This is a genomic window from Actinomadura napierensis, from assembly GCF_039529375.1.
Taxonomy (GTDB): domain Bacteria; phylum Actinomycetota; class Actinomycetes; order Streptosporangiales; family Streptosporangiaceae; genus Spirillospora; species Spirillospora napierensis.
In genome coordinates this window covers 1-83,034 of sequence record NZ_BAAAMR010000037.1, presented here as the reverse complement: position 1 = coordinate 83,034, position 83,034 = coordinate 1, and the positions used below count along the sequence as shown (strand labels likewise).

The following is an 83,034-nucleotide window of genomic DNA, read 5'->3' as shown; positions in this document are numbered from 1 at the left end:
GCGGCGATGTGGGCGTGGGGTCCGAGGTGGGGGGTGAGGTTGTGGGGGGTGGTGTTGATGGCGGCCATGGTGCCGGGGGGGAGGGTGTTCATGAGGTGGGCGCGGGTGGTGACCAGGTGTGCGGCGTCGTGGAGGGCGAGGATGCCGGCGGTGTGGGCGGCGCTGATTTCTCCGATGGAGTGGCCCAGCAGGTGGTGGGGTGTGATGCCGAAGGTGGTGAGAGTGTGGGTGAGCGCGGTGTGGAGAGCGAACAGTGCGGGTTGGGTGTAGAGGGTGTGGTCGAGCAGGTCGGGGTGCTGACCGAAGATGATGGGTTTGAGGGGCTGGTCCAGGTGGGGGTCCAGTGCGGCGCAGACCTGGTCGAGTGCTTCGGCGAATACCGGGAGGTGCTGGTAGAGCTGGGCGCCCATGCCGGGGCGTTGGGAGCCCTGACCGGAGTACATGAGGGCGAGTTTTCCGCCGCCTGGGGCGGCTCGGCCGGTGACCATGGCGGGGTGCGGCTCCCCGGCTGCCAGTGCTGCCAGGCCTTCGCGCAGCGTCTCCCGGTCGCCGACGATCACGGCGCGGTGCTCCAGCATCGAGCGGGTGGTGGCCAGCGCCCACGCCACCTGACCGGCGTCCAGGTCGGCGTGGGCGTCCAGGTGCCCGGTCAGGCGCCGCGCCTGCGCCGCCAACCCCGCTTCACTTTTCGCCGACAACAACCACGGCACCAACGTGCCCGTGGCCGGCTCCTCCGGATGCACCCCAGGGGCATCGGCGGTGGGTGCCCGTAGACGAACGGCTTCGTCGTCCTCGTCCGGAGCGGGCGCCTCCTCGATGATGACGTGCGCGTTCGTGCCGCTCATCCCGAAGGACGAAACCGCGGCACGGCGCGGTCGTTCGGCCTCGGGCCAGGGAATCGACTCGGTGAGCAGCTCGACGGCTCCGGCGGACCAGTCCACATGTGGGGTGGGCTCATCGACGTGCAGAGTCTGCGGCAGGACTCCATGTTCAAGGGCCCCCACCATTTTGATGATTCCGGCGACGCCGGCGGCGGCCTGGGTGTGACCGATGTTGGATTTGATGGAGCCCAGTCGGAGTGGACGGTCGCTGGGGCGTTGCCGGCCGTAGGTGGCGATGACCGCCTGTGCTTCGATCGGGTCGCCCAGTGTGGTGCCGGTCCCGTGGGCCTCAACGACGTCCACGTCGGCCGGGGTAAGGCGGGCGTCGGCCAAGGCGGCCTGGATGACCCGCTGCTGGGACGGGCCGTTGGGTGCCGTGAGGCCGTTGCTGGCACCGTCCTGGTTGACGGCCGAGCCCCGCACCACCGCCAGCACCGGGTGCCCGTTGCGGCGCGCGTCCGACAGCCGCTCGACCAGCAGGAGCCCGACGCCCTCGCCCCAGCCGGTACCGTCCGCCGCCGCCGCGAACGACTTGCAGCGGCCGTCCCGGGCCAGGCCCCGCTGCCGGGAGAACTCCACGAACAGGGCGGGAGTGCACATGATGGTCGCGCCGCCCGCCAGGGCGAGATCGCATTCCCCGAGCCGGAGCGATCTGCAGGCCCAGTGCAGCGCCACCAGCGCGGAGGAGCAGGCGGTGTCGACGGTGACGGCGGGCCCCTCCAGTCCAAGGCTGTAGGCCACCCGGCCCGAGGCGAAGCTGGCGGCGCCACCGATCCCGATCTGGCCGTCGAACTCCTCGGGCATCCGCTGGAAGCCCGTCCCGTAGTCGAGATAGATGATCCCGGCGAACACCCCGGTGCGGCTGCCCTGCAGGCCGGCGGGATCGATGCCGGCGCTCTCGACGGCCTCCCAGGCGGTCTCCAGCAGGAGGCGCTGCTGCGGATCGGTCGCCAGCGCGTCGCGCGGGCTGATTCCGAAGAACTCGGCGTCGAACCGGCCCGCGTCGTAGAGGAAGGCTCCCTCGTGGGCGTAGCTGGTGCCCCTGCGCTCCATGTCCGGGTGGCATAACGCGTCCAGGTCCCACCCTCTGTCGGAGGGGAAGGCGGACACCGCGTCGGTACCGTCGGCGACCAGCCGCCACAGGTCGTCGGGGGTCCGGACGGCGCCCGGGTAACGGCACCCCATCCCCACGATCGCGATCGGCTCGGAGCCGGCGGACTCCAGTTCCGACAGCCGCTCCCGCGTCCGGTGCAGTTCGGCCGTCGTCCACTTCAGGTAGTCGACGAGCTTCTGTTCATCCGCCATCCGGAACCACCCCTGGGCTCACCCGGTCCACCGCCAGCAGGTACATCTCGTGCAGGTTCGATGCCTGGAGAAGGTCGGGCAGGGCCACGCTCCGCCCGGTCTCCCGCTCGATCGTCGTGAGCAGCCAGAGCAGGTGCATCGAGTCCCATCCGGGGACCTGGTCCAGGGGGCGCTCGGCGTCCTCGGCGGTCACCGGCAAGCCGAGGTGGTCCCGGACGAGCGCGATGAAGTCGTCGATCGTGTTCACGGCACGTGCCCCCCAAAGTCGTCGATGAGGCGGACATGGTCGGGCGGCGTGAAGATCTCGGCGAGGTCGTGCCGGAACCACGTCATCTCGGCGGAGCCGTCCAGCCCGGAGGATCCGCCGCCGGGCGCCGCGTCCCGCACGAAGCCATGCCGGGAGTAGAGGTCCGCGACGCCGCCGTTCTTGGGCGTCGGGCGATAGGCGCCGTGGACGGTGCGCGCTGCCCCGGCGCGCGCGTGCCGCAGCACCGCCGCCAGGCACGCCTGCTCGATCCCGCGGCCGAACACGCGGCAGCTCAGCAGGAACCCGTCGATGCGGACGGTCTCGTCCGACCACCGGGTGAACAGCGCGCCCACCATGCCGTTGTCGCCGAACCGGTCACGGGATCGGATGGTCAGGATCCGCGTGCGGGAGTCCTTGAGCAACTCCCTGATCTCGGCGACGCCGAGCCGGCACGTGACCGTGTTGAACTGGTTGGTCCGCATGGTGAGCTGGGAGATCCGCGCCGCGTCCTCCCCGGCGGCGTCGGCCAGGACGACCCGGACGTCCAGCTCGCGCAGGTAGTCTTCGACCGAGTCGAAGGTATGCAGGAAGTCCTTGCGGGCCCACTCGTCCTGGTATCTGACCTTGCGGACGTGGTCCTCGGCCGTCGTCTGCCGCACGTCGAACCAGCCGTCGGCCAGCAGCCTCTCGCCGTGCAGCGCCGGGTCCGCGTCGAGGTCCACCACCGCCACGTCGGGGTGCTCGGACCGCACGAGCCAGCGCTCGAAGGCGCTGTCGTCGGCGAAGACGAGGCTGTGCTCCCCCAGGTTGAGCTCCCGGGCGAGCGCGGCGACGTTCTCGGGCTTGGGCCGCCAGTTGGCGATGACGTGGACGAAGTCGTCCTCGCGCAGGACCATGCCGGGATGCTCGCGCAGGACCCGGCGGACCGGCTCGACGTCGTTCTTGCTCACCACTGCGAGCAGCGGCCCCTGCGCGCCGATCTGCTTCACCACGCGCTGGAACTCCCGGAACGCCTCGCCGCGGTGCCCCTCCCCCACCTCGATGCCGTCCGCGCCGTCGTCACCGAGCACGCCGCCCCACAACGTGTTGTCCAAGTCGAGGACCAGGCACTTTTTGGTGCGGCCGGAGAGATGCCGGACCAGATGCCCCGCCTCACGGGCGTATGCGGCCAGCAAGTCCGGGGACAAGTGCGCCTTGGCGTAGACGCTCATGCGCGGGTCGCTGGCGGGCGACGCCTCGGCGGCGAGCGGGTCGAGGTCCAGCACCACGACCCGCTCGTGCTCCTCGCACAGGTGCAGCAACCGGGCGTTGAGATCGCGCCACAGTGCTCCCAGCCGGGCCCTCGACCGGTGGTCGACGAGCTGTGCGGCGTACCGCCGCAGCAGGGGCAGGGTGTTGAGCACCAGCGTGCCGCGGCAGCTGGCCTCGAACGTGGTGGCGAGCCCCTTCAGCAGGCCGGTCTTCTCCAGGCCGACGCGCTCCACGTCCGCGGGTCCCCAGGGGACGACGACCTCGTCGAACACGATCGCCGGGTCCAGCACGCACAGGACGACGTCGGGTTCGGCGGCGTACAGGTCGCTGCCCGGGTCACCGAGGTCGAGGACGTAGCCGTCGAACCGCCCCGTGAACGGGCGCAGGAGAAATCCGTGCCGGGCGACCTGCGCCGTCAGCGCGGGCAGCAGATCCGGCAGCGTGCCGTGCCCGGTGAGCGCGACCGTCACCGCGGGGATTCCCGGGTGCCGCTTGGCCGTCTCATCGGCGTCCAGGCGGGCGAGCAGGTTCCCCGCCCGCACAAGCTCGCGCCCGCTCAGCTCGGCCACCAGACGCTGGGCCTCGGGATACCGGGCAGCCAGGGCGCCCGAGCGGTGCATCTCCAGCAGCGCGTCGGCCGGCGCCGCACCGTCATGGGGGACCGATTCGCCCACGCCCCGTCTCCTTCCCCGCGGCCTCGCCGCGCTCCGTCCGGCTCGTCCTCTCACCGGGGCCGCGTCTCGCGGTGGCCCGCATTCACGATCTCCGGACCGGCTAAAGCTGCGCTAACACGGTCCTTGGGCGCCCGCGAAGATCACGCGATGGCGGCCCGGAAGGCGAGGATGTCCTCGGAGACCGCCTTGATGGTCTCCGCCGGGCGGTCCCCCAGATAGAAGTGGCCGCCCGCGAAGACGCGCAGGCCGAAGGAGGCCGACGTGTGGTCGCGCCACGCCGCGGCCTCCGACACGGCGACCTTCGGGTCGGAGTCGCCGATGTAGGCCGCGATCGGGCAGCGCAGCGGGGGGCCGGGCCGGTACCGATAGGTCTCGATCGCCTTGTAGTCGGTCCGGAGGGCCGGAAGGATCATCCGCAGGAGCTCCTCGTCTCCCAGCACGCCCGCGTCGGTGCCCTCCAGGGAGTGCACTTCGGCGATGAGCCCCTGGTCGTCCCGGGTGTGCACGGTTTCCGTCCGGTGCAGCGACGGCGCCCGGCGGCCTGAGACGATGATTCCCAGCGGGCTCACTGCCGTCTCACGCTCTATCGCGCGGGCCACCTCGTAGCAGGTGACGGCCCCCATGCTGTGCCCGAAGAACACCAGCGGGCGGTCCAGCACGCCGCGCAGCGCCGTGAAGACCGCGGCGGCCAGCTCGTCGATGGTGTCGACCGGCGGCTCCCTGCGCCGGTCCTGCCTACCCGGGTACTGCACGGCCAGCACGTTCGCCGAGCCGGACAGCGCCGCGGAGACCGGGAAGAAATAGGCCGCCGAGCCGCCCGCGTGCGGGAAGCAGACCAGCAGCGGATCGCCGTCCACGCCCTCGTGGAAGCGCCGCAACCAGAGATCGTCCTTCTGTCCGCCCTGGTCCACGTGAGTCCCGTCCCTTCGCTTCAGGTGGTATGGCCCGTCGGCCGCCGGCTCAGGAGATTCCGAGTTCTCTGTCGATGAAGTCGATGACCTCGTCCGAGGTCGCCGTTTCGAGGCGGTCGGTCGCGGGCGCTCCGGCGCCGGCGTGCCGGTCCCGCCAGCGCCCGAGCAGCGCCTCCAGGCGCGCGGTGACCTCCTGGTGGCCGCTCCAGCCGCCGGGGGCCGCGCCGAGCGCGGTCTCCAGCCGGTCCAGTTCGCTCAGCACCGCAGGGGCTCCCGGCCGCGGTTCCGCCGCCTCGCCGCCGGCCAGGACCGTGCCCAGGTACCGCGCGAGCGCGTCGAGCGTGGGGTGGTCGAAGACGAGCGTGGCCGGCAGGCGGGTGCCCGCGGCGGTACTGAGGCGGTTGCGGAACTCGACCGCGGTGAGCGAGTCGAACCCGAGCTCCTTGAACGTCGCGGTCGTGGTGACCGCGTCCGCCGACCGGTGCCCGAGCACCGTGGCGGCGTTGGCCCGGACGACGTCCAGCAGGATCCCGTGCCGGCCTCCCGCGGGCAGCCGCGCCAGCCGCTCGGCGAGCGAGGGCCCGGCCGCACGATCGCCGTGGCCCGCGGTGCGGCGTCCGGCGCCACCGACCAGGGCGCGCAGGACCGCCGGGGGCGCCCCGGATCCGGCCTGCGCCCGCAATGCGGGCACGTCCAGCCAGGCCGGCACCAGCAGCGCCCGCCCGTCGCCGCGCGCCGTGTCGAACAGCGCCAGCCCCTGCTCCAGGGGCAGCGGCACGACTCCGGACCGGCCGAGCCGGGCCAGGTCGGCGCCGTCCAGGTGCGCGGTCATCCGGCTGGTCTCCGCCCACAGCCCCCAGGCCAGCGACACGGCCGGGAGCCCCTGGGCCTTGCGCCGGGCCGCGAGAGCGTCCTCGAACGTGTTCGCCGCCGCGTAGTTGGCCTGCCCGGGTGTGCCGAGCACACCGGCGCTGGAGGAGAACAGCACGAACTCCGCGAGGTCCGGCCCGCGGGTCAGCTCGTCCAGGTTCATCGCGGCGGCGACCTTGGGCCGCATCACCCGTGCCACCTGCTCCGGGGTCATCGAGCCCAGCACCGCGTCGTCCACCACGCCCGCCGCGTGCACCACCGCGGTCAACGGGTGCTCGGCCGGGACGCCGGCCAGCAGCCTTGCGAGGTCCGCGCGGTCGGCGGCGTCGCAGGCCGCCACCGTCACCTGCGCGCCGAGCCCGGTCAGCTCGGCCACCAGTTCCGCGGCGCCGGGCGCCCGCGAGCCCTGCCGGCCGGTCAGCAGCAGGTGCCGCATCCCGTGCCGTTCCACCAAGTGGCGCGCCACCTGCCGGCCCAGCGTTCCGGTACCGCCGGTGATCAGGACGGTGCCCGACGGGTCGGACGCCGACGGCACGGTGAAGACGATCTTGCCGATGTGCCGGGCCTGGCTCATGAACCGGAACGCCTGCCGCGCCTGCCGCAGGTCCCAGGCGCGCAGCGGCGGAGGCTGCAGCACCTCCCGCTCGAACAGCCCGAGGATCTCCGCCAGCATCCGGCCGATCCGCTCCGGGCCCGCTTCCAGCACGTCGTAGGCCCGGTAGGCCACGCCGGGGTAGGAGCCGGCGACCTCATCGGCGTCGCGGATGTCGGTCTTGCCCATCTCCACGAACCGGCCGCCCCGGGGCAGCAGCCGCAGCGACGCATCGACGAACTCGCCGTTCAGCGCGTCCAGGACGACGTCCATGCCGCGGCCGCCGGTCGCGTCCAGGAACCGGTGCTCGAACCCCAGGTCGCGGGACGACGCGATGTGCGCGTCGTCCAGCCCCAGCGAGCGCAGGGCCGGCCACTTGCCCTCGCTGGCCGTGGCGAACACCTCTGCGCCGAGGTGGCGGGCCAACTGCACCGCGGCCATGCCCACGCCGCCTGTCGCGGCGTGCACCAGCACCGACTCGCCCGGCTGCAGGCCGGCCAGGTCGACCAACCCGTAGTAGGCCGTCAGGTAGGCCACCGGCACGGCCGCCGCCCGTGCGTACGGCCAGCCCGCCGGGATGCGCGCGAGCATCCGCCGGTCCACCGTCGCCACCGGTCCGAAGGCGCTGGGGATCAGGCCCACCACCCTGTCGCCCACGGCCAGATCGGCGACCCCGGCGCCGACCTCGGTGACCACGCCGGCCCCCTCGCTGCCAAGCGGGGCGCCCGCGTCGGGGTACATGCCCAGGGCGATCAGCACGTCCCGGAAGTTCAGGCCCGCGGCGCGCACCGCCACGCGGACCTCCCCCGGCCCCAGCCGGGCCTCGGCCTCCGGGTGCGGGACGAACTCCAGATCCTCCAGCGTCGCGCTGCCCGGCGCCGCCATCCGCCATGCCCGGACTCCGCCGGGAGGCGTGAGCGCGGGGTCGGTCCCGGTGCCGGTCAGCCGGGGCACCAGAACCTCACCGCGCCGGATCGCAAGCTGCGGTTCGTCCGCGTCCGCCGCCGTCGGCAGGCAGCCGGCGACGGCGCGCGACGAGGCGGGATCGCCGTCGAGGTCGACGATCAGGAAGCGGCCCGGGTGCTCCGCCTGCGCCGAACGCATCAGGCCCCAGAGCGGGGCGCAGGCCAGATCCGCCACCTCGCCTCCGTCGCCCGCCTGCACGGCTCCGCGGGTGAACACGGCCAGCCGGGAGGACTCGAACCGAGGGTCGGCGAGCCATCGTTGCACTGTGCCGAGCACCGCCACCGTCATCTGCTCTGCGGCCTCTCCGTCGCCGGCTCCCTCCGGATCCCCGCATGGCAGCGCCACGACGTCGGGGACGGGGTCGCCCGCCTCGATCGATGCGGCCAACCTGGCGAGATCCGGGTGGTGGTGCATTCGCGCACCGGAGGATTCCAGCGCCCGGCCCAGCCCGAGGCCGTCGGCACCCAGCACGGCCCAGCAGCCCGGGTCCGGAGCGCCGCGCACATTGCCAGGCAGCTGCGTCCAGTCGACATGGAACAGCCATTCGCCGCCGTCGCGCGGCCGCAGGGCCGGCACAGGGCGCAGCGCCACCGAGTCGAACGAGGCGACAGGCCTCCCTTCCGGGTCCCATGCCGTCACCGCGATCCCGTCGCCGCCCTCCGGGACGACTCTGACGCGCAGGGCCGATGCGCCCGAGGCGAAGACGTCGACCCCTGTGCAGACGAACGGCATCCGCCCCGGGCCGTCCTCTCCCTCGGCGATCAGCGGAAGCCCGGCCTGGAGCGCCGCGTCCAGCAGTGCCGGATGCGCGACGAATCCTTCCGGTGCGCCGCCGGCGTCGGAATCGAGACCCACCTCCGCGAACACCTCCCCGCCGCGCCGCCAGACCGCGCGCAGCCGCCGGAAGCCGGGACCGTAGTCGAGGCCGCCGGCGGCGGCTCGCTCGTAGAGATCGGCCACGTCGATCGGCTCCGCGCCCTCTGGAGGCCACACCGCCTCGACGGATGTAGGAGGCGCGCTCGCGGCCGAGCCGAGGGCCCCGGTGGCGTGCCGCGTCCACGACGTTCCCGCCGGCGCCTTCTCCGGGCGCGAATGAACGCTCAGCGTCCACCGTCCGGGCACGCTGTCCGCCATGACCCTGACCTGCAACGCCACCGCGTCCTGGGCAGGGACGCCGAGGGGTGCCTCCAGGGTGAGCTCCTCCACCCGGCCGCCGCCCAGCTCGTCCCCGGCGCGAACGGCCATCTCCAGGAACGCGGTGGCCGGCACGACGGCCGTGCCCAGCACCCGGTGGTCGCCGAGCCACGGATGGGTGCGCAGCGACAGCCTGCCGGTGAAGAGCGTCCCGTCACCGTCGGCCAGCCCGACCGAGGCTCCCAGCAAGGGATGCTCGGCGGCGGCCAGGCCGAGCCCCGCCGCATCCCCCCGCCCGGTGTCCGCGGTGAGCCAGAAGGGCCGCCGCTGGAACGCGTAGGTCGGCAGGTCGATCCGGTGGGGCGACGCCGGCGCGAACAGGGCCGCCCAGTCCAGGGGCACGCCGGCGGTGTGAGCCCGCGCGACCGCGCCCAGTACCGCCTCGGGCTCGGGCCGGTTCTCGCGCAGCGCGGGAGCCATTGCGGGCGCCACGTCCAAGCACTCCTGAGCCATCGCGGTCAGCACCCCGGGACCCAGCTCGACGCAGGCGGTGACGTCCTGGGTTCCGAGCCACCGCACGCCGTCGGCGAAGCGCACGGCGCCGCAGATGTGCTCGACCCAGTAGTCGGCGGAACAGATCCGCTCTGCGGGGACGGGCTCGCCGGTGAGGTTGGAGACGATGGGGATCTCGGGAGGGTGGAAGCGCAGCCCCGCTGCCACGGCGCGGAAGTCGGCCAGCATCGGCTCCATCCGCGGCGAGTGGAAGGCGTGGCTGACCCGCAGCCGCCTGGTCTTGCGGCCGCGCTCCCGCCAGTGGGCGGCCACCGCCTCGACATCCTCCGCGTGCCCGGAGAGAACAGTGGCGGAAGGCCCGTTCAGGGCCGCGATCGCCACCCGTTGCTGCCGGCCGGCCAGAAGCGGCAGCACCTCGTCCTCCGACGCCTCCACCGCGACCATCGCGCCGCCGCCCGGTAGCCGCTGCATCAGCCCTCCTCGCGCCGCTACCAAGGAGCACGCGTCGTCCAGGGACAGCACACCGGCCACATGAGCCGCGGCCAGTTCCCCGATCGAGTGCCCCAGCAGGAAGTCCGGCCGTATTCCCCACGCCGCCAGCAGGCGGAACAGGGACGTCTCGACGGCGAACAGTCCCGCCTGGGCGTAGACCGTGTCATCGAGCGACAACCCGCCGGGGGCCTCACCGCCGAACACCACCTCGCGCAGCGAGCATCCCAGCTTCGGGTCGAGGCGCTCGCAGATCTGGTCGAACGCTTCGGCGAACACGGGATACGCCTCGTAGAGGCCGCGGCCCATGCCGGCCCGCTGGGCGCCTTGGCCGGGGAACAGGAACGCGACTCTTCCGTCGGCGTGCACTTCGCCCTGGACCACGTCCGGCGTGTGCCGCCCCTGCGACAGCTCGGCAAGGTCCCGCAACGCCTCTTCGCGGTCGCGCACCAGGATCACCGCGCGGTGCTCCAAGGCCGTCCGCGTGGTGGCCAGCGAGAATCCCACGTCCGCCGACCCGAGGTCGGGGCGGGTCGCGAGAAACTCCCGCAGCCTGGCCGCCTGGGCCCGCAGCGCGTCCTCGGTCCGGCCCGACAAGGCCCAGGGGATCACCGTCGCGCCATCATCGGAAGGCCGGGCGGGCGTGCCGGCGGCCTCACCGGCGTCTTCGAGGATCACATGGGCGTTGGTCCCGCTGATGCCGAAGGACGAGACGCCCGCCCTTCGCGGGCGGTCGCCGCGAGGCCACGGAACCGGCTCGACCAGCAGCGACACCGCCCCGGCGGACCAGTCCACGTGCGGAGTCGGCTCGGCGCCGTGCAGCGACGGCGGCAGCTCGCCGTGGCGCATCGCCATCACCATCTTGATCACGCCCGCGACACCGGCGGCCGCCTGCGCGTGCCCGATGTTGGACTTGACCGAGCCCAGCCGCAGCGGCCGGTCCGGCGACCGGTCCCGGCCGTAGGCGGCCAGCAGCGCCTGGGCCTCGATCGGATCTCCCAGTGTGGTCCCCGTCCCGTGCCCGTCCACCGCGTCCACCTGGTCCGGCCGGAGGCGCGCGGCGGCCAGCGCGGCGCGGATCACACGCTGCTGGGAGGGGCCGTTCGGCGCCGTCAGCCCGTTCGACGCCCCGTCCTGGTTGGTGGCGGTGCCGCGCACCACCGCCAGCACCGGGTGCCCGTTGCGCCTGGCCTGCGACAGCCGCTCCAGGACGAGCACCCCCGCGCCCTCCGACCAGGCCACCCCGTCGGCCGACGCGCCGAACGACTTGCACCGGCCGTCCGGCGCGAGCCCGCGCTGCCTGCTGAACTCCACGAAGGTGTCCGGGGCGGCCATTACCGTCACGCCGCCTACCAGGGCCAGCGAGCACTCACCACGGCGCAGCGCCTGCGCCGCCAGGTGCAGCGCGACCAGGGACGAGGAGCATGCTGTGTCCACGGTGACCGCGGGTCCCTCCAGCCCGAACGAATACGCCACCCGGCCGGACACCACGCTGCCGGACGTGCCCGTCACCGCGTAGCCTTCCGCGGCCTGCGGCAGCCTGCCTCCGCGCGCGTAGTCGTAGTACATGACCCCGGCGAACACTCCGGCCGGGCTGCCCTTCAGCGATGCCGGATCGATGCCGGCCCGCTCCAGTGCCTCCCAGGAGGTCTCCAGCAGCAGCCGCTGCTGCGGATCCATCGCCAGCGCCTCGCGCGGGGAGATGCCGAAGAACTCGGCGTCGAACTGCGCCGCGTCGTGGAGGAACCCGCCCTCGCGGGTGTACGAGGTGCCGGGATGGTCGGGGTCGGGGTGATACAGCCCGTCCAGATCCCAGCCACGGTCGTCGGGGAAACCCGAGATCGCGTCGCGGCCTGCGGCCACGAGGTCCCACAGGTCCTCCGGGGAGGCCACGCCGCCCGGGTAGCGGCAGCCCATTCCCACGATCGCGATCGGCTCGTCCGGTGCTCCTTCGGCGGGCCCCGGTGCGACATCCGCCCGCGAGGCGGCCGTGTCCAGCAGTTCCTCCTGTAGACGTACGGCCAGCCGGTGGACGGTGGGATGGTCGAACAGGAGGGTAGGCGGGAGCCGAAGCCCGGTCGCCGTGTTGAGCCGGTTGCGGAGTTCCACCGCAGTCAGCGAGTCGAATCCGATGTCCTCGAACGCCCGGTCGTCCCCGACCGCGCCCGACGACGCATGCCCCAGCACATCGGCGACCTGCGCCCGCACCAACCCGAGGAGTTCCCGGTGCTGTTCGGCCTCCGTGAGCGCGCCGAGCCGACCGGCCAGGCCGGTGGTGGGCTTGCCGTTCGCCGCCCGGCGGCTCCGGCCGCGGACCAGCCCCCGCAGCATCGGCGGCAGCGGGCCGCCGTCGGTGCGCGTCCGCAAGGCCGCCAGATCCAGGCAGGCCGCCATCACCTCCACCCGGCTGGATGCGACCGACGCGTCGAACAGCGCCAGACCGTCCTCGGAGGAGAGCGGGGCGATGCCGGCGCGGCGCAGGCGCGCCATGCCGCCGTCGGTCAGGGTCCCGCTGATCGCGCTCTCCGGCGCCCACAGCCCCCAGGCGATCGACACGCCCGGCAGCCCGTGCGCTCGGCGATGCCTCGCGAGCGCGTCCAGAGCCGCGTTGGCCGCCGCGTAGTTGCCCTGGCCGGGAGTCCCGAACGTGCCCGCGATCGAGGAGTAGAGGACGAACATCGACAGGTCGAGGCCACGGGTCAGCTCGTGCAGGTTCAGCGCGGCGTCCACTTTGGGGCGCAGTGTCCGGTCCAGCCGTTCGGCGGTGAGCGCGGGAATGATCCCGTCGTCCACCGCTCCGGCCGCGTGGACCACCCCCGTCAGGGGATGCTCGTCGGGAATCCGCTCCAGCGTCGCGGCGAGGTCGGCCCGGTCGGCCGCGTCGCAGGCGGCGAAGGTCACGCGGGCTCCGGCGGCGGCGAGTTCGGCCCGCAGTTCGGCGGCGCCGGGCGCGGCGGGGCCGCGGCGCCCGGCCAGGACCAGATGCCGCACGCCGTGCTCGGCAACCAGATGGCGGGCGAGCAGGCCGCCCAGCGTGCCGGTGCCTCCGGTGATCAGTACCGTGCCGGAGGGATCGGGCTCCGGCGCCTCCGGTGCCGGAGCCGGCATCCGTGCCAGCCTCGGCACCAAGAGCTGTTCCGCGCGCAGCGCGAGCTGCGGTTCGTCGGCGGCCACCGCGACCCGGCAGGCGTCCAGGACGGCGGCGTCTCCTTCGTCGTCGGTGTCGGCCAGGAGCAGGCGCCCGGGGTTCTCCGCCTGTGCCGAGCGGACGAGCCCCCAGACCGCCGCCTGCGCCGGGTCGGCGTCCTCGCCGTCGTGGACGGCGACCGCCGCACGGGTCAGCACGGCCAGCCGCGCACTCTCGGGGTGCTCGGCGGCAAGCCAGTCGGCGACGACGCGCAAGGCTCGTTCGGTGGTCTCATGGACGACCGCGGCCTCGACGCGGAGAGCGTCCGGCCGGAGGTCGGCGACGGTCAGCGTCAGGCCGGGCACGTCCGACGCTTCTGGCATCGGCTGCCATTCCAGGTGGAACAGCGAATCGCGGACAGCCTGCGCAGTGGGCCGCATGGGACGGGCCGGTGCGCGCAGGGCCAGCGCGTCCACCGTCGCCACGGGCGAGCCCGCCCCGTCGATGATCGTCATCGTGCCGCCCGCCGACATCCGCGCCCGCAGCACGGTGGCGCCGGCGGCGTGCAGGGTCACGCCGTTCCAGGCGAAGGGCAGCCGCGGGGACATGCCATCCGGATCTCCCTGGCCGTCCAGCCCGACCCGCGCGTGCAGGAGCGCGTCCAGCAGAACCGGATGGATTCCGAAGCGCGCGGCGTCGTCGCGCAGGTCGCCGGGCAGGGCGGCCTCGGCGAAGATCTCATCACCTGATCGCCAGGCTGCCGTCAGCGCCTGGAAGGCCGGGCCGTACTCGTAGCCGGCCCGTGCGAGGTCGCCGTAGAAGCCGTCCAGCGGCACGGGCACCGCGCCCGCCGGGGGCCAGGCGGCCGGTTCGCACTCCGGCGGCGGCGCGGATCCAGTGCGCACCGCGCCGTCGGCGTTGCGGGTCCAGGGCCGGTCGGAGCCGGCCCGCACGTCGGCCGTCCGCGAGTCCACCGTCAGAGGCCGGCGGCCTGAAGCATCGGCGCCGCCCACCGTGACCTGGACCTGCATCCCCCCGTCCGGCGGCAGTACCAGCGGAGCCCGCAGGACGAGCTCCTCCACCTGGTCGCAGCCGGTCTCCTCGGCGGCGCGCAGCGCCAGTTCCATCAGGGCGGTCGCGGGCACCATCGGTACGCCCGCGACGACGTGGTCGGCCAGCCAGGGATGGGTGCGCAGCGAGAGGTGGCCGTGCAACGTCACGGCGTCGCCGTCGGATCCTCGGACCGCGGCGCCGAGCAGCGGGTGGTCGGCCGCGTCCAGTCCCAGGTCGGCCGCGGATCCGGCGGCGCGCGGCACCGGCGTCCAGTACCGGCGGTGCTGGAAGGAGTAGGTGGGCAGCTCGACTCGGCGTGCTCCGGAGCCGGCGAAGACGCCCTCCCAGTCGAGCGCCACGCCGTGCGCGTGCAGCCGGGCGAGGGCCGCCGTGAAGGCCTCCGCTTCGGGCCGGTCGCGGTGGAGCACCGGGACGGCCAGAGCGGCTGCGCCGCCCTCCCCGTCGGCGAGGATCTCTTCGGCCAGGGCGGCCAGGGTGCCGTCGGGGCCCAGTTCCACCAGCCGCGTCACGCCTTCAGCCGCCAGCCTGCCGACGCAGGCGGCGAACAGCACCGGGCGCCGCACGTGGTCGACCCAGTACTGCGGCGAGCACAGCTCCTCGGCCGTTCCCGGCGCGCCGGTCAGGTTGGACACGACGGGGATTCGCGGAGCCCGGTACGACAGCCGCTCGGCGATCTCGCCGAACTCGGCCAGCATCGGCTCCATGCGCGGGGAATGGAAGGCATGCGACACCGTGAGCCGCCTGGTCCTGCGGCCCTGGGCTCGGAATGCATCGGTGATCTCGGTGACGACGGGCTCATCGCCGGAGACCACGAGCGACGCCGGGCCGTTGACCGCCGCGATCGACACGCGGCCGACGCGTCCTTCCAGGAGGCGCCCCACCTCCTCCGCCGTGGCCTGGACCGCCGCCATGGCGCCCCCGGCGGGCAGCCGCCCCATCAGCGCACCGCGCGCCGCCACCAGCGCGCATGCGTCCTCCAGCGAGAAGATCCCTGCCACGTAGGCGGCGGTCAGTTCGCCGATCGAATGACCGGCCACGAAATCGGGGAGCAGGCCCCATGCCTCGGCGGTCCTGAACAGGGCCGCCTCCAGCGCGAACAGTGCCGGCTGGGCGTATTCGGTCTGGTCGAGCAGCACGGCGTCGGGCTGTCCCGGAGCGGTGAACATGACCTCGCGCAGCGGGCGCTCCAGGATGGGGTCGAGATGCGCGCAGATCTCGTCGAAGGCCTCCGCGAAGACGGGGAACGACTCGTAGAGCTCGCGGCCCATGCCGGGCCGTTGTGACCCCTGGCCGGAGAACAGCACGGCGACGCGGCCGTGGCGGGCCGACGCCCGGATGACGCCGGAGCGGGTGTCGCCCTCGGCCAGAGCTTCCAGCCCGGCCGTCATCGCCGCACGGTCGCCGGCCAGGACGACCCCGCGCCGCTCCAGACCCGCCCGGGTGGTGGCCAGCGAATACGCGACGTCCAAAGGTCTCATGTTCGGGAGGGCGGCCACGTGCTCGCGCAACCTGCGGGCCTGTGCCCGCAACGCCGGTTCGCTCTTCGCCGACAGCGCCAGGGGCATCACGCGGCCCGGCTGCGCCGAGGCGGGCCCGGGCCGCTCGTCCGGCGCCTCGGCCGGGGGCTCTTGCAGGATCACGTGCGCGTTGGTGCCGCTGATGCCGAAGGAGGACACCGCTGCGCGGCGCGGGCGGTCGGAGTCGGACCAGTCGACAGGCTCGGTCAGCAGCGCGACCTTGCCCGCCGACCAGTCGACGTGGGGCGTGGGCGCGTCGATGTGCAGCGTGCGCGGCAGCGTCCTGTGACGCATCGCCTGCACCATCTTGATCACGCCCGCCAGCCCGGCCGCGGCCTGGGTGTGGCCGATGTTGGATTTGATCGATCCCAGCCAGAGCGGCCTGTCGCGGTCCCGCCCGTAGGCCGCCAGCAGGGCCCGGGCCTCGATCGGATCGCCCAGGGCGGTGCCCGTCCCGTGCGCCTCCACCGCGTCCACCTGGTCCGGTGACAGCGCGGCCGCGGCGAGCGCATGGGCGATCACCCTGCGCTGGGACGGGCCGCTCGGCGCGGTCAGCCCGTTGCTGGCCCCGTCCTGGTTGGTCGCCGACCCGGCCACCGTCGCCAGCACGCGATGGCCGTTGCGCCGCGCGGCCGACAGCGGCTCGACGAGGACCACGGCGGCGCCCTCCGCCCAGCTCGTCCCGTCGGCCGAGGCGGCGAACGGCTTGCACCGCCCGTCGGGCGCCAGCCCACGCTGCCTGCTGAACTCGGTGAACATCCCCGGGGTGGACATCACCGTGACGCCCGCGGCCAGCGCGAGTTCACACTCCCCCCGCAGCACGGCCTGGCACGCCTGATGCAGGGCGACCAGCGACGACGAACACGCCGTGTCCACGGTGACCGCGGGCCCCTCCAAGCCGAACACGTAGGCGATGCGGCCGGACATGACGCTGCTCGTGGTCCCGGTGAGAAGGTAGCCCTCGGCGTCCTTTCCGGCCTCATGCAGCCGCGGGCCGTATTCCTGGTGGGTGCCGCCGACGAACACGCCGGTACGGCTGCCTTTGAGGGACGTGGGGTCGATGCCCGCTCGTTCGAGGACCTCCCATGAGGTCTCCAGCAGGAGCCGCTGCTGGGGGTCCATCGCCGCTGCCTCACGAGGCGAGATGCCGAACAGGTCGGGGTCGAAGTGGCCCGCGCCCTGGACGAAACCGCCGGCGGTGGCGTAGGTGGTGCCGGTGCGGCCCGGGTCCGGGTCGTGCAAGGCCGCGAGATCCCAACCGCGGTCGTCCGGGAAGCCGGAGATCGCGTCGCGGCCCGCCGCGACGAGCTCCCACAGGTCCTCGGGGGATTGCACGCCTCCGGGGTACCGGCAGGCCATGGCGACGATGGCGACGGGCTCGTTCGCCGTGGCCGCGGGGCCCGGGACCACGCGCGGATCCGGGTCGGACGATCCCGCGGCCCGTTCGGCCAGGTGCCGCGCGAGCCCCTCGGGTGAGGGATGGTCGAACAGCACCGTCGAAGGCAGGGGCAGCCCTGTCGCCTGCACCAGCCGGGTGCGCAACTCGACCGCGGTCAGCGAATCGAAGCCGAGGTCGCGGAACGTCCATTGCGGCTCCACCGCTTCCGGCCGGTCGTACCCCAGCACGGTGGCCGCTTCGGCACGGACCACCTCGAGCATCGCGAGCCCGCTGACCGGCCGGTCGCCGTCGTGGTCCGGCCGCGCATCGGCGTCTTCCTGCACCGGTTCCTCGACCATGAGGGGCTCGTCCGGCTTCCCCATGGCGGGCGGCCGCAGCCAGTGCCGTTCGCGCTGGAACGGGTACGTGGGCAGCGGGATGCGCCTCCCGCCCGTCCCGGTGAGCACGGCCTCCCAGTCCACGTCCGCGCCCCGAACCGACAGCTCGGCCACCGCGCCGAGGAGCGTGCGCGGCTCGGCGCGATCGTCGCGCAGAGTGGGCACGAACCCGGCCGTGGCCGGGTCGACGCAATCGCGGCCGATCGCCGACAGCTCGCCTCCCGGACCGAGTTCCACGTAAGTGGAGACACCCAGCGCTTCCAGCCCGCGCATCCCGTCCATGAAGCGCACGGTGTTGCGCACCTGCCGTGCCCAGTGCCTCGGCGCGCAGATGTCCTCGTCCGGGGCGACCTGGCCGGTCACGTTCGACACGACCGGGATCCGCGGCGGCCGGAACGCCAGCCGCCGCGCGATGCCCTCGAACTCCTCCAGCATCCCCTCGGTGTGCGGCGAGTGCGACGCGTGGCTGATCCGGAGTCGCTTGGTCTTGCGTCCCTGGTCCTTCCAGTACCCCGCGATGTCCAGCACGGCCTCCTCGTCCCCGGAGAGGACCGTCGCCATCGGTGCGTTGATGACCGCGATCGACGCCTGGGCCCCGCGCTCGGAGACCAGGGGGCGCAGCTCGTCCTCGGATGCCTGGACCGACACCATCGCGCCGCCCGCGGGAAGCGCCTGCATCAGGCGGCCCCGCGCGGCCGCCAGTGTGCAGGCGTCCTCCAGCGAGAGGACGCCTGCGCAATGGGCGGCGACCACCTCTCCGCTGGAGTGGCCCATGAGGTAGTCCGGCCGGACTCCCCACGACTCCAGGAGCCGGAACAGCGCCACCTCCAGCGCGAACAGCCCCACCTGCGTGTACAGCGTCTGGTCGAGCAGCGCCGCCTCGGCCGTTCCGCAGGCGGCGAACACCACGTCCGGCACTCGGTGGTCCAGGTGCCGGTCCAGATGCGCGCACGCTTCGTCGAACGACCGGGCGAATTCCTCGTGGGCGTCGTAGAGGTCCCGGCCCATGCCGAGGCGCTGAGTCCCGCCGCCGGCGAACAGGAAGGCGATCTGGCCGCCGGTGGCCCGGCCCCGGATGAGGCGCGGTGAGGAGCCGCCGCGCGCGAGGGCATCGAGCCCTCTGGCGAGGCCCGTGGCGTCGTCGGCGAGGACCGCGGCACGGTACTCGAACGCCGAGCGGGTCGTGGCGAGCGAGCAGGCGAGGTCGGCCGGCCGGGGATCGGCGGTGTCCAGATGCTCCCGCAGCAGCCCGGCCTGCGCGCGCAGCGCCCGCTCGCTCCGCGCCGACACCAGGAAGGGGCGGACCCCGGCGGGGGCGTTCACCTCTCCTGCGGATTCGTCGATGTCCGGTTCGGACAGCACCACATGGCAGTTGGTGCCGCCCATCCCGAACGAACTCACGCCCGCCACGAGCGGCCGGGAGGGCTGAGGCCAGGGGCTCACCGCGTCCTGCACGCGGAGGTTGAGCCGGTCCAGGGGGATGCGTGGATGGGGGCGTTCGAAGTTGAGGCTGGGAACGAGCTCGCGGTGCCGGATGCACAGGACGGTCTTGACGAGCCCCGCGATCCCGGCCGCGCCTTCCAGGTGCCCGATGTTGGTCTTGACCGAGCCGACCACCAGCGGGCGGCTCATCTCCTCGGAACCGGCCGGGGCGCCGAGTACCGCGCCGAGGGCCGCCGCCTCGACGGGATCCCCCGCTCTGGTTCCGGTGCCGTGCAGCTCCACGTACTGGACGTCCGCCGGGCCGGCGGCGGCGCGGCGGCAGGCGATCCGGATGGCCTCCTCCTGCCCGGCCTGGGCCGGGACCGTCAGCCCCTCACCCGCGCCATCGTTGTTGACCGCGCTGCCGCGGATGACGCAGTAGACCCGGTCGCCGTCGGCCAGCGCACGGGCCAGCGGCTTGAGGACGACCACGGCGCCGCCTTCGCCGCGCACATACCCGTTCGCCCGAGCGTCGAAGGTGTGGCAGCGGCCGTCCGGAGACAGGCCGCCGAACCGGTCGGCCGCGATGAACCCGTCCGGGGTGATGGCGATGTTGACCCCGCCGGCCAGTGCCAGGTCCGACTCGCCCCTGCGTACGCTCGCGCCGGCCATGTGCACCGCCACCAGGGACGACGACTGCCCGGTGTCGACCGTCACGCTCGGGCCGCCGAGCCCGAGCGTGTAGGAGACGCGGTTGGCGATGATGCCGCGGTTCAGCCCGGTCGCGGTGTGCTGCGTGATCGTGCCGGTCCCGTAGCGCGTTCCCAGGCTCGCGTAATCGTCCCCGATGGCGCCGACGAAGACGCCCGCCCTGCCGCCGCGCAGGCGCCGCGGAACGATTCCCGCGTCCTCCAGCGCTTCCCAGGCCAGCTCCAGCATCAGGCGCTGCCGGGGGTCGATGACCGCCGCCTCGCGCGGGGAGATGCCGAAGAACGCGGCATCGAACCCGTCGACCTGGTCGAGGAACCCGCCGCGCCGCGCTCCCGGCGCGACGTCAAGTCGGCTCAGGTCGCATATCGTGCCGGCGTCCCGGCGCTGTTCGGGCGCCTCGCCGACCGCGTCGGTCCCGCTCCGCAGCAGCCGCCAGAATTCTTCGGGGCCCGCGGCGCCCGGCATGCGGCACGACAATCCCACGATGGCGACCGGGCCGTCATGTTCCGCCCGCATCCTGGATTCGACTGATTCTCCGGTTACGGTCACGACACTCCAATTCGACCGCCGCGCGCACGGCTCACATTCGCAGTGATCGCGGCCGGACAATGACCGGACAGCAGGGCCTGCGGGAAATGTATCCCGCGTTGCACACCGCCCCGCAATGCGTGGGCACCCCAGAAATCGATCACATCGCCGACCCGCCGTCACACCCCTGCGGAGGGAGCCCTCCCCCTACGAGAACGCATCGCCCCCTAAAAGGGAGTCATTATGGCCCCAGAATCCCACGCGACCGGAACAAGGGTTTCCGTGGAGGCCGATCACCGGATACCGTCGCCAAATGCCCGGATCTCTGACTCCGCCCCCGAAACTCTTGGCCATCAGCGATCTGCACGTCCTGTTCCCGGAGAATCGGGCGCTGGTCGATGCACTGCGCCCTGGGAACGAGGACGACTGGTTACTGGTGGCCGGTGACGTCGGGGAGATGATGGGCGACATCGAGTGGGCGTTGCGCACGCTGAGCCGGCGCTTCGCGAAGGTCGTGTGGGTGCCCGGCAACCACGAACTGTGGACGCCGCGAGAGGACCCGGTGGCGCTGCGCGGAGAAGCGCGCTACGCCCATCTGGTGAACCTGTGCCGCAGCCTCGGTGTGGTCACCCCGGAGGACCCCTATCCGGTCTGGCAGGGCGCGGGAGGTCCGGTCACGGTCGTACCGCTCCTCGTCCTGTACGACTACTCCTTCCGGCCTCCCGGCACGTCCAAGGAGACGGCGCTGGCCCGGGCCCGCGAGGCGGGGGTGGTGTGCACGGACGAGATCCTGCTGCACCCCGACCCGCACCCCGGCCTGGACGCCTGGTGCCGCGCCAGGCTGGAGTCGACCGAGCGCCGTCTGGCTGATCTGGACCCGGCCCTGCCGACCGTGCTGGTTAACCACTATCCGCTGGTGCGCACTCCCACCGACGTGCTGTGGTATCCGGAGTTCGCGCTGTGGTGCGGCACCGAGCGCACCGCCGACTGGCACCGGCGGTTCAACGCCGCCGCCGTCGTCTACGGGCACCTGCACATTCCCCGCACGATCTGGTGCGACGGGGTGCCCTTCCAAGAAGTCTCCGTGGGCTATCCGCGCGAATGGCGGCGCCGTCCTCCGCCCGCGCCCGGTCCGAGCGAAGTGCGGATCGCCCTGCGGAGCAGGGTGTGATCGAGAGCCTGCTGCCCGCGTCCGTGCGTTCCGCGGAGTCCTTCGGCGACGGCCGCCCGGCCCACGTGTTCCCCGAGGAAGAGGCGCTGGTGGCCAAGGCCGTGCCCAATCGACGGCGGGAGTTCGCGACCGTGCGCGCCTGCGCCCGCGAGGCGCTGGGTCGGCTGGGGGTTCCGGCCGCCCCCATCCTGCCTGGGACCCGCGGTGCGCCGGGCTGGCCGGCCGGGATCGTGGGCAGCATGACCCACTGTGACGGCTACCGGGCCGCGGCCGTCGCCCGCGACCGCGACTGCGTGGCGATCGGCGTGGACGCCGAGCCGCACGGCCCGCTGCCCGACGGGGTGCTGGAGGCGGTGGCGATCCCGCGGGAGCGGTCCCGGATCGTCCGGCTCGCTTCCGAGCACCCGGCCATGCACTGGGACCGTCTGCTGTTCAGCGCAAAGGAGTCGGTCTACAAGGCGTGGTTCCCGCTGACGGGCCGCCCGCTCGGTTTCGAGGACGCCGACATCGACTTCGACCCGCGGGCCCGCAGTTTCACCGCGCGGCTGCTCGTCCCCGGGCACGCCCTGGGCGACGGCCGCCGGGTCGAGGGTTTCCAGGGGCGCTGGCTCGCCGGCGCCGAGCTTGTGATCACCACGATCGCGCTCAGCGTGCCCGGTGCCGCCTAGGGGCCCGCAAGGGGACGACCACCCCGAACGCCCCGGTGACCCGCAGACCTGCGAATAGGGGCGGTCACGGGGTATCGCCGCCGCGCTGTGACGCAAATCATCGAATGAACGACACGCGAGGAGGGTGACCCGATGAAAGGCATCAATGAGGACGCCGCTCGAAGCAATCCCATCGACGTCGTGCTCGTCGGCGGGCCCGACGATCTCCCGGAGACGGCCAGGCGTTTGCGCGCCCCGACCGCCGGAGGAACCATCAAGATCCCGCACCGGGGCGGATACGAGCATTTCGAACACGACCGCCGCACCAGTCGGCCGGAAGACCAGGAACCTGCGGTCTTCCGCTGGACGATGCGCACGCGAATCGCCGAATAGGCAGGGGCGCGGCCGGACGAATAGGGGCTGACACGCAGATCATCCGTCGCCTACGTTGAGAAGGCGCTCACCCGCGATCGTGAGCGCTCCACGCCCCGGTAGCCCAAAGGTAGTCAGGCAGCGGACTTAAAATCCGTACAGTGTGGGTTCGACTCCCACCCGGGGTACTCGAAGACCGATCGGCTAGCTGCACTTCTCGAGGATCCTCAACCACTCCGGATCCATCACCTCGGCGCCGTTGTCCTGAAGCGCGTCCTGCAGCTCGAAGCGCGTCACGTTGAGCTTCCGGTAGATCCTCGTCAGATGCTGCTCCACCGTGCTGATGGTGATGAACAACTTCTCGGAGATCTCCCTGTTCGTGTACCCGGCGGCGGCGAGGGCGGCCACCCGGCGTTCGGCGTCGCTCAGCCCCGGGTTGGTGTCGGCCTGGGCTGCGGCGCCCTCCGGTCCCCCCAAGCCGGCATCGAATCCGCTGCTCTGATCCGGCGCCTTGGCGCCGCACTGGCGAGCCAGCGCCAAGGCCTTGCGCGCGTGCTTGCGCGCACGCTTGGGTTCGCCCAGCAGCAGGCAGGCACGGCCCAGGTCGGCCAATGAGTAGGCCAGTTCGAGCTTGCCCCCGCAGCCCTGAAGCAGCCCCACCGCCTCCTCCAGCACCGCGATGCGCGCGGCCACGTCGAGGGTGGCAGCCTGGGCACGCAACGCCATTCCCCGCGTCCGCAGGTGCTCGGACTCGGTCAGGCGGAGCTGCTCGTCGCCGAGCAGCCTGGCCTCCGGAAGGTCTCCCAGCTGCAGATAGGCCTCGACCGCCCCGCCGCGCCACGTTTCCACGACCGGCAGGTCGATGCCCCAGTCGCTCATCAGCCGGCCGCAGGCCAGAAAGTCGCTCAGCGCGGCATGGGGGTGATTCGTGGCCAGATGATAGCGGCCACGCGCACAGAGGTAGTGCAGCCCCATCCGGGTCTGGAACATCGCCTCGGGCACCGGGACGTCGAGATAGGTCAACGCCCCCTCGAGATCACCCTTGCCGGTCAGTGCGAGAACCACCGACGCCAGCGGCAGCCCCACCATGACGCCCCAGCTTCGCGGGGAGATCAGGCTGAGCGCGGCTTTCGCCTCCTCCTCCGCCGCCTGCAGCTCGCCCTGCCGGACATGGATCATCGCCCGTTCGGCCGCGAACAGGGCATGCCAGGTCGGGCTTCGCCGCACGGCCGCCTCGGCGAGCAGCGCGTCGCACCAGCCTGCGGCCTCACGGAGCCGGTCGTTGTAGGTGAAGGCGGCGAGCGCGGCGGTCAGGGGGGCGAGCATGCGCTCGCTGAGCCGGGACCGCTGCAGCATTCCCTCGGCCGCCGCCAGCACTCCGGGCCGTTTTCCGTGCACCAGCTCGGCCGCGATCACATCGGCCCCCTGCAGTTCGGGATTCATCAGGACCGGAATGGGATCGTGCCGCGGCGGGCTCACCGGCCGGCGGTGCTTGAAAAGGGCCGGATACAGATAGGCGCCCCAGAGTCCGGGCCCGTCGAGATCCACGGTGCTCGCCTTCTCGCACTCCGCCGCCGCCCCATGGTCCGAAGCCAGCAGGTCCAGGATCGCCAGGGCCTCGCGCACACGCCCATGCCACAGCAGGTAGCTGGCGGGTATGAAGTTGTCGGAGCCCTCGGTGGGCTCGGCGTCGCCGGCGGTGCAGAACTCGTGCAGCCGCCGCAGGACGGCGGCGGGATCGAGCCGCCACTCGGCGTCGACGAGCATGGACACCACCGCCGCGCGCTGCCGTTCGTCGCACACCTGGCAGGCCGCCCGCAGGTAGCGGATGCAGGTGGTCACATCGTCGTCGGCGAGGGCGTGTTCCGCGGCCTCTTGGAGGATCGGCACGACCCACGGTGCTCCGAGCCGGCCCGCCGCGACGATGTGCGCCGCCACCTCCACCGCCGGGAAGCCCTCGTTGTGCAGCAGGTCGGCGATCCTCGCGTGGGTGGCCTGGCGCGTGTTGGAGGGCGTGCCCTCCAACACGGCGGCCTGGAACGCTTCGTGCCGGAACCGCCCGTTCACCAGCACCCTCGCCGTGGTCAGCATATGGACGACCTGGCTGCAGGCATCGACGTCTATGTCAAGGACGCCGGCGAGCAGCAGAGGCGACACCGGCTTGTTCAGTACCGCAATGGCACGTGCCACTTCGACGACCGGGCTGTCGTGCCGGTAGAGGAAAGCGAGCACGGAACGGCTGAACGCCTCGCCCGCCATCCCGCCGGACCACCGGAACGAGCCGTCGCGGCAGTCGTCCAGGAAGGCCTGCGCCAACATCGGGTAGCCCGCGCTCGCCTCGTACAGTTCGGTGACCAGGTCGTGCGGCGGGCGGTCGTCCAGATGTGCGGCCGCCATCTCGGCGACGCCCGCCCGGGACAGCGGCTCCAGCCGTATCCGCCGAAAGAGCGGCTCCCGGAGGAACTCGCTGCGCATCAGAGCGCTCGCCCCCTTCGAATGGGAGCACTCGCCGAAGATGACGTGCAGGCACGCGCCCCGCAGCCGGCGCACCAGGTACAGCAGGCACTGCAGGGACGACACATCGGCGTGGTGCGCGTCATCGACGCTGAGCACGACGGGCCGCTCCTCCAGCAGGTCACGCAGGATGTCCAGCATCCCGCGCAGGACGTGGGTGGGGACCTGGACGGCGTCCTCGCCGGGCACCGGTTCCCGCGCCCACGTGTTCAGGCCGCCGGCGTCCAGCCATTGCATCGCCCGCTCCGCGCTCTCACGCGGAAGCCCGGGACTTCGGAAGAGTTGTTCCAGCACCCCCAGCGGCAGGTCGCGTTCGCTCCGGGAGGCGACCGCGCTCAGCGTCAGGCCCCCGGACTCGGCCGCCCACTCGCCGACGGTGCGCAGGAGAGCCGTCTTACCGGTGGCTATTCCCCCGCTAATCACCACTACCGAGCCCCCTGAGAAGCTCGTGAACAGGCCTTTCAGGGTGGCTAGTTCATCCTCCCTGCCGACCCACATCATGAGCAACTCCTAAGCAGAACGCTCCATTTCTACGACCTACCGGAACCCTGACGCGTCAGCACCATTGATTCGGAGCACCCCCGACCTGTTCGCTTCACAAATGCCACCATCCTTACATCCGCCCCATTGTTTGACAACACCGACCAAACGTCACGACTGGTGACCGTCCGTGATATCAACGCTCACGCTGCGCCGGATTTACAAAAATCACACACCTGGACATTACTTGAAATGCGCCTCTTTGACGCACGCAGCACACTCCGTGCACGCCGAACGAATCGAGCGAGTTCACCGCAACCCGGCAAGGCGATGGCCGATCGGCGGCAGCGCACGATTACCCTTAAACCACAGGGCCACGATAACCCAGACCCAAGGCAAGGCAATCATAACCCTGCAGTTATTGACACGTTGATAACCTTCCAACTCCATCAGAGCAGGGAAGATATCGGTTTTATTTTACCTAGAATTGACCCCTTTGCATTGACTGCGGTGACGCCTTCGGTGTTCGTCGTGCCCGGTGGTTCTAGGAGGCGATGCGCAGGTCGAGCCGTTCGTCGGCGGAAAGGATGGCCCGTTGCATATCCCGCAGCGCCTGGCACGGTTCCAGGCCGAGCTCCTCCCTGAGCGTCCTGCGCGCCGACTGGTAGACCCGCAGCGCGTCGGCCTTCCGGTCGGAGCGGTACAGCGCCAGCATGAGCTGGCGGTAATAGGCCTCCCGCAGCGGATTCTCGGCGATGAGCGAGTACAGCCAGCCGATGAGCTCCCGGTGCCGGCCCAACCTGAGGTAGGCGTCGCCCAGCATCTCCAGGCACTCCAGGCGCAGCTCGGTCATCCATCGGACGAAGCCCCCGACGATGGGGCCTGTGCGCACTTCGCCGAGCGCCTGGCCGCGCCACAGGCCGAGCGCTCGCTCCAGGCAGTCCGCGGCCTCCTCATGCCGGCGTTCCCTGATGCAGGCCCGCCCTCGGTCGGCCAGCCGCTGGAAGATGTGAAAGTCGATATCGTCGGTGCCCTTCCGGAGCAGATAGCCGGGCGGCTTGGTCAGCACCGGACTCTCCTCACGGTCGGGTCGGGTGAGGAACTTCCGAACCTGGGATATGTAGACGTGAAGTCCGGCCATGGCACGGCGCGGGGGCGCATCGTCCCAAACCTCGATGATCAGTTGGTCGAGCGTCACCACCTGGTCCGACCTGATCACCATGGCGGTCAGTACGGTCTCGACCTTCCGTGCGCTGATGGAACTGGAACCGCCCTCGTCGATCACGCGGAGCGGCCCCAAGACTTCGTACCTCAAGATCCCTCCCCTCACCCGGATTACGCCGGCCCGGCGACGCCGATGCCGTCGCGGGCGATCCACCAAACCGCCCGCGGGGCCATCAAAGCCACCCGTCGATGATGAGGTGATCCGTCCTCGCGCGGGTACCCGTACCGCGCCCCTACCGGGTGACCGCGCGAAGGTCGCGCCTCAACTCCCCAATATCGACAAAGACCCCTATTGGGACATTTGGGGCATAATGCGGGTTCATCGCGGACGGCGGATCCACTAAGATGAGGCGCCCGCACTCCTCTTCACGCGGTGATCACCCGTCACTTCCACTTCTCACCAAGAGTTGATCTTGACGGGCGGGGCCGTCCGCCCAAGACCCTTCATGCATTCGACCAGCGGAGATGTCGAGCGGATCCAGGCGCCACAGCACCGTCCTGATCACCGTCGGGCCTTTCCTGACGGTCAGGCCGTCCTTGCCGCCCAGCGTTTCGCCGCCAGGGCCACCCCGTGGCGGCCCGACGAGCCCCATGGTCTCCTTGCACGCCATGCGACAAGGCGTCGACCAACCACTCCGCGGCACGAAGCTGGCCCGTATCGGCGCGCGCGCCGAGCGCCTCGGCCACTCGCGCGGCACTCGTCGGGCCGTCGGCTCCACCAACCACGCGCCGCCGGAAACCGGCGGGCCGGTTCCGTCGCAACGGTCGTCGCCGGCTGCGTCTTGTCCGCCCCCGGCCCGGACCGACCAGGGCGACCATCCGCCCATCCCAGAGAGCCGGCGTCCGATCTAGGCGCGCCCGGCCTCCCACCCGACGCAGCCGATAGGCGGGGCGCGCAGGTTCCCGAGCGGCCGCTCCGGCCGAACCGATACCAGCACGGCGAGGTGGGCTTCCACGTCCCGAAACCACTCCTACGCCGCCGGTTTCTCGGCGGGCGTCCGGCACGGTGCAGGGCCCGGACGAGCACCAGCGTCCCCCTCCACAGCTCCAGCGCCTCGAAGGAATGCGGACGCTTGTACGGCGTCGCCTCCCCGCAATGCCGGGCGCCCTCGCGCGCCCCTCTCTTTGTGCGGGATGTCGCCGTGTCGCATGGTGCGGTCGCCTCAACCGGACGGGCGGCCCCCCGGCTGCGGGGCTTCGGCTTGCGCGGCAGCGTTGCGGATACCACGGGGGCGTCCGGACCGGACCCATTGCCAATACAGAACCGCGGCGATGACCAGTGACGCGCCGATGGAGACGATCGGGTCACCACGGGTCAGGTTGACCAGAAGGGTGAAGGCGACGGCCAGCGCACCGACTACGTTGACGACCAGGAGCGCCCACCGCCGGTCGCGGAGCGAGAAGCGCGTCATGGCGGTCAGGCCCGCGATGAAGCTGACGAACACCGACGCGGCATAGAAGAGGACGAGTCTTTGGTCGCGGCCGCCTGCGGCGACGGTCGCCGCGGCGGAGATCAGCAGGAACACCACGACACCCCAGTACGGTGTGTGGTGGATGTTGGTGCGTCCTACCCAAGCCGGCAGGATCCCGCTGCCGGTGCCGTCTTCCCGGCCGGGGGTGCGGGCCAGCGCCTTGAGCAGTCCGGGTCCGGCCTGGAACGACGAACTGGCGGCTGACAGCAGCAACAGGGCTGTAAGCGCCTGGAACGCCGCGAAGATCGGGCCGGGGGCGGCAACGCGGGCGAGCTCGGCGATCTGCGTCGTGTCCGAATGGGGAATGCCGACTCTCAGCCGTACTGCTTGTGCCGTCAGTCCCAGCGTCAGGGTTCCGACGATGGCCAGGGTGAGCCACAGCGTGGTGCGGCCGAAGCGGCGGCGGCCTCGGTCGTCCAGTTGGCCCAGTTGCGCGATCGCCGAGGAGGGCGCCTCGATTCCGGTGGCCAGCGCCATCGCGACGGGGAAGGCCAAGGCGACCGCGAGCACCGGCGGGTGCGCGGCATGGGTGGTGATGGTCCCCGTCGGGTGAGGAGTGGCGGACATCCCCCTCACCAGAACCGCGGCCGCCACGACGATGAACACCAGCGTCATCACCGCGAAGACGGTCCGGCCCAGATGCCCGAACCAGGTGCCGCCCGCCACCACGACGACCAGCAGCACCGCGATCAGGATCCTCCACGGCGCCAGCGCGGGAGCAACGGCGATCACGGCGGAGGCGCCGGCGGCGGAGCTGATGGCGATGGTCAGGACGAAGTCGACGATCAACGCGCCGATCGGGACGAACGCGGCTCCCTCTCCGAAGGCCTCCCCGGTCGCGGCGGCCGCGCCACCGCCTTGGGGGTATCGCGCCACCAGCTGGTGGTAGTTGATGATGACCAGTACCACGATCGCCACTACCAGGCTCATCGTGGCGAGCAGCAGACCGAGATCACCATGCAGAGCCCGCAGTGCGGCCTCGATCGCATAGGCCACCGACGACACCGGATCGGCCATCACCGCGAACGCGAACGCGAACAACAGCACGGGCCGCGCATGCATCACCCTGGCGGCGGCCGGCGGTCGTACCGGCTTCCCGCAGCGTCGGCTCTGCTCCGCTCTCATGGTGTGCGCCTTCCGCTGGACGGACCGGTCCTGACCGCCGACCAGACTTCCCGGCACACCAACGTGAACGGTACCCGCCTGGCCCGGCTCAATCCGGCCGTGGCCCGCCGTGCCTCCAGGACGGTCATGGTCTGCAAGAGCCGCCCGCCATGGTGGCGCGCCGGCCTGAATAGGCTGGTCTCCCGGACTACGTTCCGTTGCTCCTGCAGGCAGCGGAACGGCTCGGGTCCCTGCCGGACACCATGCACCAATTGGACCTAAGCGTCATGCACTTTCGGGGAGTGCTCGACGAGGCCCGGTCACTTGGCTCGGTAGTGGACCGCCTGAGCGAACAGACCACCGCGTTTACTGGCGTCACGGAGCCGGTGACAGAGGTGGTGCGCGAAGCGAAAAGCGTGGGGGTTCCGAACGTTACTGTCCGCGTCTCGGACTGGTACTGGAAAGCGTTGCTCATCGCCTGCTCGGGGTGGGTCGTAGCGATCTTGCTCGTCGTCTACCTCGCTCACCATAAGGCGTGACCGCGTTCGGCCGAGCAGCCGGCGGCGTCCTTGGCTACCTGCTCGGTCTGGGGGTACACCCGGGAGACCGGCGTAAGCATCTCCGCGGCGACGTGGGCGATCGGACGATCCTGACAGCGCTGGACGAGCCTGCGACGGCCCGCCACAGACAGCGGCGCGTTGCGGTGGGCCACAGACGGGCCTTTCTTGCCGGCGGACGAGGTACTTGGTCGTTTCTCATCCTGCCGCCGAGGAAGGCCCGTTCCTCATTCCGCCACGCTCACCCCGGCGTCACCAACCTCACGGCCCGCAACAACTAGTCAAGTACTGATGCCCCAGATGGAGCGGCACGCGCGCGCCTCGGCGCAGTGCGCTTGCGGAGCGCTGGACGTAGCGGGTGAGCAGAAGGTTGTCAGCAGGTCCGAGCCTGCTTGCAGTTCCCGCCGCGCGATACCGTTGACCAGCACATCTTCAGCACGGGCGTGTGCTGCCCTTAGGTTGCCTCTGCTTCGGCCTTCCCGGTGAGCAGTTCGCGGAGGACGTAGGGGGTGATGCCGCCGTTTCGGTAGTAGTCGACTTCCCGTGGGGTGTCCAAGCGGATCCTGGCCTGGAACACCGTGCCGTTGGCAGTGACCGTGGCGGTCAGTGGGACGACGTCGTTGTCGAGTGCGGTCAGGCCCGTGATGGTGTAGGTCTCGTGGCCGGTGAGGCCGAGGGTGTCGGCGTCTTGGCCGTCGAGGAACTGCAGCGGCAGGATGCCCATGCCGACGAGGTTGGAGCGGTGGATGCGCTCGAAGTCGCAGGCGAGGACGGCGCGGACGCCCAGGAGGGTGGGTCCCTTGGCGGCCCAGTCGCGGGAGGATCCGGCGCCGTAGTTGCGGCCCGCGATGACGATGACCGGTGTGCTGACCCGCCGGTAGGTCTCGGCTGCTTCGTAGATGGTGGTCGTGGTGCCGTCGCAGTTCGTGTAGCCGCCTTCGACGTCGGGGGTGAGGTGGTTGCGCAGGCGGACGTTGGCGAAGGCGCCGCGCATCATCACCTCGTGGTTGCCGCGCCGGGAGGCGTAGGTGTTGAGCTGGTCGGCGGGGACTCCGAGGCGGGTGAGGTGCTCGCCGGCCGGAGTGCGGGCGGGTATGGCTCCTGCGGGCGAGATGTGGTCGGTGGTGACGGAGTCGCCGAGTTTCACCAGGACGCGGGCGCCTTCGATGTCCTGGACGGGGCGCGGCCGGCGGGTGAAGTCGTCGAGGTGGGTGGGCTTTCTCAGGTAGGTCGAGGCCGGGTTCCAGGGGAAGAGCCGCGATTGCGGGGCGGACAGGTCGCGCCATCGGGCGTCCCCGTCGAACACGGATTCGTAGGCGGTGGTGAACATTTCGGGTCGCAGTGAGGTGGCGACGATGTCGGCGACCTCGTGTTCGTCGGGCCAGATGTCGGCCAGGAGGACCGGGCGGCCGTCCTGGTCGTGCCCGAGGGGTTCGCGGGTCAGGTCGATGTCCATCGTGCCGGCGATGGCGTAGGCGACGACGAGTGGCGGGGAGGCGAGGTAGTTCATCCGGACTTCTGGCTGGATGCGGCCTTCGAAGTTGCGGTTGCCCGACAGGACCGCCGCGACGCTGAGGCCGTGGTCGCGGACGGCCTCCGAGACTTCGGGGATCAGTGGTCCGGACGCGCCGATGCACGTCATGCAGCCGAACCCGGCGAGGTGGAAGCCGAGCGCCTCCAGGTGCGGGGTGAGGCCCGCGTCGGCGTAGTAGTCCATCACGACACGGGAGCCGGGCGACAGGGTGGTCTTGACCCAGGGGGCACGCGTCAATCCCCGCTCGGCGGCGTTGCGCGCCAGGAGGCCGGCGGCGACCATCACGGCGGGGTTGGACGTGTTGGTGCACGAGGTGATCGCGGCGATGGCCACCGCGCCGTGCCCGATCCGGTGCTCGGTGCCGTCGAGGTGCACGCTTGCCTGCGCGGACGGGTCGGTGCCCGCTGCGAGGGTCTGCGGGAGGGTCTGCTGGAACGTGCTGCGCGCCCTGGTCAGTGGCGTGCGGTCCTGGGGGCGGCGGGGTCCGGCGAGGGAGGGGACGACCGTGGTCAGGTCGAGGCGGAGGTCGCTGGAGAACCACAGCCCGCGGTCTCGCCGCCAGAGTCCCTGCATCTTGGCGTAAGCCTCGACGAGCGCGACGTGGTCGTCGGGCCGTCCGGTGAAGCGCAGGTACCGCAGCGTTTCGTCGTCGATGGGGAAGAAGCCCGCGGTGGAGCCGAACTCGGGGCTCATGTTGGCGATGGTGGCGCGGTCCTCGACGGTGAGGGCGTCGAGGCCGGGGCCGTGGAACTCGACGATCTTCCCGACGACTCCGTGGGCTCTGAGGAGTTCGGTGAGCGTGAGCACGAGGTCGGTGGTGGTGACCGCGGCGGGCAGGACTCCGTCCAGGCGGACGCCGACGACTTCGGGGAGCGGGAAAGAGAGGGACTGGCCGAGCATCGCGGCCTCGGCTTCGATGCCGCCGATGCCCCAGCCTAGAACGCCGAGGCCGTTGACCATCGTCGTGTGGGAGTCGGTGCCCAGGCACACGTCGGGGAAGACCCATCCGTCGCGGACGGTGACGACCTGCGCGAGGCGCTCCAAATTGATCTGGTGCATGATGCCGGTACCGGGCGGCACCACGGTGAAGTGCCTGAACGCCTTCTGTCCCCATCGCAGGAATTCGTACCGTTCGCTGTTGCGGAGGTATTCGAGCTCGACGTTGTGAAGGCGGGCTTTCGTGTGACCGAATTCGTCGGCGATGACGGAGTGGTCGATGACGAGTTCGGCGGGGACCAGCGGATTGACGAGGCCGGGGTCGCCGCCGAGGGCGGCGACGGCGTCGCGCATGGCGGCGAGGTCCGCCACGGCGGGAACTCCGTTGGTGTCGTGCAGGAACACCCTGGACGGCCGCAGCTCCACCACCGTGCCGGAGTCCCGTTCGCCGTCCCAGGTGCGGAGTGCCTCGATCTGCGCGGCGGAATGTCCACTGCCGTCCTGGTGGCGCAGCAGGTTCTCCAGGACGACGCGCAGGCTGAGGGGAAGGTGGGCGGGCGCGATCGTGTCGAGCCGGTGGACGTTCCACCTCTTCCCGCCGACGTCCAGCCGGTCGCGGGTGCCGAAGTCGTCGTGTTCGGAGGCGACCGTGCCGGTCAGCGTTCCGCTCATCGCGCTGGTTCCTCCTTCGGGCCGGGGAGCAGGGCTTCTTCGGGCATGTCGGCGGGGAAGACCGGGACGCCGTGGAAATTGGTGTGTTCTCCTGGCACGACGAATTCCGCCGCCCCTCGCCGCCATGGTTCGTAGTGCGGCGCCGAGCGGTGCTCGGTGTGGAACGCCTCGGCGTCCCGGTAGATCTCGTACAGCCAGAAGGTGTCCGGGTCTTCGGTGTCGCGGAGCACATCGAAACGGAGGCATCCCGGTTCGGCCCGGGTCTCCGCGGCGTTGACCTGGATCGCCTGCAGGAATCGGTCGGTCTTCTCGGGCCGGATCCGGAGGCGGACGATCACGACGTACACGGCTGCTCCGGTCCGGGAAGGAGGAATTCCGCGTCCGCGCCGAGGCCGCATTCGTCGGCGATCCGGTGCAGGTCGGCGCGCGTTCGGCGGGGCAGCGGTATGCCCTCGTGGCTGCGGACGGCGGCGGCGCGGTCCTCGATCTCGCCGGGATAGAAGATCTCCTCGGCGCCCTCGGCGAGCGGGACGCGCTTGGTCCGGTCGATGAGGTCGGTGATGCGTGCGTCGTATTCGCCGCGTTCCAGCAGCGCGTCGATGCGCACCGCGATGACGAGGTGGCCGCAGCCGCTGCGCCGGTCGGGGACGTAGGGGCCGGCGACGTCGGTTCCGTAGGAGCTGCCGGTGAGGACGCCGGACAGGACGTCCATCATGAAGGAGATGCCGTAGCCCTTGTGCCCGGACATGGGCAGGACGATCCCGTCGATGGCGGTCTCGGGGTCGGTGGTGGGGGCGCCGTCGGCGCTGATGGCCCACCCCTCGGGGATGGGTTCGCCGCGTTCGAGGGCGGCGTAGATCTTGCCGCGGGCGACGGTGGTGTTGGCGATGTCCAGAACGACCGGGCCGCGCCCGGCGCCAGGGACGGCGATGGACCAGGGGTTGGCGCCGACGGTCTTCTCGCGTCCGCCCCAGGGGGCCATGGCGGGGCTGCCGTTGGTGGTGAGGATGCCCAGGCAGCCCTGTTCGGCCATCCGGCGGGTGAAGTAGGCGGCGGTCCCGAAGTGGTTGCTGTTGCGGACCGCCACGACACCGGTTCCGTGTTCGGCGGCGCGGCGGACGGCGTGGTCGCAGGCGCGGGCGGTGACGATCTGGCCGACGCCGTCCCGGCCGTCCAGCACGGTGACCGCGCCGCCGTCCAGCACGGTGGCGATGTCGGTGACGGGCCGCATGACGCCGGATCGGATCCGGTCGACGTACCAGCCCAGCCTGAGTAGCCCGTGGGACGGGTGTCCCCACAGGTCGGCGGTGACGAGGCTGGCGGCGACCAGGCGGGCGTCGTCTTCGGGCACGTCCAGGCTGGTAAGGATGCGGGTGGCCAGCTCGGTGAGCGGGCCAGGCGGCAGCGGGCTCATCGGCCGCCGCCCGGCTGCAGGGCCGCCGCCTGGATCGGGGTTAGCGGCCGGGTGGGTTGGGAGTGGAGCAGGAGCCATAGCCTGGCGGTCTCCTCGATCTCTTCGGCGATGTCCGCGGCGGTCGCCAGGTCGGGGGCGGCGGCGATGGAGCCGTGGTTGGCTAGCAGGAAGGCGTGGTCGCACGCGGCGGCGGCCTCGGCGACGGGTTCGAGGGCCGTGTCGCCCGGGGCGTGGTAGGGCAGGACGGGCAGGCGGCCGACCCGCATCGCGTAGTAGGCGGTCAGGAGCGGCAGGGCGTCGGCCGGATCGATGTCCGCGTGGCACGACACCGCGACCGCGTGGGTGCTGTGGAGGTGCACGACGGCGCGGGCGCCCGGACGCGCCCGGTAGACGGCGGCGTGCAGGAACGCCTCCTTGGAGGGGCGGGGGCCGTCCAGGTGGCGGCCGTCGAGGGCGACGAGGGACAGTTCGTCGGAATCCAAATCGCCCAGCGACTTGCCGGTCGGGGTGACCAGGAAGCCGTCGTCGAGGCGGGCGCTGATGTTGCCGGTCCTGCCGTGGGTGAGGCGCCGTGCGTGGAACGAGGCGCCCAGCGCGGCGATCTGCCGGCGGATGTCACCGCTCACGGCGCGGCCTTGATCGCTCGGACGAGGAGGTCGTCGGCGCCGAAGTTCCCGGACTTCAGCAGGAGCGCCATCGCCGGTTCGGTCGTCGTCAGGCACCAGGGGACGCCCCGGTCCACCTCGGCCGCGACCACGACGGAGCGGACGCCGAGGACGTTGAGCACGGCGCCCGACGTCTCGCCGCCGGCCACCACGATGCGGCGAAAACCGAGGGCGGCGGCGTGCCGGGCGACATCCGCGAGAATCCGTTCCAGGGCCTCGCCGGTGCCGTCTCCCAGCGCGCGCCCGTCCCGTTCACCCGGAGGGGCCGAGGAGTACACCAGAGCGGATCCCTTTCCTGCCCTGACGTGCGCGTCGAGCCATTCCAGCGCGTTCTTGCGCAGCATGTGGGGGTCGGGTGTGGTCACCGGGTCGATCCGGTGGGACGGCAATGCGGCGGCGGCTCGGGCGACCTGCCGCAGCGTGGCGGCCGAGCAGCTTCCGCTGAGGACGAGCCCCGGCCCTTCGGGGAAGGGCGGCGTCTCCCCGGTACGGCCCACTCCCCCGTCGGCGGAGATCAGGTCGCCGATCGCGCGCGCCAGCCCGGCCGCGCCGGTGAGGACGGGCAGATCGTCGGCCGCCAGCGCGATCATGTCGAGGTCGTCGTCGTCCAGGGCGTCGACCACGACGTGCCGGATTCCCTGCCGGCGCAGGGCGCCCAACTCGCCTCGCACCGCGGCCGGCCCCTGCCGGATCACGGCGTGCGGCACCAGGCCGACCGGATGAGGAGTCTGCGGTGCCAGCAGCCGCGCCACATCGGATTCGGTCATCGGGGTGAGCGGGTGATGCCGCATCGGTGAATCCGACAGAAGCCGCGTGCCGACGAACAGATGCCCCTGGTAGACGGTGCGTCCGTGTTCGGGTGCGGCTGGGCAGATGACGGTGATGGCCGCGTCGGCTGCTTCCATGACGGCGTCCACGGTCGGGCCGATGTTGCCGCGGGCGGTGGAGTCGAAGGTCGAGCAGTACTTGATGTAGAAACGCGTGACGCCCTGGCCTGCGAGCCAGCGATGGACGGCGAGGTGCTGGGAGATCGCCTGCGCGCGCGGTGCGGTCCTGGTCTTGAGCGCGACGACGACGGCGTCGCAGTCGGGCAGGACGCTCTCGTCGTCGGGCGGGCCGAACAGCAGGGCCGTGGACAGCCCCGATCGCCGCAGCGCAGCGGCGACGTCGGTGCCACCGGTGTAGTCGTCGGCGATGCAGCCGAGGGCCGGTGCGGTCATGGACGTTCCCCGAGAAGGCGGGCCCGCAGGGCGCGTGCCGCGGCTTGCGGTGGGCTGAGCACCGCGGCGCCGAGCGCGTCCTGCAGGCCGGTGTCGGCGGTGGTGAGCGAGTACTGGGCGAGCAGGACGAGCGGGTCGTCCGCCATGTGCGGTTTCACCGCGGAGACCAGCGACACGAGCAGCGCGTCGTGGTCTCCGGCCGCTGCGGCGGCGGCCGCTCCCTGCGCGGTGACCCCCTCCAGGTCGACGTCGATCCCGCCCAGCGCGGCGGTGAGGCGGTGCATCGAGTCGGCGACCGCCGAGTCCAGCGACCCGACGACCAGCGCCCGTCGCGGCCCTTCCTCCACGACCCGCGTGAACATGGCCTCGTCCGAGCCGAGCACCGGGACCTCGTATATCTGGCGGGCGAGCGCGGCGACCGGTCCGTACATCGAGCACGACAGCAGGACCGCGTCGGCTCCCTCCTGGACGGCGTGGTCGATCAGGCGCAGCATCCTGAGGCGCAGCGGGCCGGTCATGCCGCCGGCCGCGTCGGCCTCGCCGACCAGGCGGTCGTCCAGCAGGTGCCATGCGGCCGCCTCCGGGAACTCGCGGGCGAGGCCGCGGGCCGCGGGGGCCATCGAGGCGGGGGTGGCGTTGATGATGGCGACGGTGGGGTTCACCGCGCGTCCTTTCTCTCGGCCGGTCACAGCCGCTTGATCGTGGCGGCGACGGCTTCGGCGAACTCGCCGGTGCCCGCCGTCCCGCCCATGTCGCGGGTCTTGGTCCCCGCCCGCACGGTGTCGGTGACGGCCTGGTCGATGAGCGCGGCGGCCTGGCACAGCGCGGGGTCGCCGTAGCGTCCGCCCAGCCAGTCCAGGAGCATCGCGTTGGACAGGATCATCGCGGTGGGGTTGGCGATGTCCCGGCCGGCGATGTCGGGGGCCGATCCGTGCGCGGCCTGGGACATGGCCCGGTCGTCGGAGGCGTTGATGGACGGGGCGATGCCGAGGGACCCGGCGATCTCCCCGGCCAGGTCGGACAGGATGTCGCCGAACATGTTCTCGGTCACGACGACGTCGAAGGCGTCGGCGCGGCGGACGAGGTGGACGGTCATCGCGTCGATGTGGAAGTCGTCGACCTCCACATCGGGGTAGTCCGCTGCGACCTCGCGGCACACGTCCCGAAACAGGCCGGTGGTCAGCTTCAGCACGTTCGCCTTGTGCACGATCGTGACCCGGCGGTTCCGGCGGCGGGCCAGCTCGAACGCCGACCGGGCGATGCGCTGCACGGCGTCGCGGGTGATGATCCCGAGGGCGATGGCCACGTCGGGCGTGGGCATGAACTCGCCACTGCCCTTGTAGGTGCTGCGGTCGGCGTAGAAGCCCTGCGTGTTCTCCCGCACGATCACCAGGTCGGTTCCCGGTACGACCGCGTCCTCGTCGTTGATGGCCTTGGCGGGACGGATGTTGGCGTACAGGCCGAAGTGCTTGCGGATGGTCCCGGACGGGTTGAGCTGGGAGCGGTGCGGTTCGGGGTAGGAGACGCTGTCGTGCGGGCCCAGCAGCCAGCCGTCCAACTCCGCCAGGGCCCGGAGCGTGGCGGCGGGGACGGCGGCGCCGTGCTCGTCGATCGCGGCGCGGCCGAGCGGCAGGTCGTGCCATTCGATGGCGGGGGCGCCGACGGCCGCGACGGCGGCATCGACGACGAGGACGGAAGCCGGGACGATCTCCGGCCCGATGCCGTCGCCCTCCAGGACGCCCAGGCGGTACTGCCGGGCGGCGGTGTTCTCGGTCATCAGGGTTCCTTGGCTGTTCAGGAGGCGAGAGTGGTGAGGTCCGCGACGTCGCCGGAGACCGGCTCGGTGGTCGGATAGGGCAGGCAGGCTTCGGGTTCGACGCTGAGGGCGACCTCGCCGCCGAGGCCGGGGCGGCCGGTCAGGACCTGGACGAGCTGGTTGCCGATCTGCAGTTCGTACTCGTGGCGGGAGCCGATGTAGGAGCTGTTCAGCACCCGGGCCTTCAGGACGTTCGCGCCGTCGGAGGGCGTGCGGGCTGAGGTGAGGAGCTTGAGCCGTTCGGGCCGGATCGCCACGCTCACCGCCTGGCCGGCTTCGACCTCCCCGGTACGGGTCCGGATGGTCTGGCCGTTGCAGTCCAGGACGATCTCGGCGCCGGCGCCGGAGGTCTTCTCGACCCGTCCCAGCAGGAAGTTGCAGCGGCCGACGAACGCGGCCACCCCGGCGGTGGCGGGCTCCTGGTAGATCTCGGTGGGCGTGCCGACCTGCACCATCTCGCCCTCCTGCATCACCGCGATCCGGTCGCTGAGCGCCAGCGCCTCCTCCTGGTCGTGGGTGACGTAGACGGTGGTGATGCCGAGCTCGGACTGCAGCCGCTTGAGCCACGTGCGGGCCTGCTCGCGCAGCTGGGCGTCCAGGTTCGACAGCGGCTCGTCCAGCAGCAGCACCGTGGGCGAGTACACGAGCGCGCGGGCCAGTGCGACGCGCTGTTGCTGTCCACCGGACATCTGGTGCGGGTAGCGGTCCTTGAGGTGCAGCAGACCGACCTTGTCCAGCGCATCGTCGATGAGCGACTGCTTCTGCTGCTTGTCGACCTTGCGGATCTTCAATGGCAGGGCCAGGTTCTGCGCGACCGTCATGTGCGGCCACAGCGCGTACGACTGGAAGACCATGCCGAGGTTGCGGCCCTCGGGGGGTACGAAGGTGTTCGCGGCGATGTCGACGAAGGTGCGGTCGCCGACGGCGATGCTGCCGGTGGTCGGCTTCTCCAGGCCCGCGATGCACGACAGGGTGGTCGACTTGCCGCACCCGCTCGGGCCGAGGAGGGTGAAGAACTCGCCGTCCTCGATCGTCAGGTCGATGCCGTGCAGGACGGTGGTGGCGGCGAACTTCTTGGACAGGTTCGCGATGGTGACCTCAGGCATCCTTGTGCCCTCTCGTGAGCAGCCCCGCGGCCCCGACGACGACCGCGGTGATGATGATTTGCAGGGTGGCCAGCGCCGCGACCGAGCCGGTGTTCCCCTGGACCCACAGCTCGAGCATCGTGGTGCCGATGACGTTGGTGTCGGCGGAGCCGAGGAACACCGCGGGGGTGTACTCCTTGAGCATCGTCACGAAGGTGAGGATCAGCGCGCCGGCGAAGGCGGGGCGCAGCAGCCGGGCGAGGACATGGGCGAAGGTGCGCAGCCAGTCGGCGCCCGAGACGCGTCCGGCGTTGTCGAGCTCCCGGCCGATCTGCATCAGCGAGGGCGACAGCGACCCGAACGCGCCGGGCATGGCCCGCAGGCCGAAGCCGATGATGATGGCCCACAGGGTGTTCTGGACCAGCCCGCCGATCCCGAACGGCGCGAAGGCCATCGCCCAGAACAGCCCGATGCCGACGATGATGCCGGGCATCGCCTGCGGCGCGAGCGCCAGGTACTCCACCGCGCGGGCGAACCGGAACGACGAGCGCCGCGCCACCATCACCGCCAGCACCGACAGCACGCTCACCAGCACCGCGCCGACGGCGGCGACGATCAGGCTGTTGCGGATGGACTGGACGTACACCGGGTAGCTGAAGATCCGGTCGTAGTTGTCGGCGGTGAGGGTCTTGAACGGCGACTGCAGCGGCGTGAAGACCTGCGTGAACGACCGGAACACCAGCCCGCCGATCGGGACGAGCGCGCCCAGCACCACGTACAGGGTGATCAGGGCGACGCTCACCCACTTCAGCCGGCCGAGGTCCAGCGGCCGCACCCGCGTCGCCTTGCCCCGCACCGACACGAACCGCTGCACGTTCCGCAGCATCTTGGCCTGCATCGCGACCAGACCGATCGTGACCAGCAGGATGAGCGTCGACGCGGCGCCGAGCACGCCGTAGTCCGGATGGATCGACTTCAGACCGTTGGTGTACAGGAAGGTGGAGAACACCTCGATGTGCACGGGCTCCCCGTACAGCAGCGGGACGCTGAGCGTCTCGATCGAGATGCTGACGACCAGGATCGTGCTGTAGACGATCGGGGGCCGCAGCATCGGCACGATCACCGACCGCAGGATCCGCAGCGGGCCCGCGCCGCAGACCTGGGCGGCCGCCTCCAGCGACGCGTCGCTCTGCCGCAGGGCGTTGGCGCAGAACGTGTAGGCGATCGGCGCCAGCCCCACCGCCTCCGTCAACGCCATGCCGGGGATGGAGTACAGGTTCCACGGGACGGTTCCGAGCATCTGCCGGACCTGCACGCTGACGAACCCGGCGGGCCCGTACATGATGATCCAGCCGAAGCCCAGGATCAGCGAGGAGATGAAGAACGGCCACTGCATCACCGCGGCGAACAAGCGGCCGCCCGGCAGCCGCGTGCGGACGACCACGACCGCCATCGGCACCGCGATCAGCAGCGACAGCATGCTGGTGAGGCCGGCGAACAGCACCGTGTTCAGCACCACGCGCCCGAAGCCGGCGTCGGTGAACAGCCGCCCGTAGTTGTCCAGGCTCAGCGTCCCGCCCGCCTCGTACAGCGGCCGGTCGAGCAGCGACTGGTAGAGCGTCGGCACGATCGGCGCCAGCACGAGCACGGCCAGCACCAGCAGGACGGCGTACTGCAGCCACAGTTCACGGGACAGGCCGAGCAGCCCGCGGTATCTCGGCGGGTCCGGGATCCTCCGCGGCGGAGGCGGATCCGCCGCCCGCGACGGTGTGGTCAGGGTGGTCATCGAGGTGTCCCTTCGTGGGGCGGGTCAGTGCCCGAGCAGGCCGTTCCACCGGGAGACGAAGGCGTTGACCTCCGCGCCCGGGACCTCGGCGTACCTGGCGAAGATCACGTTGCTCTCACCGACCTTGGACACCAGTTCCTGGTAGGTGTGCCGGTCCTTGCGCGTCTCCACGTCGCCGCGGTACGACGTCAGGCCGCCCTCGGCCACCGCGCGCTGGCCCTCCTGCGACATCAGGAAGTCGGCGAACAGCTTGGACGTCGCCGGATGCGGGGCCTTGGCCGCGATGCCGACGCCGCGCGGCAGCACCACGGTGCCGTCCTTGAGGAAGGTGATCTTGAGCAGGCCGCCGCTCTTGGCGGCCACCGGGTAGGCGGGGGCGGCGCTGATGAAGAAGCCGGCCACGTACTCGCCCGAGGTGATCTTCTCCAGCTGGGTGCCCGAGGAGGTCTCCGGCCGCGCCAGCGGCAGGATCTTCTGCAGCGCCGCCCAGGAGCCCGGCCGCGCACTCGTGAAGGCGTGCGAGACGGTGAAGCCGAACGAGCCCTTCACGTCGCGCGTGGTGATCTTGTCGCGGTACTTGCCCTGGTCCTTGGCCACCAGATCGGCGAGACCCTGCAGGGTGTCGGGCTGCTGGTCGATCAGCGTCTTGTTGTAGACGGCCGACAGCGGATCGACCGACATCGCGTACACATTCGGCAGCAGCTGCGCGAACTTCGGCAGCTTCGCCAGTTCAGGTGACTTGTAAGCCATCAGGGCGTTCGGCTTGGCCGCGAACTCGGCCCAGGCCTGCGCGGCGTTGGACACCAGCAGGTCCGCCGGCGAGCCGCTGGTCGCCTGCTCGCTGAGCACCCGCTGGAACACCTCGTCGCTGTCGAGGTTGTTCGCCGAGATCTTCTTCACCCACGGGTACTTCTTCTGGAAGTCGTGGAAGATCGGCGCCCAGTTCTCCTGGTCGGTGTTGGAGTAGATCGTCAGCGTCCCGCCCTCGCCCTTGGACGCGTTGATGACCTGGGCGTAGTCGGCCGGGTAGTACGAGGGGGCCGAGCCGGTCGCCACCACGTTGGCAGGAGGGGCGTCCCCGCCACCGCACGCCGACAGGGACAGGGCGGCCAGCCCCAGGCCGGCGGCCAGGGCGGCGAACGGTGGGCGTCCGCGACCTCGCAACCGGCCGATCAGACCAGACATGAGCTCCTCCTCGGTCCGTGGTGGCGCTCACTTTGGTTCGTTATAACCTATGACGTCAAGGGTCGGGCGGAGATTTTTCGCCTCCGCGGCAGGTTCTAGCAGGTCAGAATGACGCCTCGAGGCCGCCACCCACGGTGGCTTGGCACAGCGCCCACAAGTTCGGTGTAGGTTATAACGGTCATCGACGGATGGGGTGGGCATGGGCGAGCCGGCGGAACTGTTCGAGACGAAGGCCGAGTACGCGTACCGGAGGGTCCGCGAGTTGATCCTCGGCGGACGGCTGGAGCCGGGCGCCGCGATCGCCCAGGCGAGGCTCGCCAAGGAGATCGGCATCAGCACCACGCCGTTGCGCGAGGCGCTGCGCCGGCTCAAGAGCGACGGGCTGGTCGAACTCGACGCGCACCGCGACGCCCGCGTGACGCCGTTGACCGCCGAGGAGGCGCGGGACCTGCTGGAGATCCGCAGGTCACTGGATCCGCTTGCCGCGGCGCTGGCCGCCGAGCGGCGCACCAAGGACGACATCCGCGAGCTGCGCACCGCCATCGAGGGCCTGGAGCCGCTGCCCGGAAGCCCGTCGATCGACCAGCTGGTGGCCCACCGCCGCTTCCACCGCGCGATCTATCTGGCCTCCCACAACGACCTGCTCATCGAGACGCTCGACGGGCTCTGGGACAAGGCCGACCGGTACCGCATGCTGGCGCTGAAGGTCGACCGGGGGCAGGCGGCACGCGACGAGAAGGCGGCCGAGCACCAGCAGCTGCTCGACTGCCTCGTCGCCGGGGACGTCGAGGGCGCGGCCGCGGTGATGCGCGGCCACATCGACACCAGCCTCGGCGCGCAGGCCGCGTGGCGGCTGCGCAAGCCGTCCGACGAGACCCCCGGCGCCCCGGCCTGACGACCGGCCGATGGTCTCCCCGCCCACCCGCCTGACCTGGATCCTGCTCGCGCATTCGGTGGTCACCCAGCTGATCACCTTCGTGCTGCGGCCCACCATGTCCTACCGGGCGCTCGAACTCGGCGTGCCGTCGGCAGGCCTCGGCGCGCTGGCGGCCAGCTTCGCCTTCGCGCCGCTGCTTCTCGCGCTCCCCGCCGGAAACCTCGTCGACCGCGTCGGCGAGCGGCGGGTCATGGTGTTCGGGGCGCTGTGCATGACCGCCTCGAGCCTGGCGTTCGTAGCGCTGGGCGGGCACGTCGCCGGTCTGCTGTGCGGAAGCGTGCTGCTGGGCATCGGGCATCTCGGCTGCGTCGTCGGCCAGCAGGCCCTGGTCGCCAACGCCTCCAGCCGCGCCGCCTACGACACCGCCTTCGGCCGCTACACCTTCGCCGCCTCGCTCGGCCAGGCCGCCGGCCCCGCCCTGATCCTGCTGTTCGGCGGCGGCAGCAGGATCCCCCACACCGGATTGATCTTCGCGTCCTCCCTGGCGGGAGCGATCCTGCTGGTCGCCCTGTCCGCGGCGCTGCCCACCGTGACGCGGCCCAGCCACGCCCCCGCGGCCCGGCACGACGAAGGCGTCGCCGGCCTGCTGCGGCTGCCTGGGCTGCTGCGCGCCCTGACCACCAGCTGCATCGTCCTCTCCGCGGTCGACATCACCCTGGCCTACCTGCCGGCCCTGGGCACGGAACGCGACCTGACATCCGGAACGGTCGGGCTCCTGCTGACCGTCCGCGGCTCCGCGTCGATGATCTCCCGCTCCTTCCTCGGACGCCTCGCGGCCCGCACGGGACGACGGCGCCTCCTGGTCGGCAGCACTCTCGCCGCCGGAGCCGCCATCGCCCTGATGCCGGTCGACCTGCCGCTGTGGACGCTGATCGCGCTCCTGGTCCTCGCCGGGCTCGGGCTCGGCGTCGGTCAACCACTGACCATGTCCTGGCTCGCCGAGGCCGCGCCTCCCGGCCTGCGCGGCCGGGCCATGTCCCTCCGCCTGGCCGGCAACCGGACGGGACAGATCGTCCTGCCCAGCGCGGCGGGTCTCCTGGCAGCGGGCCTGGGCGCCGCCGGCGTGCTCTACGCCACCGGCCTCACGCTCGGCTGGGCCGCCTTCTCCGCCCGCAACCTTCCCATCGACTCCGCATCACCCTGACCCCACCGAGGAGCACCACAATGCACGCCCCCACCGCGGACCTCTATGACCAATACGGGGACGACCTGGCCTCTTGCACTCTCCAGTTCCGGCAATACGGCGCCCGAACCGCATTCCAAGGCGCCGTCACCACCGTCCGCTGCCACGAGGACAACGTCATTCTCAAAAGCGTGCTCGGCGAGCCCGGCACCGGACGCGTCCTGGTCGTCGACGGCGGCGGCTCCCTCGATGCCGCCCTGATGGGCGACATGATCGCCGCACTCGCCGCCGGAAACGGCTGGGCCGGCGTCATCATCAACGGCGCCGTACGTGACACCGCCGTCCTCGGCACGATCGACCTCGGCATCAAGGCGCTAGGAAGCAACCCCAGAAAGAGCACCAAGAACGGCGACGGTGAACGCGACGTTCCGGTCACCTTCGGCGGCGTCACCTTCCACCCCGGCGCCACGCTCTACAGCGACGACGACGGCACCCTGGTCACCCTGTCGTGACATCCGGAACTGGACGCGGTCCGGCTCACCAATGCCTTTGCGGGCGGCGATCACCAGTGAGCGTGGATCGCCAGAGGCGACGGGCCCGCGACGGCCTCCCAGGACACCGACGTGATCGCCGATCGCTGTCAGCGAGTGTGAATCATCACCGGCACTGGGCCGTACGGCGTCTAGGCCTCGGCGTCCTTCCCTGCGACAGATCGAAGCCCGCGGCACGGCCACGCCCTGCACGCCCCACCTGCACGGACGTAATTTTCGGCAGGCACAGGGCTGGGACGCAGCGGCGACTTACGGCTGGGTGCGCGAAGTTGTCTGTCACATCAGATGCCGTTCAATACGCAGTGCCGTGGGGTGCTCAGTTCTCTGCGTGAGAGGAGCCGGGTGACGCGGTGCCACACATTCCAAGCCTATTCGTAGCTCAACCCAATCCTTTGCGGCGAGAGCCGTCACCTGGCGGTGACAGGTAGGTGCGGGGCGTTTAGAGCGGTGGAGCCGGGCACCCCTTACGAGCAACAGGGGCCAGCGCGTCAGCGCGCGCCGAGCACTACCGAAATGGCTGAGAGGAAGGTGAACTGCGATGGATTCACCGCGATCACCAAGCACCCCTGGGGTGTCTGGTGCGTCCTCCGAAGCCGGCGGACCCGGTGCCCAGGAGGCCGGCGCGCAGAACATCGGTGAACTGGTCAGTCAGGCCACGCAGCAGATGTCCGAGCTGGTGCGGGGCGAGATGCGGTTGGCAGTGGCCGAAATGAAGGACAAGGGGCGCCACGCCGGCAAGGGGGCGGGCCTGTTCGGCGGAGCGGGCTTGGTGGCGCTGTACGGGGCAGGGGCCCTGGTCGCCGCGTGCATCGCCGGGCTGGCGGTGGTGATGCCGACCTGGGCCGCCGCGCTGATCGTCGCCGCGGTGCTGCTGGTAGCGGCGGGACTGTTGGCGATGCTCGGACGCAGGGAGACCGGCCAGGCCACGCCGATGGTGCCGGAGAAGGCCGCCGATGACATCAAGCAGGACCTTGCCACGATCAAGGAAAGGGCACATCGATGACCGACGACACCGCGTCGTCCGACACCCGCGGTAACGCCGCAGACGACCGCACCACCACCTCACGCGGTGGCGGTTCCGGCAAGGCGCGCAGTGGCCGCCAGGCGTCTGCCGCGACGGGGACCAAAGCTGCTGCCGCCGAGCCGAAGGACGGTCACGAAACCGGGCAGGACGAATCGCCGGAGGAACTGCAGGCCGGCGTCGAACGCACTCGGCAGGCCTTGGGCGACACCGTTGAGGCCTTGGCGGCCAAAGCCGACGTCCGGACCCGCGCCAAGCAGAAGGCCGAACAGGTCAAGCAGCGAGCTACCGAGACGGTGCAGCAGCGCTGGCACCAGGCGCGTGACGCCGCCGGCGATGTGAAGGTCGGCGCGGTGGCGCGGCAGGCGCAGGACCAAGCCAAGGACAAGACCGCTCGCGTCGCGACCAAGGCACGTGAGGCCTCCGCCTCACCGGACGCGCGCACGGCTGCGCGACGCGGCGCGATCGCGGGCGGAGCGCTGTTGGCCGTCGGGCTGGCGGTCGCTCTGGTCCGTCGCCGCCGCGCCAGGAACGTGCCTTCGCCCACCAAGTGGCAGCGGGTCGCACAGACCGCGCCGCAGATAGCGCAGCAGGCCACTACGCAAGTGCGAGACAAGGCCACCGAGCTGGGCACGGCGGCACAACGAAAGTTCCAGGACAGCGACCTTCCGGCACAGATCGCCGACCGCAGCCGCGAGACCGCGTCCCGGCTGGCCGAGCAGTCGCGCCGCGCCGCCGCCGCCCCGGAAACCCCGCCGCGCCTGCAGGGCGCCGCGGTCACGGCCGCAGTGCTGATGGCGGCCGGCTGGATCCGGCGGCGTCGCACCGCCCGCCAAAGCCGGTGAGCGATTCAGAAGGCGAGTGAGGAAGCCGTCGCGATGAAGCCGGAGTACAAGGCGTTGTCACTGCTGTTCAGCGTGCTCGGCGGGGCTGCTGGCCGGAGCGGTGTTCAAGCAGCTGCGGAAGCTGGCATCAGACCGGCCGGACGCCTCCGACGCCGACGATCCCGACCGCGGTTGGCGCGAAATCCTCATCCCCGCAGCGGTGCAAGGCGCCGTCTTCGCTGCGGTGAAGGCGGCCACCCAGAGGACCCGCGCGCAGGCGTTTCGCGAGGCAACCGGCCACTGGCCCGCCGGGCACTGACCCAGTCTCCGGTCCGGCCCCCGGCTCATCGCAGAGTCCGGGGCCGGACCGGGGCGTCAGTGTAATCGCGGTCGTGGTCGGTCCGGCCGTCCGAAAACCGACCAGAACAATCGAAGAAGGCGGACCGAGGCGCAGCATGACCCAGCACCGCCGCACGGGCGGCAAGCCGCACGACCCCCAGCACGACACCTCCGGCCGGGCGCGTGGAGACCGGCCCACATCGGACGCGTCGGCCAAGGCGCCGGACGCACCGAGCGATCTAGCACCGCGCTCGTGGTGGGGCGCGGTCAAGCGCACCGTCGGAGAGTTCGGCGACGACAACATCGGCGACTGGGCGGCCGCGCTCACCTACTACAGCGTCCTGTCGATCTTCCCTGCGATGCTGGTGATCGTGTCGCTGGTCGGGCTCGGCGGGAAATCGCTGACCCAGGACCTGATCACCAACCTCGGGGACATCGCCCCCGGCTCGGTCAAGCAGATCCTGGTGAACGCCCTGACCGAACTGCAGAAGGGACGCGGCGGCGCGAGCCTGGTCGCGGCGCTGAGCCTGGCGGCCGCCATCTGGTCGGCGTCCGGCTACGTCGGCGCGTTCATGCGCGCCTCCAACGCCGTCTACGACGTCCCCGAGGGCCGTCCGATCTGGAAGACACTGCCGCTGCGCATCTCGATCACGGTGGTGACGCTGGTGCTCTTGGCCGCCTCGGCGATCGCCGTCGTGGTCTCCGGTCCGCTGGCGCACCAGATCGGCGACATGATCGGCTTCGGTTCGGCCGCGGTGACCGCCTACAACATCGCCAAATGGCCGCTCATGCTGTTGGTCATCAACTTCCTGTTCGCGCTGCTGTACTGGGCGGCCCCCAACGCCAAGCAAGGCTTCCGGTGGGTGACCCCCGGCGGAATCCTCGCCCTGGTCCTCTGGATGGTCGCCTCCGCGGCCTTCGCGTTCTACGTGGCCAACTTCAGCTCCTACAACAAGACCTACGGCAGCCTCGCCGGTGTGATCATCTTCCTGGTCTGGGTTTGGATCACCAACATCGCGATCCTGCTCGGCGCGGAACTCAACGCCGAACTCGAACGCGGCCGCGCCATCGCCACCGGCGCGCCGGAGAACCAGGAGCCCTACGTCGAACCCCGCGACACCCGCAAATTCGACGAGGAAGATCTGCGCGCCAACGACCTCGACGACCATTAAGGCACGCCTTGCAGGAGCGGATCCCAAGGACGGCCGACTACCACGGCATGATGGCGCCACCAGCGTGACCTGCGGCCCCTCGGTCGGCCACGCCCGTGCCGTGGCCCACTCCGATGCCAGTGCCGGGAATGGCGCCGATGCGGGACGGGCAGTTCGACACCCGAGGGGCTTCATCGACAACAGGGGTCGCTCCAGCCATTGGATCGTCCGATGGGCTACTGGTGTCCCTGCCGCTTGGTGCCGGGGTATCGGTGCTGGGTCACCTCTGTGGGACAGGTGACACATGGCGGAAGGCTCGGATGCGTAGGAAGCGGTGCCGACGAGTGCCCTGTGCACGTTGAAGTGCACGGAGAACTTCATGGCCGCTGACCTGCAGTCTTGCGCATCCGACGAGTTTGTTGGCGAGACCGATGCGTAAGGGACGTTTTCTGGGGCAGCATCCGCCGCGATCATAGGCGTGCTCATGGGATGCGCGCGCTCGGCTTGGTGCGGAAAGGAGCGGTGATGGCCGGCAAGTTTCAGCTGAAGAAGGGCAGCACCGGTAAGTTCCATTTCAATCTGGTCGCCACCAACGGTCAGGTGATCGCCACCAGCGAGAGTTATGAGAGCAAGGCCTCGGCGTTGAAGGGCATCGAGTCGGTGCGCAAGAACGCTCCCGAGGCGGAACTGGACGACCAGACCGGTAGTTGATCCGCCGCATCCGACGCGAAACCCGGCATACCCCCAACCCACTGCGCGACGTCGTCCACAGCAGCGGCACGATGTGGCTCAGGTGGGAGCGCATGTCGATCACCCCCTGATGTGCTGGGTGACCGGTCACCCATCGGCGCGGCTGGATCAGTAGATGCCACGGCTGCCGCGTGCATCCAATCACCTGCACGTCGCCACCCGCCGGCTGCCCCGTGGTCACTCCAGGTCGAGGCCTTCGGACACGTCCGCCGTGCGCAGCCCCGCGTGGAGGCGTACGGCCCGGACGGCTCGGCGGAACCGGCCGCGTCCACGCCGCGGCCTTCACCGCCACCTCCGCCGGCAGGATCGGTGTGTGAGCAACGCGTGCTCGGCGTCGCTGTACGCGCTGGCTCTGGCCGACGACCTGCTCAGGTTGGGCCGCGCCGACACGGTCGTCGTCGCCGGCGTCGACACGATCACCGAGAGCATGTTCGCCTCGCTCGATACGGCGCAGCCGTCGATCGATGCGTTGAGGCCGTTCGATGCCCGCATAACTGCGTTCTCATGGGCGACGGGGTGGCGGCGGTCATCCTGCGGCGCGTCGACCGCGGTACCGTGGTCGTGACCGGCTCAGCATGGTCGCGCGGCGTCGGGATCAACTGCGACGCGCACCATGTGACCGCTCCGGATCCGAGCGGCGTCGCCGCGGCCATGCACGACGTGCACGAAAGAGCGGGGGTACCGCCCGAAGCGATCGATCTGGTGGTCGCGCCCGGGACGGGCGCCGCGCTCAACGACACCGCCGGGCCGACAGGTAATCGTGCGGCGGTCGATCGCCGCCTTTCAAAGGTTCTGACCTTTTCCAGTACGGGTCCGGGAATGGCGCTATTCCGTCCTTGCGGAGGATGGCTCGGGTCTCCCTGTGCCGAGCACGTTAATTCGTTGTTACATCCGCAATTCGCCTGGCGTCGTGTTCCCTTCCGGCCAGTAGGGTCCGGAGCGTGCTGATCAGCCCACATGAGCAGGAGCGCCTGCTGCTGCACGTCGCCGCGTCGGTCGCGCAGGGGCGCCGCGCTCGCGGCCTGCGGCTCAACCATCCGGAGGCGACCGCGGTCATCGCGGTCCACGTGCTGGAGGGCGCGAGGGACGGGCGGTCGGTCGCCGAGTTGATGGAGTCCGGCCGGACGGTGCTGACACGGGAGGACGTCATGGAAGGCATTCCCGAGATGCTCGATTCGGTGCAGGTCGAGGCGACGTTCCCCGACGGCACCAAGCTCGTCACCGTCCACCGGCCGATCCCGTGAGCGGGCGTCCCCTCGTTCCGGGCGAGGTCGTCCCGGGTGACGGGCCACCGGTCGCCCTCAATCCCGGCCGGCCGCGCACGGCCGTCACGGTCGTCAACACCGGCGACCGGCCCGTCCAGGTCGGGTCGCATTATCACTTCGCGGTGGCGAATCCGGCGCTGGAGTTCGATCGGTCCGCGGCATGGGGACGGCGGCTCGACGTCCCGGCGGGCACGTCGGTGCGGTTCGAGCCCGGTCTGACCCGGGAGGTCGCGCTGGTGCCGCTGGCCGGGAACCGGGTGGTGCCGGGTCTGCGGGCGGAGCAGGCCGGAGCGCTGGATGGCTGACCTGTCGCGGGCCCGGTACGCGCAACTGTACGGCCCCACGGCCGGAGACCGGATTCGGCTGGCCGACACCGACCTGTTCATCGAGGTGACCGAGGACCGGAGCCGCGGCGCCGGAGCCGGCGACGAGGTGGTCTTCGGGGGCGGCAAGGTGATCCGCGAGTCGATGGGGCAGGCGCGCACCACGCGCGCGGACGGCGCCCTCGACCTGGTCGTCACCGGGGCCGTGGTGCTCGACCACTGGGGCGTCGTCAAGGCCGACGTCGGGATCCGCGACGGCAGGATCGTCGCGCTCGGCAAGGCCGGCAACCCCGACACGATGGACGGCGTCCACCCGGGCCTGGTGATCGGGCCGTCCACCGAGGTGCTGGCGGGCAACGGCCGCATCCTGACCGCCGGGGCGGTCGACTCCCACGTCCACCTCATCTGCCCTCAGCTGCTGGAGGAGGCGCTCGGCGCCGGGGTCACGACCGTGATCGGCGGCGGGACCGGCCCGGCCGAGGGGACGAAGGCCACGACCGTGACCGGTGCCTGGTACCTGGCCCGGATGCTGGAGTCGCTCGACTCGTGGCCGGTGAACGTCGCGCTCCTCGGCAAGGGCAACACGGTCGGCGAGGAGGCGCTGTGGGAGCAGCTGCGCGCCGGAGCGTCCGGCTTCAAGCTGCATGAGGACTGGGGTTCGACCCCGGCGGCCATCGACGCCTGCCTGCGGGTCGCGGACGCGTCCGGGGTCCAGGTCGCTCTGCACTCCGACACCCTGAACGAGGCGGGGTACGTCGAGTCGACGCTCGGCGCCATCGCCGGCCGGTCGATCCACGCCTACCACACCGAGGGCGCGGGCGGCGGGCACGCGCCCGACATCATCACCATCGCCGCGCACCCCAACGTGCTGCCCTCCTCCACCAACCCGACCCGGCCGCACACCGTCAACACCCTCGACGAGCACCTCGACATGCTCATGGTGTGCCACCACCTCGACCCGTCGGTGCCCGAGGACCTGGCCTTCGCCGAGTCGCGCATCCGGCCGACCACCATGGCCGCCGAGGACGTCCTGCACGACCTCGGGGCGATCGCGATGATCGGGTCGGACTCGCAGGCCATGGGACGGATCGGCGAGACGGTGATCCGCACCTGGCAGACCGCGCATGTCATGAAGCTCCGCCGCGGCTCCCCGGGCGGGGGCGGAGGGGCGGAGCCGGCCGACAACCTGCGGGCCCGCCGCTACGTCGCCAAGTACACGATCAACCCGGCCATCGCGCACGGACTCGACGGCGAGGTCGGCTCGGTGGAGCCGGGCAAGCTCGCCGACCTGGTGCTGTGGCATCCCGCCTTCTTCGGCGTCCGCCCGCAGGCGGTCCTCAAGGGCGGGGTCATCGCCTGGGCGGCGATGGGCGACGCCAACGCGTCGATCCCCACGCCGCAGCCGGTGCTGCCCCGGCCGATGTTCGGTGCCGCGCCGCGCACCGCCGCCGCCACCTCGGTGCATTTCGTGGCCCCCGCCGCCATCGAAGCGGGCCTGGCCGGCCGGCTCGCGGTCGACCGCGCTCTGGTGCCGGTCAAGGACGTCCGGCTGGTGGGCAAGGCGGACATGGTGCTGAACGACGCGCTCCCCCGGATCGACGTCGACCCGGACACCTTCACGGTGTCGATCGACGGCGACGACGTCGAGCCCTCCCCCGCGACCGAGCTGCCGATGGCGCAGCGCTACTTCCTGTTCTGATGGCCCTGCCGGCATCGCTGCTGCTCCTCGCCGACTCGCGGCTCCCGGCGGGCGGCCACGCCCACTCCGGCGGGCTGGAACCGGCGGCGGAGGCCAGCGCGGTTACCGACCTCCCGACGCTCACGGCCTTCCTGCGCGGACGCCTCGCCACCACCGGGCTGGTCGCCGCCGCCCTTTCGGCCGCCGCCTGCGCCCACGCGGCCCGCGCCGTGGACGGAGCGGCGCGTGCGCGAGAAGAACCCGGTGGGGACGGCGGCCTCGGCGGGCACGAGGCATGGCCGGTGCTCGACGCCGAAGCCGACGCCAGGATGCCGTCGCCCGCCGGACGCCGGGCCTCCCGGGCCCAGGGCCGGTCGCTGCTGCGCGCCGTCCGCGGAATGTCGCCGCACCCGGTGCTGGACGTCCTCGCGGCCTTCTCCGCTCCGCACCACCCGCTCGTTCTCGGCGCCGCCGTCGCCGTCACCGGAGGCTCCCCCGCGGACGCCGCCTCGATCGGCGCGTACGGGGCGGTCACCGGTCCCGCGTCCGCGGCCGTGCGCCTGCTCGGACTCGACCCGCTGGCCGTGCACCGCGCGCTCGCGGACCTGGTTCCGCACGTGGACGCGGTCGCCGCCGAGGCCGCCGGACACGCGCGCGCTGATCCCCGGGAGCTTCCGGCCGCTTCGGCGCCCGCCCTCGACGTCTTCGCCGAACTGCACCTCCAGGCGAACCTGCGCCTGTTCGAATCCTGACCCCGCGGCACAGACGACCCCCCACGGCCACGACGAGCAGCACGGCGATCGTCCCGACCGGGACGCGCCGCCAGAGAGGACGCCACGATGGGCGCGAACCACGATCACGATCCCCACCCGGCGCCGCCGGCCCGCGGGCGGGCCCTGCGGCTGGGCGTCGGCGGTCCGGTCGGCAGCGGCAAGACCGCGCTGGTGGCGGCGCTGTGCCGGACGCTCCGCGACGACCTCCGCCTCGCCGTGGTGACCAACGACATCTACACGACCGAGGACGCCGACTTCCTGCGGCGCAACGCGGTGCTGTCGGACGACCGGATCGCCGCCGTCCGGACCGGATGCTGCCCGCACACGGCCATCCGCGACGACATCTCCGCCAACCTCGACGCCGTCGAGTCGCTGGAGCGGCGGCACGCGCCGCTCGACCTCGTCATCGTGGAGAGCGGCGGCGACAACCTCACCGCGACGTTCAGCCGGGGGCTCGTCGACCGGCAGATCTTCGTCCTCGACGTCTCCGGCGGCGACAAGGTCCCGCGCAAAGGGGGGCCCGGGGTGAGCGGCGCGGACCTGCTGGTCGTCAACAAGACCGACCTGGCCCCGCTCGTCGGCGCCGACCTGGGCGTGATGGACCGCGACGCGGCGCAGGTGCGCCGCGGAAAGCCGGTGATCTTCAGTTCGCTGCGCGAGCGGCCCGGTGCTCCGGAAGTGACCGGCTGGGTCCGGTCCGTGCTCGCCGAGACGCACGAGGCCCGGTCCGCGGCGGGCGCCGCGCGGCCGGCGGTCGCGCCCGGGGCTCCGTGACCCGGCACTACACGGCGCGCGCCGCCGTCCACGTCGGACTCGGCGCCGACGGCCGGACCCGGCTGGCGACGCTGCGCTCCGACGGCCCGTACGCGCCGCGCGCCGCCCCGGACGCCGTCTACCTGGTCGGGGCCGCCGCGGGACCCCTCGGAGGGGACGAACTGCACCTCGAGCTGGACGTCGCGGCGGGCGCCGCCCTGGCCGTCCGGTCCGTCGCGAGCGCGCTGCTGCTCCCCGGCGACGGCGAGTCCGGAGCGTACGTGCGGGCCGCGGTCGGACCGGGCGGGCACCTGGACCTCGCCTTCGAGCCGGCGGTCGCGACGGCGGGCTGCCACCACCGTTCGGTCACCGAGATCACGCTCGCGGACGGCGCCACCCTGCGGTGGCGCGAGGAGCTCGTCCTGGGCCGGCACGGCGAACACGCGGGCCGCTACACGGCCCGCGTCGACGTCACCCGCGGCGGCGACCCGGTCCTGCGGCATGAGCTGCGGCTGCCCGACCGCACGCTCCACACCAGCGGCGCGGTCCTGGGCGGCGCACGCTGCACCGGAAGCGTACTGCTCGTCGGTCCCGGACTGGCGAAGGAGCCCCATGCCGCCGAAGGCCTCGCGGTCATGCCGCTCGCGGGACCGGGGGTTCTGGTCACCGCGCTCGCGGCCGACTCCGCGGCGCTCCGCCGCCGGCTCGTCCACGGCGAGAGTCTCGCGAGCGGCTGAGAACACCGGGCCCCACCGGGCGGGCCCCGCCGGTGAGGTTCAGTTGACGCACCGGATACAGAGCAGAATTACCGAGGACACAGCTCGCGGCTTGCATTATCCCGAATCACACGGTGGGCGATCCGCCGACCGGTTTCGGGGCCTGTCCGCAAGGAGTGGTACGTGCTCAGGAAATCTCTGCCGGTATTGGCCTCCATGGCCGCCGCGACGCTGCTGTCCCTCGCCGCCTGCGGCGAGTCGGAATCCTCGGGCGGAACGGCGGCGGCGAGCGGGAACACCATCAAGGTCGGTGTCCTGCACTCGCTGAGCGGGACCATGGCCATCAGCGAGGTCACCGTCAAGAATTCCGAGCTGATGGCGATCGACGAGATCAACGCCGCCGGCGGAGTCCTCGGCAAGAGGCTCCAGCCGGTCGTCGAGGACGGCGCCTCCGACTGGCCCACCTTCGCCGAGAAGGCCCAGAAGCTCATCCGCAAGGACCGGGTCGCGACCGTCTTCGGCGGCTGGACGTCGGCCAGCCGCAAGGCGATGCTGCCCGTCTTCGAGCGCAACAAGGCACTGCTGTGGTATCCGGTGCAATACGAGGGCCTGGAAAGCTCGCCGTACATCTATTACACCGGCGCGACCACGAACCAGCAGATCGTCCCGGCCCTGGACTACCTGAAGGAGAAGGGCAAGAAGAAGATATTCCTCGTCGGCAGCGACTACGTCTTCCCGCGCACCGCGAACAAGGAGATCAAGGCCTACGCCAAGGCCAATGGCATGACCATTATCGGCGAAGAGTACACCCCGTTGGGGGCGACGGAGTACAGCACGCTCGTCAACAAGGTCATGCAGGCGAAGCCGGACGCGGTCTTCAATACCCTCAACGGCGACAGCAATGTCGCGTTCTTCAAACAGCTCAAGAGCGCCGGCGCGACGGCCTCCTCCCTTCCGGTGATGTCGGTGAGCATCGCCGAAGAGGAGGTCAAGGGCATCGGAGTGGACAACATCGCGGGCCAGCTCGTCGCCTGGAACTACTACATGACGACCCCGGGAAAGACCAACGAGGCGTTCGTGAAGGCCTTCAAGGCCAAGTACGGCGCGGACAAGGTGACCTCCGACCCGATGGAGGCGGGCTACAACGCCGTCAAGCTGTGGGCGGCGGCCGTCCAGAAGGCCGGGACGACCGAGGTCGAGGCGGTGAAGAAGGCCGCGGGCGGCATCTCCCTCGACCTGCCGGAAGGCAAGGTGACGATCGACGGCGCCAACCACCACATGTACAAGACCGCCCGCATCGGCGTGATCCAGCCCGACGGCACGATCAAGGAAGCGTGGGATTCGGGCAAGCCGATCGCACCGGACCCGTACCTCAAGAGCTACCCGTGGGCCGCAGGCCTGTCCTGACCCGTCCCGCCGCCGTCATCGGGCAGGCCCGGCCGGTCCGATGACGGCGCGGCCCCGACGAACCCGTCGACCAAGGGCACCGAGGAGTCGCATGGAAGCCCTGCTCAGCCAGTTGCCGATCGGCCTCAGCATCGCAGCCGTCCTGATGCTGGTGGCCCTCGGCCTGACCTTCACCTTCGGCCAGATGGGCGTGATCAACATGGCCCACGGCGAGTTCATGATGGCCGGCGCCTACACGGCGTACGTCCTTCAGGACTGGACCGGAAGGGAGGCGGTCCTTGCGGCGCTCCCTGTCGCCTTCGCCGTCGCCGGCGCGATGGGCCTGGTCCTGGAGCGGGCGGCCATCCGCCGCTTCTACGGCCGGCCGCTCGACACCCTGCTGCTCACCTGGGGGGTCAGCCTCGTCCTCCAGCAGATCGCGCGCGACATCTTCGGCGCGCCCAACGTCCAGGTGCGCGCCCCCGGCTGGCTGGACGGCGGCGTCCGGATGTTCGGGTCGCAGCTGCCCTACACGCGGCTGTTCATCATCGTCCTCGCCGCGGTCTCGGCGCTCGCGATCTGGGCGTACCAGAACGGGACGCGGCAGGGCCGGCGGATGCGGTCGGTGATGCAGAACCGCCGGCTCGCCGCGTGCAGCGGCATCGACACCGGACGGGTCGACCGGCTCACCTTCTTCATCGGGTCCGGCCTCGCCGGGATCGCGGGCGTCGCGCTGACGCTGATCGGCCCGATCGGCCCCAACCTCGGCACCTACTACATCGTCGACGCCTTCCTGGTCGTGGTCGCCGGCGGCCTCGGCCGGCTCCGCGGCGCGGTCATCGCCGCGCTGGCCCTCGGCCTGCTGGACTCCTACGCCGAGTTCTGGACCGACGCCAGCCTGGCCAAGGTGATCGGCTTCGCGGCGATCGTGGTGTTCCTGCAGGCACGCCCGCAGGGCCTGTTCGTCCTGCGCAGCCGGGCGCTGACATGACCGCCCGGATGCGCGGACCCGCGCTCTTCACGGCCGTCGCGCTGCTGGTCCTCGTGGTCGCGCCGGCCGTCCTGGACCCGTTCCGGCTGGGCCTGCTCGCCAAGTACCTGTGCTTCGCGATCGCCGCGCTCGGCATCGGGCTCGCCTGGGGCCAGGGCGGCATGCTCACCCTCGGACAGGGCGTGTTCTTCGGGCTCGGCGGCTACTCGATGGCGATGTACCTCAAGCTCCACGACGCCGGCCCGGGCAACCTCCCCGACTTCATGGTCTGGAGCGGCGTGGAGCGGTTGCCGCCGCTGTGGAAGCCCTTCTCCAGTCCCGTGTTCGCCATCGCCGCCGCGGTGATCGTGCCCGCCGCCGCGGCCGCGCTGCTGGGACTTCTGGTGTTCCGCCAGCGCGTGCGCGGCGCCTACTTCGCCATCCTCAGCCAGGCGTTGGCGGCCGCCTTCACGATCTGGCTCGTCGGACAACAGGGCCTCACCGGCGGCACCAACGGGCTCACCCACTTCTACGACGTCTTCGGCCGGGACCCGGAGACCGACGGCGCCAAACGCGTCTTCTACTTCGTGGTGGCCCTCATGCTGGGCGGCCTGTACCTCCTGGCCCACCAGCTGATGAAGAGCCGCTTCGGCCGGCTGCTGGTCGCGGTGCGCGACGGCGAGGACCGGGTCCGGTTCCTCGGCTACGACCCCGCCACCGTCAAGACCGTGGCCTTCGCCGTCTCCGCCGCCATGGCGGGCATCGCCGGCGCCCTGTACGTGCCGGTCGTCGGCATCATCTCGCCCTCGCTGCTCGGCGTCGTCCCGTCCATCGAACTCGTGGTCGCGGTCGCCATCGGCGGACGGTTCTCGCTGGCCGGGGCGGCCCTCGGCGGAGTCCTGCTGAACTGGGCGCACACCACCTTCAGCGAGCAGTACCCGAGCGGCTGGGTCTACCTGCAGGGCCTGATGTTCATCCTGGTGATCATGGCGGCACCCGGCGGCGTCGCCGGTGCCGCCCGCTGGGCCGGCGAGGCGATCGCACGGCGCCGGACGGGCCCCGGACCGTCCTCCGTCCCGGAACCGGCGGGGTCCACCGCGCACGGCCAGAAGGAGGTGGCCGCTCCATGACTCCTCCCTTCCCTCCCGCCGATGCCGCCGAAGCGCCCGCGTCGGGCGCCCCCGCCGAGGCGGCGGCCCCCGCCCTCCTGGAGATCCGCGGGCTGGAGGTCGTCTTCGGCGGGTTCCGCGCCCTCACCGGCGTCGATCTCACCGTGCGGCAGGGCGAGCTCCGCTTCCTGATCGGGCCCAACGGGGCCGGGAAGACCACGCTGATCGACGTCATCACCGGCCTGACCCGGCCGGCGAGCGGATCGGTGGGCTTCGCCGGCACCTCCCTGCTGGGACGGCGGGAGCATCGGATCGTGCGGCTCGGAATCGGCCGGACGTTCCAGACCTCCGTGGTCTTCGAGGAACTCACCGTCGCCGAGAACATCGATCTCGCCGCCTGCTTCCGCCGCCCGCTGGCGACCCTCCTCCGGCAGCGGCGCGGTACGTCCGAGGCCGTCGCGACCGCGCTGGAGCGGACCGGGCTGACCGACGTCGCGGAGCGGCCCGCCGGAGTGCTGTCGCACGGCCAGCGGCAGTGGCTGGAGATCGGCATGCTGATCGCGCAGCGGCCCCGGTTGCTGCTGCTCGACGAACCCGTGGCGGGCATGAGCCGCGGCGAACGCGAGCGGACGGGCGAGTTGCTCGTCGAGATCGCGAAGGACCACACGGTCGTCGTCGTCGAGCACGACATGGAGTTCCTCCGGCGGTACGCGTCCCAGGTGACCGTCCTGCACGAGGGAAGCGTGCTCATGGAAGGGGACGTCGCCGCGGTCCAGGCCGACCCCCGCGTCCAGGAGGTCTATCTCGGCCGCCCGAGAGACGGGAAGGCGCCATGAGCGGCGTAAGCGGCGTGAGCCGGAAGGAGCGGGCGCCGCTCCAGGCGGCGGGCGGCGGCCTCAGCACGAACGGGGAGACGGCATGGCCGAGATGATGCTCCAGGTCAGCGGACTGCAGGCCGCGTACGGGCGGTCGCACGTGCTGTTCGGGGTGGACCTGACGGTACGACCGGGCGAACTCGTCACCGTCATGGGCCGCAACGGAGTCGGGAAGACCACCCTGCTCAACTCGATCATGGGCCTCCTCCCCCCGGCGGCCGGCACGGTCACCTTCGACGGCACCGACGTGACACGGATGCGAACCTTCCGGCGAGTCCGCTCGGGCATGGGCTACGTGCCGCAAGGGCACGAGACGTTCCCGCAGCTCACCGTCTGGGAGAACCTCCAGGTGACCCTGGAGGCCACCGGGCGGGCCGACCGGACCGCCATCGACGACGCCCTGGAGGTCTTCCCACGGCTGACCGGGCTACTGAAACGCCGGGCCGGTTTCCTGTCGGGCGGGCAGCAGCAGCAACTCGCGATCGCCCGCGCCCTGGTGACCCGGCCACGCCTCCTCATCCTCGACGAGCCGACCGAGGGCGTCCAGCCGTCGATCATCCGCGAGATCGAGGAGGCCATCGACGGACTCCACAGGGACCGCGGCCTCGCGGTCCTGCTCGTCGAACAGTACTTCGACCTGGCCCTCCGCCTGGCCGACGCCTTCGTGATCCTCGACGGCGGCGCGGTCCGGCACTCCGGAACGGCCGCCGACCTGCACACCGACGAGGTCAAGGACCTTCTCGCCGTCTGAACGGGCACGGGACAACAACCAGGGCGTCAAGGAGGGGGCGGGCGATGGCGGCAGCGTACAAGATCGCCACATGGTCTCTGGAGCACCGTCTCGGCTGATCCGGTCAACGGCCTGCCTCCGGGTGAAATCCTGCCCACTCTGCGTTCGCCCCACGATCACGCCTCGGCCACCACCCTCGGCGCGTGGGGAGGCTCGGGCTCCGATCGCGGTGGCTTGCTTCGCTGCGCCGACGCTGCACTCCGGGCAAGGTGACGGGACCTTCATCACGTTCGCGCCGAACACCGACCTGCGGCGGCCGGACGTCAACCCATACGCTGCGATCGCCCGGAAGGCGCCGACAGCGAGGACCGGGTCGACAACAGACCCGCATATTAGAGGGCTGCCGACCGGCAAGGTCCCTTACGACAACCTCAAGGCCGCGGACGGTCGGGGAGTGTAGCGAAACAAGAGCATGCGCACCGATCCAGGATGCCCGCCTCTCCTCTCGCCCACCGAGACCAACGCCCTCGCTGAGCTGCGAATACGAGGATTTGTGCCCATCGTCAAGGCGGTGTCGCGCCCCCGTCGCGCCCCCGTCGCGCCCCCGGCGGCCATCCGCACCGGTCAAGCAGAGAGACGTCGGACCTTCGGCGTCCGCTCCGGGCTGCGTACCGTCACCATGGCGGGGGTCGGCGGCCGTGAGCGTGTGGTGGCCCGGGGATCTCGGTTTCCTGTCCTTCACAGCACTGGACGTGGGCAGGTGCGAGGGATAAAGGGCGTCGCCGCCGGCTCACTCAACGATCGCCGGGCTGCGGATCCTCCGGATCAGGGCAGCGGCACCGCCCGCCCCCGCACGTCCCGAGCGGTCCGAGGCACCCGGCACCGTACCGCCGGAACCGCGCGGTGACCTTGACGGCCCCTGAGATCGACCGCACTGTTCTCCCGGGGGATGGGATGGGCGAGGGGGCATTGTGGCCTGGCAGTTGGACATCCACACCATCGACGTGAACGCCGGCGAGAGCAGCTTGATCATCGCCGAGGATACGGCGGTCCCGGGCAGCCGCAGGTCGCTGTTGATCGACGGGGGGCTGGACCCCTACGCCGAGACCGTGCACGACAAGATCGTGACGGAGCTGCCGCTGGGCGGGCCGGACTACATCCTGGTCACCCACTACGACATCGACCACTCCGCCGGTATCACCAACCTGCTCTACGCCGACAACCTGTCGAATCTCGTCACGGCCGTCGCGCCGGTTCCGCAGGCCGTGGCGGCCGCACACGCGGGGCAGAGCCGGCCGGAGATCCTCGCCGCCGTGGCCGCGGCCACGGCGGGTGCGCTCTGGGGCTCCTGGGGCGCGACCGCCGCGGCGGTCAATCCCGTCGCGGTGAACGCGGCCAACGCGGCCCTGGCCGCCGGTGCCGGGGTCCTTGATCTGCAAGCGATCCGCTTCGGCGTCGTCGCCGTCAACGCGCACGGCGCGTTCCCGTCGCCGACCCTCATCGTGAACGGCGGCAAGCGCGCGAGCGCGGCCCGGGCGGTGGCCATCGCCGCCGCCAACAGCATCGCCAACAACGACCCGGCGCCCATGCGGAACCAGTTGATCGAGCACGCCTTCTTCGACGGGCTGGCATCGACGATTCCCCAGTACGCGCGGTTCCGTACCGGCGGCCGTTACGCCGGCACCGACATCATCGACATAGGGCTGGTGATCAAGCCGAAGGACACCTACCCGGTGGCGGTCGCGGGCCGGACGAACGACAGCCCGCTGACCGCGGCACCGGGCGTGAACCGGGCGCGGATCCTGGTACCGGGCTTGGGCAGTGAAGTGCTGTGGGGAGGGAACGCGCCGCCGGCAGGTGCTCCGGTGGCCATCGTGGTCTCAGGCCCCGACCCCACGACCATCGTGCCGTCCGGTAACGCCTGGCAGGGCGTGGGGCAACAGCCGGCCAACTTCGCGGGTGGCACGCAGGCGAACGGCGTCAGCATCGGCGTGGTGATCCGCTTCAACGACTTCCTCTTCTTCACCGCCGGCGATCTGCCCATCCAGGGCGAAGATCTCATCGAAGCCGCCCTGCGCCAATGGCCGTTGCCCAACGGCGCCAACGGCACTCTTCCGGCACCGCCGGTGCCCCCGCCGCTGGCCGCGTTCAAGTGCGGCCATCACGGGGCGACGAACTCCACCGGCGTCAATCTGCTGACGAATCTCGCACCGAGGGCGGCGTTCATCTCCTGCGGTGACAAGTACAACCACCCGGATCAGCCGCTTATCAACAGGCTGCAGGGTCAGGCCTCGATCGACAAGTTCTACCTGACGAACTGCCGGCCGGTAAATCGCGCCCACATTCCCGCCTCCAGCGGGAACGCTCAGCTCGGCGGCGGCAACAGGTCCCGCGTGGCCGGCGACAACGATCCGAACAATCTGGCCGCGATCAATCGCGGTGATCTCCATCTGCGTGTCCTCCAGCATCAGAGTATGGGCGCCGGCCGGCAGTTCACCGTTGATTACTGGTGCTGGGCGCCGCCGGCAGGTGGCGCGCCCGGCGGCATGGCACAAGTGGACACGATCGCGTGGTGACCGGCTCGTACGAACGGCACGGGGCAGGAGACGCGAAATGATCGATCTCGTCGCGCTGGGTGCCGCACTGACCGCGCAGGGGACCCGGCTCGTCATGGCGGCCACCGACCGTACGCTCCCGGCGGAGCTGCGCGCGTTCCTCGGCGGGGTTCCAGGCCAGAGCCTCACGCTGGCCAGGCAGGCGGAGCCACTCGCGCCGGCCGGCGACACGCTCACCATCACCGGCACCGCCGGTGCCGGTGATGGCGGGTCCGCAGGCCGTGCGACCTGGCCGGTACAGGGCTTCGTCGAGCTCGCCGTGACCGTGACGAGCGTGACGGTGACCATCACCAACGACCGGACGACGTCCACGTCCCGGGTGACCGGCACCGTGACCGGCACCCTTCCCGTAGGCGCGGCCACCGCCGCCGTCACCCTCACCTCGGTGGCCGAGCCCGCACAGACCGGCTCCGCGGCGAACGGAGCCGCGCAGGACGCGCAGGACACGATCGGCTGGACGATCACGCTCACCGGCTCGGTCGGCGAGGTGAGGGGCACCGACCTGATCGGCCTCGGCCAGGGCACCGTGGTCTCGCCGTTGCCGGTACCGCAGGGCTTGGACGCCCTGGACACCGTGACCACCGTCCAGCCGTCCGGATTCGCGCTCACCTTCTACCCGAACACCGGCTACCAGCCGGTACTCGCCGCGACGGTCAGCGTGGCGGGCGCGACCTGGGCCGCGCTGCCCACCGTGCTCGAACTGCACGGCGTCGACATCGCCGGAGTCTTCGGCCCGGGCTCGTACTCGGTGACGCTGGTCAGCCACCTCCAGATCGGCGGTACCGGCGTCGACCTCGGCGTGGGTATGCGGCCGGGCACGCACTGGACCGCCTTCCTCCGCCCGACCGGCGGTGGCGCGTTCCCGGGCATCGCGGCGCTGGCCCGGTGGATCGCCGGTACCGGCGGTGACGGCGAGGCGTCGGCGACCCGGCTGACCAGCGGCCTGCGGGCGCTGCGGCTGGACACCGGGGCCCTGGACGCGGCGATCACGTCGGTGACCGTCGGCTTCGACTGGAGCGCGCCGTCCCTGGACTTCGTGAGCGTCACCAGCCTGATCAGCCTGGGCGCGCTCCGGCTTGACGTGGCACTGCGGCTGCCGGACGGCGCCCTCAGCGGCACGCTGCACAACGGAGCACCGGTCGCCGTCGCGACGATCCTGTCCTCGCTCGGCCTGCCGGCCGACGGGGTGCCGGCCGGCCTCACCGTCGCCGACGCCACCTTCTCTGCGGCGCCGGGCATCGGCGTCTACTCGGTGTACCTGGTGATCGACAACGTGTGGGGTGCCGGTCCGCTGGCCATCGAGCAGGTCGGGGCCGCGCTGTCCTACGGCAGGGGCGTGGGCCTGACCGGCTCGGTGGAGGGCGTCCTGGCGCTGGGCGACTCGATCGAAGTGCAACTGGAGGCCGGGTACGAGGGCGCGACCACCGGCTGGGCGTTCGCGGGAGCGACCCGGCCCGGTTCGGTGATCGCCGTGGGTGACCTGCTCACCTCCCTGGCCACGTCGTTCGGTATCGGCACCGTGCCGGAGATCCTGCGCACCCTGACCCTCACCGACGTGAGCGTGTCGTACGAGACCGGCACGGGAAAGTTCGACTTCGGAGCGGAGGCCGACTTCACCGTCGCCGGGGCGGACGCCCGGCTGGTCGTGACGGTCGCCGTCACCCGGACCGCCGAGACGGCGGCGGGCCCGGCGACCACGGCCGGGACCGCGGGTTATTCGGCGACGTTCGGCGGCACCCTGACCGTCGGCGCGCTCATCTTCGACCTGACCTTCGACCTGGGCGCGCAGCCGGCGGATGTCGTGCTCGTCGCGACCTGGCGGGTGGCGCCGGAGCGTCAGTACGTCGGATTCGGCGATCTGGCCGGCGCGCTCGGACTGCCCGCGCCACAGGTGCCGGACGGGCTCGATCTGCGGCTCACCACAGCGACCCTCACCTACGACGTGGCGAAGTCGGAATTCGTCGTGGCGGCGCGGTCTCTGTCGTACGGGGCGGCGGTGTTCGTCGCGACCCCGGTGCCCGCGGACCGGGCGGCCGGCGGCAACACGGATGGCAGGACCGAGGCCAGGGCCACCGCCTACTTCGCGGCGCTGGCGGTCGGGCATCCGATCGACATCTCCGACATTCCGCTTCTCGGCCAGGTACTCGGTGCCGCCGACACCTGTGCGGTGGAGGACCTCCAGGTGGTGATGGCCTCCACCGCCATCAGCGGGCCGGTGGCGGCGGCCGTGAACAGGCTCATCCCGGCCGGGTATCCGCGGCTGCCGGCGCAGGGCACCGCCTCGGCGATCGCGTTGTCGGCCACGCTGCGCTTCGGGCCGCAGACCTACCCCATCAGCCTCGGCGCCGTGTCTCAGACGGCCGGTCCGCCCCCGGCGGCCGGCGGCACGGTCGTGGCCGCGCCCAAGGGCGGCGACGCGGTGCGCTCGACTCCGCCCGCCGAGTCGGACGGTACGGCGTGGTTCACCGTGCAGAAGGCGTTCGGGCCGATCACATTCGAGCGGGTCGGGGTCCGGTACGCCGATGGCACGCTGTGGTTCCTGCTGGACGCCTCGCTTGCCGTCGGCGGGTTGGCGCTGACGCTGCAAGGCGCGTCGATCGGTTCGCCGATCACCGGTTTCAGTCCGCGGTTCGATCTGCGTGGGCTCGGGGTCGCGTATGCCAACCCGCCGCTCACGATCGGGGGCGGGTTCGCGAAGGTGACGCCCACCGGCGGTGCGACGTTCCAGTACGACGGGGCGGTGGTGGTGACGCTGCCGCAGTGGGGGGTGACGGCGTACGGGTCGTACGCCGAGATCAACGGCGAGCCGTCCATGTTCGTCTTCCTTCAGGTGAGCGGCGCTTTCGGTGGACCGCCCGCGTTCTTCGTCACCGGCCTGGCGGGAGGTTTCGGCTACAACAGCTCGATCCGGATCCCGGGCCCGGACGAGGTGATCTCCTTCCCGCTGGTCGGTGGCCTGTCCGACCCGGCGGCGCTCGGCGGCGCAAAGGCCACGCCCATGCAGGCGCTGGCCTCCCTGACCGGCGGGGCGAAACCGTGGATCAGCCCCACGCTCGGGCAGAACTGGCTGGCGGTGGGCATCCGTTTCAGCACGTTCCAGCTGCTGGACTCCACCGCGCTGCTCGTCGTCGAGTTCGGCAACGAGCTGACGATCGCGCTGCTGGGCATCTCGACGGCCCGCTTCCCCAAGTCCACCGCGCAGCGGCCGTACGCGCAGATTCAGCTGCAGTTGCGGGCGCTGCTGCGGCCCGACGACGGGTTCTTCGCGCTCACCGCGGGCCTGACCCGCAACTCCTACCTGCTGGATCCGGCGTGCCTGCTGACCGGCGGCTTCGCCTTTTACGTGTGGTTCGGCCGGCACGCCCAGGCCGGGGACTTCGTCGTCGTGCTGGGCGGCTACCACCCCAACTTCGTCCCGCCGCCGCACTATCCGGTCGTGGCGCCGCTCGGTTTCTCCTGGTCGCTCGACAAGACGGTGAGCATCTCCGGCAGCGTCTACTTCGCCCTGACGCCGGCGGCGGTGATGGCCGGTGGAGCGCTCGCCGTCCGCTACAGCGACGGCAACCTCAGAGCGTGGTTCACCGCGCACGCCGACCTCATCATGCTGTGGAGCCCGTTCCACTTCAGCGTCCGGGTCGGCGTGAGCGTCGGCGTGGAGTACACCGTCAACCTGCTCTTCACGAGGAAGACGCTGCATCTGGAGGCAGGCGCCGACCTCCAGCTGGCGGGGCCGCCGACCGGGGGCACCGCGACGATACGACTGTGGGTGGTGTCGTTCACGGTGAGCTTCGGCGCGCGGCCCGCGTCCGACCCGCAGCCGCTGGACTGGACCGGCTTCCAGGCGCTGCTGCCGCCCGCCGCCGACGCGACGACCTTCACCGCGGCGGCCGGCCTGGCGGCACAGCAGACCGACAACGCCGCGCTCGCCGCCGCGACGCCCGTCACCACCGCGGGTGCGCCGGCCCCGGCGCCGTGGCAGGCGCGCCCGGACGGGTTCGCGTTCTCGATCCGGTCGGCGGTGCCGTCCACCAGGCTGTTCATCGGCCAGAGCACGCAGACCCCGGTCCAGTCGGGCGCCAAGGTCGACATCCGGCCGATGCGCAGGACCGGGCTCACCGTCGATCAGCGGATGTGGATCACGGTGGGCGGCGCCGAGATCGACCTGGCCGCGGCCGGCTGGCAGGTCACCGCCACGACCGCGAACCTGCCGAAGGCGCTGTGGGGCACCGGTGACGGCAAGGGCGTCCCGGCCGGCCGCGACCAGCTTGTCACCGGCCGGCTGACCGGCCTCAGCGTCCGGGCTCCGGCCCCGCAGCAGGGGTGGACGGCGGGCCCGATCGCGGTGGCGGCAGCGCTCGGCATCGACCCGGTGCTCCCGGCCGGCGTGCTGCCGGTGACCGGCCGGGCCGGAGCCACCGGTGACGTGCCCGTACTCGGCGACACGGTCGCGACCATCACCGACCAGATCGCCGCCGTGGGAGCCGCCCGGCGCGACGAGCTCTTCACGGCGTTGTCGCAGCTCGGCCTCGCCCCGGCCACCAACGGCCCGCTCACCCGTTTCGCCGCCCAGACCGAGGTGCTGTTCACCGACCAGCCGCTGCTCGTACCGGCGGGTTCCTGAAAGCGCGGAAGACAGGAGGGTGCCATGACGGACGGGACCGACGTTCACCTGCCGCCCGGCACGATCCAGCTCTACGATCACTTCCGCCCCGGCCTCGAGGCGGGCACCTACCAGATCTCGGTGCGGCAGACCGTCCAGGGCATGGACACCGGGACCTACTTCGTCCCGCACGTACAGTCCTTCACCGTCGCCGGACCGCGTTTCGCGCTCGCACCCGGAGACATCGGCGAGCAGTTCCCGCCGGCGGACAGCAACGGCGTCTACGGGAACGTGCTGCCCAGCATCGTGCTGAACCACCGCACCCTGCCGTGGGAGCGTGCGGTGTCCGGCGATCCCGCCGTTCCGTGGCTGGCGCTGCTGACGTTCCAGGCGGGCGAGGTGCTTCCCGATCCGGCGACGTCGCTGCCCCTGCGCGTCTCAACGGTCGCCGAGTTCCTCACCTCGCCGGACCCGGGCGTCCTGGTCCCCCGGATCCCGGCCGCCTCGATCCCCGCGGACGTGCTGGCCGGCACGATGACCAGTGTCGTCGTACCGCTCGCCGCGTTCACCGCGGTCGCGCCCTCTCTCCCGGAGGCGGCGCTGCTGGCGCACGTCCGGCAGATCGACACGGCGCATCAGGCGGAGTCCGCCGCCTCCTCGGACGGGTGGTACTCCGTCGTGGTCGGCAACCGTCTTCCCGGCTCCACGGTCGCCGCGGACGGTACGGGTACGCGCAGCCTCGCCTGCCTGGTCTCCATCGAGGGACTCACGGAGTATCTGCCGGGCGGGGCCGGCCGGTCGCAGGCGTCGAGCGTACGGCTCGCGGTCCTGGCGTCCTGGTCGTTCGTGTCGAATCCGGCGGCGACGGAGGATTTCGCGCAACTGATGGGCGGTCTCGTGGCACCGGGGGCGGCGCTGCTGCCCCGGGTCCCGGTCCCCGCCTCGGCGCCGCCCTCGCCCGCCACCAAGCGGCTGGCCGAGGGCTACGTCCCGCTGTCGTACCACACCGCGACCGGTGAGGACACGTTCGCTTGGTACCGGGGGCCGTTCTCGCCGGTGGTGCCGCCGCCGCTGCCGGTGCGCTCCCACCAGATCGGGCACTATGCCGCCGCGTCAGACGTCACCATCTACCTTGAGGACCAAGGCGTCTTCGACCTGTCCTACGCCGTCGCCTTCGAGGCGGGCCGCCTCGCGGCGCTCTCCGACCGGGCGTTCGCGGTCGCGCTGGTGAACGGCCGGCGGGCCGCCTATCGTGCCCTCGGCGACGTTGCCGGGCGGCTCACCTGGGGTCGGCTCGCGCGGGCGGAGGCGCGGCCGCCGCAACGACCCGTCGGCCCGCGGTGGGCATGGCGGCACTTCGGTGCGCTCCTGAAGGACGGCATGGGCGCCGAGTTGTCGGCGGCGCTGGGCCAGGCCGCCGAGACACCCGCCGCGCCGCCGGTGCATCCGGCGGCCGCGATGGCGCCGGTCGTACGGACGGCCGCGGACCCGGTGGCGGCGACCCGCGGGCTGCTGGCCCATGCCGAGGTGCAGGGCGTCCTCGCCGACCACGTGACCGATGCCATGGATCCGGTCACCGACTGGCTGGCCAGGCTGGCGCTGCTGCACCAGGTGCCGTTCCGGCACCTGGTACCGGACGAGCGGATGCTCCCGGTGGAGTCCATCCGTTTCTTCTACCTGGACGAGAACTGGATCGCCGCGCTGACCGACGGAGCGCTGAGCATCGGCGTCGAAGGCAGCCGGGACCTCGAACTGCACGCCGCCTGGGGCGCCTCGATAACGCGGACGGTCGCCGAGAAGGTCGGCCGGGTGCGGGCCGACCGCCGCGAGCGCCCGGACCTGGTCGTCCCGACAGGTCCCGCGGTCGGCCTGGCCGCGACGGCCGCGCCGCCGGCCCGGGCCGGTTTCCTGCTCCGCTCGGCGGCGGTCTCCGGATGGCCCGGCCTGGTGGTCCAGGCGGACGGCGGCGCCACGCCGCTGCTGCGCCTGGACCGGCTGTCCGACACCGTGCTGCTCGCGATCTTCGACGGCGTCCCCGGCTCGGTCACTTTCGGCGAGCCCTGGCACGGCCTGCGTTTCGGGCTGGCGGCCGGAAACCTCCTGCACCTGCGCGCCCCCGATGGCACCGCGCTGAACACCAGGTTCCCGGCAGCCGGCACCGGCGATGTGCTCAGCGGCTACACCCGGCCCGTGACGGGCGGCATCGGGCGGCGCGTCCTCACCGTGGCCGCCCTCGCGCACGCGTTGCGCGGCGTCCTCGGCGATGCCGCGCCGATGGGCTCCGCACTGCTCGCCACTCAGCTGTTCCTTACGCCGCAGCAGCTGACTTTCCAAGGGCCGACCGGCCGGCCGGGCACGCAGGAAGAGAGCCGATAACCATGGCCCCCATCTCGCCGTTGCTCGTGCCCGTCCAGGTGCAGGCGCTCGTGGTGAATCCTCGCGTGCGCGCCCAGGGCTTCCAGCGCTGGAGCATGGACTACACCAATCTGGCCGCGTACGTGTCGCCGGAGCCGCCTCCGTTCTCCGGCGGCGACCCCGACTGGGCCTCCGATCCGCTGGACGACGGAGTCCACCTGCACTGGACGCTCCCGGTCGGGCTGCGCCACGGTGTCCATCAGTCCGCCACCGGGACGACGACCTTCCACCTGGTGCCGAACCGCTGGCTGGTGGTCCGGATGGCGGGGCCGGTGGACACCCCGGACGCGCGTACCGCGACGTCCTGGGTCGTCGAGAGCGACCACCTCGGGCCCGACGGTACGGTTCCGTACCTCGACCCGGCGGCCACGACGCCGACCCCGACGCTGATCGGCCGCGCGCTGCCGCTGGAACGCTGGGCGGAGACCGGCACCCGGCCGGCGTTCCTGACCGCGGTCGCGCCGGGCGACGTCGCGTTCGCCGCCTACCAGCCGCATGTGATGAACGTGTTCTCCCTCCATGACCCGGTCACCGAGGTGCGGGAAGGCGAGGTGCTCAGCTACCTCGTCGCGGGGTGGTACTCCCAGCCGTCCGCGGACATCCTCGCCGGACCGGACGATTACGCGACCGTTCTGGCGGACCTCGGCTGGACCTCGGCGGGGCCGCAGAGCGCACGGACGTCGGTCTTTCACGGCATTGTGCGGGGCCTGGTCTGGTCGGGCACCGCCATCGGCCGGCGGCCTGCGGCGACCCGGCTGGCGGTCGGCAACACCTCGGTGGACGCGCTCACCGCCCTGATCCGGTGGCAGGCGGCCGAGCGGCAGCGGCAGGGCATCGACCCGGATCTGCTGGAGGCGTTCCAGTACGACCTGCTCCGGTCGCTGGACCAGCCGGACGGCCCGGCGCTGCTGGAGACCAGGATCCACGACGCCTGGTTCGGCTCGCGGTCCGGCGGTTCGACGTGGGAGGTGGTGGCGACCCCGCCGGACGGCGACACCCAGGCGGCGCTCCAGGAGAGCACCCCCGTCCCGCAGCCCGCCTGGCTGCCGGCCCTCAACCAGGCCCAGGCCCGGTACGACCAGGCGGTCCGCGAGCTGGAATCCCTGCGGGGCGAGCTGTACGAGACGTGGTGGAAGCGCGGCAACGCGGCCGCGCTGCCGGATCCTCCGGAAGGGCTCACGGACACGATGTTCGCCGCGGCCCTCGACCCGGCGCTGCAGGGCGGGATCGCCGGGCGGGTCGTCGCGCAGCTAGCCGTGGTGGCCTCCGCGCGGTCCGAGATCCCGTGGGGCGGCACCCAGGAGGAGCTCGCCCGGGCCGTCGCGAGCTACACGGTCGCGCATCCGCTGGCCGCGGGCACCGAGCTCAAGCGCGCCGAGCTCCCGCCGTTCCGGCTCGCGGCGGATCCGGTGGTGGTGATCGCGGGCGCGCACTCGGACGCGTTCGCGGACGATCTCGGTGCGGACCCGGCGACGGGCCTGCTGCCGTGCCGGTTCGCCGGCCAGGTCGTCACCGGGCTGACCATCGTCGGCGAGAAGAAGGTGAAGGTCACCTCCAAGGCCCTCGCCGGCCGGCTGCCCGCCGTCGACCACACCCGGCTGCCGGCGATCCCGGAGGAGCTGCTGGCGGAGTTCTTCCTGCTCGATCCGGCGAACGCCGCGACCGTCGCGTCCGTCGCGTTCGGGACCGCCGATCCGGAGAACCTGGCGGCGACCGCGGCGGCCATGACGGCGGCCACGTACCCCACCGGCACGCCGCCCGCGATCCTGCCGCCGCCGTGGACGCAGCCGTGGGCGCCGCTCTTCCTGGAATGGGAGCTGCTCTACTACCCGATCCCGTACCGGCAGGCAGGCGGCGGGGCGAGTCCGTGGAGCTTCGACGGCACGGGCTACACATGGTCGGGGCAGGGTGCCGGCACCGCCGATCCGATCGTGCTGACCGGGCGCAGCATCCTCACCCCGCAGCCCACGTTCACCTTCAAGGCCCGGCTGGACGCCTATCTCACCGACAATCCCGACGTCGCCCTGTCGGACCTGGAGTCGTTCGTCGAGAGCATCGACGGCTGGGATCTGCTCTCCCAGACCCTGAGCGGTTTCAACGCCCAGCTGGCGCTGCGCGACCCGGCGAGCACGGTGGCGCCGGACGCCTCGACCGCGGTGATCCCGCCGGCCACGACGATGGCCGCGCTCGTCGGGACCGGTGCGGTGGCCATGCCGGTGCCCGGGCCGGTCCGCACGGAGTACGGCGTATGGGCGCCGTCGGGATTCCAGCCGCTGCGCGCCGGGCAGTTCGTCTTCCGCCGGGCCGCGGTGGTGGACCGCTTCGGCCAGAGCGTGGACATCGTGTCACCCGAATCCGCCGCCGCATTCGTACCGATCCCGGCCGAAGGCCTGGCGCCACGGGGTGCGTACGCGCTGCCACTGCAAACCGCCCGCTTCGTACAGCTACCGCCCCGGCTGCTCCAGCCGGCCCGGCTGGCCGCCGGATTCGTGTCCGCCGTAGACGACACCGTTCCGCTGTCCATCGACGGCGACGCCAACCCGGTCTGCGCGTGGATCCTGCCGAACCACCTGGACCAGGCGCTCGAGTGCTACGCCCCGGACGGTGCCGCGCTGGGAGACCTGTCGCTGACGATCAGCCGGACCGGCCGGCCGCGGGTGTCGTGGCGGACCGACCCCGGCAGCCGATTCGAGGACACAGCGGCCCTGGCCCCGGTCTTCCCGCACCTCGCGGAATTCCTGAGCGGGCTCGTCGCGGCCGGCCCGGACGCCTTCGCCGACCTGCTGACCACCATCGACGCGACGTTGTGGAGCATCGACCCGCCCGGCACGGGCGACGAGACGTATCTGCCGATCCTGGTGGGCCGGCCGCTCGCGCTGATACGCGCCGCCCTGCGCTGCGAGTTCGCCGAGCCGGCACGTACCGATCCGAGCTGGCCGTACACGTTCGCGCCGCAACCGGCCGAGGTGCTCGCCTATTCGTTCCCGGTGCGCCTCGGAGACACGGCGCTGAAGGGAGACGGGCTCGTCGGCTACCTGGCCGGTGCCGACACCGCGCGTTTCCTGGCCGCCCACCGGCCGGCGGAGGTCACCTCCCCCTACATCACCGCGATCGGACCGGGGACGTTCCTGCCACTGAGCTTCGCGGACACCGCTCCGGCGTACGTGACGCTGCTGGTGGATCCGCAGGCTCCCGTACACGTGTTCAGCGACATCCTGCCGGTGACGACGCTCGCCGTCCCACAGCGCTTCGTCGCCTCGGCGCTCGGCGCCATGGCCGTGACGTTGCGGGCCGGTCCGGCGCTGACCGACCTGGTCGCCCGGGAAGGCGCGCCGGCGCCGGATGTCGTGCTGTCCCGGCCCGCCGAGCTGGCCGGCACGTGGTCGTGGGTCGAGCCGGCCGCCGCGACCGGCACCACGACGTACGGGATCACACCGGCCGACCAGGCGGCACGGTTCCCTTCGACGGCGGCCACGATCCGGACCGGCTGGCTCCAGCTCAGTGAGGCGCTGCGGCCAGGTCCCCGGCAGGCCCCGCCCGACTCCCCCACCGGCAGCGGACGATGACCAGACAATCCACCAGCGCCGGGCCCGACCGGGCCGGACGGGAACGGAGGACGGCCCCGTGAGCGACTCTTCTGCCGAGACCCTGCTCGACTACGCGGTCACCACCGGGCCGGAGCAGCTCCAAGTGAGCCCACCGGACGGCAATCCCTCGTACGGCACCGTCACGATCGTGGTGTCCAACCCGAGCACGACCACGCCCGTGCAGGTCCAGCAGATCCAGCTCAGTGCGCCCATCGGCCCGAACGCGACCGACCTGACCACCGCGCCGGCGGTGCGGGGCATCCTGGCCACCGCCTCACCACCGGCCGAGTGGCAGATCGCGCAGACCGCGGCCGGCGTGTTCACCGCGACGCCGGTGGCCGAGCACGGCACGATCACCGGCACCGGGCTGGCGTTCCGGCTGTCCAACATCGCCGTCAACCAGCAGGTGGGGACGGTGCCGCTCACGGTCCGGGAGACCGCCTCGGCCGAGGGCGGACCGGTGTCCTCGGCCATCACCCTGCGGCTGCCGAAATTCCCGTACGGGTTCTTCGTCTCGCACTTCACCGCCGACGCGCCCCGGGTGGCCAACGGCGGCACGGTGACGCTCAGCTGGGCCGGCTCGGACGGCGCCACCTACACGATCCTCTTCGACGGCCAGACCGACGACGTCAGCATGGTCCGCACCTGGACCTCGCCGCCGCTGGTCCGTGACACGACGTTCTTCCTGACGGTGACCGCGCAGTCCCAGGGCGAGACGGTGACCAAGCGCCTGTCCGTCACCGTCACCGTCGCCGAACCGAGCCTGGCCGCGCATGACCTGACGGTACGTACGGACGCGACCGTGACCGGCACGAGCACGCTGGGACCGGTCGCGGCGGCCAGCGCGTCGCTCCAGGGCGGCCTGACCGCGCTCGGTACGTCCCGGATCGGGCCCCCGCCGGAGGCCGGCAGCCTGGCCCAGCTCACGGTCAACGCGGCCGGCCCGAACCCGCAGGCCATCAACGCCACCAACGCCTCCCGGACCGCCGCCTGCGCGTTCTTCCGGAACACCGCCCCGCCGCTGAGCGATGGCCTGGTCAGCGGCCTGGGCGTGGTCGTCACCAGCGCGTCGGCGGTGGGCCTGTGGACGAACGGGCTGATCGCCTCCGCGGGCGGCACCGCCGCGATCGCGCATCTGCCGACCGCGCAGGGCGCGCGTGCGGTCACCAGCCCGCTGTCGCTGGATCCGGAGATACACCTGTCCGGTACCGGGCAGCTGTCCGACGGGACCGCCACCGTGGCGCTGCACCCCGACGCCGCAGGGGTGATCTTCCACGGTGACGAGGCGCCCTACCGGGTGCTGCTCACGCCGACGCGGACGTGCAACGGCCTCGCGGTCACGCGGAAGGACGCCGATGGCTTCACGGTCGAGGAACTGGCGGGCGGGCGCAGCGCCGCGACCTTCGACTGGTTCCTGGTGGCGCACCGCAGGGAGTCCCCCGATTCCCCGGAGCGTGCCCTGCTGCCGGAGATCACGCCGCAAATATGACCCGCTCCGGTGACGGGGGGCAGGACGCCCAGGGTGAGCTCACGGCCCAGGTCACATCGGCCGCCCAGTTCGTGGACGAGTCGAACGCGTTGGAGCCGCCGTTGCTCGCGATGCAGAGCGTGTTGTTGTAGTGCCGGATGAACCGGCTCGGGTAGTTGTACGAGGCGAACGAGGTGCCGCTGCCGCTCTTGCCGGTCTGCGGGCAGAACGTGGCGTCGGCGCGGAACAGTGCGCTGCCGTCCATCGGCTGCCGGTAGAGCTGGTTCCTGAGCCTCTTCAGCGGCGTCCGTTGGCAGGTATCTGATGATCACTGGTGTGCCTTACTGGTGATGCTGGGCCAGTACCACCCTGCTCTGAGCGCTATCGCCAAGCTCACGAACCTCCCTGAACCCCGCTGCCCGCCATCGCGTCACGATCGCCCTCCGTACGCTTCTCGATCAGCAGGCATTCTGATGCATGCACCGCCGAAACCGTCAGCCATCTCAAGCTCCGGGCCCTGGGTAACGGCGCGACGGGACCAAGCCGAGGGCCTCACCTGAGGAGACCCGAACACCGGGAGCGCGGCCTTCTCCAGCACAATCAGCCCCCGCCCGGCCAGTAGCGAGATCAACCTCCACCCACGCGCATCGGCGCGGAATGTCACGCCAAGGAACGCGCTCCGGGCCGCTTCCCGCGACTTCTCGCAGCGATGCTCGTCAGGCCCCGTCTCCTAGCCTCACCCGGTGGGATGACCGGTGACCGCACCGCGGGGCAAGGTGGAGATCAGGGCTGCGCCAGCAGCCGGTCGACGAGCCCGGCGATGTAGTCCGGGGTGAGCGGGCCCGCGCCGAACAGGACGCGGATGTACATCGGGGCCATGATGTGGTCGAGCACGCCCAGCACGTCGGGTGGATGCTCGCCGCGTTCGCCGGCGCGGTCGAGTATGGCCTGCACGAACTTGGTGCGTTCGGCGAGGAAGTCGTCGCGCGCCTGCAGGCCTTGTTCGCCCCTGTTGGACAGGGCGACGGTCAGGCGCAGTACCGCCAGGCCGTCGGGTCCGGTGATCTCGCGTGCCACCTGGGCCGCGTAGGCGTGCAGGTCACCGGCCAGGCTCCCGGTGTCGGGCATCGGCGACTGCGCGTTCAGGCGCGTGAGCGTCACGTCGGTGAGCAGGGTCTCCAGGCTGCCCCACCGGCGGTAGATGCTGGTGTCGGCCACGCCCGCGCGGGCCGCGACGTCACCGACCGTGAATTCGCCGTAGCCGCGCTCGGCGACCAGGCCGGTGACGGCCTGGTGCACCGCGGCCCGGACGCGGGCGCTGCGTCCGCCGGGTCGCCGGACCGGCTCTCGCTTCTCCATGCCCCCACCTTAGCGCAGTTCGCAGTTGCGTTTACGGGCCCCATCGTCTAGATTCCTAACGCCGCAACGAACTGCTTTAGGAGGAGCGATGAAGTCTGCACCGCCGGTGGCCGTGCCGAACCGGGCGGCGTTGCTCACGGTGACCTGCCTGGGGCAGTTCATGGTGCTGCTCGACAACACGATCGTCGGGGCGGCGCTGCCCGACATGCAGGAGCGGCTGCACACCCAGCTGACCGGGCTGCAGTGGATCGTCGACGCCTACGTGCTCCTGGTCGCCATGCTGCTGCTGTCGGGCGGGGTCTTCGCCGACCGCTTCGGCCGCAAGCGGCTGTTCCTGACCGGCGTCGTGGTGTTCACCGCCGCGTCCGCGCTGTGCGCCGTCGCGCCCTCGATCGGCTGGCTGATCGCCGGACGGGTAGCGCAGGGCATCGGGGCCGCGGCGCTCAGCCCCGCTTCGCTGGCGCTGCTGGTCAGTGCGTATCCCGCTCCGCAGGAACGCGTGAAGGCGATCGGCCTGTGGGCCGGGCTCAGCGGGATCGGCCTGGCCGCCGGACCGTTGGCCGGCGGCGTGCTGACCGAGGCCTTCGGCTGGCCCGCCATCTTCCTGGTCAACGTGCCCATCGGCGCGGTCCTGCTGCTGGCCGGTCTGCGCGTCCTGAACGAGTCCCGCAACCCGGACGCCGCGGCGATCGACGTCCCCGGCACGGCCCTGTCGGTCCTGGGCGTGGGGACGCTCACCTACGCGCTGATCGAAGGCGGTTCCCGTGGCTGGACCTCACCGATGATCCTGGGCGGGTTCGCCGTCGCGGCGGTGGTCCTGGCCGCCTTCGTCGTCGTCGAGGGCCGCGTCGCGGCGCCGATGCTGCCGTTGCGGCTCTTCCGGCAGCGGCTGTTCACGGTCTCCAACACCGCGATGGTCGTGGTGGGCTTCGCGCTGATGGGATCGTCGTTCTTCTTCTCCCAGTTCTTCGTCTACGTCCAGGGCAGCTCGATCCTGCGCGCCGGGGTGCAGACCCTGCCCGCCACGCTCGCGATGGTGGTCGTCAGCCCGTTCGCGGGCCGGCTCGCCGCCCGCTACGGCTTCCGGATCATGGTCACCCTCGGCCTGACACTGGCCGGGCTGGGCCTGCTGGCGCTGGGCTTCGTGCACGCCGACACCGGCTACACCAACGTGTGGTGGCGGCTGGCCATCGTCGGCATCGGCTTCGCCCTGACCATGTCCCCGCTGACCGGCGCCGCCATCCAGTCGGTCGCCCCGCAGGAGGGCGGCCTGGCCTCGGGCATCAGCAGCACCACCCGGCAGATCGGCGCGGTCCTCGGCGTGGCGGTGCTCGGAGCCGTCGTCCGCACCCGGCAGTCCGGCGGCGCCTCCTTCGAGCAGGGGCTCAACAGCGCCTTCGTCGTGGCCGGCGCCGTCACCCTGGCCACAGCCGTGTTCACCGGCCTATGGCTGATCAAGAGCACTGAACCGGCACGGCCTGCGAGCCCCGCCCCGCGTGTTCATGAGAACACCACGAGTCAGTGACGCATATCAGACGTTCCCCGCCCGCTTCCCGAGAAGGACGATGCGCGATGTCCGCTCCCGCCGACCCGACCCCGGTGCATCCGATGCCCGACCAGCCGCGGGTAGTGCTGCTCAAGCCGCTGGTCACCTCGCCGCCGGTCGAGGTCGGGGAGTTCTCCTACTACGACGATCCAGACGACCCGACCGCCTTCTAGGCTGGTCATCGGGAAGTTCTGCGCGCTGGGCGAGGGCGTGCGGTTCATCATGAACGGCGCCAACCACCGCATGGACGGCCCGTCGACCTTCCCGTTCCCGATCATGGGCGGTTCCTGGGCCGAGCACTTCGACCTCATCACCGGCCTGCCCGGACGCGGCGACACCGTGGTGGGCCACGACGTCTGGCTCGGCTACCGGACCCTGGTCATGCCCGGCGTCCGCATCGGCCACGGCGCGGCCATCGCGTCCGGCTCCGTCGTCGTCGACGACGTCCCCGACTACGGCATCGCCGGCGGCAACCCGGCCAAGCTCCTGCGCCGCCGCTACCCCGACCAGGACATCGACCGCCTCCTGGCACTGGCCTGGTGGGACTGGCCACTGCCACACATCACCGAGCATCTGCCTGGAGCCGGTACATCACCTGATGCGGCTCTTCGCGCACGCGAGAAGCGATCCCGCCCGGCGCAACCCGCGGAAGGTCATCCGCTTGCGGACCTCGAAGCCGAGCCGCTCGTAGAGCGCGATGGCCCCGGTGTTCTCGGCCACGTGCAGGAACGGGCGCTCGTCGCGGGGGGGCGATGCGGGCCGCGAGCGCGCGCACCAGGCGGGCGGCGTGGCCCGGCCCGCGGGCCTCGGGCGCGGTGCAGACGGCGCTGATCTCCGTCATCCCGGCGGGGGGAGCCGTTCGCCCGCCATCGCCACCAGCCTGCCGTCCTCGCGAATGCCAAGATGGGCCCCCATCTCGGGAGTGCGCGGCCAGAACGGCCCCGGCCTGGCACGTGCGACGAGGTCGAGCATCTCAGGCACGCTGTCCGCGCCCGGCTCTTCCACACCGCCGTCGAGGCCATCACGATCGCCGCGTCCGGGCCAGAGCATCTGGAGACCGTTGAGGAGGAAGACCGGCTCCCAGTCCGGCGGCGCCGGGCTGCTGAACAGGTCGGCGAACTCGCCGCGGTCCAGCAGCCGTGCGAGGTCGTCCCGATCCGCCGCGTCCGGATCGGCGGGCACCGCCGAGAAGGTCGCGACTCCCGGCAGGTAGGCGGCGGCCCGTCCGAGCCGCCGGGCGAGGTGCGCGTGGTGGCCGCGCAGCGACTCGCCCACGGGGTCGTCGAGCGCCATGGCCCCGCCCTCCACCAGCAGGCTTCGCACCTTTCAGTCATTGCACGGAAAACCGTCGACCAGGGTGCCGCCGGCGGTTACAAGGTCGCTGGGCGGGGGAAGCGATCACTGGTGCGTGGCGGCGGACGGGGTACCCGCGAGGAATGCATGGGAGGGGTGGGTGCGGCGTGTCCGATGCGAAAAGGGGGCGTCCCCCGCGCGCAGGGTCGTTCCCGCGCGCGCTCAGGGCTCCGGTCGCGCTGGCGGTGCTCTCGGTGGTCGTCCTGGCCGGCGCCTGCACGGCATCCCGCCACTCGGCCACCGGACGGCCCGGAACGGCGGCCGCGCAGACGGCCGAGAACGCCAAGCCCGGCGCGCCGGACTGGCGGATCCGTCACAAGGGGGCTGAGCACGAGATCGAGGGATACGCCGATCACGTGAGCGTGCTGCCCGGGGCTTCGTTCCGGCTGTTCGTCTCGACCACGACGTCCGGGTTCACCGCCGAAGCGTTCCGGATGGGCTGGTACGGCGGCGCGCAAGCCCGGCGCGTGTGGCGGTCCGGGCAGGTCGCCGGCGCCCGGCAGGCCGCGCCGCGGATCGACCGGACGACTCGCACCGTCTCGGCGCCGTGGCGGCCGTCCCTGACCGTCCCCACGTCCGGCTGGCCCGCCGGCAGCTACCTGATCAGGCTGACCGCCGCGTCGGGCGCGCAGCGGTTCGTGCCGGTGACCGTCCGCTCGCCGAACGCCGCCGGACGCGTCGTGGTGCTCAACGCGACCACCACCTGGCAGGCGTACAACATGTGGGGCGGCTACGACCTGTACAAGGGGCCGTCCGGAGGCGACTCGGACCGGGCCCACGCGGTCAGCTTCGACCGTCCCTACGACAAGGACGGCGCCGACAAGTTCATGCTCTACGAGCAGCCCGCCATCGCGCTCGCCGAGAAGCTCGGCGTCCCGCTGGCGTACGGCACGGACAACGACCTGCACGCCGACCCCGGCCTGCTGGACGGGGCGCGCGGCCTCCTCAGCCTCGGGCATGACGAGTACTGGTCGTCCACCATGCGCCAACGGGCGACGCAGGCCCGGGACCACGGCGTCAACATCGCCTTCCTCGGCGCCAACGCGGTCAACCGGCACATCCGGTTCGGCGGGACGTCGCTGGGCGCCGACCGGCTCGTCATCTGCTACAAGGACTCCACGGCCGACCCGATGTCCAGGACGGACCCGGCCGAGACGACGCAGGACTGGCGGCTGCCGCCCAAACCGCGACCGGAGAGCGACATCATCGGCATCCAGTACATGTGCTTTCCGGCCGAGGGTGCGTTCACCGTCTACGAGCCCGACTTCTGGCTGTTCCACGGCACCGGCGCGCGCGCGGGAACGCACTTCCCGGGCGTGGTCGGCCCCGAGGCGGACGCGCTGAACCGCGCCGGCCCGACGCCGCCCACCCTGGAGATCGTCGCGCGCTCGCCGATCACCTGCGGGAACAGCCCGGCGACCGCGAACGCGTCGTACTACACCACGCGCAGCGGGGCGGGCGTGTTCGCCACCGGCACCATGCGCTGGGTCTGCGCGATGCGCGGGCGCGCCTGCGGGCACGGCGTCGACGACGCCGGCCGCGCGTTCACCACCCAGGTCACCGGGACGCTCGTCCGGGCCATGGCCGCCGGGCCGCTCGGCCGCAGCCACCCGTCCCGTCCCAACTCCAAGGAACTGGTGAGCGCGCCCAAATAGCCGCTCGGGCCGGCGGAACGTGCGGGTTCAGCGACGCTCGCCGAGCGCTTCGAGACCGGGGACGAGGACGTCGGCCAGGAGGCGGGCCCGGCTCCCGTCCGGGTCGAGATCGGGGTCGAAGACCGTCACCTGCGTCCCGACCGCCCGCGGCGCGAGGACCGCGAGCAGATCCGTGACTTCGGCGGCGTCGAGCCCTGTCCCTGTCGAAAACCTCGTCCGTGCAGGTCAAGCGGCATGCTCGTACTCGTTGAGGATCCCGCCCAGACGTTGCCTTCTTCGGATGCTCAGGTGGGCGATCTGGTCTGGTTCGGTGAGCGGTGAAGGCAGTGACTTCAAGGGGCGGGCGTTGGCGATGCCCTGATGAGGCCGATGCTCGTTGTAGAAGGCCTCGAACTCGCGGAGGGTGTGGAGCAGGTGCCGCTGGTTCCAGATCAGAGGCCGGTCGAGGAGTTCGCGGAGGGCAGGTCTGCACCCACCGTTCCATCGCCGCGTTCATCCTCGGCATCCGCACCCCGGTCAGCACCGTCTGGATGCCGGCATCGGCCAGGACCGCGTCGAACAGGCCAGGGAACTTGCCGTCCCGGTCACGGATCAGGAACCGTGCCCGGCAGCCGGCGTCCTCCAGATCCATGACCAGGTTCCGCGCCGCCTGGGTCACCCACGTTGCGGTCGGGTGGGCGGTGGCGCCCAGGACACGGATGCGGCGGGTGCTCGATGACCGCCAGCACGTTGCGCTTGCCGAAAACTTCATCCATGCTGGTCAGGCAGGGCCGCCGACGAGCAAGCCACGAGTTCGCCAACGGTCCATGTCGGCTCCTTGTCGGCTCGGCGGTTCCGAACCGGATCGGCACGCGGCGGTACCGTGCGGCACGAGAATCGGGCTCGCTGCGGACGGATCGACACAGGCCGACACTGAGCAGGCCGCTCCGATACAGCAGTTTCGGACTTTTAATCCGTAGGTTGTGGGTTCGAGTCCCTTGGCCACTCCAATCAGCCGGCCGGTCGGGCACACTCGCAAAAGGAGAACATCCGGCCGCCTCCATCCGTCTCATGGATCATGAGCCGGTCCCCGCTGCGAATCCGTGCCGCCACACCGCAGGACTGCCACGCCATCACCGACCTGCACACATGCTCCCGCGCTGACTACTACCGGGGTGTCATCTCCGATGCCGAACTCGTCGACGCGACCGCTGCCGAGCGTCGTCGTGAGCGGTGGGCGCGGCATCTGCGGTCAGGCGAGCACACGATCTTCCTCGCCGAGTGGGACGGCACGCCGGTGGGCTTCGCGCAGATCGGCGCCTGCCGCTTCCCCGACCCCGATCCGCAGGTGAGCGGGGAACTGCACATGTACGTCGATCCGGGCAGCTTCCGCCGGGGCGTCGGGACCCGACTGCACACCGCGTGCATCCGGGCGCGGCAGCAAGTTCCGATCGCTGCGGCAAGACTCTGGGTCCAAGACTTCAACACCCGGGCCCAGGCCTTCTACCGTGCCCAAGACTGGCGCCCTGACGGTTACCACCGGCCCGACTCCACCCACCTCATCGGCTACCGCCTGACCATCCCCACCGCCGGCACGCAACAGCCGTCAACGGCGAGCTAAAGCATTCAGAAGCCTCCGGCTCCCGGCTTGCGAGGTCACGAAGCCAGTCCGCTCCGCGCAGGACGCTGCCATGATCGACACGGCCATGCCGCCGACCTTTCCGGAGGAGCCATGTCGCAGGCGACGCGCGAGGACGCCGAGCGACTCGCGACGCTGGGTGAGATCTTCTCTCTCACCTTCCTCAAAGAGGTTCCCGAGACCGAAGCGCTCTCGCGCCTGGGCACTCTCCCGGACACACTGCGCCCGCGCACCTTCCAGGAGACCTTTGACGATCACCACTGCTTCGAGGCCGGATACCCGAATCATACGTTCGTGCTGAACCTCGGCAGTTGGACGGCGCTACTGGAACCCGACGGTTGGGACGGCTCGCTCCCCCAGACGCTGACAGCGCTGTCACGGGGCACCGAGGCCGTCTCGGTCAATCGGCACGACTACGCCTGCGACGGCTTCCGCTACGCCGTCGACGGCACGCTGGTCATCGCGTTCGACCCCATGTGGCCGCAGCGGCGCGCCGGCAGTGACCCCGACCGGCTGCTGAAGCAGATGCGCGCGACGTCCCGGCCCTGCTGCTGGCCGGCCTGATCACCGGCACCGTACCCGGCCCAGGCTTCCTGGCCCGACCGGTCCTGTCGGCGCAGATAGAGCCATGGTTCAGTGTCGCGCCGCCCTCCCCCGATTACGGCCTTCACGATCCGGCGATGCGCGCGGCCATCAAGACCGCCCCGCCGCGCCTGCTCCGCAAGGTCGCAGCGCGCGAGACGACACGGCTGGCCGCCGTCCTAGGCCTGGACGGCACCCCGGGACTGGCTGCAGCGGTCGCGAAGGCCGAGCGCGGCGAACCGGTCAGCGTCTCCCCGACTCCCCGCTGGGCATACACGTCCGTTCTTGGCTGGACCGCGCCCGTCAAGTGGCAGGAGCAACCAACGACCCGTCCGCCCAATCCACGATGAGCGAAGACGAGCGCCACGCCGCGCCATGCGAGGCTGGTTCGCTAATGCGTTGAAAGCCGCACTATGGTCCGACCCGCGCATCGCCGCCCGCGTCGCGCTCTACCCACTCACCCAGGGCCCACCGCTATTCCGAGACCCCGCCCAGCAAGCCGCCATCCTGCACGCCCTGCGCGGCGGCCGCGACCCGACCTGACGGAAACCCCCTTTCCCTGGAGTACCCATTCCGGAACCCCGTCCAGGTCAAGCAGGTCCACCTACCTGAGAGGTGCCCCCTTCGTTTACCAGGTCAGCGGCTACTTGTTTCATTGCCTCAGGACCGGTGCCCGGCCAGGCTCGGTCCAGGCGCTCGGGCCGTCGCTCTCTTTGCGGCTGCCCACGCTGGTCTGAGGCTCTCTCATGGCCTGTGCGGTCCGGGCGTCGCCCCAGGGCGGGGAGAGGCTCAAGAGGGGTTTGCTCGGCTCGAAGTAGCGTTGCCCTCCCGGCTCGACAACCAGACGATGGATCGAGCATCGGAGGATCGGTATGGACCGAGTGGTCGTTGGCATGGATCCACACAAACGCTCCGCCACGATCGAGGTGATGGCCGCCGACGAGTCCGTCCTGGTCGGCGGGCGTTACGGCACCGACCGCGACGGTTGGTCGGCACCCGGATGGCAGGTCTTCGACCTGCGGTCAACGACGAACAACTCGCCCTGCTGCGGATCCTGGTCGACCGCCGCCGGTCCCTCGGCGATGACCACACCCGGATGATCGCCCAGTTGCATCGGCTG

Annotated in this window: 58 protein-coding genes, 1 tRNA gene and 1 pseudogene; 38 read left to right on the top strand and 22 right to left on the bottom strand. The window is 71.4% G+C overall.

The window, feature by feature from the left end; genetic code table 11:
* The 5 genes from ABD296_RS21685 to ABD296_RS21665 all read right to left on the bottom strand — a co-directional run.
* Nucleotides 1-2,186 (bottom strand): type I polyketide synthase (locus ABD296_RS21685; RefSeq protein ID WP_344269901.1); only part of this gene is annotated, 2,186 nt, incomplete at its 3' end.
* Complete coding sequence (locus ABD296_RS21680) at nucleotides 2,176-2,433, bottom strand: acyl carrier protein (RefSeq protein WP_344269898.1); 258 nt, start codon at nucleotides 2,431-2,433, stop codon at nucleotides 2,176-2,178. The genes ABD296_RS21680 and ABD296_RS21685, both read right to left, overlap by 11 nt.
* Nucleotides 2,430-4,358, bottom strand: coding sequence for an HAD-IIIC family phosphatase (locus tag ABD296_RS21675; RefSeq protein WP_344269894.1), 1,929 nt, complete (start codon nucleotides 4,356-4,358; stop codon nucleotides 2,430-2,432). The genes ABD296_RS21680 and ABD296_RS21675 overlap by 4 nt, the downstream gene beginning before the upstream one ends.
* Before the next feature lie 140 nt (nucleotides 4,359-4,498).
* Nucleotides 4,499-5,269: a thioesterase II family protein gene (locus tag ABD296_RS21670; protein ID WP_344269892.1), complete on the bottom strand. Its 771-nt coding sequence runs from the start codon at nucleotides 5,267-5,269 to the stop codon at nucleotides 4,499-4,501.
* 49 nt (nucleotides 5,270-5,318) lie between these two features.
* A complete protein-coding gene (locus tag ABD296_RS21665; RefSeq protein ID WP_344269889.1) occupies nucleotides 5,319-19,976 on the bottom strand; it encodes an SDR family NAD(P)-dependent oxidoreductase in 14,658 nt (4,885 codons plus the stop codon).
* A gap of 325 nt (nucleotides 19,977-20,301) precedes the next feature.
* Here ABD296_RS21665 and ABD296_RS21660 point away from each other — a divergent pair, with 325 nt between their 5' ends.
* The 4 genes from ABD296_RS21660 to ABD296_RS21645 all read left to right on the top strand — a co-directional run bounded on the left by ABD296_RS21660 (nucleotide 20,302) and on the right by ABD296_RS21645 (nucleotide 22,366).
* Complete coding sequence (locus tag ABD296_RS21660) at nucleotides 20,302-21,159, top strand: metallophosphoesterase family protein (RefSeq protein ID WP_344269887.1); 858 nt, start codon at nucleotides 20,302-20,304, stop codon at nucleotides 21,157-21,159.
* Entirely contained in the window at nucleotides 21,156-21,827 is a 672-nt protein-coding gene (locus ABD296_RS21655) for a 4'-phosphopantetheinyl transferase family protein (protein WP_344269885.1), read from the top strand. Before ABD296_RS21660 ends, ABD296_RS21655 begins: the two co-directional genes overlap by 4 nt.
* Before the next feature lie 132 nt (nucleotides 21,828-21,959).
* Nucleotides 21,960-22,199 (top strand): DUF5988 family protein, encoded by a 240-nt coding sequence (locus ABD296_RS21650; protein ID WP_344269882.1) that lies wholly within the window; start codon nucleotides 21,960-21,962, stop codon nucleotides 22,197-22,199.
* 92 nt (nucleotides 22,200-22,291) lie between these two features.
* Nucleotides 22,292-22,366: transfer RNA gene (locus ABD296_RS21645), tRNA-Leu, on the top strand.
* A gap of 16 nt (nucleotides 22,367-22,382) precedes the next feature.
* Here the strand turns inward: ABD296_RS21645 and ABD296_RS21640 are convergent.
* The 3 genes from ABD296_RS21640 to ABD296_RS21630 all read right to left on the bottom strand — a co-directional run bounded on the left by ABD296_RS21640 (nucleotide 22,383) and on the right by ABD296_RS21630 (nucleotide 28,915).
* Nucleotides 22,383-25,193, bottom strand: coding sequence for a helix-turn-helix transcriptional regulator (locus ABD296_RS21640; RefSeq protein WP_344269880.1), 2,811 nt, complete (start codon nucleotides 25,191-25,193; stop codon nucleotides 22,383-22,385).
* Between the two features lie 523 nt (nucleotides 25,194-25,716).
* Entirely contained in the window at nucleotides 25,717-26,487 is a 771-nt protein-coding gene (locus ABD296_RS21635) for an AfsR/SARP family transcriptional regulator (protein WP_344269877.1), read from the bottom strand.
* A 1,072-nt stretch (nucleotides 26,488-27,559) separates the two neighbouring features.
* Entirely contained in the window at nucleotides 27,560-28,915 is a 1,356-nt protein-coding gene (locus ABD296_RS21630) for a hypothetical protein (RefSeq protein WP_344269874.1), read from the bottom strand.
* Between the two features lie 359 nt (nucleotides 28,916-29,274).
* Between ABD296_RS21630 and ABD296_RS21625 the strand changes: the two genes are divergently transcribed.
* A complete protein-coding gene (locus tag ABD296_RS21625) occupies nucleotides 29,275-29,511 on the top strand; it encodes a hypothetical protein (RefSeq protein WP_344269871.1) in 237 nt (78 codons plus the stop codon).
* Between the two features lie 472 nt (nucleotides 29,512-29,983).
* Here ABD296_RS21625 and acnA read toward each other — a convergent pair whose 3' ends face one another.
* Genes acnA through ABD296_RS21575 form a run of 10 tightly spaced genes read right to left on the bottom strand, consistent with a single transcriptional unit; the run spans nucleotide 29,984 to nucleotide 41,842 of the window.
* Nucleotides 29,984-32,671: an aconitate hydratase AcnA gene (acnA, locus tag ABD296_RS21620; protein ID WP_344269868.1), complete on the bottom strand. Its 2,688-nt coding sequence runs from the start codon at nucleotides 32,669-32,671 to the stop codon at nucleotides 29,984-29,986.
* Nucleotides 32,668-33,018, bottom strand: a complete 351-nt coding sequence (locus ABD296_RS21615) for a putative quinol monooxygenase (RefSeq protein WP_344269865.1) — start codon at nucleotides 33,016-33,018, stop codon at nucleotides 32,668-32,670. Before ABD296_RS21615 ends, acnA begins: the two co-directional genes overlap by 4 nt.
* A complete protein-coding gene (locus ABD296_RS21610; RefSeq protein ID WP_344269862.1) occupies nucleotides 33,006-34,085 on the bottom strand; it encodes an Ldh family oxidoreductase in 1,080 nt (359 codons plus the stop codon). The genes ABD296_RS21615 and ABD296_RS21610 overlap by 13 nt, the downstream gene beginning before the upstream one ends.
* Entirely contained in the window at nucleotides 34,082-34,711 is a 630-nt protein-coding gene (locus ABD296_RS21605; RefSeq protein WP_344269859.1) for a class II aldolase/adducin family protein, read from the bottom strand. The genes ABD296_RS21610 and ABD296_RS21605 overlap by 4 nt, the downstream gene beginning before the upstream one ends.
* On the bottom strand, nucleotides 34,708-35,970 hold the full coding sequence (gene otnK, locus ABD296_RS21600; protein WP_344269856.1) for a 3-oxo-tetronate kinase: 1,263 nt from the start codon (nucleotides 35,968-35,970) through the stop codon (nucleotides 34,708-34,710). The genes ABD296_RS21605 and otnK overlap by 4 nt, the downstream gene beginning before the upstream one ends.
* The gene (locus tag ABD296_RS21595) at nucleotides 35,967-36,632 is read right to left on the bottom strand and encodes an aspartate/glutamate racemase family protein (protein ID WP_344269853.1); all 666 of its coding nucleotides are present in this window, start codon (nucleotides 36,630-36,632) and stop codon (nucleotides 35,967-35,969) included. The genes otnK and ABD296_RS21595 overlap by 4 nt, the downstream gene beginning before the upstream one ends.
* Before the next feature lie 23 nt (nucleotides 36,633-36,655).
* The gene (locus ABD296_RS21590) at nucleotides 36,656-37,747 is read right to left on the bottom strand and encodes an isocitrate/isopropylmalate dehydrogenase family protein (protein WP_344269850.1); all 1,092 of its coding nucleotides are present in this window, start codon (nucleotides 37,745-37,747) and stop codon (nucleotides 36,656-36,658) included.
* A gap of 17 nt (nucleotides 37,748-37,764) precedes the next feature.
* Nucleotides 37,765-38,892 (bottom strand): ABC transporter ATP-binding protein, encoded by a 1,128-nt coding sequence (locus ABD296_RS21585; protein ID WP_344269847.1) that lies wholly within the window; start codon nucleotides 38,890-38,892, stop codon nucleotides 37,765-37,767.
* Nucleotides 38,885-40,657: an ABC transporter permease gene (locus ABD296_RS21580; RefSeq protein WP_344269845.1), complete on the bottom strand. Its 1,773-nt coding sequence runs from the start codon at nucleotides 40,655-40,657 to the stop codon at nucleotides 38,885-38,887. Before ABD296_RS21580 ends, ABD296_RS21585 begins: the two co-directional genes overlap by 8 nt.
* Before the next feature lie 24 nt (nucleotides 40,658-40,681).
* Nucleotides 40,682-41,842: an ABC transporter substrate-binding protein gene (locus tag ABD296_RS21575; protein WP_344269843.1), complete on the bottom strand. Its 1,161-nt coding sequence runs from the start codon at nucleotides 41,840-41,842 to the stop codon at nucleotides 40,682-40,684.
* Between the two features lie 199 nt (nucleotides 41,843-42,041).
* On the opposite strand from ABD296_RS21575, the gene ABD296_RS21570 reads away from it, so the two are divergent.
* The 26 genes from ABD296_RS21570 to ABD296_RS21450 all read left to right on the top strand — a co-directional run bounded on the left by ABD296_RS21570 (nucleotide 42,042) and on the right by ABD296_RS21450 (nucleotide 73,822).
* The gene (locus tag ABD296_RS21570; RefSeq protein WP_344269840.1) at nucleotides 42,042-42,737 is read left to right on the top strand and encodes a GntR family transcriptional regulator; all 696 of its coding nucleotides are present in this window, start codon (nucleotides 42,042-42,044) and stop codon (nucleotides 42,735-42,737) included.
* Nucleotides 42,738-42,747: 10 nt separating this feature from the next.
* Nucleotides 42,748-43,923, top strand: a complete 1,176-nt coding sequence (locus ABD296_RS21565; protein WP_344269837.1) for an MFS transporter — start codon at nucleotides 42,748-42,750, stop codon at nucleotides 43,921-43,923.
* 20 nt (nucleotides 43,924-43,943) lie between these two features.
* Nucleotides 43,944-44,414 (top strand): ribonuclease E activity regulator RraA, encoded by a 471-nt coding sequence (gene rraA / locus ABD296_RS21560; RefSeq protein ID WP_344269833.1) that lies wholly within the window; start codon nucleotides 43,944-43,946, stop codon nucleotides 44,412-44,414.
* A 610-nt stretch (nucleotides 44,415-45,024) separates the two neighbouring features.
* Nucleotides 45,025-45,456, top strand: a complete 432-nt coding sequence (locus tag ABD296_RS21555) for a phage holin family protein (protein ID WP_344269830.1) — start codon at nucleotides 45,025-45,027, stop codon at nucleotides 45,454-45,456.
* Nucleotides 45,453-46,319, top strand: coding sequence for a DUF3618 domain-containing protein (locus ABD296_RS21550; RefSeq protein ID WP_344269828.1), 867 nt, complete (start codon nucleotides 45,453-45,455; stop codon nucleotides 46,317-46,319). The genes ABD296_RS21555 and ABD296_RS21550 overlap by 4 nt, the downstream gene beginning before the upstream one ends.
* Before the next feature lie 100 nt (nucleotides 46,320-46,419).
* Entirely contained in the window at nucleotides 46,420-46,617 is a 198-nt protein-coding gene (locus tag ABD296_RS21545) for a DUF4235 domain-containing protein (protein ID WP_344269826.1), read from the top strand.
* 136 nt (nucleotides 46,618-46,753) lie between these two features.
* A complete protein-coding gene (locus ABD296_RS21540) occupies nucleotides 46,754-47,809 on the top strand; it encodes a YihY/virulence factor BrkB family protein (RefSeq protein WP_344269823.1) in 1,056 nt (351 codons plus the stop codon).
* A 504-nt stretch (nucleotides 47,810-48,313) separates the two neighbouring features.
* Nucleotides 48,314-48,499 carry a YegP family protein gene (locus ABD296_RS21535; RefSeq protein ID WP_344269820.1) on the top strand — a complete coding sequence of 62 codons (186 nt, stop codon included), beginning with the start codon at nucleotides 48,314-48,316 and terminating at the stop codon, nucleotides 48,497-48,499.
* A gap of 352 nt (nucleotides 48,500-48,851) precedes the next feature.
* Nucleotides 48,852-49,103, top strand: a complete 252-nt coding sequence (locus tag ABD296_RS21530) for a beta-ketoacyl synthase N-terminal-like domain-containing protein (RefSeq protein ID WP_344269817.1) — start codon at nucleotides 48,852-48,854, stop codon at nucleotides 49,101-49,103.
* Nucleotides 49,043-49,486: a hypothetical protein gene (locus ABD296_RS50635; RefSeq protein ID WP_407061495.1), complete on the top strand. Its 444-nt coding sequence runs from the start codon at nucleotides 49,043-49,045 to the stop codon at nucleotides 49,484-49,486. The genes ABD296_RS21530 and ABD296_RS50635 overlap by 61 nt, the downstream gene beginning before the upstream one ends.
* On the top strand, nucleotides 49,480-49,782 hold the full coding sequence (locus ABD296_RS21525) for an urease subunit gamma (RefSeq protein ID WP_151538540.1): 303 nt from the start codon (nucleotides 49,480-49,482) through the stop codon (nucleotides 49,780-49,782). Before ABD296_RS50635 ends, ABD296_RS21525 begins: the two co-directional genes overlap by 7 nt.
* Nucleotides 49,779-50,108, top strand: a complete 330-nt coding sequence (locus ABD296_RS21520; protein WP_344269812.1) for an urease subunit beta — start codon at nucleotides 49,779-49,781, stop codon at nucleotides 50,106-50,108. The genes ABD296_RS21525 and ABD296_RS21520 overlap by 4 nt, the downstream gene beginning before the upstream one ends.
* On the top strand, nucleotides 50,101-51,825 hold the full coding sequence (locus ABD296_RS21515; RefSeq protein WP_344269810.1) for an urease subunit alpha: 1,725 nt from the start codon (nucleotides 50,101-50,103) through the stop codon (nucleotides 51,823-51,825). The genes ABD296_RS21520 and ABD296_RS21515 overlap by 8 nt, the downstream gene beginning before the upstream one ends.
* Nucleotides 51,825-52,556, top strand: a complete 732-nt coding sequence (locus ABD296_RS21510; protein ID WP_344269808.1) for an urease accessory protein UreF — start codon at nucleotides 51,825-51,827, stop codon at nucleotides 52,554-52,556. The genes ABD296_RS21515 and ABD296_RS21510 overlap by 1 nt, the downstream gene beginning before the upstream one ends.
* Before the next feature lie 87 nt (nucleotides 52,557-52,643).
* Nucleotides 52,644-53,351, top strand: a complete 708-nt coding sequence (gene ureG / locus ABD296_RS21505) for an urease accessory protein UreG (protein ID WP_344269805.1) — start codon at nucleotides 52,644-52,646, stop codon at nucleotides 53,349-53,351.
* Entirely contained in the window at nucleotides 53,348-54,067 is a 720-nt protein-coding gene (locus ABD296_RS21500; RefSeq protein WP_344269801.1) for an urease accessory protein UreD, read from the top strand. Before ureG ends, ABD296_RS21500 begins: the two co-directional genes overlap by 4 nt.
* 195 nt (nucleotides 54,068-54,262) lie before the next feature.
* On the top strand, nucleotides 54,263-55,453 hold the full coding sequence (urtA, locus tag ABD296_RS21495; protein ID WP_344269910.1) for an urea ABC transporter substrate-binding protein: 1,191 nt from the start codon (nucleotides 54,263-54,265) through the stop codon (nucleotides 55,451-55,453).
* Between the two features lie 91 nt (nucleotides 55,454-55,544).
* Complete coding sequence (gene urtB, locus ABD296_RS21490) at nucleotides 55,545-56,423, top strand: urea ABC transporter permease subunit UrtB (RefSeq protein WP_344269798.1); 879 nt, start codon at nucleotides 55,545-55,547, stop codon at nucleotides 56,421-56,423.
* Between the two features lie 8 nt (nucleotides 56,424-56,431).
* Complete coding sequence (gene urtC, locus ABD296_RS21485) at nucleotides 56,432-57,532, top strand: urea ABC transporter permease subunit UrtC (RefSeq protein ID WP_344269795.1); 1,101 nt, start codon at nucleotides 56,432-56,434, stop codon at nucleotides 57,530-57,532.
* Nucleotides 57,529-58,347: an urea ABC transporter ATP-binding protein UrtD gene (gene urtD / locus ABD296_RS21480; protein WP_344269792.1), complete on the top strand. Its 819-nt coding sequence runs from the start codon at nucleotides 57,529-57,531 to the stop codon at nucleotides 58,345-58,347. Before urtC ends, urtD begins: the two co-directional genes overlap by 4 nt.
* Before the next feature lie 82 nt (nucleotides 58,348-58,429).
* Entirely contained in the window at nucleotides 58,430-59,137 is a 708-nt protein-coding gene (gene urtE, locus ABD296_RS21475) for an urea ABC transporter ATP-binding subunit UrtE (RefSeq protein ID WP_344269789.1), read from the top strand.
* Nucleotides 59,138-60,087: 950 nt separating this feature from the next.
* The gene (locus ABD296_RS21470; protein ID WP_344269787.1) at nucleotides 60,088-61,692 is read left to right on the top strand and encodes an MBL fold metallo-hydrolase; all 1,605 of its coding nucleotides are present in this window, start codon (nucleotides 60,088-60,090) and stop codon (nucleotides 61,690-61,692) included.
* A 37-nt stretch (nucleotides 61,693-61,729) separates the two neighbouring features.
* Nucleotides 61,730-66,352: a DUF6603 domain-containing protein gene (locus tag ABD296_RS21465; RefSeq protein WP_344269784.1), complete on the top strand. Its 4,623-nt coding sequence runs from the start codon at nucleotides 61,730-61,732 to the stop codon at nucleotides 66,350-66,352.
* A gap of 24 nt (nucleotides 66,353-66,376) precedes the next feature.
* Nucleotides 66,377-68,707 (top strand): hypothetical protein, encoded by a 2,331-nt coding sequence (locus ABD296_RS21460; RefSeq protein ID WP_344269781.1) that lies wholly within the window; start codon nucleotides 66,377-66,379, stop codon nucleotides 68,705-68,707.
* A 2-nt stretch (nucleotides 68,708-68,709) separates the two neighbouring features.
* Entirely contained in the window at nucleotides 68,710-72,312 is a 3,603-nt protein-coding gene (locus tag ABD296_RS21455; RefSeq protein ID WP_344269779.1) for a hypothetical protein, read from the top strand.
* Between the two features lie 58 nt (nucleotides 72,313-72,370).
* A complete protein-coding gene (locus ABD296_RS21450; RefSeq protein ID WP_344269776.1) occupies nucleotides 72,371-73,822 on the top strand; it encodes a hypothetical protein in 1,452 nt (483 codons plus the stop codon).
* Here the strand turns inward: ABD296_RS21450 and ABD296_RS21445 are convergent.
* Both ABD296_RS21445 and ABD296_RS21440 read right to left on the bottom strand, forming a co-directional pair.
* Complete coding sequence (locus tag ABD296_RS21445) at nucleotides 73,806-74,102, bottom strand: AbfB domain-containing protein (RefSeq protein WP_344269907.1); 297 nt, start codon at nucleotides 74,100-74,102, stop codon at nucleotides 73,806-73,808. The genes ABD296_RS21450 and ABD296_RS21445 overlap by 17 nt on opposite strands.
* A gap of 482 nt (nucleotides 74,103-74,584) precedes the next feature.
* Nucleotides 74,585-75,160 carry a TetR/AcrR family transcriptional regulator gene (locus ABD296_RS21440; protein WP_344269773.1) on the bottom strand — a complete coding sequence of 192 codons (576 nt, stop codon included), beginning with the start codon at nucleotides 75,158-75,160 and terminating at the stop codon, nucleotides 74,585-74,587.
* An 88-nt stretch (nucleotides 75,161-75,248) separates the two neighbouring features.
* Between ABD296_RS21440 and ABD296_RS21435 the strand changes: the two genes are divergently transcribed.
* From ABD296_RS21435 to ABD296_RS21425, 3 genes and pseudogenes are all read left to right on the top strand, one after another.
* Nucleotides 75,249-76,685 carry an MFS transporter gene (locus ABD296_RS21435; protein WP_344269770.1) on the top strand — a complete coding sequence of 479 codons (1,437 nt, stop codon included), beginning with the start codon at nucleotides 75,249-75,251 and terminating at the stop codon, nucleotides 76,683-76,685.
* Nucleotides 76,686-76,732: 47 nt separating this feature from the next.
* Nucleotides 76,733-76,879 carry a hypothetical protein gene (locus ABD296_RS21430; protein ID WP_344269767.1) on the top strand — a complete coding sequence of 49 codons (147 nt, stop codon included), beginning with the start codon at nucleotides 76,733-76,735 and terminating at the stop codon, nucleotides 76,877-76,879.
* A 49-nt stretch (nucleotides 76,880-76,928) separates the two neighbouring features.
* Nucleotides 76,929-77,093, top strand: a pseudogene (locus ABD296_RS21425) (antibiotic acetyltransferase); the annotation flags it as partial.
* Between the two features lie 175 nt (nucleotides 77,094-77,268).
* Here ABD296_RS21425 and ABD296_RS21420 read toward each other — a convergent pair.
* On the bottom strand, nucleotides 77,269-77,547 hold the full coding sequence (locus tag ABD296_RS21420) for a GNAT family N-acetyltransferase (protein WP_344269904.1): 279 nt from the start codon (nucleotides 77,545-77,547) through the stop codon (nucleotides 77,269-77,271).
* Nucleotides 77,544-78,029: a hypothetical protein gene (locus tag ABD296_RS21415; RefSeq protein ID WP_344269764.1), complete on the bottom strand. Its 486-nt coding sequence runs from the start codon at nucleotides 78,027-78,029 to the stop codon at nucleotides 77,544-77,546. The genes ABD296_RS21420 and ABD296_RS21415 overlap by 4 nt, the downstream gene beginning before the upstream one ends.
* A 137-nt stretch (nucleotides 78,030-78,166) precedes the next feature.
* Here ABD296_RS21415 and ABD296_RS21410 point away from each other — a divergent pair, with 137 nt between their 5' ends.
* From ABD296_RS21410 to ABD296_RS21395, 4 genes are all read left to right on the top strand, one after another.
* The gene (locus ABD296_RS21410) at nucleotides 78,167-79,714 is read left to right on the top strand and encodes a N,N-dimethylformamidase beta subunit family domain-containing protein (protein WP_344269761.1); all 1,548 of its coding nucleotides are present in this window, start codon (nucleotides 78,167-78,169) and stop codon (nucleotides 79,712-79,714) included.
* 1,057 nt (nucleotides 79,715-80,771) lie between these two features.
* The gene (locus tag ABD296_RS21405) at nucleotides 80,772-81,314 is read left to right on the top strand and encodes a GNAT family N-acetyltransferase (RefSeq protein ID WP_344269758.1); all 543 of its coding nucleotides are present in this window, start codon (nucleotides 80,772-80,774) and stop codon (nucleotides 81,312-81,314) included.
* Nucleotides 81,315-81,425: 111 nt separating this feature from the next.
* Nucleotides 81,426-81,896: a DUF6461 domain-containing protein gene (locus tag ABD296_RS21400; protein WP_344269755.1), complete on the top strand. Its 471-nt coding sequence runs from the start codon at nucleotides 81,426-81,428 to the stop codon at nucleotides 81,894-81,896.
* Nucleotides 81,897-82,012: 116 nt separating this feature from the next.
* Nucleotides 82,013-82,264: a hypothetical protein gene (locus tag ABD296_RS21395; protein WP_344269752.1), complete on the top strand. Its 252-nt coding sequence runs from the start codon at nucleotides 82,013-82,015 to the stop codon at nucleotides 82,262-82,264.
* Nucleotides 82,265-83,034: the final 770 nt, after the last annotated feature.

Bases quoted from the DNA above. Each gene is read 5' to 3' on its own strand.
- ABD296_RS21575 (WP_344269843.1), bottom strand. From the start codon at position 41,842: ATGTCTGGTCTGATCGGCCGGTTGCGAGGTCGCGGACGCCCACCGTTC.
- ABD296_RS21665 (WP_344269889.1), bottom strand. From the start codon at position 19,976: ATGCGGGCGGAACATGACGGCCCGGTCGCCATCGTGGGATTGTCGTGC.
- ABD296_RS21440 (WP_344269773.1), bottom strand. From the start codon at position 75,160: ATGGAGAAGCGAGAGCCGGTCCGGCGACCCGGCGGACGCAGCGCCCGC.
- ABD296_RS50635 (WP_407061495.1), top strand. From the start codon at position 49,043: ATGGGCGACGGGGTGGCGGCGGTCATCCTGCGGCGCGTCGACCGCGGT.
- ABD296_RS21510 (WP_344269808.1), top strand. From the start codon at position 51,825: ATGGCCCTGCCGGCATCGCTGCTGCTCCTCGCCGACTCGCGGCTCCCG.
- ABD296_RS21650 (WP_344269882.1), top strand. From the start codon at position 21,960: ATGAAAGGCATCAATGAGGACGCCGCTCGAAGCAATCCCATCGACGTC.
- urtC (WP_344269795.1), top strand. From the start codon at position 56,432: ATGCGCGGACCCGCGCTCTTCACGGCCGTCGCGCTGCTGGTCCTCGTG.
- ABD296_RS21405 (WP_344269758.1), top strand. From the start codon at position 80,772: ATGAGCCGGTCCCCGCTGCGAATCCGTGCCGCCACACCGCAGGACTGC.
- ABD296_RS21435 (WP_344269770.1), top strand. From the start codon at position 75,249: ATGAAGTCTGCACCGCCGGTGGCCGTGCCGAACCGGGCGGCGTTGCTC.
- ABD296_RS21455 (WP_344269779.1), top strand. From the start codon at position 68,710: ATGGCCCCCATCTCGCCGTTGCTCGTGCCCGTCCAGGTGCAGGCGCTC.
- ABD296_RS21550 (WP_344269828.1), top strand. From the start codon at position 45,453: ATGACCGACGACACCGCGTCGTCCGACACCCGCGGTAACGCCGCAGAC.
- ABD296_RS21420 (WP_344269904.1), bottom strand. From the start codon at position 77,547: ATGACGGAGATCAGCGCCGTCTGCACCGCGCCCGAGGCCCGCGGGCCG.
- ABD296_RS21515 (WP_344269810.1), top strand. From the start codon at position 50,101: ATGGCTGACCTGTCGCGGGCCCGGTACGCGCAACTGTACGGCCCCACG.
- ABD296_RS21395 (WP_344269752.1), top strand. From the start codon at position 82,013: ATGCGCGCGGCCATCAAGACCGCCCCGCCGCGCCTGCTCCGCAAGGTC.
- urtD (WP_344269792.1), top strand. From the start codon at position 57,529: ATGACTCCTCCCTTCCCTCCCGCCGATGCCGCCGAAGCGCCCGCGTCG.
- rraA (WP_344269833.1), top strand. From the start codon at position 43,944: ATGCACGCCCCCACCGCGGACCTCTATGACCAATACGGGGACGACCTG.
- urtE (WP_344269789.1), top strand. From the start codon at position 58,430: ATGGCCGAGATGATGCTCCAGGTCAGCGGACTGCAGGCCGCGTACGGG.
- ABD296_RS21570 (WP_344269840.1), top strand. From the start codon at position 42,042: ATGGGCGAGCCGGCGGAACTGTTCGAGACGAAGGCCGAGTACGCGTAC.
- ureG (WP_344269805.1), top strand. From the start codon at position 52,644: ATGGGCGCGAACCACGATCACGATCCCCACCCGGCGCCGCCGGCCCGC.
- ABD296_RS21465 (WP_344269784.1), top strand. From the start codon at position 61,730: ATGATCGATCTCGTCGCGCTGGGTGCCGCACTGACCGCGCAGGGGACC.
- urtA (WP_344269910.1), top strand. From the start codon at position 54,263: ATGGCCGCCGCGACGCTGCTGTCCCTCGCCGCCTGCGGCGAGTCGGAA.
- ABD296_RS21460 (WP_344269781.1), top strand. From the start codon at position 66,377: ATGACGGACGGGACCGACGTTCACCTGCCGCCCGGCACGATCCAGCTC.
- ABD296_RS21535 (WP_344269820.1), top strand. From the start codon at position 48,314: ATGGCCGGCAAGTTTCAGCTGAAGAAGGGCAGCACCGGTAAGTTCCAT.
- ABD296_RS21540 (WP_344269823.1), top strand. From the start codon at position 46,754: ATGACCCAGCACCGCCGCACGGGCGGCAAGCCGCACGACCCCCAGCAC.
- otnK (WP_344269856.1), bottom strand. From the start codon at position 35,970: ATGACCGCACCGGCCCTCGGCTGCATCGCCGACGACTACACCGGTGGC.
- ABD296_RS21580 (WP_344269845.1), bottom strand. From the start codon at position 40,657: ATGACCACCCTGACCACACCGTCGCGGGCGGCGGATCCGCCTCCGCCG.
- ABD296_RS21430 (WP_344269767.1), top strand. From the start codon at position 76,733: ATGTCCGCTCCCGCCGACCCGACCCCGGTGCATCCGATGCCCGACCAG.
- ABD296_RS21660 (WP_344269887.1), top strand. From the start codon at position 20,302: ATGCCCGGATCTCTGACTCCGCCCCCGAAACTCTTGGCCATCAGCGAT.
- ABD296_RS21585 (WP_344269847.1), bottom strand. From the start codon at position 38,892: ATGCCTGAGGTCACCATCGCGAACCTGTCCAAGAAGTTCGCCGCCACC.
- ABD296_RS21565 (WP_344269837.1), top strand. From the start codon at position 42,748: ATGGTCTCCCCGCCCACCCGCCTGACCTGGATCCTGCTCGCGCATTCG.
- ABD296_RS21590 (WP_344269850.1), bottom strand. From the start codon at position 37,747: ATGACCGAGAACACCGCCGCCCGGCAGTACCGCCTGGGCGTCCTGGAG.
- ABD296_RS21400 (WP_344269755.1), top strand. From the start codon at position 81,426: ATGTCGCAGGCGACGCGCGAGGACGCCGAGCGACTCGCGACGCTGGGT.
- urtB (WP_344269798.1), top strand. From the start codon at position 55,545: ATGGAAGCCCTGCTCAGCCAGTTGCCGATCGGCCTCAGCATCGCAGCC.
- ABD296_RS21640 (WP_344269880.1), bottom strand. From the start codon at position 25,193: ATGATGTGGGTCGGCAGGGAGGATGAACTAGCCACCCTGAAAGGCCTG.
- ABD296_RS21610 (WP_344269862.1), bottom strand. From the start codon at position 34,085: ATGAGCCCGCTGCCGCCTGGCCCGCTCACCGAGCTGGCCACCCGCATC.
- acnA (WP_344269868.1), bottom strand. From the start codon at position 32,671: ATGAGCGGAACGCTGACCGGCACGGTCGCCTCCGAACACGACGACTTC.